The sequence below is a fragment of the Caballeronia sp. ATUFL_F2_KS9A genome, from assembly GCF_023630765.1.
Taxonomy (GTDB): domain Bacteria; phylum Pseudomonadota; class Gammaproteobacteria; order Burkholderiales; family Burkholderiaceae; genus Caballeronia; species Caballeronia zhejiangensis.
The window spans coordinates 280,498-395,457 of record NZ_JALQEK010000001.1; the positions used below are offsets into that span (position 1 = coordinate 280,498).

104 protein-coding genes and 1 riboswitch (1 of these 105 only partly in view) are annotated in these 114,960 nt (G+C 63.3%); of the genes, 41 read left to right on the forward strand and 63 right to left on the reverse strand.

The genetic code is table 11. From position 1 onward, the window contains the following. Positions 1–100, reverse strand: partial view of a Re/Si-specific NAD(P)(+) transhydrogenase subunit alpha gene (locus NCS67_RS01370; RefSeq protein WP_250433668.1) — the 5' end (the start) only. Its footprint begins 1,046 nt before the window's first position; 100 of the gene's 1,146 nt are visible here — the first part of the coding sequence; it begins with the start codon at positions 98–100; the stop codon falls past the left edge of the window. 223 nt (positions 101–323) lie between these two features. On the opposite strand from NCS67_RS01370, the gene NCS67_RS01375 reads away from it, so the two are divergent. From NCS67_RS01375 to NCS67_RS01385, 3 genes are all read left to right on the forward strand, one after another. Further along, a complete protein-coding gene (locus tag NCS67_RS01375) occupies positions 324–806 on the forward strand; it encodes an NUDIX hydrolase (protein WP_250433670.1) in 483 nt (160 codons plus the stop codon). Positions 807–813: 7 nt separating this feature from the next. After that, positions 814–1,944 (forward strand): tRNA 2-thiouridine(34) synthase MnmA, encoded by a 1,131-nt coding sequence (gene mnmA, locus NCS67_RS01380; protein WP_008351536.1) that lies wholly within the window; start codon positions 814–816, stop codon positions 1,942–1,944. Positions 1,945–2,102: 158 nt separating this feature from the next. Beyond that, complete coding sequence (locus tag NCS67_RS01385; RefSeq protein WP_034470623.1) at positions 2,103–2,660, forward strand: TetR/AcrR family transcriptional regulator; 558 nt, start codon at positions 2,103–2,105, stop codon at positions 2,658–2,660. A 292-nt stretch (positions 2,661–2,952) separates the two neighbouring features. Here the strand turns inward: NCS67_RS01385 and NCS67_RS01390 are convergent, their stop codons facing one another. The 5 genes from NCS67_RS01390 to NCS67_RS01410 form a co-directional block, all read right to left on the reverse strand. Then, entirely contained in the window at positions 2,953–3,564 is a 612-nt protein-coding gene (locus NCS67_RS01390) for a glutathione S-transferase C-terminal domain-containing protein (RefSeq protein ID WP_174447708.1), read from the reverse strand. 144 nt (positions 3,565–3,708) lie between these two features. Continuing rightward, on the reverse strand, positions 3,709–4,413 hold the full coding sequence (locus NCS67_RS01395) for a PqiC family protein (protein ID WP_008351532.1): 705 nt from the start codon (positions 4,411–4,413) through the stop codon (positions 3,709–3,711). Beyond that, the gene (locus NCS67_RS01400; protein WP_250433672.1) at positions 4,410–6,089 is read right to left on the reverse strand and encodes a PqiB family protein; all 1,680 of its coding nucleotides are present in this window, start codon (positions 6,087–6,089) and stop codon (positions 4,410–4,412) included. The genes NCS67_RS01395 and NCS67_RS01400 overlap by 4 nt, the downstream gene beginning before the upstream one ends. Beyond that, on the reverse strand, positions 6,082–6,762 hold the full coding sequence (locus tag NCS67_RS01405) for a paraquat-inducible protein A (RefSeq protein WP_008351528.1): 681 nt from the start codon (positions 6,760–6,762) through the stop codon (positions 6,082–6,084). Before NCS67_RS01405 ends, NCS67_RS01400 begins: the two co-directional genes overlap by 8 nt. Next, entirely contained in the window at positions 6,759–7,418 is a 660-nt protein-coding gene (locus tag NCS67_RS01410) for a paraquat-inducible protein A (RefSeq protein WP_008351526.1), read from the reverse strand. The genes NCS67_RS01405 and NCS67_RS01410 overlap by 4 nt, the downstream gene beginning before the upstream one ends. Before the next feature lie 455 nt (positions 7,419–7,873). Between NCS67_RS01410 and NCS67_RS01415 the strand changes: the two genes are divergently transcribed. The 4 genes from NCS67_RS01415 (at position 7,874) to NCS67_RS01430 (ending at position 10,219) form a co-directional block, all read left to right on the forward strand. Beyond that, positions 7,874–8,443, forward strand: a complete 570-nt coding sequence (locus NCS67_RS01415; protein ID WP_008351524.1) for a cytochrome b — start codon at positions 7,874–7,876, stop codon at positions 8,441–8,443. 116 nt (positions 8,444–8,559) lie between these two features. Then, the gene (locus NCS67_RS01420; RefSeq protein ID WP_008351522.1) at positions 8,560–9,114 is read left to right on the forward strand and encodes a YceI family protein; all 555 of its coding nucleotides are present in this window, start codon (positions 8,560–8,562) and stop codon (positions 9,112–9,114) included. Positions 9,115–9,173: 59 nt separating this feature from the next. Then, a complete protein-coding gene (locus tag NCS67_RS01425; RefSeq protein ID WP_008351520.1) occupies positions 9,174–9,764 on the forward strand; it encodes a YceI family protein in 591 nt (196 codons plus the stop codon). Between the two features lie 155 nt (positions 9,765–9,919). Next, complete coding sequence (locus tag NCS67_RS01430) at positions 9,920–10,219, forward strand: hypothetical protein (RefSeq protein ID WP_250433674.1); 300 nt, start codon at positions 9,920–9,922, stop codon at positions 10,217–10,219. Between the two features lie 41 nt (positions 10,220–10,260). On the opposite strand, the gene NCS67_RS01435 is transcribed toward NCS67_RS01430, so the two are convergent. From NCS67_RS01435 to queA, 6 genes are all read right to left on the reverse strand, one after another. Next, on the reverse strand, positions 10,261–10,848 hold the full coding sequence (locus NCS67_RS01435; protein ID WP_250433676.1) for a hypothetical protein: 588 nt from the start codon (positions 10,846–10,848) through the stop codon (positions 10,261–10,263). A 305-nt stretch (positions 10,849–11,153) separates the two neighbouring features. Then, complete coding sequence (gene secF, locus NCS67_RS01440; RefSeq protein WP_008351514.1) at positions 11,154–12,104, reverse strand: protein translocase subunit SecF; 951 nt, start codon at positions 12,102–12,104, stop codon at positions 11,154–11,156. Positions 12,105–12,130: 26 nt separating this feature from the next. Next, positions 12,131–14,197, reverse strand: coding sequence for a protein translocase subunit SecD (gene secD / locus NCS67_RS01445; RefSeq protein ID WP_250433685.1), 2,067 nt, complete (start codon positions 14,195–14,197; stop codon positions 12,131–12,133). A 126-nt stretch (positions 14,198–14,323) separates the two neighbouring features. Further along, on the reverse strand, positions 14,324–14,650 hold the full coding sequence (yajC, locus tag NCS67_RS01450; RefSeq protein ID WP_008351510.1) for a preprotein translocase subunit YajC: 327 nt from the start codon (positions 14,648–14,650) through the stop codon (positions 14,324–14,326). Positions 14,651–14,833: 183 nt separating this feature from the next. Next, on the reverse strand, positions 14,834–15,994 hold the full coding sequence (gene tgt, locus NCS67_RS01455; protein ID WP_034470631.1) for a tRNA guanosine(34) transglycosylase Tgt: 1,161 nt from the start codon (positions 15,992–15,994) through the stop codon (positions 14,834–14,836). Positions 15,995–16,041: 47 nt separating this feature from the next. Then, the gene (gene queA / locus NCS67_RS01460; RefSeq protein ID WP_034470633.1) at positions 16,042–17,076 is read right to left on the reverse strand and encodes a tRNA preQ1(34) S-adenosylmethionine ribosyltransferase-isomerase QueA; all 1,035 of its coding nucleotides are present in this window, start codon (positions 17,074–17,076) and stop codon (positions 16,042–16,044) included. Positions 17,077–17,157: 81 nt separating this feature from the next. Here queA and recG point away from each other — a divergent pair, with 81 nt between their 5' ends. From recG to NCS67_RS01495, 7 genes are all read left to right on the forward strand, one after another. Continuing rightward, positions 17,158–19,344 (forward strand): ATP-dependent DNA helicase RecG, encoded by a 2,187-nt coding sequence (recG, locus tag NCS67_RS01465; RefSeq protein ID WP_250433687.1) that lies wholly within the window; start codon positions 17,158–17,160, stop codon positions 19,342–19,344. A 130-nt stretch (positions 19,345–19,474) separates the two neighbouring features. Next, a complete protein-coding gene (locus NCS67_RS01470) occupies positions 19,475–20,434 on the forward strand; it encodes a hydrogen peroxide-inducible genes activator (RefSeq protein WP_008351503.1) in 960 nt (319 codons plus the stop codon). 325 nt (positions 20,435–20,759) lie between these two features. Then, on the forward strand, positions 20,760–22,232 hold the full coding sequence (locus NCS67_RS01475; RefSeq protein WP_008351501.1) for a catalase: 1,473 nt from the start codon (positions 20,760–20,762) through the stop codon (positions 22,230–22,232). Between the two features lie 34 nt (positions 22,233–22,266). Next, positions 22,267–22,419, forward strand: a complete 153-nt coding sequence (locus NCS67_RS01480; RefSeq protein ID WP_160172877.1) for a hypothetical protein — start codon at positions 22,267–22,269, stop codon at positions 22,417–22,419. Positions 22,420–22,545: 126 nt separating this feature from the next. Beyond that, positions 22,546–23,034 (forward strand): Dps family protein, encoded by a 489-nt coding sequence (locus NCS67_RS01485; RefSeq protein ID WP_008351500.1) that lies wholly within the window; start codon positions 22,546–22,548, stop codon positions 23,032–23,034. 103 nt (positions 23,035–23,137) lie between these two features. Then, on the forward strand, positions 23,138–23,998 hold the full coding sequence (gene ubiA / locus NCS67_RS01490; RefSeq protein ID WP_250433697.1) for a 4-hydroxybenzoate octaprenyltransferase: 861 nt from the start codon (positions 23,138–23,140) through the stop codon (positions 23,996–23,998). A gap of 320 nt (positions 23,999–24,318) precedes the next feature. Continuing rightward, positions 24,319–25,563 (forward strand): methyltransferase domain-containing protein, encoded by a 1,245-nt coding sequence (locus NCS67_RS01495; protein WP_008351496.1) that lies wholly within the window; start codon positions 24,319–24,321, stop codon positions 25,561–25,563. Between the two features lie 13 nt (positions 25,564–25,576). Here the strand turns inward: NCS67_RS01495 and proC are convergent, their stop codons facing one another. From proC to NCS67_RS01525, 6 genes are all read right to left on the reverse strand, one after another. Further along, complete coding sequence (gene proC / locus NCS67_RS01500; RefSeq protein ID WP_250433701.1) at positions 25,577–26,389, reverse strand: pyrroline-5-carboxylate reductase; 813 nt, start codon at positions 26,387–26,389, stop codon at positions 25,577–25,579. 14 nt (positions 26,390–26,403) lie between these two features. Continuing rightward, positions 26,404–27,099 (reverse strand): YggS family pyridoxal phosphate-dependent enzyme, encoded by a 696-nt coding sequence (locus tag NCS67_RS01505; protein WP_034470643.1) that lies wholly within the window; start codon positions 27,097–27,099, stop codon positions 26,404–26,406. Positions 27,100–27,144: 45 nt separating this feature from the next. Beyond that, positions 27,145–28,371 (reverse strand): glycolate oxidase subunit GlcF, encoded by a 1,227-nt coding sequence (gene glcF / locus NCS67_RS01510; protein ID WP_008351491.1) that lies wholly within the window; start codon positions 28,369–28,371, stop codon positions 27,145–27,147. A gap of 8 nt (positions 28,372–28,379) precedes the next feature. Then, positions 28,380–29,468: a glycolate oxidase subunit GlcE gene (gene glcE / locus NCS67_RS01515; protein WP_008351489.1), complete on the reverse strand. Its 1,089-nt coding sequence runs from the start codon at positions 29,466–29,468 to the stop codon at positions 28,380–28,382. Positions 29,469–29,578: 110 nt separating this feature from the next. Further along, positions 29,579–31,090, reverse strand: coding sequence for an FAD-linked oxidase C-terminal domain-containing protein (locus tag NCS67_RS01520; protein ID WP_033536577.1), 1,512 nt, complete (start codon positions 31,088–31,090; stop codon positions 29,579–29,581). Positions 31,091–31,191: 101 nt separating this feature from the next. Next, on the reverse strand, positions 31,192–32,610 hold the full coding sequence (locus tag NCS67_RS01525) for an FAD-binding oxidoreductase (protein WP_034470645.1): 1,419 nt from the start codon (positions 32,608–32,610) through the stop codon (positions 31,192–31,194). 157 nt (positions 32,611–32,767) lie between these two features. Here NCS67_RS01525 and NCS67_RS01530 point away from each other — a divergent pair, with 157 nt between their 5' ends. Both NCS67_RS01530 and NCS67_RS01535 read left to right on the forward strand, forming a co-directional pair. After that, positions 32,768–33,328 carry a cob(I)yrinic acid a,c-diamide adenosyltransferase gene (locus NCS67_RS01530; protein WP_244808095.1) on the forward strand — a complete coding sequence of 187 codons (561 nt, stop codon included), beginning with the start codon at positions 32,768–32,770 and terminating at the stop codon, positions 33,326–33,328. Between the two features lie 233 nt (positions 33,329–33,561). Next, positions 33,562–35,430: a DUF4209 domain-containing protein gene (locus tag NCS67_RS01535; RefSeq protein ID WP_250433710.1), complete on the forward strand. Its 1,869-nt coding sequence runs from the start codon at positions 33,562–33,564 to the stop codon at positions 35,428–35,430. 99 nt (positions 35,431–35,529) lie between these two features. Here the strand turns inward: NCS67_RS01535 and aroG are convergent, their stop codons facing one another. From aroG to NCS67_RS01555, 4 genes are all read right to left on the reverse strand, one after another. Continuing rightward, positions 35,530–36,603 (reverse strand): 3-deoxy-7-phosphoheptulonate synthase AroG, encoded by a 1,074-nt coding sequence (gene aroG / locus NCS67_RS01540; RefSeq protein WP_244807690.1) that lies wholly within the window; start codon positions 36,601–36,603, stop codon positions 35,530–35,532. A 352-nt stretch (positions 36,604–36,955) separates the two neighbouring features. Further along, positions 36,956–38,422, reverse strand: a complete 1,467-nt coding sequence (tldD, locus tag NCS67_RS01545) for a metalloprotease TldD (protein WP_008351481.1) — start codon at positions 38,420–38,422, stop codon at positions 36,956–36,958. 127 nt (positions 38,423–38,549) lie between these two features. Next, the gene (locus tag NCS67_RS01550) at positions 38,550–39,380 is read right to left on the reverse strand and encodes a carbon-nitrogen hydrolase family protein (RefSeq protein WP_175979809.1); all 831 of its coding nucleotides are present in this window, start codon (positions 39,378–39,380) and stop codon (positions 38,550–38,552) included. Positions 39,381–39,435: 55 nt separating this feature from the next. Then, on the reverse strand, positions 39,436–43,761 hold the full coding sequence (locus tag NCS67_RS01555; protein ID WP_250433712.1) for a YhdP family phospholipid transporter: 4,326 nt from the start codon (positions 43,759–43,761) through the stop codon (positions 39,436–39,438). A 182-nt stretch (positions 43,762–43,943) separates the two neighbouring features. On the opposite strand from NCS67_RS01555, the gene glnE reads away from it, so the two are divergent. Further along, positions 43,944–46,742 (forward strand): bifunctional [glutamate--ammonia ligase]-adenylyl-L-tyrosine phosphorylase/[glutamate--ammonia-ligase] adenylyltransferase, encoded by a 2,799-nt coding sequence (gene glnE / locus NCS67_RS01560; protein ID WP_175979811.1) that lies wholly within the window; start codon positions 43,944–43,946, stop codon positions 46,740–46,742. 9 nt (positions 46,743–46,751) lie between these two features. On the opposite strand, the gene recN is transcribed toward glnE, so the two are convergent. Next, the gene (gene recN / locus NCS67_RS01565; RefSeq protein WP_034470661.1) at positions 46,752–48,404 is read right to left on the reverse strand and encodes a DNA repair protein RecN; all 1,653 of its coding nucleotides are present in this window, start codon (positions 48,402–48,404) and stop codon (positions 46,752–46,754) included. 30 nt (positions 48,405–48,434) lie between these two features. After that, entirely contained in the window at positions 48,435–49,331 is an 897-nt protein-coding gene (locus tag NCS67_RS01570; protein WP_008351476.1) for an NAD kinase, read from the reverse strand. A gap of 186 nt (positions 49,332–49,517) precedes the next feature. Here NCS67_RS01570 and hrcA point away from each other — a divergent pair, with 186 nt between their 5' ends. The 3 genes from hrcA (at position 49,518) to NCS67_RS01585 (ending at position 52,158) form a co-directional block, all read left to right on the forward strand. Further along, complete coding sequence (gene hrcA, locus NCS67_RS01575) at positions 49,518–50,534, forward strand: heat-inducible transcriptional repressor HrcA (protein ID WP_008351475.1); 1,017 nt, start codon at positions 49,518–49,520, stop codon at positions 50,532–50,534. 123 nt (positions 50,535–50,657) lie between these two features. Beyond that, positions 50,658–51,725 carry a ferrochelatase gene (gene hemH / locus NCS67_RS01580; protein WP_250433715.1) on the forward strand — a complete coding sequence of 356 codons (1,068 nt, stop codon included), beginning with the start codon at positions 50,658–50,660 and terminating at the stop codon, positions 51,723–51,725. A gap of 25 nt (positions 51,726–51,750) precedes the next feature. After that, complete coding sequence (locus NCS67_RS01585) at positions 51,751–52,158, forward strand: RNA-binding S4 domain-containing protein (RefSeq protein WP_008351473.1); 408 nt, start codon at positions 51,751–51,753, stop codon at positions 52,156–52,158. On the opposite strand, the gene NCS67_RS01590 is transcribed toward NCS67_RS01585, so the two are convergent. Beyond that, the gene (locus NCS67_RS01590; RefSeq protein WP_008351472.1) at positions 52,130–52,291 is read right to left on the reverse strand and encodes a hypothetical protein; all 162 of its coding nucleotides are present in this window, start codon (positions 52,289–52,291) and stop codon (positions 52,130–52,132) included. The genes NCS67_RS01585 and NCS67_RS01590 overlap by 29 nt on opposite strands. A 360-nt stretch (positions 52,292–52,651) precedes the next feature. Between NCS67_RS01590 and grpE the strand changes: the two genes are divergently transcribed. The 4 genes from grpE to pabB all read left to right on the forward strand — a co-directional run bounded on the left by grpE (position 52,652) and on the right by pabB (position 58,617). Continuing rightward, positions 52,652–53,254 (forward strand): nucleotide exchange factor GrpE, encoded by a 603-nt coding sequence (gene grpE / locus NCS67_RS01595; RefSeq protein ID WP_008351471.1) that lies wholly within the window; start codon positions 52,652–52,654, stop codon positions 53,252–53,254. Positions 53,255–53,464: 210 nt separating this feature from the next. Further along, the gene (gene dnaK, locus NCS67_RS01600) at positions 53,465–55,420 is read left to right on the forward strand and encodes a molecular chaperone DnaK (RefSeq protein ID WP_250433717.1); all 1,956 of its coding nucleotides are present in this window, start codon (positions 53,465–53,467) and stop codon (positions 55,418–55,420) included. Positions 55,421–55,664: 244 nt separating this feature from the next. Next, positions 55,665–56,801 carry a molecular chaperone DnaJ gene (dnaJ, locus tag NCS67_RS01605; RefSeq protein ID WP_008351467.1) on the forward strand — a complete coding sequence of 379 codons (1,137 nt, stop codon included), beginning with the start codon at positions 55,665–55,667 and terminating at the stop codon, positions 56,799–56,801. Between the two features lie 37 nt (positions 56,802–56,838). After that, the gene (gene pabB, locus NCS67_RS01610) at positions 56,839–58,617 is read left to right on the forward strand and encodes an aminodeoxychorismate synthase component I (RefSeq protein ID WP_502801845.1); all 1,779 of its coding nucleotides are present in this window, start codon (positions 56,839–56,841) and stop codon (positions 58,615–58,617) included. Between the two features lie 6 nt (positions 58,618–58,623). Here pabB and dgoD read toward each other — a convergent pair whose 3' ends face one another. Further along, positions 58,624–59,772, reverse strand: coding sequence for a galactonate dehydratase (dgoD, locus tag NCS67_RS01615; RefSeq protein ID WP_008351463.1), 1,149 nt, complete (start codon positions 59,770–59,772; stop codon positions 58,624–58,626). Positions 59,773–59,912: 140 nt separating this feature from the next. Here dgoD and NCS67_RS01620 point away from each other — a divergent pair, with 140 nt between their 5' ends. After that, positions 59,913–60,593 (forward strand): FadR/GntR family transcriptional regulator, encoded by a 681-nt coding sequence (locus NCS67_RS01620; RefSeq protein ID WP_033536533.1) that lies wholly within the window; start codon positions 59,913–59,915, stop codon positions 60,591–60,593. Here NCS67_RS01620 and NCS67_RS01625 read toward each other — a convergent pair. Next, the gene (locus NCS67_RS01625; protein ID WP_250433721.1) at positions 60,590–61,450 is read right to left on the reverse strand and encodes an MBL fold metallo-hydrolase; all 861 of its coding nucleotides are present in this window, start codon (positions 61,448–61,450) and stop codon (positions 60,590–60,592) included. The genes NCS67_RS01620 and NCS67_RS01625 overlap by 4 nt on opposite strands. A gap of 151 nt (positions 61,451–61,601) precedes the next feature. Here NCS67_RS01625 and NCS67_RS01630 point away from each other — a divergent pair, with 151 nt between their 5' ends. Continuing rightward, entirely contained in the window at positions 61,602–62,615 is a 1,014-nt protein-coding gene (locus tag NCS67_RS01630) for a DedA family protein/thiosulfate sulfurtransferase GlpE (RefSeq protein WP_008351458.1), read from the forward strand. Between the two features lie 7 nt (positions 62,616–62,622). Here the strand turns inward: NCS67_RS01630 and NCS67_RS01635 are convergent, their stop codons facing one another. From NCS67_RS01635 to NCS67_RS01700, 14 genes are all read right to left on the reverse strand, one after another. Beyond that, entirely contained in the window at positions 62,623–63,552 is a 930-nt protein-coding gene (locus tag NCS67_RS01635; protein WP_008351457.1) for a DMT family transporter, read from the reverse strand. 147 nt (positions 63,553–63,699) lie between these two features. Continuing rightward, positions 63,700–64,086, reverse strand: coding sequence for a lactoylglutathione lyase (gene gloA, locus NCS67_RS01640; RefSeq protein WP_008351454.1), 387 nt, complete (start codon positions 64,084–64,086; stop codon positions 63,700–63,702). Between the two features lie 77 nt (positions 64,087–64,163). Then, on the reverse strand, positions 64,164–65,090 hold the full coding sequence (locus tag NCS67_RS01645) for a M48 family metallopeptidase (RefSeq protein ID WP_250433723.1): 927 nt from the start codon (positions 65,088–65,090) through the stop codon (positions 64,164–64,166). An 82-nt stretch (positions 65,091–65,172) separates the two neighbouring features. Further along, positions 65,173–65,946, reverse strand: coding sequence for a lysophospholipid acyltransferase family protein (locus tag NCS67_RS01650; RefSeq protein WP_008351449.1), 774 nt, complete (start codon positions 65,944–65,946; stop codon positions 65,173–65,175). A 10-nt stretch (positions 65,947–65,956) separates the two neighbouring features. Continuing rightward, positions 65,957–66,529: a D-glycero-beta-D-manno-heptose 1,7-bisphosphate 7-phosphatase gene (gene gmhB, locus NCS67_RS01655; RefSeq protein WP_008351447.1), complete on the reverse strand. Its 573-nt coding sequence runs from the start codon at positions 66,527–66,529 to the stop codon at positions 65,957–65,959. 12 nt (positions 66,530–66,541) lie between these two features. Next, the gene (gene glyS / locus NCS67_RS01660; protein ID WP_250433734.1) at positions 66,542–68,641 is read right to left on the reverse strand and encodes a glycine--tRNA ligase subunit beta; all 2,100 of its coding nucleotides are present in this window, start codon (positions 68,639–68,641) and stop codon (positions 66,542–66,544) included. A 17-nt stretch (positions 68,642–68,658) separates the two neighbouring features. Beyond that, positions 68,659–69,687, reverse strand: coding sequence for a glycine--tRNA ligase subunit alpha (gene glyQ / locus NCS67_RS01665; protein ID WP_244807696.1), 1,029 nt, complete (start codon positions 69,685–69,687; stop codon positions 68,659–68,661). 172 nt (positions 69,688–69,859) lie between these two features. Beyond that, the gene (gene lnt, locus NCS67_RS01670) at positions 69,860–71,527 is read right to left on the reverse strand and encodes an apolipoprotein N-acyltransferase (RefSeq protein ID WP_250433736.1); all 1,668 of its coding nucleotides are present in this window, start codon (positions 71,525–71,527) and stop codon (positions 69,860–69,862) included. 81 nt (positions 71,528–71,608) lie between these two features. Beyond that, positions 71,609–72,514 (reverse strand): CorC family transporter, encoded by a 906-nt coding sequence (locus NCS67_RS01675; protein ID WP_008351437.1) that lies wholly within the window; start codon positions 72,512–72,514, stop codon positions 71,609–71,611. Between the two features lie 201 nt (positions 72,515–72,715). Further along, positions 72,716–73,405 (reverse strand): gamma-glutamylcyclotransferase, encoded by a 690-nt coding sequence (locus tag NCS67_RS01680; protein WP_008351435.1) that lies wholly within the window; start codon positions 73,403–73,405, stop codon positions 72,716–72,718. A gap of 35 nt (positions 73,406–73,440) precedes the next feature. Further along, complete coding sequence (ybeY, locus tag NCS67_RS01685; protein WP_008351433.1) at positions 73,441–73,902, reverse strand: rRNA maturation RNase YbeY; 462 nt, start codon at positions 73,900–73,902, stop codon at positions 73,441–73,443. Further along, positions 73,902–75,020: a PhoH family protein gene (locus NCS67_RS01690; protein ID WP_008351431.1), complete on the reverse strand. Its 1,119-nt coding sequence runs from the start codon at positions 75,018–75,020 to the stop codon at positions 73,902–73,904. Before NCS67_RS01690 ends, ybeY begins: the two co-directional genes overlap by 1 nt. A gap of 21 nt (positions 75,021–75,041) precedes the next feature. Then, entirely contained in the window at positions 75,042–76,403 is a 1,362-nt protein-coding gene (gene miaB, locus NCS67_RS01695; protein WP_008351429.1) for a tRNA (N6-isopentenyl adenosine(37)-C2)-methylthiotransferase MiaB, read from the reverse strand. 114 nt (positions 76,404–76,517) lie between these two features. Next, positions 76,518–77,489: a LysR family transcriptional regulator gene (locus NCS67_RS01700; RefSeq protein ID WP_244808096.1), complete on the reverse strand. Its 972-nt coding sequence runs from the start codon at positions 77,487–77,489 to the stop codon at positions 76,518–76,520. Between the two features lie 104 nt (positions 77,490–77,593). On the opposite strand from NCS67_RS01700, the gene NCS67_RS01705 reads away from it, so the two are divergent. Beyond that, positions 77,594–78,772: an MFS transporter gene (locus NCS67_RS01705; RefSeq protein ID WP_034470678.1), complete on the forward strand. Its 1,179-nt coding sequence runs from the start codon at positions 77,594–77,596 to the stop codon at positions 78,770–78,772. 37 nt (positions 78,773–78,809) lie between these two features. After that, positions 78,810–79,496: an HAD family hydrolase gene (locus tag NCS67_RS01710; protein ID WP_008351424.1), complete on the forward strand. Its 687-nt coding sequence runs from the start codon at positions 78,810–78,812 to the stop codon at positions 79,494–79,496. A gap of 3 nt (positions 79,497–79,499) precedes the next feature. On the opposite strand, the gene ribB is transcribed toward NCS67_RS01710, so the two are convergent. Together ribB and glpK are read right to left on the reverse strand one after the other, a co-directional pair. Continuing rightward, complete coding sequence (gene ribB / locus NCS67_RS01715; protein ID WP_250433912.1) at positions 79,500–80,210, reverse strand: 3,4-dihydroxy-2-butanone-4-phosphate synthase; 711 nt, start codon at positions 80,208–80,210, stop codon at positions 79,500–79,502. A gap of 174 nt (positions 80,211–80,384) precedes the next feature. After that, a riboswitch (FMN riboswitch) is annotated at positions 80,385–80,548 on the reverse strand. 107 nt (positions 80,549–80,655) lie between these two features. After that, positions 80,656–82,152, reverse strand: a complete 1,497-nt coding sequence (gene glpK / locus NCS67_RS01720) for a glycerol kinase GlpK (RefSeq protein WP_250433739.1) — start codon at positions 82,150–82,152, stop codon at positions 80,656–80,658. Positions 82,153–82,376: 224 nt separating this feature from the next. On the opposite strand from glpK, the gene NCS67_RS01725 reads away from it, so the two are divergent. Beyond that, positions 82,377–82,757 carry a hypothetical protein gene (locus NCS67_RS01725; RefSeq protein WP_034470682.1) on the forward strand — a complete coding sequence of 127 codons (381 nt, stop codon included), beginning with the start codon at positions 82,377–82,379 and terminating at the stop codon, positions 82,755–82,757. A 73-nt stretch (positions 82,758–82,830) separates the two neighbouring features. Here the strand turns inward: NCS67_RS01725 and NCS67_RS01730 are convergent, their stop codons facing one another. After that, positions 82,831–83,028: a hypothetical protein gene (locus NCS67_RS01730; RefSeq protein ID WP_008351420.1), complete on the reverse strand. Its 198-nt coding sequence runs from the start codon at positions 83,026–83,028 to the stop codon at positions 82,831–82,833. A 460-nt stretch (positions 83,029–83,488) separates the two neighbouring features. Here NCS67_RS01730 and ggt point away from each other — a divergent pair, with 460 nt between their 5' ends. The 4 genes from ggt (at position 83,489) to NCS67_RS01750 (ending at position 88,337) form a co-directional block, all read left to right on the forward strand. After that, positions 83,489–85,126 carry a gamma-glutamyltransferase gene (ggt, locus tag NCS67_RS01735; protein ID WP_250433741.1) on the forward strand — a complete coding sequence of 546 codons (1,638 nt, stop codon included), beginning with the start codon at positions 83,489–83,491 and terminating at the stop codon, positions 85,124–85,126. Between the two features lie 150 nt (positions 85,127–85,276). Next, entirely contained in the window at positions 85,277–86,611 is a 1,335-nt protein-coding gene (locus NCS67_RS01740; RefSeq protein WP_250433743.1) for an MFS transporter, read from the forward strand. Positions 86,612–86,960: 349 nt separating this feature from the next. Next, positions 86,961–87,785, forward strand: a complete 825-nt coding sequence (locus NCS67_RS01745; RefSeq protein WP_008351417.1) for a ferritin-like domain-containing protein — start codon at positions 86,961–86,963, stop codon at positions 87,783–87,785. A 39-nt stretch (positions 87,786–87,824) separates the two neighbouring features. Next, positions 87,825–88,337 carry a PNPOx family protein gene (locus NCS67_RS01750; protein WP_244807699.1) on the forward strand — a complete coding sequence of 171 codons (513 nt, stop codon included), beginning with the start codon at positions 87,825–87,827 and terminating at the stop codon, positions 88,335–88,337. Between the two features lie 15 nt (positions 88,338–88,352). Here NCS67_RS01750 and NCS67_RS01755 read toward each other — a convergent pair whose 3' ends face one another. The 4 genes from NCS67_RS01755 to NCS67_RS01770 all read right to left on the reverse strand — a co-directional run bounded on the left by NCS67_RS01755 (position 88,353) and on the right by NCS67_RS01770 (position 92,877). Further along, complete coding sequence (locus NCS67_RS01755) at positions 88,353–89,861, reverse strand: DEAD/DEAH box helicase (protein ID WP_250433745.1); 1,509 nt, start codon at positions 89,859–89,861, stop codon at positions 88,353–88,355. 236 nt (positions 89,862–90,097) lie between these two features. Continuing rightward, on the reverse strand, positions 90,098–90,718 hold the full coding sequence (trhA, locus tag NCS67_RS01760) for a PAQR family membrane homeostasis protein TrhA (protein ID WP_008351409.1): 621 nt from the start codon (positions 90,716–90,718) through the stop codon (positions 90,098–90,100). 92 nt (positions 90,719–90,810) lie between these two features. Beyond that, positions 90,811–92,109, reverse strand: coding sequence for a c-type cytochrome (locus NCS67_RS01765; RefSeq protein ID WP_008351407.1), 1,299 nt, complete (start codon positions 92,107–92,109; stop codon positions 90,811–90,813). A 21-nt stretch (positions 92,110–92,130) separates the two neighbouring features. Then, entirely contained in the window at positions 92,131–92,877 is a 747-nt protein-coding gene (locus NCS67_RS01770) for a c-type cytochrome (RefSeq protein ID WP_008351405.1), read from the reverse strand. Positions 92,878–93,338: 461 nt separating this feature from the next. Between NCS67_RS01770 and NCS67_RS01775 the strand changes: the two genes are divergently transcribed. After that, positions 93,339–94,271: a CopD family protein gene (locus NCS67_RS01775; protein ID WP_250433747.1), complete on the forward strand. Its 933-nt coding sequence runs from the start codon at positions 93,339–93,341 to the stop codon at positions 94,269–94,271. 18 nt (positions 94,272–94,289) lie between these two features. Here NCS67_RS01775 and NCS67_RS01780 read toward each other — a convergent pair whose 3' ends face one another. The 7 genes from NCS67_RS01780 to hda form a co-directional block, all read right to left on the reverse strand. Then, on the reverse strand, positions 94,290–94,589 hold the full coding sequence (locus NCS67_RS01780; protein WP_008351402.1) for a hypothetical protein: 300 nt from the start codon (positions 94,587–94,589) through the stop codon (positions 94,290–94,292). A gap of 110 nt (positions 94,590–94,699) precedes the next feature. Then, positions 94,700–95,515, reverse strand: coding sequence for a 3-methyl-2-oxobutanoate hydroxymethyltransferase (gene panB / locus NCS67_RS01785; protein WP_034470688.1), 816 nt, complete (start codon positions 95,513–95,515; stop codon positions 94,700–94,702). 38 nt (positions 95,516–95,553) lie between these two features. Then, positions 95,554–96,234, reverse strand: coding sequence for a deoxynucleoside kinase (locus tag NCS67_RS01790; RefSeq protein WP_008351398.1), 681 nt, complete (start codon positions 96,232–96,234; stop codon positions 95,554–95,556). After that, positions 96,231–96,785, reverse strand: coding sequence for a 2-amino-4-hydroxy-6-hydroxymethyldihydropteridine diphosphokinase (gene folK, locus NCS67_RS01795; RefSeq protein ID WP_008351396.1), 555 nt, complete (start codon positions 96,783–96,785; stop codon positions 96,231–96,233). Before folK ends, NCS67_RS01790 begins: the two co-directional genes overlap by 4 nt. Before the next feature lie 78 nt (positions 96,786–96,863). Then, on the reverse strand, positions 96,864–98,441 hold the full coding sequence (gene pcnB, locus NCS67_RS01800; RefSeq protein ID WP_008351395.1) for a polynucleotide adenylyltransferase PcnB: 1,578 nt from the start codon (positions 98,439–98,441) through the stop codon (positions 96,864–96,866). Next, the gene (locus tag NCS67_RS01805) at positions 98,434–99,120 is read right to left on the reverse strand and encodes a histidinol-phosphatase (protein WP_034470695.1); all 687 of its coding nucleotides are present in this window, start codon (positions 99,118–99,120) and stop codon (positions 98,434–98,436) included. The genes pcnB and NCS67_RS01805 overlap by 8 nt, the downstream gene beginning before the upstream one ends. Before the next feature lie 11 nt (positions 99,121–99,131). Next, the gene (gene hda / locus NCS67_RS01810; RefSeq protein ID WP_008351391.1) at positions 99,132–99,926 is read right to left on the reverse strand and encodes a DnaA regulatory inactivator Hda; all 795 of its coding nucleotides are present in this window, start codon (positions 99,924–99,926) and stop codon (positions 99,132–99,134) included. 250 nt (positions 99,927–100,176) lie between these two features. Here hda and purM point away from each other — a divergent pair, with 250 nt between their 5' ends. After that, positions 100,177–101,232, forward strand: a complete 1,056-nt coding sequence (purM, locus tag NCS67_RS01815) for a phosphoribosylformylglycinamidine cyclo-ligase (RefSeq protein ID WP_008351388.1) — start codon at positions 100,177–100,179, stop codon at positions 101,230–101,232. Positions 101,233–101,295: 63 nt separating this feature from the next. Here the strand turns inward: purM and NCS67_RS01820 are convergent, their stop codons facing one another. The 3 genes from NCS67_RS01820 to mutL all read right to left on the reverse strand — a co-directional run bounded on the left by NCS67_RS01820 (position 101,296) and on the right by mutL (position 104,794). After that, the gene (locus tag NCS67_RS01820) at positions 101,296–101,733 is read right to left on the reverse strand and encodes a hypothetical protein (RefSeq protein WP_250433749.1); all 438 of its coding nucleotides are present in this window, start codon (positions 101,731–101,733) and stop codon (positions 101,296–101,298) included. A 155-nt stretch (positions 101,734–101,888) separates the two neighbouring features. Continuing rightward, on the reverse strand, positions 101,889–102,836 hold the full coding sequence (gene miaA / locus NCS67_RS01825) for a tRNA (adenosine(37)-N6)-dimethylallyltransferase MiaA (RefSeq protein WP_250433750.1): 948 nt from the start codon (positions 102,834–102,836) through the stop codon (positions 101,889–101,891). Further along, complete coding sequence (mutL, locus tag NCS67_RS01830) at positions 102,833–104,794, reverse strand: DNA mismatch repair endonuclease MutL (protein WP_250433752.1); 1,962 nt, start codon at positions 104,792–104,794, stop codon at positions 102,833–102,835. The genes miaA and mutL overlap by 4 nt, the downstream gene beginning before the upstream one ends. Positions 104,795–105,298: 504 nt before the next feature. On the opposite strand from mutL, the gene NCS67_RS01835 reads away from it, so the two are divergent. Both NCS67_RS01835 and NCS67_RS01840 read left to right on the forward strand, forming a co-directional pair. Further along, positions 105,299–106,600, forward strand: a complete 1,302-nt coding sequence (locus NCS67_RS01835) for an esterase/lipase family protein (RefSeq protein ID WP_250433761.1) — start codon at positions 105,299–105,301, stop codon at positions 106,598–106,600. A 183-nt stretch (positions 106,601–106,783) separates the two neighbouring features. Beyond that, entirely contained in the window at positions 106,784–107,443 is a 660-nt protein-coding gene (locus NCS67_RS01840) for a DedA family protein (protein WP_250433770.1), read from the forward strand. Positions 107,444–107,501: 58 nt separating this feature from the next. On the opposite strand, the gene NCS67_RS01845 is transcribed toward NCS67_RS01840, so the two are convergent. Continuing rightward, entirely contained in the window at positions 107,502–107,753 is a 252-nt protein-coding gene (locus NCS67_RS01845; RefSeq protein ID WP_008351379.1) for a GlsB/YeaQ/YmgE family stress response membrane protein, read from the reverse strand. 314 nt (positions 107,754–108,067) lie between these two features. On the opposite strand from NCS67_RS01845, the gene NCS67_RS01850 reads away from it, so the two are divergent. From NCS67_RS01850 to NCS67_RS01860, 3 genes are read left to right on the forward strand one after another with little or no spacing between them, the layout of a single operon-like run. Next, the gene (locus NCS67_RS01850) at positions 108,068–108,997 is read left to right on the forward strand and encodes a peptidoglycan DD-metalloendopeptidase family protein (RefSeq protein WP_033536531.1); all 930 of its coding nucleotides are present in this window, start codon (positions 108,068–108,070) and stop codon (positions 108,995–108,997) included. Positions 108,998–109,039: 42 nt separating this feature from the next. Beyond that, complete coding sequence (locus tag NCS67_RS01855; protein WP_033536569.1) at positions 109,040–109,588, forward strand: lipoprotein; 549 nt, start codon at positions 109,040–109,042, stop codon at positions 109,586–109,588. Positions 109,589–109,596: 8 nt separating this feature from the next. After that, positions 109,597–109,992, forward strand: a complete 396-nt coding sequence (locus tag NCS67_RS01860; RefSeq protein ID WP_008351376.1) for a hypothetical protein — start codon at positions 109,597–109,599, stop codon at positions 109,990–109,992. 321 nt (positions 109,993–110,313) lie between these two features. On the opposite strand, the gene NCS67_RS01865 is transcribed toward NCS67_RS01860, so the two are convergent. Next, a complete protein-coding gene (locus NCS67_RS01865) occupies positions 110,314–110,805 on the reverse strand; it encodes a hypothetical protein (protein WP_175979830.1) in 492 nt (163 codons plus the stop codon). A gap of 320 nt (positions 110,806–111,125) precedes the next feature. On the opposite strand from NCS67_RS01865, the gene NCS67_RS01870 reads away from it, so the two are divergent. Further along, a complete protein-coding gene (locus NCS67_RS01870; RefSeq protein WP_034470816.1) occupies positions 111,126–112,013 on the forward strand; it encodes a glutamate/aspartate ABC transporter substrate-binding protein in 888 nt (295 codons plus the stop codon). 16 nt (positions 112,014–112,029) lie between these two features. On the opposite strand, the gene NCS67_RS01875 is transcribed toward NCS67_RS01870, so the two are convergent. The 3 genes from NCS67_RS01875 to NCS67_RS01885 all read right to left on the reverse strand — a co-directional run bounded on the left by NCS67_RS01875 (position 112,030) and on the right by NCS67_RS01885 (position 114,892). Further along, entirely contained in the window at positions 112,030–112,584 is a 555-nt protein-coding gene (locus NCS67_RS01875) for a carboxymuconolactone decarboxylase family protein (RefSeq protein ID WP_250433772.1), read from the reverse strand. An 8-nt stretch (positions 112,585–112,592) separates the two neighbouring features. Next, positions 112,593–113,924: an aspartate aminotransferase family protein gene (locus NCS67_RS01880; protein WP_250433775.1), complete on the reverse strand. Its 1,332-nt coding sequence runs from the start codon at positions 113,922–113,924 to the stop codon at positions 112,593–112,595. A gap of 107 nt (positions 113,925–114,031) precedes the next feature. Next, positions 114,032–114,892 (reverse strand): MurR/RpiR family transcriptional regulator, encoded by an 861-nt coding sequence (locus tag NCS67_RS01885; protein WP_175979834.1) that lies wholly within the window; start codon positions 114,890–114,892, stop codon positions 114,032–114,034. Between the last annotated feature and the right edge of the window lie 68 nt (positions 114,893–114,960).

Here is a 114,960-nt window from a genome sequence, read left to right on the forward strand (position 1 = left end):
AAACACGATGTCCTTGCGTGACGAGCTTTTTGACCGTTTCGGGCGTGGCGGCGACGCGCGCCTCGTTCGCCCGCGTTTCAGCAGGCACTCCAATGTGCATCTTGTAATCCTCCTGTCTTTGTTGCCTTTTTCGCCCGGGCAAGGCTTAGGAAGGCTTAAGGCTGAGTTTTATTTCAAATGCTGGAACTGACGGCTATCTCAACTGTAACCGAAGATTGCACGCGCAAGAATCCGATCCGGCACCCGTTCCGTTTTGCCACAGTCAGCGCTTTCCCTTAGTCCGCGTGCGCGAGATCTGTGCGAGGACGGTAAAATATCTCACCATGAAATCAGACACTTGGGCCCCCCACGTTACGGTGGCTGCCATCATCGAAAAGGATGGTCGTTTCCTCGTCATCGAGGAGCACACGTCGGCAGGGCTGCGAATCAACCAACCGGCCGGTCATCTCGAAGCGGGCGAAACGCTCGTCGATGCCGTGGTCCGCGAGGCGCTCGAAGAAACGGCGCATCGCTTCGAGCCGGAGGCAATCGTCGGCGCGTATATGACGCACTTCGCGCGGCCGGGGCGCGACGTCACGTATTTGCGTTTCACGTTTTGCGGCAAGTCGCTCGGCGAAGAAACAGGCCGCGCGCTCGACGAAGGCATCGTGCGCGCGATGTGGCTCAGCGCCGACGAACTGCGCGCATCGGTCGACCGGCATCGGACGCCGCTCGTGATGAAGTGTGTCGACGATTATTTATCCGGGCGGCGCGTCCCGCTCGATTTCATCCATACGCATTCGGTCGCGCCGGTGGTGCGGGCGTGATATCCCTATGAGCAAGAAACGAGTAGTGGTGGGCATGTCGGGCGGCGTAGATTCGTCCGTAACGGCATGGCTTCTGAAGGAACAGGGCTACGACGTCGTCGGCCTCTTCATGAAGAACTGGGAAGACGACGACGACGGCGAATACTGTTCGACGCGTCAGGACTGGATCGACGTCGTTTCCGTCGCGGATTTGATCGGCATCGATGTCGAAGCGGTCAACTTCGCCGCCGAATACAAGGACCGCGTGTTCGCCGAGTTTCTGCGCGAATATTCGGCCGGCCGCACGCCCAATCCGGACGTGCTTTGCAACGCCGAAATCAAGTTCAAGGCGTTCCTCGATCACGCGATGTCGCTCGGCGCGGAAACCATCGCGACGGGACATTACGCGCGCGTGCGCGAGCGCGATGGACTTTTCCAGTTGCTCAAGGCAACGGATTCGACGAAGGATCAGTCGTACTTTCTGCATCGATTGAATCAGGCGCAACTGTCGAAGACGCTCTTTCCGCTCGGCGAAATCCCGAAGACGAAAGTGCGCGAGATCGCCGCGCAAATCGGCCTGCCGAACGCCAAAAAGAAGGATTCGACCGGCATCTGCTTCATCGGCGAGCGGCCGTTCCGCGAATTCCTGAACCGCTATCTGCCGACAAAGCCCGGCCCCATGAAGACGGCCGAAGGCAAGATCGTCGGCGAGCATATCGGGCTTGCGTTCTACACATTCGGGCAGAGAAAGGGCATCGGCATCGGCGGCGCGAAAGACGGCAGCGGCGAACCGTGGTTCGTCGCGGGCAAGGACATGGCGTCGAACACGCTCTACGTCGTGCAGGGGCACGATCATCCGTGGCTGCTGTCGCCGACGCTCGTGGCCGGAAACACGAGCTGGGTCGCGGGTTTCGCGCCGGAAGAGGGCGCGGCGTGCGGCGCGAAGACGCGCTATCGGCAGCAGGATGCGGCGTGCCGCTTCGCCAACGCGGACGATGGCCGTTTCGCGCTTCATTTCGACGACGCACAGTGGGCCGTGACGCCGGGACAATCCGCCGTGCTGTATCAGGAAGACGTGTGTCTGGGTGGCGGAATCATCGAACACGCGGCGGCTGGGCACGAGTCGCCGCAAGTTGCGGCGCTCGCTGCGGCGCGTTGAGCATCTCCGGCGGCAAACGAGCGATCAGCTCCGACTTCGGTCGGGGCTTTTTTCTATCGATCCGATAAAAACTTTTTTGAAACAGTCGCTTGATCGTCTATCTAGTGGTAGATAATTAACGCACACCGAATGCAGGGACAATTGCAGAGATACGCGAAATGGACAAGAACACGGTACGCGACGCTTTACTGGATCACGCTCAGACGCTGTTGATGACGCGCGGGTACAACGGCTTCAGTTTTCGCGATTTGTCCGAACTGGTCGGCGTGAAAACGTCGAGCATTCACTATTATTTCCCGACCAAGGAAGATCTCGCGCTCGAAGCGGTCAATGCGTATAGCGCCGACGTGATGTCGACGATCTACGCGATCGACAGCTCCGCCCCGGCCGACAAGAAACTCGACCGCTATACGAAGCTATTTGGAAGGATCATCGGCGACGGCAATCAGATTTGTCTGTGCGGCATGCTTGCGTCGGATATCGAGTCGCTGCCGGAGAAAGTACGGCACGCGGTGCAATCGTTCTACAAGGCGAATGAAACCTGGCTGGCGAAAGTTCTGGCCGAAGGCGAAGCGCAAGACACGCTCGACGCTGGCGGAAAGCCTGAAGCGGCGGCACGCACCTTGTATGCAGCGTTTCAGGGGAGTTTGCTTGCATGCCGCCTGTTTCAGACGCGGTCGCGGCTTGAAGAGGTCGCAGACGCATTTCGGCGGTAGATAAGCCTGTGGATAACCTTGTGAAAAACCCCTGAACTGGGCGTTGATTATCTACCGTTGAGTAGATAGATTTTGGCGGAATAGAGCATTTCTCTGACCCGATTCGTCGTTCGAACCATGTCGCCGCACGCGGACCGATGGTTTCAGGAAGAAAAGGGGTTTGGGAGAGAATCGGTCGATCGCGCCCTTCGCCGGTGATCTATCTAGCAGTAGATAATCTTCGATCTCACTTTGCGCTTCCGAGTGCGCCGGAAGCTCCCGCCGCGCGCGGGAGCTTGGTCCAAGAAAGGAATCAGACCGGCGCGGTATCCACGAACGACTGACGCTGCGAAATACGCGCGTAATACTTGTCGAGATTCGGATGTGCGTCGCGCCAGTTCAGATCGGGCATACGGAAATCGAGATAGCCCAGTGCGCAGCCGCAGGCGATATCCGCAAGCGTGAAGCGATTCGCCGAGCACCATTGCTTCGAGCCGATGCCGCGCGCCATCGCGCGCAAGCCGTCTTCGATCTTGTGACGTTGCCGCGCGATCCATTTGTCGCTGCGATGTTCCTCTTCGCGCAACACGCCTTCGAGACGGATCAGCACGGCGGCGTCGAGCATGCCGTCGGCGAGCGCTTCCCAGCAGCGCACTTCGGTGCGCTCGCGCCGCTCCTGCGGCAGCAGCTTGCCGACCGGCGTGAGCGTGTCCACGAACTCGCAGATGACGCGCGAATCGAATACCGCTTCGCCGTCGTCGAGAATGAGGCACGGCACTTTGCCGAGCGGGTTGTAGTCGTGGATCTTCGAATCGGATGCCCAGACGTCTTCGAGCACCAGTTCGCAGTCGATCTTCTTTTCCGCCATGACGATCCGCACCTTGCGGACGAATGGGCTGGGGTGCGAACCGATCAGTTTCATCATCTAATTTTCACGTTGATTCGAAATGCGGGCGTCGACGATCTTAACCGGCGCGCACGAACCATCGGCGAATTAGAGATAGCGGCGGCCGACAATGTCGCCTGCCGACAACATGAAGCGCGCCCGGCGCGCGCCGGGCGTCATGGATCACTGCGCGCTGGCAGTGGTTGCCGCGCCCATTGGCGGACACGGCAGCACCGGCGCCGCGGCGGGTTTGGAACTGGCGCCGCTCTTGCCCTTCGCGGATGCCGAAGGCGCGCTCGCCGTCGCGTGCGGCAAGGAACCGAGGCTGCGCACACCTGCGGAGATCGCGGCGGCGAGTTCGTCGACCGCCTTGCGATGGCCGTCGACGAGCGCGTCGTAACCGGAGCCGACGCGTTCCTGCGCGAGCGTCCGGCATGTCAGCACCGTATCGGATCCGGCGGCGCGCACGCTCCACACGGCGTCGATCACCGCTTGCGCGCCCGGCCACGATTCGAAGCGCTGCACGTTCACCTTCACGCGATATACCGGCACCGATTCCGGATGCGGCGTGCCGTAGACGTCGATCGCACCGAGCTGCTGCGTGAGATCGGCGGAGAGTGCGCGCCGCACTTCGTCGCCCGGCAGCGACGCCCAGCGTTCCTCTTCGAGCACGCGCACCTGCGCGGGACTCGTCTGCACCACCAACTGATTCTTCGCGACCTGCTGCGGCATGTCGACGGGCGCAAGCTCGAAATAGAACGAAGCCTGCGTCGACGGCACGGGCCGCGCGTCGCCGCCGCCGAGCGTGTAGAAACGGCTCGTCGGCGAGGCGCAGGCAGCGAGCATCGCCGCTGCGCTCAGAGTCAACATCAACGAGCCGAACTTCATGGTTTATCTCCCGATTTTCCGCGCAAGAGCGATTCCGGATGGCGCTCCAGATAATCCGCGAGCGAGTTGAGCGATTGCAGCGTGCGCGTGAGTTCCTGCAGCGCCTGATGCACGTCCGACTGAAGCGGCGAATCCGACTGCAACGTCGATTGCGCCTGACCGAACGTCTGCTTGGCCTGCGTGAGCGTGTCGCGCATTTCCGGCAGGACTTCCTTGTCCATCTTGTCGAAGAGCGCGTTGGCGTTCTTGAGCGAGCCGTTCAGATTCGTGCCGATCTCGTCGAACGGAATCTTGTCGATCTTGCGCGCGATGTCGGCGATCTGCAGCTGCAGCTCGTCGAGCGTGTTCGGCACGGTCGGCAGTTCGATCGGATCGTTGCCAACGCTGACCTTCGCGGGCGGCGCTTTCGGGAAGAAGTCGAGCGCGACATACAACTGGCTCGTCAGCAGGTTGCCGGTGCGCAACTGTCCGCGCAGCCCGCGCTTCACGAGCAGTTGCAGCATGTCCTGGCTCGCCACCGAACCTTGCTCCGGCAGCGCCTGACGCGCGCGCTTGCCGAGGCGATCCGGGTAGAGGTCGATCGTGACCGGCATCATGAACGAATGCGACTTCTGATCGTATTGCACGCCGATCCCCGTGACCTGCCCCAGCACGATGCCGCGGAAATCGACCGGCGCGCCGACCGACAGGCCGCGCAGCGACTGATTGAAGTTCATCACGACGTGCACGGCCTCGCCGTCCGGATCGCGCATCGCGTCGGACTGATCGCCGGCCAGACGGAAGGTCGCGTTGTTTTGCGCCTGCGGGCCGGATTGCTGGTTCGGCGGCGTCTGGAACGCGATGCCGCCGAGCACGACCGTCGCGAGCGATTGCGTGTTGAGCGTGAAGCCGCTCGAATCGAGCCGCAGATCGACGCCGCTCGCATGCCACCAGCGCGAGTTGGTGCCGACGTACTGATCGTAAGGCGCGGTGACGAATACCTGCAGCGTGACGCCGGTGCCGTCCTTGTCGAGCGAGAACGCGACGACCTGGCCGACCTGCACGCGCCGGTAATAGACGGGCGAGCCGATATCGAGCGAGCCGAGCGATTCGCCGTGCAGCGTGAAGGTATGGCCTTTCTGATCGCCGGTGACGGCGGGTGGCGTTTCGAGCCCGACGAAATAAGTCTCATCGTCGGTCGACTTGCCCGCATCGACGCCGATATACGCGCCGGACAAAAGCGTCGACAGGCCGGTCACGCCGCTTGCCGCAACGCGCGGACGCACGATCCAGAAGCGCGTGTCCTTGACGGCGAAATCGGTGGCTTCCTTGGTGAGCTGCACGTCGACGAGCACGCGCGCGTGATCCTTCGACAGCGTGATCGTCTTGACCGTGCCGATATCCACGTCCTTGAACTTCACTTTCGTCTTGCCGGGCTCGAGGCCTTCCGCGGAAACGAAGCTGATCGTCACGGTCGGTCCGCGGCTCGACACCGTCTTCACGACGAGAATCACGCCGATCAGCGCCGCGACGAGCGGAATCACCCACACGAGCGAGGGCAGCCAGCGGCTGCGCGGCTCGATCACGGGTTCGGGGAGGTTCGGCGGGAGGCCGCCCTTGTCCCCGTTACCGCTGCCGGCGTTGCTGGCGGGCCGCGCGGGCTGCTTCGGGTCGTTCGGACCTTGGGCACTAGTCATGTTTCTTTCCTGACGGTTCGATGTTGTCCCACATGAGGCGCGGGTCGAATTGCATGGACGCGATCATCGTCAGCACGACCACCGACGCGAACGCGAGCGCGCCCGGACCCGGCGTGATGACGGCGAGCGACTTGAAGCGCACGAGCGCGATGGTGAGCGTGATGACGAAGACGTCGAGCATCGACCAGCGCCCGATGCCCTCGACGATGCGAAAGAGCGTCGTGCGCTGACGCGGCTGCCATGTGGAGCGCCGCTGCACGCTGATGGTAAGAAAGGCGAGCGTGACGAGCTTGAGCATCGGCACGAGAATGCTGGCGATGAAAATCACCGCCGCGAGCGGATAGTCGCCGTCGTTCCAGAAGAGCGCGACACCGCTCATGATGGTGTCGTCCTCGGAACCGAGAATCGACGACGTATGCATGATCGGAAAGAGGTTCGCCGGAATGTAGAGAATCGCCGCGCTGATGAGCAGTGCCCACGTACGCGCGATGCTGTCCGGATGACGCCGGTGCACGACGGCGTCGCAGCGCGTGCAGCGCTGTTTCTCGACGGTGTGCGCGAGCGGCTGCACGAGTCCGCACGCATGACACGACACGACATTCGCGTGCGACGCCGTGATGAACTGCGTTTCGCGCGCCGCTTCGCCGGTTTTCGGATCGATGGAATCGCTCACGATTTTTGCCTCGCCGTGGTTGTGACGCGCTTCGATCCGCGCGGACCGAGCCTTGCCGCGATGTCCCACAACGCGCGCGGATCGAAGCTCACGACGACGGCGAACATGAGCGTCAGCGCGCCGAACGCGAAGAGCGCCGCTTCGGGAATCACGCGCGCGATGCTCACCATCTTCACGAGCGTGACGAGCACGCCGAGCATGAAGACTTCGATCATGCCCCACGGACGCACGAGCTGAATGCCCCGCAGGATTGCGTTGAAGCCAGGCGGCACGTAACCGGAACGCAGCGGAAGCAGCACGTAGAGCAGGGCAACGAGTTCGCACAACGGAAACAGGATGGTCGAGCAGAAGACGAGCACCGCCATGATTTCCATCTGCTCGTTCCACAACGCGACGATCGCGCCGATGAGCGTCGTCTCCGACGTGAGGCCGTTCGCCTCCAGCTCGACGATGGGAAAGCCTTGCGCGATCAGGAACGTGAAGAGCGCGGCGAGCGTCATCGCCGAGATCTTGTCGAGGTTCGACGAGATGCTTCGATAGAGCAGCGATCCGCAGCGAGGGCATTTCGCCGAGGTGCGTCGAGGCAATGCACGTTTATGGAAGAGCGCGTCGCATTCGTGACACGCGATCAGGTCATCGGATTCGTTCGCGTTCATTCGCGTTCATGGTCGAGGCCCGAGGCTTGTCGAGCGTATTGGTCGGGCGCCGCGAGACCGGCTCCGACCGGGCATAGCAAACGGCGGGCCAGCGAGATTGGTAGCAGCATGGTATCAAATGGCGCGGGGCGGGCGAATTTGGACAGAACGCTTCTTTACAAGCGGAATTAAACTGCCAGGCCGCCCGTTAATACATCGATGCCGGAATCGGTCGCGGTTCGCGCCTTCATCGACCGTTGCACGCATGGAATAGTTCGTTGCATGGGCGGCACACGAGGCTCGCCGAGCCGGCTCGAAAGCCCGCAAAGCCGCGTCGGGACTGGGTTTGCCGGTTCGGCGCGGGCCTTTTTGCGCGCGCTGGCAATTCGTTATCGTTGAGGTAGCATGGCGGCCTTGAACACTTGTCGTCAGGCGGCGGCAGGCCGTGCGACATCGAACACTTGGGTGAGAGCAATATGGAAAGCACCGCTGGCATCACGGCGAGCGCGCCGGCGCAACGATACAGCGCCACGGCGATCGGCCTGCACTGGCTGATCGCGTTGTTGATCGTGGGCGGCTTCTGGCTCGGCTGGATCATGACGGACATTCCGGGCTTCACGCCGACGAAGCTCAAATACTTCTCGTGGCACAAGTGGATCGGCGTAACGGTGTTCGCGCTCGCGCTGCTGCGCGTCGTCTGGCGCGCCACGCACCAGGCGCCGTCGATGCCCGATGGCATGCCGCGCTGGCAACAGGGCGCGGCGCATCTCACGCATATTCTGCTTTACGCGCTGATGCTCGTCATTCCCGTGTCGGGTTATCTGTACAGCTCGGCGGCCGGCATTCAGGTCGTGTATCTCGGCGTGCTGCCGCTGCCGACGATCATCGGACCGGACAAGGCGCTGAAGGCGACGCTGCGCATCGTGCACATCGCGTTGAACTACACGTTGCTGTTCTTCGTCGTGATGCACGTTCTGGCTGCGCTGAAGCATCATTTCGTCGATCGCGACGGCCTGCTCGGCCGCATGCTGCCGTTTCTCAGATGAACGCGTGTCATTGTTTCCCCGCCGTTGGCAAGGCGTTTCCCGGCGGCTGATTGTGATCGCGTACTTATGATTTCCAATACCGGTTTGTTCGTTCGAACCGTTTGAATAGGGCACACATGAAAGTGAAACTCAACCGTTGGATGGCAGCCGCTGCTTCGTTCGCGATGATCGCGGGCGCGCATGCGCAGGTAGACATGAGCAAGAGCACGGTGACAGCCACGTCGAAGCAGATGAACGTGCCCACCGACGGCAAGTTCAACAAGTTCAGCGCGCAGATTGCGTTCGATCCGGCGAAGCCGACGGCGGGCTCGGCGAACATCACGATCGACACCGGCAGCTACGACCTCGGCGACGACGATTACAACAAGCAGGTGCGCGGCGCGGAATGGTTCGACGCGGGCAAGTATCCGAGCGCGACGTTCGTCTCCAGCGCGATCGCCCCGGCGGGCGGCAACAAGTACAACGTGACCGGCAAGATCACGATCAAGGGCAAGTCGCAGACGGTCACGGTGCCGGTGACGGTCACGCAGCAGGGCGCGACGGAAACCTTCGACGGCGCGCTGCCGATCAAGCGCACCCAGTTCGATGTCGGAACGGGCGAATGGAAAGATACGTCGATCGTCGCGGACGACGTCGTCATCAAGTTTCACATCGTTGCCGCGAAGAAGTGAGCGGCGTTTTTGTCACACACGACGCATAGTCAGCGTATCTGGTTAGTCAGGAGAAGAACTTGAAAAAGCTTTCGATCATTGCCGCGAGCGCGCTCGCATTGGGACTGTCGTTCGGCGCCTCGGTGAGCGCATTCGCCGCCGACACGTACAAGCTCGACCCGAACCACACTTATCCGAGCTTCGAGGCGGACCACTTCGGTGGCGTGTCGACGTGGCGCGGCAAGTTCAACAAGAGCAGCGGTGAAGTCACGCTCGACCGCGCGGCGAAGACCGGCACGGTGAACGTGACGATCGACATCGCTTCGGTCAACACCGGCAATGCGAAGCTGGACGAGCATCTGCAAAAGGCCGAGTTCTTCGACGTCGCGAAGTATCCGACAGCCGAGTACAAGGGCACGTCGATCAAATTCGACGGCGACAAGCCTTCCGAAGTGATCGGCACGTTGACGATGCACGGCGTGACAAAGCCGATGAACCTGAAGATCGAGAGCTTCAAGTGCTTCATGAACCCGATGATGAAGAAGGAAGTGTGCGGCGTCGAAGCGACGGCGACCTTCGATCGCGGCGACTTCGGGATGGATTACGGCAAGTCGTACGGTTTCAGCCTGACGACGGTGCTGCATATTCAGGCTGAGGGCGTGAAGCAGTAACTCGTGCTCCATTGCTGCTTAGAGGAGGCTTCGCGTGTCATGCGCGAAGCCTTTTTTGTGGATCGAGTTTTGGGTTTGGCAACGTCGCCGATCGATTCTCATACGAAAACACCCAGCCGAGCGGACCGACATTCGGTTTTCACTCGCCACACAATATGCACCGCTATATCAGCGAGGCGGAATTGATCGAACTGCTTCAGATCGCGCATCCGAGCACGATTTCGGGGCGGGCCATGATCGCGCTATATGGCAACTATGTTGGCACCCAGAACGTCGCGACGGCGCAGATCCTGTATGCCCGCATGCGGGAGACGGTAAGCGCGGAACATATGAGGGATACGTTGACTGACTGCGGCTTTTCCGCCGCGGTGTCGCAACTGTGCATTTCATTTTGCGAAGATCGATTGCGCGAGGCGGCGCGATGGGCGGAGGCTCCTGAGCGCTTCATCGCCTGAAATGAAAACGGGCCTGTCCGCGAAGACAGGCCCGGTCGTTCTTATCGGCTCGACGTATTCCACGCATCGCTTCGATACTCGGGGAAAGACGTTTCCTCACGAACCCAATGTGCGGACGACAGCGACATCGCATGAGAAAAGTAAATGGTTGTTCTCTCTGTCGACTGCAGGCAGCGGAAACGCGGCATGGTATGGCGTGCTAGAACTTCGTCCGAAAAGACGTGGTTGAACTCGGGATTGCTCAGGTCGGCGGACAGCGCCGTCGCGAACGGCAAGGTGAACGCCATCGAAGCGCTCATTCCGCCCGTGGCGTGAATGTCCTTGAATAAAGCATGCGGTAGGTACTCGTATTTCTCCGAACGGGAAATAAGGATGCCGCAATGTTTTGAGATCCTGAAGTCGTAGCCGCTATCGAGTTCGGCGACGCAGGTTTCGATGTGGTTGGTGAGATAGATGTCGTCGTGATCCATCCAGAAAAAATGAGTGCAGTCCTCCTGGATGAGATGATTCAACGGAATCCGATACCAGTCGTTTTGGGGAATGCTCTGGGGCGTGTACATCCATACTACGGGCGCGCCGAGATCCATGACGCACCATGCGTAGTTGTCTCCGGCTCCGTTCTGATGCACGCAAATGATATCCGGGCGTCGCGTTTGGGCGAGCAATTGCAGGACACAACTCCGTAGCAATTCCGGGCGATTGTAAGTCGGGATGAAAATCCCGATTTTGCTTTTCTGTGAGGACGACATAACGTACGGTTGGAACGGACTGATTTGCTCGGCAGCGCATCGCGTGCGGATTCGAGCCTAGTCGAAGTCGAGGTTGTCTTTTGTTCTTGCGTCGAAATTTGATGAAATTCAGGAGCCGGAAAAGCAAACGGGCCAGTCACGATGACTGGCCCGTTTTGGTTTCAGCTTTCAGTGCGCCGCAACGCTCAAACCTGCGCACCCGCATTCGGATCGTTCGGATCGTACTTGTCTTTCTTGTCCTTCACGAGATCCTCGCGCTTCACGCCGAACCACATCGCGAGCGCCGCCGCGACGAACACCGACGAGTAAATGCCGAACAGAATACCGACGGTCAGCGCCAGCGCGAAGTAATGCAGCGTCGGGCCGCCGAAGAAGAACATCGACAGCACCATCATTTCCGTACAGCCGTGGGTGATGATGGTTCGCGACATCGTGCTCGTGATCGCGTGGTCGATCACTTCCTTCACGCTCATCTTGCGTTGCTTGCGGAACGTTTCGCGGATCCGGTCGAAGATAACCACCGACTCGTTCACCGAATAGCCGAGCACCGCGAGAATCGCCGCCAGAACGGACAGCGAGAACTCCCACTGGAAATAGGCGAAGAAGCCGAGAATGATGACCACGTCGTGCAGGTTCGCGATGATGCCCGCGACCGCGTACTTCCACTCGAAGCGGAACGACAGGTAAATCACGATGCCGATGACCACGCACGCGAGCGCGAGCAGGCCGTTCGTCACGAGTTCCTTGCCGACCTGCGGACCGACGAACTCGACGCGCTGCAGCTTCACGGCAGCGTTGTCGGCCTTGAGCGCGGTCATCACCTGATCGCTCTGCTGCGCGGACGTCAAACCCTGCTTGAGCGGCAGACGGATCAACACGTCCTGCGACGTGCCGAAGTTCTGCACCTGCGCGTCGGGATAGCCGAGCTTCGACATCGACGCGCGCACCGGTTCGAGTTGCGCGGCTTGCGGATACTGCACCTCGACGACCGTGCCGCCGGTGAATTCCACCGACAGATGCAGCCCGCGATGCACGAGGAAAAATACGGCCACGAGGAACGTCACGAGCGAAATCACGTTGAAAATCAACGCGCGCTCCATGAACGGCAAATCGCGGCGAATGCGGAAGAATTCCATTGTCTATTGCTCCGGACTCAGCGGATTCAGCGGGACTCGCCCGGTTTCTGTTGATCGATGCCGGGGCCCGAACGACGGCGCACCGTCGGCTTGCCCGTGCGCGCCGGCGCTTGTTCGGTCTGGCGCGGCGCGGCCACTGCGGTCTTCGTCTTGCCCTTGGCCGTTTTCACGATTTCGTCGACGGGCGATTCATCGCCGCGTTGCGCCGCGAGATAAGCCGCCGCGGCCGCTTCGGCATTCGTGCCTTCCGGACGCCACACCTGACCGATCGCGAGCGACTTCAGCTTCTTCTTGCCGCCGTACCACAGGTTCACGAGGCCGCGCGAGAAGAACACCGCCGAGAACATCGACGTCAGAATGCCGATACAGTGCACCACCGCGAAGCCGCGCACCGGACCCGAACCGAACGCGAGCAGCGCGAGGCCGGCGATCAGTGTCGTGACGTTCGAGTCGAGAATCGTCGCCCACGCGTGCTTGAAGCCTTCCTGAATCGCGGTCTGCGGCGGCGCGCCGTTACGCAGTTCCTCGCGGATACGTTCGTTGATCAGCACGTTCGCGTCGATCGCCATACCGAGCGCGAGCGCGATAGCCGCGATACCCGGCAAGGTCAGCGTCGCCTGAAGCAACGACAGCACGGCGACGAGCAGCAGCAGGTTCACCGACAGCGCCAGCATGGAGAACACGCCGAAGAGCAGGTAGTACGCGATCATGAAGACGGCGATCGCGGCGAAACCGTACGTGACCGAATCGAAGCCCTTCTTGATGTTGTCCGCGCCGAGGCTCGGGCCGACCGTGCGTTCCTCGATGATGTCCATCGGCGCGGCGAGCGAACCCGCGCGCAGGAGCAGCGCGAGATCGGTTGCGGCTTGCGGCGTCGGCTGGCCGGTGATCGAGAAGCGGTCGCCGAGTTCGGACTGAATGGTCGCGACCGTCAGCACTTCGCCCTTGCCCTTTTCGAACAGCACCATCGCCATCGGCTTGCCGATGTTGTCGCGCGACACGGACGACACCGCGCGTCCGCCCGCAGAATCCAGACGGATATTGACCGAAGGCCGTTGATGGTCGTCGAAGCCCGCGGACGCGTCGATGATGCGGTCGCCGGTGAAGATCACCTGCTTGCGCAGCAGCACGATGCGATCGCCCTGCTTGAACGCTTCGTCACCGGGCGGCACCGCGTCGTTCGGGCCGATATAGGTGTTGACCGGATCCGCGAGACGCGCTTCGAGCGTCGCCGTGCGGCCGATGATGTCCTTCGCCTTCGCCGTGTCCTGCACGCCCGGCAGCTCGACCACGATGCGGTCGGAGCCTTGCTGCTGGATCACCGGCTCCGCGACGCCGAGTTCGTTCACGCGGTTATGCAGCGTGGTGATGTTCTGCTTGAGCGCGCTGTCCTCGACGACTTTCTGCGCGGCGGGCGAGAACGTGCCGACGACCTGAAAGCCATCACCGCCCTGGCGCGTCGTCCATTGCAGTTCGGACACGCCCGTCTGGAGCAGCGTGCGCGCGTTGTCCGCGCCCGCCTGATCCGAGAAACTCACGACGACCGATTGCCCGACCCGGTTCACGCCGCCATCGCGGATATTGCGGTCGCGCAGATAGGTGCGCGCATCGGCGGCGTCGGAGTCGAGCTTCTTGTTGAGCGCGCCGGCCATGTCGACCTGCAGCAGGAAGTGCACGCCGCCGCGCAGATCGAGACCGAGGTACATCGGCAGTGCGTGCAGGGCCGTCAGCCAGCGCGGCGAGGCGCTCTGCAGATTCAGCGCGACGATGTACTGCGGATCGCTCGGATCGGTGTTCAGCGCCTTCGAAAGCAGATCCTTCACATGCAGCTGCGTGTCCGTGTCTTTCAGACGCACGCGGATGTTCGCGTTCAGCTGCGAATTGTCGAAGGTGACTTCGTCGGCCTTGATGCTGCTCGCGGCGAGCGCGGCTTCGACGTTCGAAAGCGTGGTCGAGTCGAGCTTGACCGTCGCCTTGCCGCTCGATACCTGAACTGCGGGCGCTTCGCCGAAGAAGTTGGGGAGCGTGTACACGAGGCCGATGACGAGCGCCACCAGCATCACGACATACTTCCAGAGGGGATAACGATTCATGGGAATGGCCGACCGGAAAGTTGGCTTCGGAGGAGAGGGCGTCCGGCGATATGCGCGACGAGCCGGTCTGAAGACCCGGATGGCTCGGTGAGCGAGGCCGCGCCGGACGCGGTGGAACGAGTGGCCTTACAGCGACTTGATCGTGCCCTTCGGGAGAATGGTCGTCACTGCCGCCTTCTGGATGGTGATTTCCGTGCCTTCGGCGATTTCCACGCCGACGTAGGCGTCCGTCACCTTCGTGATCTTGCCGACGATGCCGCCATTCGTCACCACTTCGTCGCCCTTGGCCATGGCGGCGAGCATGTTGCGATGCTCCTTCTGACGCTTCATCTGCGGACGGATCATGATGAAGTACAGCACCGCGAACATCAGGATCAGCGGCAGGAAGCTCATCAGGCTCGATTCCGCGCCACCGGTTGCGCCTTGTGCAAAGGCATTGGAAATGAACGACACGTTGGTCTCTCCGTTGTTACATCGAAATAATTGACTGGAAGTCAGCCCGGCATTCTACCACCCGCACCTGCCCGAAAATGCCCGAATGCGCTTTGCCATCAAGCCGTTACGGACGATTCGCGGGCCTTATCGCAAGCAGTAGAAAGCAGATTGTAAAGCTTGGCGCAACGAAGCCGCGCGTTTTCAATCCACGCCGCGCGCGCGATTCTCCGCGAACGTCTTGCGAAACGCCTCGAACGTATGATTTTCGATCGATTCGCGCACTTCGCCAATGAGTTGCAGGTAATAGTGCAGGTTGTGAATCGTGTTCAATTGCGCGCCGAGAATCTCGCCGACGCGATGCAGATGATGCAGATAGCCGCGCGTGAAGTTCCGGCACGTGTAGCAGCCGCAGGATTCGTCGAGCGGCTTCATCGAGTTCTTGTGCGTCGCGTTCTTGATCTTCAGATCGCCGAAACGCGTGAAGAGCCAGCCGTTGCGCGCGTTGCGCGTGGGCATCACGCAGTCGAACATGTCGACGCCCGCCGCGACGCCCGCGACGAGATCCTCCGGCGTGCCGACGCCCATCAGGTAATGCGGCTTGTCGGCGGGCAGCTTCGGGCCGATGTGATTCAGCACGCGCATCATGTCTTCCTTCGGCTCGCCGACCGACAGCCCGCCGATCGCGAGGCCGTGGAAACCGATGTCCGAGAGGCCTGCGAGCGATTCGTCGCGCAGGTCTTCGAACATGCCGCCCTGCACGATGCCGAAGAGCGCGTTCGGATTGCCTAGCCGGTTGAACTCGTCGATGGAGCGCTTCGCCCAGCGCATCGACATGCGCATGGAATCGGCGGCGTCCTTGTGCGAGGTGGGAATGCCGTTGGTCGAGTAGGGCGTGCATTCGTCGAACTGCATGACGATGTCGGAGTTCAGCACCTTCTGAATCTGCATCGATACTTCCGGCGACAGGAAGAGTTTGTCGCCATTGATCGGCGACGCGAACGTGACGCCATCTTCGGTGATCTTGCGCAGATCGCCGAGCGAAAACACCTGGAAGCCGCCGGAGTCAGTCAAGATCGGCCGGTTCCATCCCATGAACTTGTGCAGGCCGCCGTGCGCGCCGATCACTTCGAGACCGGGACGCAGCCACAAATGGAATGTGTTGCCGAGGATGATCTGCGCGCGGATCTCTTCGAGTTCGCGCGGCTGGATTGCCTTGACGGTGCCGTAAGTGCCGACCGGCATGAAGATCGGCGTTTCGACGACGCCGTGATTGAGCGTCAGACGGCCACGGCGCGCCTGGCCATCGGTCGTCAGCAGTTCGAACTTGAGCCCGTTGTCGGGCGGAGTGTGGGTTGCGGTCATTTGAGTTCCTGCCACTGGAAAACAGTCCAGCGCATCGGTTGAGAAAACTAGTCGCGGCGAGTCAGAAGCATTGCGTCGCCGTAGCTGAAGAAACGGTACTTTTGCTCGATTGCGTGACGATATGCATCGCGAATCGTATCCATGCCGGCGAACGCGGAGACGAGCATCAGCAGCGTCGACTTCGGCAGATGGAAATTCGTCACGAGCCGGTCGACGACGCGAAACGCGTAGCCCGGCGTGATGAAGATATCGGTTTCGGCCTGCGTCGCCGAGAGCGGGCGGTTCGCTTGCGCGGCGTCGCGCGCGGCGGCTTCGAGCGCGCGCATCGACGTCGTGCCGACCGCGATCACCTTGTTGCCGCGCGCCTTCACCGCCGCGATGCGATCGACGAGCGATTGCGGCAGGTCGTACCACTCGCTATGCATCTTGTGTTCCGCGATGTTCTCGACGCGCACCGGCTGGAACGTGCCCGCGCCGACGTGCAGCGTCAGCGTCGCGCGCTCGACGCCGCGTTTTTCGAGTTCGGCGAACAGCGCGTCGTCGAAGTGCAGGCCGGCGGTCGGCGCGGCGACCGCGCCCGGATTTGCCGCATAAACGGTCTGATAGCGCGTTTCGTCGTAGGCGTCGGCGTCGTGCTCGATGTACGGCGGCAGCGGCAAGCGCCCGTATTGCTCGATGAGCGTCAGGCATTCGGCAGGGAAGTGCAGCGTGTAGAACGGCTCGACGCGTTCGCCGACGGTCACGTCGAACGCATCCGCGAGGCGGATCGTCGTGCCTTCGGCCGGGCTCTTGCTCGCGCGGATCTGCGCGAGCGCCGTGGTCGCGCCGGTCAGCCGCTCGACCAGCACCTCGACGCGCCCGCCGCTGGCCTTCTGGCCTGGAAAGCGCGCCTTCAGGACTTTGGTATCGTTGAACACCAGCAGATCGCCGGGTGCGAGCAGGTTCGGCAGCTCGGAGAATCGGCGGTCGACGAGCGCGCCATCGGACACCTCGAGCAGACGGCTCGCGCTGCGCTCGGCGAGCGCGTTCTGCGCGATCAGCTCGGGCGGCAGATTAAAATCGAAATCGGAAAGCGTGAACATGGCTTGAACGTAGCGCGAACGGGCGCGAACGAAGTGCAATCGCGCCGAACAAACCTCATATTGTACTTGCGAAGAGAGTCAATGCCCTTGTCCGACCGCCGCGCCGCCGCCACGACCGATCCGCTGACCCTGGAGGAAAGGGACGCGCCGCGTGCCGCCGCGCCGGCGAAAAAGAAGGCGAAAGCGGACGAAAAGCCGAAAACCGTCGTCAAGACGGCGGACAAGCTCGCCAAGCTCAGCCTGAAATCCGACATCGATCTCGTCCTTCATCTGCCGATGCGCTATGAGGACGAAACGCAGATCACGCCCATCGGCGAGCTGATTCCGGGCGACATCGCGCAGACCGAAGGCGTCGTTTTCGACAACGAGATCGCGTATCGGCCGCGCCGTCAGTTGCTCGTGAAAATCCACGACGATTCCGGCGACGAACTCACGCTGCGCTTTCTCAACTTCTACGGCTCGCAGGTCAAGCAAATGGCGATCGGCGTGCGTCTGCGCGTACGCGGCGATGTGCGCGGCGGCTTTTTCGGGCTGGAGATGGTGCATCCGGCGGTACGTCCCGTCGATGACGACACGCCGCTGCCGCAAGCGCTCACGCCGGTTTATCCGTCGACGGCGGGAATTTCGCAGGCGTATTTGCGCAAGGCGATCGACAACGCGATCACGCGGGTCGATCTGCCCGAACTGCTGCCGGCGCCGATCGCGAAGGCGCATTTGCAGCCGCTCAACGTGCCCGGTCTGCTCGACGCCGTGAAGACGCTCCATCATCCGCGCGCCGATTCCGACGAAACCGCGCTGATCGACGGCACGCATCCGGCGTGGACGCGCATCAAGTTCGAGGAACTGCTCGCGCAGCAGTTGTCGCTCAAGCGCGCGCACGAAGAGCGCCGCACGCGCGCCGCGCCCGCGATGCCGCGCCGTGCGCCGGACGACGACGCGTCGCTCGTCGTGCGTCTGTTGCGCGCGCTGCCGTTCGCGCTGACTGGCGCGCAGCAGCGCGTGGTCGCGGAAATCGCGGGCGAACTGACGCTCGCGCATCCGATGCAGCGTCTGCTTCAGGGCGATGTCGGCAGCGGCAAGACGATCGTCGCGGCACTCGCGGCGGCGCAGGCCATCGACGCCGGTTATCAGGCCGCGCTCATGGCGCCGACCGAAATTCTCGCGGAGCAGCACGCGCGCAAGCTGCGCGGCTGGCTAGAGCCGCTCGGGGTCACGGTCGCGTGGCTCGCGGGCAGTCTCAAGGCGAAGGACAAGCGTTCCGCGCTCGAAGCAGCGGCGCTCGGCACGGCGAAACTCGTCATCGGCACGCACGCGATCATTCAGGACGCGGTCGAATTCGCGCGCCTCGGGCTCGTGATCGTCGACGAGCAGCATCGCTTCGGCGTCGCGCAGCGGCTCGCGTTGCGCGCGAAGGCGCTGAACGCGGCTGACGGAAAAGCCGATTTCCAGCCGCATCAACTGATGATGTCCGCGACGCCGATCCCGCGCACGCTCGCCATGACGTACTACGCCGATCTCGATGTCTCGACCATCGACGAACTGCCGCCCGGCCGCACGCCGATTCTCACCAAAGTGGTGTCCGACGGACGTCGCGACGAGATCATCGGCCGCGTGCGCGAGGCGGCGCTGACCGGAAGGCAAGTGTATTGGGTCTGTCCGCTGATCGAAGAAAGCGAGACACTTCAGCTTCAGACGGCCGTTGAAACTTACGAGACGCTCGTCGCCGCGCTGCCGGAACTGCGCGTCGGGCTGGTTCATGGCCGGCTCGCACCCGCCGAAAAAGCCGCCGTGATGGACGCGTTCTCGCGCAACGAAGTGCAATTGCTCGTCGCGACGACGGTGATCGAAGTCGGCGTGGACGTGCCGAACGCATCGCTGATGGTGATCGAGCATGCCGAGCGCTTCGGCCTCGCGCAGTTGCATCAGTTGCGCGGACGCGTGGGGCGGGGCAGCGCGGCGTCCATCTGCGTGCTGATGTACTCGAATCCGTTGTCGCAGACGGCGCGTGCGCGGCTGCAAACGATGCGCGAAACGACCGATGGCTTCGAGATCGCCCGGCGCGACCTGGAAATTCGCGGTCCCGGCGAGTTTCTCGGCGCGCGGCAATCGGGCGAAGCGATGCTGCGATTCGCGAGTCTTGAAAACGACGGCTGGCTGATCGAACCGGCGCGCGCCGCCGCCGATCAGATGCTTGCGCAGTTTCCCGACGCCGTCACGCGCCATCTGGCGCGCTGGCTCGGCGCGCGGGAGCACTATTTGAAGGCTTGACTGAACTCGCGCGGGCCATGTCGGTCCCTATTTAACCTGCGCGGACCGGCGAATCGGCAAAAGTTGTCGAACGGCAGCCGGCGGGTGTATAACTCAAACCTATCGAATCAATGTATTTCATTGGCCTCCAATGACCCTCACCGAATTGAAGTACATCGTCGCGGTCGCGCGTGAACGGCATTTCGGCCGCGCGGCCGAGGCGTGCTTCGTCAGCCAGCCGACCTTGTCGGTGGCAATCAAGAAGCTCGAAGACGAACTGAACGTGCAGATCTTCGAGCGCGGCACGAGCGAAGTCAGCGTAACGCCGATCGGCGAGCAGATCGTGACGCAGGCGCAGCGCGTGCTCGAACAGACGCTCGCCATCAAGGAAATCGCCAAGCAGGGCAAGGATCCGCTCGTCGGACCGCTGCGTCTGGGCGTGATCTATACGATCGGACCGTACCTTCTGCCGACGCTCGTCAAGCAGATGATCAAGTCCGTTCCGCAGATGCCGCTCATGCTCCAGGAGAACTACACGCTCAAACTGATCGAGCTCCTGAAGCAAGGCGAAATCGATGTCGCGATCATGGCGCTGCCGTTCCCTGAAACCGGCCTGATGGTGCGCGCGCTCTACGACGAGCCGTTCGTCGTCGCGATGCCGTCGGGGCACGCGTGGGAGAACCGTGCGAAGATCGATCCGGACGATCTCAAGCAGGAAACCATGCTGCTGCTCGGCAGCGGCCATTGCTTCCGCGATCACGTCCTCGGCGTGTGCCCGGAACTGATGCGCTTCTCGCAGAACGCGGACGGCATCCAGAAGACGTTCGAAGGCTCGTCGCTGGAAACGATCCGCCATATGGTCGCGAGCGGCGTCGGCATTACCGTGTTGCCGCGCATGTCGGTGAGCGAGGTGAAGCCGCACGCGGCGGGCATCGATTCGGGTCTGCTCAGCTACGTACCGTTCGACGAACCCGTGCCGGACCGGCGCGTCGTGCTCGCGTGGCGCAAGAGCTTCACGCGCATGCCCGCGATCGACGCCATCTGCGACGCAATCGCCAATTGCGATCTGCCGGGCGTGAAAAAGCTCGATATGCCGGTCGCCGTGAACTGACTCGGCTGTCCCCACGAAACGCCGCGCTCTGGCAACGGAGCGCGGCGTTTTCTTTTTTGCGGTAGCGCGCGCAAGCGAAACCGGCACTTCGCTTGATCTATCGCATATATAAATTTAATCGAATTATAAAAACCGATAGCTTGCGTTACGATCCTTCTCAGATGACGACACAGAGAGGATTTCATGACCGCCGCGACCTTCTTCGACCGCTGGAGTGACCTTCGCCAGATGGCGGTCTCGATCCTCGCCGATTTCGCAAGCGCCGCATGACGCGCGGCCGATCCGCATTCATCTCACGCCGAACCTCAAAAACAGGAGCATCACGATGACGACTCAACGACTCACGACCGCAGCAGGCGCACCCGTCGGCGACAACCAGAACTCGCAGACCGCAGGTCCACGCGGCCCGGTCACGCTGCAAGACTTCTGGCTCGTCGAAAAGCTCGCGCACTTCGACCGCGAAGTGATTCCCGAGCGCCGCGTGCACGCGAAGGGCTCGGGTGCTTTCGGCACGTTCCGCGTCACCCACGATATCTCGCGCTACACGAAGGCGAAGCTGTTCGCCGACATCGGCAAGGAAACGCCGATCTTCATGCGCTTTTCCACAGTCGCGGGCGAGCGCGGCGCCGCGGACGCCGAACGCGACGTGCGCGGCTTCTCGATCAAGTTCTACACGGAAGAGGGCAACTGGGACGTCGTCGGCAACAACACGCCGGTGTTTTTCATCCGCGATCCGCTGAAGTTTCCCGACTTCATCCACACGCAAAAGCGCGATCCGTACACGAATATGCGCAGCAATGTCGCGGCGTGGGACTTCTGGTCGCGTCATCCGGAATCGCTGCATCAGGTGACGATTCTCATGAGCGACCGCGGCATCCCGAAGAACTACCGTCAAATGCACGGCTTCGGATCGCACACGTTCTCGTTCATCAATGCCGACGGTGAGCGCTTCTATGTGAAGTTCCATTTCAAGTCGCAGCAGCCGCTCGAGAACTATACCGACGCCGAAGCCGCCGCCGTGATCGCCGCCGATCGCGAGAGCGCGCAGCGCGATCTCGTCGACAACATCGACAAAGGCAATTTCCCGCGCTGGAATTTCCGCATTCAGGTGATGACGGAAGACGAGGCTGCGAAGTCGAAGGTGAATCCGTTCGACATCACGAAAGTGTGGTCGCACAAGGACTATCCGCTGATCGACGTCGGCGTGATCGAGCTGAATCGCAATGCGCAGAACTACTTCGCGGACGTCGAGCAGGCCGCCTTCACGCCGGCGAACGTGGTGCCGGGCATTGGCTTCTCGCCGGACCGGCTGTTGCAGGGGCGTCTTTTCTCCTATGGCGACACGCAGCGCTATCGGCTCGGCGTCAACCATCATCAGATTCCGGTGAATGCGCCGCGTACGTCGGTCGCGAACACGTTTCATCGCGATGGCGCGATGCGGACCGACGGCAACCTCGGCGGCCGCGTGAACTACGAGCCGAACCGTTACGGCGAATTCGCGCAGGACGTGAACGCAAACGAGCCGCCGCAAGCGGGCGGGATGGTGCATCGCTACGACCATCGCGAGGACGACGATTACTACAGCCAGCCGGCAGCGCTTTTCAGACTCTTCGACGAAGCCCAGCGCGAACGCTTCTTCGGCAACATCGCGCGGCACATTCATGGCGTGCCGAACGAGATCGTCGCGCGGCAGATCGGGCATTTCCGCCGTATCGATCCGGCGTATGCGCAAGGCGTGATCGATGCGCTCGCGAAGCTCGGGCAGACGATCGAAGAGCAGGACACCGCAGCCGTCTGACGGCGGCGCTTTCGGAAACACGGGAGAACACATCATGTCTCAGGCGTTGCATCACATCGCACAGGCCGTCGAGCAGATCGACGCAACGAGCGTTCGGGCATCGCGCGGCGTGCGCGTCGCGATCGCGTTCGGGATCGTCGCGGCGGGATACGGGCTGATCGTCGCGGGCGGTGTCGCGGGCGCGTGATAGCGTCGCCGTGCAATGAATCGTTCCCCGTTTATACGATAAACTGTCGAACGCTCGAAACGCCGCGCGGCAAGCTCTTGCGCGCGGCGTTCGCACCTTTCGAATCAACTCTCTCTCGGAGTCATCATGGCGAAGAAAGGCATTGCACCCGCCGTCAATATCGGCATCAGCGACAAAGACCGCAAGAAGATCGCCGACGGGCTGTCCCGCCTGCTGGCCGACACGTACACGCTGTATCTGAAGACCCACAACTTTCACTGGAACGTCACGGGTCCGATGTTCAACACGCTGCATCTGATGTTCGAGACCCAGTACAACGAACTGGCGCTCGCCGTCGATTCGATCGCCGAACGCATTCGCGCACTGGGCGTGCACGCGCCGGGCAGCTACAAGGACTTCGCGAAGCTGTCGTCGATTCCGGAAGCGGACGGCGTGCCGGCCGCCGAAGACATGATCCGCCAACTCGTGGAAGGCCAGGAAGCCGTCGTCCGCACCGCGCGCGAGATCTTCCCGGCGACGGAAGCCGCGAACGACGAGCCGACCGCCGACCTGCTCACGCAACGCATGCAGACGCACGAGAAGACCGCGTGGATGCTGCGCGCGATGCTGGCCTGAAGCGCTCGGCCTCGACATGACGAAACCCCGCTTTCACGCGGGGTTTTTGCTTTTCGGGCTGATCTAAAATAGCTCGTCGTGAATTTCGCTCCCAGGGTCCGCCATGTTCGCCCGTTTTCCGCTCTACATGCGCCTCGTGCGCCTCGACAAGCCTATCGGCAGCCTGCTGCTCTTGTGGCCGACGCTCAATGCGTTGTGGATCGCGTCGAGCGGCCATCCGTCGCCGATGCTGCTCGTCATTTTCATCGTCGGCACGATATTGATGCGCTCGGCGGGCTGCGCGATCAACGACTACGCGGATCGCGATTTCGACCGCTACGTGAAGCGCACGGCGGAGCGGCCGATCACATCGGGCAAGATCAAGGCGTGGGAAGCCGTGGCGCTCGCGGCGGCGCTCTCGCTCGTCGCGTTCCTGCTGATCCTGCCGCTCAACACGCTCACGAAGGAACTGTCGGTGTTCGCGCTGTTCGTGGCGGGTTCGTATCCGTTCACCAAGCGTTTCTTCGCGATCCCGCAGGCGTATCTGGGCATCGCGTTCGGCTTCGGCATTCCGATGGCCTTCGCCGCCGTGCAGAACCAGGTGCCGATGCTCGCGTGGATCATGCTCGCGGCGAACGTGTTTTGGTCGGTCGCGTACGACACCGAATACGCGATGGTCGATCGCGACGACGACATCAAGATCGGCATTCGCACGTCCGCGCTCACCTTCGGGCGATACGACGTGCTTGCCGTCATGCTCTGCTACGCGATAACGCTCGCGATTTACGCGGGCATCGGCGTCGCGCTGGGCTTCCGCTGGCCCTACTGGCTCGGCTGGCTCGCAGCGGCGGGCTGCGCGGTTTATCACTACGGGCTGATCCGCAATCGTGAGCGCATGGCGTGCTTCGCCGCGTTCAGGCATAACAACTGGCTCGGCGGGATGTTGTTTGCGGGGATTGCGTTGCAGTATGCACTGTCGAACTGATCCCGTTCGCGTGGATCGGGTGCCGCAACGTGTGCAACGCACGTTGTGAGATCGCGCCGCCCGCTGTTTTATTCCGGCCTGCGAAATGGTCTGAGAACGACAAATTTGTTCACATTGAAGTCTCGCGGTCTTATCTTTTGATAAGTTCGCCAAGTTAGGCAACTAGCTAATCCTTTGGGCGCGTCTGAAAGACGCGTTATACACCGCCCGGCAATTCGATTGCGAATGCGCCGGCCTTCCTTCGACAAGCCAACCGAACGCCGCGGGGTATTTCCGCGCGGCTGCATTCGTTCGTTTGCTTTACTTCCAATGTGTCAGTCATGGGTTTTCTCGCTCGCTTCGATCTAGCCGGACTCGCATCCCGAAACGGAGTCACGCATCTCATCGAGACCGGCTATGGACGAGGCGACTCGTGCCGTGCCGCCTTGGGCGCGGGTTTCGCGAAAGCGCTGTCCTGCGAAATCTTCGAACCGCTCTTCGCCGAAGCGGAACAAAGCGAGCGGCTCAATGTGGTGAACGCGGACAGTCTCACCTTTCTGCGCTCCGATTCGGTGACCGGCGTGCTCGCCGAACAGCGCTGCCTCGTGTTTCTCGACGCACACTATCCGGGCGCGGACCATGGCGGCAAGAGTTACATGAGTCAGGAACACTCTCCGACCGAGCGCCTGCCGTTGCTCGCGGAACTTGAACTCATGCGCGGGCGGGCCAGTGACGCGCTTATCGTGCTGGACGATGTACGCATCTACCGGCGCGAGTTTCAGACAAGCTGCGGGACGCTTCCGGATTGGGCCGAAAACGGCTTCGATCAGGAAGCGGCGTTCCTCGAATTGCTTGCGTCGTTCGACTCCTCGCACACGCTGCACTGGCATTCCGAGGATACGGGCTACGCGGTCCTGTGGCCGCGCGCATGGGGCGAATACGCGCTGAAAAAATGGGTGATGCCCGGCGACCAGACGCAGCCGTTCGCGCTCACCCTAGGCGTTCCCGGCACGACCTGCATCTCGCTCAACCGCCGCTTGCTCGACGCTCGTTTCAGCAATCGCTGGCTCGTGGGCAATGGGCTCGATATCGGCGGCGGCAATGACAGCATCGCGCTGTATCGATCGTTGTTTCCGCGTATCGACAGGGTGACGGTCTACGAGTGGGAGCAGGGCGACGCGCAATATCTCGAGAACGTTCAGGACGACAGCTTCGATTTCGTCTATTCCGGGCACTGCCTCGAACACATGATCGACCCGCGTGTCGCGATGCGCCACTGGTTGCGCGTGCTCAAGCCGGGCGGCCATCTCGTCATCACCGTGCCGGACGAGGATCTCTACGAGCAGGGCATGTGGCCGTCGACGTTCAACGGCGACCACAAGCACACGTTCACCCTATACAAGCGGGAAAGCTGGTCGCCCGTTTCGATCAACGTTGTGGATTTGCTGCGCAGTTTCGAGCGCGAAGTCAGCATCAAGAAGGTCGAGCTTCTGGATCACAGTTTCCTGCACGGCATGGAGCGCTACGATCAGACGCGCACCGCATTCTCGGAATGCGGCATAGAATTCGTCGTGCAGAAACTTTGAGAGCGCGGCGCCCTCAAGCCCCGCCCAACTCATCCCCCATCTCTCTCGCCCGCGCTTCTGCCGCGAGCGCGCCGCGCACGATCGCATCCTTCAAGCCTTGCGCCTCGAACGATGCGAGCGCCGCCGCCGTCGTGCCGCCCTTCGACGTCACGCGCTCGCGCAGCACGCTCGCCGGCTCGCCCGATTGCGCGGCCAGTTGCGCCGCGCCGGTGAAGGTCGCGACCGCGAGCGCGCGCCCTTGCTCCTCATCCATACCGAGCTGGCGCGCGGCTTCCTGCATCGCTTCGATGAAATAGAACACGTAGGCCGGGCCGCTGCCGGAGATCGCGGTGACGGCGTCGAGCTTCGCTTCGTCGTCGAACCAGACGGCCGTGCCGACGGCTTCCAGCACTCGCGACGCGAGCGCCTTCGCCGCATCGGCGACGCCAGGCAGCGCGGCGAGCCCCGTCACGCCCATGCCAATCAGCGCGGGCGTGTTCGGCATCGTGCGCACGATCTGCGCGTAGCCGTTCAGCCAGCGCGAAAGATCCGTCGCGCGAATGCCGGCCGCGATGCTGATGATCGTCTGCTTCGACAGATGCGGCGCGAGCGCTTCGGCCACGCTCTTGAGCACTTGCGGCTTCACCGCGAGCACGATCGCGTCGTAGCCGGCGAGCGCTTCGTCGACAGCCGCGCCCGTCGCGATGCCGAACTGCTTCGCCGTGCGCGCGCGCGCTTCGTCGTTGATGTCGATGGCATAGATGTCAGCGGGCGCCGTGCCGCGCTTGATGAGACCGCCGATGAGCGCCGCGGCCATGTTGCCGCCGCCGATGAATGCAATTTTCATGGTTGATGATGAAGTCAGTTGGTGTAATTGCGCGCGCCGAAAATCGCGGTGCCGATGCGGACCATCGTCGCGCCTTCGAGCACGGCCGCTTCGAGATCGGCGGACATGCCCATCGAGAGCGTGTCGAGATCGAGGCCGTCGGCGCGCAGCGCGTTCATCAGTTCGCGCAGGCGCGCGTGCGGTTCGCGTTGCGCGTCGAGTGTTTCGGCGGGTTCGGGAATCGCCATCAGGCCGCGCAGACGCAAGCCCGGCAGGGCGGCGACCGCATGCGCGAGCGCGGCGGCCTCATCCGGTTCGACGCCGCTCTTCGATGCCTCGCCGCTCACGTTCACCTGCACGCATACGTTGAGCGCGGGCGCGCTTGGCGGACGTTGTGCGGAAAGACGTTCGGCGATCTTCAGGCGATCGATGGAATGCACCCAGTCGAACTGCTCGGCGACGACCTTCGTCTTGTTCGATTGCAGCGGCCCGATGAAATGCCATTCGATTTCGCCGCGCAGATCCGCGAGCTCGGCGATCTTCGCGATGCCTTCCTGCACGTAGTTCTCGCCGAACGCGCGCTGGCCGGCTTCGAAGGCGGCGCGCACGTCGTCGGCGGGAAAGGTCTTGGACACGGCGAGCAGCTTGACGGAATCCGCATCGCGCGACGCTTCGTGCGCCGCCTTCGCGATGCGTTGCCGGACTTCTTCGAGATGTTGGGCGATGGACATGCTTGAGGCTCGGGACGGTCGAGCCGCTCATTATACGAAGCGGCCTCAACCGTACAGCAGATGTTCCAGCAGTTGAATCCAGTGCGTGACGGGCGTCGACGTGCCGCTTTGCAGATGCGCGATGCAGCCGACATTCGCCGACACGATCATCTGCGGTTCCAGCTTTTCCAGCCGGTCGAGCTTCTGATTGCGCAGCGTGTACGAGAGCTTCGGCTGCAAGACCGAATACGTGCCAGCCGATCCGCAGCACAGATGGCTGTCCGCAGGCAGGCGCACTTCTAGGCCGAGCGCGGTCAGCAGATGCTCGACGCGTCCGCGAATCTGCTGCCCGTGCTGCAGCGTGCACGGCGGATGAAATGCGACCGTATGCACGCCGCGCCGCCGCGCGAGCGCGACGAGCTCTTCTTCGTACATCGGCAGGATTTCGGCGAGATCGCGCGTGAGATCGACGATCTTTTGCGCCTTCGCCGAGTACGCCGGATCGTTGCGCAGCAGATGCGCGTATTCCTTGACGGTCGCGCCGCAGCCCGACGCGTTCATCACGATCGCCTCGACGCCGTTTTCGACATACGGCCACCATGCGTCGATGTTGTTGCGCACGTCGTCGAGCGCGTCGTCGTTGTAGCCGAGATGCAGGCGGATCGCGCCGCAGCAGCCCGCGCCCGGCGCCGTGACGATCTCGATGCCGAGCGCGTCGAACACGCGCGCCGTCGCCGTGTTGACGTTGGGCATCATCGCCGGCTGGACGCATCCGGCGAGCATCAGCATCTTGCGTTCGTGCTTGTTGGTCGGCGCGGCGAGCGGGCGCTCGGGCAGCGGAATCTTCGCGCGCAGCTTGCGCGGAAGAATGCCGCGGAACTGCTGACCGAGCTTCATCGCGGGCGTGAAGAGCGTGCTGTTCGGCAGGAAGCTTGCGAGCAGACGCCGTTGCAGACGCTGACGCATCGGCCGCTCGACCTTTTCTTCGACGACCTTGCGCCCGATCTCGACGAGCTTGCCGTATTGCACGCCGGACGGACACGTGCTTTCGCAATTGCGGCAGGTGAGGCAGCGGTCCAGATGCAGTTGCGTGCTGCGCGTGACGGGCGCGCCTTCGAACATCTGCTTCATCAGATAGATGCGCCCGCGCGGCCCGTCGAGCTCGTCGCCGAGCAACTGATACGTCGGGCAGGTCGCCGTGCAGAAGCCGCAGTGCACGCACTTGCGCAGAATGGCGTCGGCTTCGTCGCCATCGGCCGTGCCGCGGATGAAATCGGCGAGATTGGTTTGCATCGATGCGCCTAGAAGTCTGGATACAAACGCGCGCGATTGAAGATGCGCGCCGGATCGAACGCAACTTTCAATCCACGGTGAATTTTCATGAGCGGCGCGGGCAGCGGCGTGAAAACGCCTGCATTGCGATCGTAGGCGGAGCCGGCGCGGAAGATCGTCGCGTGGCCGCCCGCCTGTTTCGCGCTGATGCGCACGGTTTGCGGATCGGTGTCGGTGATCCACCAGCGTTGCGCGCCGCCCCATTCCATCAGTTGCGCGCCCGGCAGATGCAGCGGCTCGGCGATCGACGGCAAAGCGAGCCGCCACAGCGCCGAACGCGGTTCGATGACAGCGAAGAACGGATCGGTCTGTTCGCGCATGCCGATCCAGAATCGGTCGGCTTCGACCGCATCGACGACCTCGCCGCCGAGCGTGTTGCGCGCGGTTTTCACGGCTGCTTCGGCGCCCGCGAGACGCAGCGCGAGCGTGCCGTCGCGCCACGCGCTGCCGCAGATCGGCAGCGGATGCCCGCCCCATTCGTTGAGCTTGCGCACGCCGTCTGTCGCGTGCATGTCGAATTTCAGCGTGGCTTCGGCGACGGGGCGCGGCAGCACCTTGATCGACAGTTCGAGAATCAGGCCAAGCGTGCCGAGCGATCCGGCGAGCAGGCGCGACACGTCATAGCCCGCGACATTCTTCACGACTTGCCCGCCGAAGTGCAGCACTTGTCCGTGGCCGTTCATGACGACCGCGCCGAGCACGAAGTCGCGCGGCGCGCCGGTCCATGCGCGTCGCGGGCCCGCAAGCCCCGCGGCGATGCAGCCGCCGAGCGTCGCGTTGCGCCCGAAATGCGGCGGCTCGAACGGCAGCATCTGATTGTGCTCACGCAGCGCGGCTTCGATTTCGGCGAGCGGCGTGCCGCTTCGAGCGGTGATGACGAGCTCCGCCGGATCGTACGCGATGATGCCGCGATACGCCCGCGTGTCGAGGATCTCTCCCTGGAGCGTCTGACCGTACCAGTCCTTCGTGCCGCCGCCGCGAATACGCAGCAGCGTGCCGGTTTCTGTGGCCCGGGCGATCCTCTCCGACCAGCCGGCGACGACGTCGTCCTGTTCCATGGGTGTTCCGCTCTCGAATTCTGGTTTTCTATGGCAGTCCGGTCGATTGTACCGGCCGCTTAACGGCGCCACACGCGGGGAAACGTGGATAGCGGAACGCGTTCTCCCGGCTAGAAGCGCGGCAACTCGGGGTGCGGCAACAGGCCGCCGCGCACGTGCATCTTGCCGTATTCGGCGCAGCGCGCGCGCGTCGGAATGCCCTTGTCGGGGTTGAGCAGACCCGGCGGATCGAACGCGCGCTTCACGGCGAAGAACGCGTCGCGCTCTTCGGGCGAGAATTGCACGCACATCGAATTGATCTTCTCGATGCCGACGCCATGCTCGCCCGTCACCGTGCCGCCGAGTTCGACGCACGCCTCCAGGATGTCGCAGCCGAACGCTTCCGCGCGATGCCACTCGTCGAGATCGTTGCCGTTGAAGAGAATCAGCGGATGCATGTTGCCGTCGCCCGCATGGAACACATTGATGCAACGCAGCGCGTACTTCTTCTCCATCTCTTCGATGCGCGCGAGCAGCGGCCCGATCGCGCGGCGCGGCACGGTGCCGTCCATGCAGTAATAGTCCGGCGAGATGCGGCCCGCCGCCGGAAAGGCGTTCTTGCGGCCCGACCAGAACTTGAGGCGCTCGGCTTCTGAACGCGAGATCTGGATGCGCGATGCGCCGTGTTCGCGCAGCACCGCCGTCATGCGGACGATTTCCTCGGCGACTTCATCGTGCGTGCCGTCGGATTCGCATAGCAGGATCGCGGCGGCGTCGAGATCGTAGCCCGCGTTGACGAATTCCTCGACGGCGCGCGTCGCGGGCTTGTCCATCATTTCGAGTCCGGCCGGGATGATGCCCGCCGCGATGATCGCGGCGACCGCGTTGCCGCCTTTCACGACATCGTCGAAGCTCGCCATGATGACTTGCGCGGTCTGCGGCTTCGGAATCAGCTTGACGGTGATCTCCGTGACGATCGCGAACATGCCTTCACTGCCGATCATCACCGCGAGCAGATCGAGGCCGGGCGCATCGGGGCCGAGCGAGCCGAATTCGATGACATCGCCGTCCATCGTCACCGCGCGCACGCGCAGGACGTTGTGAACCGTGAGCCCGTATTTCAGGCAGTGCACGCCGCCCGAGTTTTCGGAGACGTTGCCGCCGATCGTGCACGCAATCTGCGACGACGGATCGGGCGCGTAGTAGAGGCCGAACGGCGCGGCGGCTTCCGAAATGGCGAGATTGCGGACGCCCGGTTGCACGGTCGCCGTGCGCGCGTACGGATCGACCTCGATGATCTTCCGGAAGCGCGCGAGCGACAGCACGATGCCGTGGCGGATCGGCATCGCGCCGCCGGAGAGGCCGGTGCCCGCGCCGCGCGGAACGATCGGCACGGCGAGACGCGCGCAGATCTGCACGACGCGCTGCACCTGCGCTTCAGTTTCAGGCAGCGCGACGGCGAGCGGCAAACGCCGATACGCGGCGAGGCCGTCGCATTCGTACGCGGCCGTGTCTTCCTCGCGAAAGAGCAGACAGTGCGTCGGCAGCACGGCCATCAGCGCCTGCACGACTTCACGCTGACGCGCGGCGAGCTGATCTTCGGTCAGCGCGGGCGCGTCTTCGTGCGGCAGATTCGGCGACATCTGCTCGGCTTTGAGCTCGTCGGGTGCGTTCACGTCTCCTCCTTGTTCGATGACCGCGCGGTCGGCGCCGCGTCTTCATGCGTGCATCTTGCGCGACTTCGTCAGCCTTCGAAAGCGAAGATTTTCCCCGGATTCATCAGATTCTTCGGATCGAGCGCCTGCTTGATGGCACGCATCGTGTCGACGGCGTCCTCGCCGTGTTCGTCGATCAGAAAGCCCATCTTGTGCAGCCCGACGCCGTGTTCGCCGGTGCAGGTGCCGCCCATCCTCAGCGCGCGTCCGACGATGAGCCGATTGATGCGCTCGGCTTCTTCGAGCTCTTCGGGCTTGGCCGGATCGAGCAGCATCGCGACGTGGAAATTGCCGTCGCCCACATGCCCGACGATCGGACTCGGCAAGTACGAGCCTTGCAGGTCCTTCTCCGTTTCCTCGACGCATTCGGCGAGGCGCGAGATCGGCACGCAGACGTCGGTCGTGACGGCGCGGCAGCCGGGCTTCAGTTGCAGCATCGCGAAGTAGGCGGAATGGCGCGCGTTCCAGAGACGGCTGCGATCTTCGGGGCGCGTCGCCCACTCGAAGTCCTCGCCTTTGTTTTCCGCGACGATGTCCTGCACCGTCTGCGCCTGTTCCGCGACGCCGGATTCGGTGCCGTGGAATTCGAAGAACAGCATCGGCGATTCGCGTAGCGTCAGATTCGAATGCTTGTTGATGGCGCGCACGGCGAGCTTGTCGACGAATTCGACGCGCGCGATCGGCACGCCCATCTGAATGGTTTCGATGACGGCGCGCACGGCGTCGCCCATCGACGGAAACGCGCACACGGCCGCCGAAATCGCTTCGGGTTGCGGATAGAGGCGCACGGTGATTTCGGTGATGACGCCGAGCGTGCCTTCCGAGCCGACGAAAAGACGCGTGAGGTCATAGCCCGCCGACGATTTGCGCGCGCGCGTGCCGGTTTTGATGACGCGGCCATCGGCGAGGACGACGGTGAGCGCGAGGACGTTTTCGCGCATCGAGCCGTAGCGCACGGCGTTGGTGCCGGAGGCGCGCGTCGCGGACATGCCGCCGATGCTCGCGTCCGCGCCCGGATCGATCGGAAAGAAGAGGCCGGTGTCTTTGAGCGCTTCGTTCAGTTGCTTGCGCGAGATGCCGGGCTGCACGGTGACGGTTAGGTCTTCGGCGTTGATCGAGACGACCTGGTTCATCTCCGACAAATCGATGGAGACGCCGCCTTGCACCGCGAGGAGATGGCCTTCGAGCGACGAGCCGTTGCCGTAGGGGATGATCGGGACGTCGTGTTCGGCGCAGAGCTTGACGATGGCTTGCACTTCGTCGGTGCTGCGCGCGAAGACGACGGCGTCGGGAAGTTGCGGATCGAACGGCGATTCGTCGCGGCCGTGGTGTTCGCGTACTGCTTGCGCAGTGGAGACGCGGTCGGCGAATTGCTGCTTCAGGGCATCGAGAAGCGCGGCGGGGAAGGGGCGTTTCTGAAGCGCCTGATGTTCGGTCGGGTGATTCACGTGCGTGTCTCCGGGCGGTGCGGCTTTGGTTTCTGTTCTGGGCGTGGCTTTCTATCTCATTTTACGCCGTCGAGGAGCCGGTCGGCGCCGCGGGCTTCGCGCGGAGGCGCGTGCCTATAATGGGTCGGGGTTTTTGTCCGCTTTTCAGGAGTCGATGATGGGTCACCGCTTGAGCAAGATCGCCACGCGTACCGGCGATGATGGAACGACGGGTCTTGGCGATGGAAGCCGCGTTTCCAAGGACGATGCGAGGATTGCTGCAATCGGGGATGTGGATGAGTTGAATTCGTGTATCGGCGTCCTTCTGTGTGAGCCGATGCCTTCAGATGTGCGCGATGCTTTAACTCGGATCCAGAACGATTTGTTTGATTTGGGCGGGGAGTTGTCGATTCCGGGGCATTCGATGATTCAGGAATCGCATCTCGCTCAATTAGACGCGTGGCTGGAGGAATACAACGCGACATTGCCGCCGCTCAAGGAATTTATTTTGCCGGGTGGGTCAAGGGCGGCGGCGCTGGCGCATGTTGCGCGCACTGTCTGCCGTCGGGCAGAGAGGGCTATTGTCGCGTTGGGGCGCATTGAAACTGCTGGGGTTAATGAGGCGCCGCGGAGGTATGTGAATCGACTATCCGATCTTTTATTTGTTCTTGCGCGAGTACTTAATCGCGCGGATGGCGGCGAGGACATCCTCTGGATTCACATCAAATCACCTATGTGAAGGCGGCCATATTGGCATATACGTCACGCCGTGTTGCTTATTGAAGCCTTTTGTAGTTTTCCAAAGAGAATAACCATGATTCTCCACGCTGAGCCCTTTTGCGTTCAGTTTAGACGTCGATTCAGTATTCTCTGAAATTATTTCCTGTGCGATTTTGTCGCCACTCCGACTAGAAAATCGGAGTACTCTGTGGTCATTGATAACCAATACAACACTGAGGGCGCGACTACATCATGCACAGCGAAAATGCTCCGGCAATGACGCTCGCGGAGATGAGAGGCTGCGGATGGGAGTTAATCGTAAAAAATAACCTTTGCAAAGGTTATACCGGTCTTTTCCAAGATTTTTCGAACGCCGCCACGTCCGCAGTTGGAGAGAAAGACTTAAGAAAGGGTGAGTGCTTGAGGCTTCTAGCCCATGCGACTTCGATGATGCTTGCACCGATGAGCATCAATGAGCCATTCAGGCCGATGTTGTCGCTAACCGATGGAAGGCGTTCCGCGCTTCCGTCGGACTTTTCGATCGAAGACCTGAGCCTACTCGCTAGCTTCGTTGACTTCGTAGACAACCCTTGGCTAAGAGCAAGGTTATCGGACCTCGCTTGGCTCACGTTGCGGCCGCCGAATCCGAAGTTTGCGTTGATGGCCATCAACGCCTACGTAACGATTCCGTTGAGGCTTGAAACTTGGATTGCTGGTGGAGATGACTGCTGGCGTCGCGCCGTAAGCTTGGCGAGGATGCTTAGGCGAACCGCGGAGAAGGATCTGCAAGCTATTGAGTCGGCTGCCCTGGCGCGTTTTCTCCAACTCGATGCGAGCGATGGATTCATGGCCTTCTGGCTGGCAGAGTTTATGAGGCAAAATCGATTTGGGACAGCTGCTGCTTATGCTATTTCCGAGAGTCTGGGGGCAATTGCGTTCGTCCTTGGAGAGAAAAACGAGTTTCATGCAAGCCGGACATATTTCGAAGAAGCGGAGCATTGGTTCTCGGCGATGGGGGATAAAAATAGCTCGGCGCAAATGCTCGCGAATCTCGCCAAAGCATGGGAGGCTGAAGCGGATGCAGCACTATCGTCATATGTACCCAGCAACATGGTCGCGGCAGATTTTTATGAGAAGGCTATACAATCGTATCGCCGAATCCCCGGCGCGCTTAGGGGTCAACACGCTGTCGAGAAGCGGATCGCCGAAGTGCACGAAAAGTTGACTAGAGCGGGCGCTGGGGCATTAGGTGAGATGCACGTGCTTCGCTCGGACCCGATTGATGTTACGGAGATAATCGACCGTGCAACAGATCTCGTGAAAGGAAAGGCGCCGCTGGATGCGTTAAATGCGTTTGTGAACGTTACACGAGGGATAGGTGCTGAACAGCTGCGTAAACGATCCGAGCAAAGCCTCAAAGAATTCCCGTTGTTGTCGCTTTTTGCCGCGGTTTATTACTCGCGCGACGGTAGAGTAATCGCAAAGCGGCCCGGTGCTGGGCCACGAGACCACGGCTCAGATGATCATGATGCGGCGGTCCATGCTGAGATGATGCGCGAGTACAGCATGCAATTAGGTCTGGTAACGCAAGCGCTCATTTTACCGGCACTCGACATGATAAGGCTTGAGCATCGACTGCGTCGCGCCGACTTCGCAGCGCTGGCATATAAGTCACCGATCGTTCCGGCGGATCGAGCCGAAATGTTTGGACGAGGTTTGTATGCCGGATTCGATAATGACTTTGCTGCCGCTTTACATCTGTTGGTACCTCAAGTCGAGCACGTAGTTCGATACCAACTCAAAGCGGCAGGCGCTAAGACGACGAATGTTGCTAGAAACGGCGTTGAGAATGAGAATGGGCTGAGTACACTCCTGGAATTGCCAGAGTTAGAGCAGGTTTTTGGTAACGACCTCGCGTTCGAAATGCGCGCGCTCTTCTGCGATCCGTTGGGGTGGAATATCCGCAACGAACTCGCTCATGGCTTACTGAACGAGGATGACTGCTTTTCTGCAGGTTCCATCTACGCCTGGTGGTTCTGCCTGAAGCTTGTCTTCCTCCCCTTTTGGAATGCAACGCAGAACGGGGAGACAGCGGACGACGAAGGGCCAATATCGACCTGACCTACGCAATCATAGTCGTAGTATGTGGTTTGGAAATGCTGGAGTCGGAACAAATCGGCATTGTGCGTCGGCAAGCCCGCACAATGCCGAGCAAATCAGTTAATTGCCTCCACCCCTCACAACCCGCCGCTGCTTCACCGCTTCCGCCAGTCCTTCAAGCACGCCGACACTCTCATCCCACCCGATACAGGCATCGGTAATACTCTGCCCATACGTCAACTCGCACCCTTCCTTCAAATCCTGCCGCCCGGCAACGAGATGCGATTCCACCATCACGCCGACAATCCGCTCATCTCCAGCCGCAAGCTGCTTACCAATATCCTCACAGACCGGAATCTGATTTTCATGCTTCTTCGAGCTATTAGCATGACTCGCATCGATCATCAGACGCGCCGCCAACCCCGCCTTCCCGATATCCGAGCAAGCCGCATCCACACTCGCAGCATCATAATTAGGCGCTTTCCCTCCGCGCAAAATAATATGGCAATCCTCATTCCCCGCGGTAGAAACGATCGCCGAATGCCCGCCTTTGGTCACTGAAAGAAAATGATGTGGCTGCGAAGCCGCTTTGATCGCATCGACGGCGATCTTTACATTTCCGTCAGTGCCATTCTTGAACCCAACAGGACACGACAGCCCCGAAGCCAATTCCCGATGAACCTGCGATTCCGTCGTTCGAGCCCCGATCGCTCCCCAAGAAATCAGATCGGCGATGTACTGCGGGCTAATCATGTCGAGGTATTCAGTCCCAGCCGGCAGCCCAAGCTCATTGACATGCATGAGCAATTCCCGCGCAGCCCTCAACCCATCATTAATCTTGAAGCTGTTATCCATATACGGATCGTTGATGAGCCCCTTCCATCCAACGGTGGTACGCGGCTTTTCGAAGTACACGCGCATCACGATTTCCAGCTCACCCGCAAAACGCTTACGCTGCTCGATCAACTTCCCCGCATATTCCATAGCGGCCTTCGGATCATGAATCGAGCAAGGTCCGATGATGACGATCAGCCGGTCATCCATCCCATGAAGAATGCGGTGCATCGACTGCCGCGCGTTATAGATCAGCTCCGAAACCGGCTCGGCGCAGGGGAATTCGCGGATCAGATGCGCGGGCGGGGTCAGCTCTTTCAGTTCACGGATACGAACGTCATCGGTATTGTGCGGGGGCATGTCGGTTCTCCAGCGGCAGCGTGCGAATCAAATATGAGACGAAAAAAAACCGCCAGACTCGCTGGCGGTTTTTTCGGGAATTCGGTTTGTTCAACCTGTGTACGACTCACCCTCTCGATCCGCCAGCGGTCTGAGATGCCAAAAGAAATAAAAATAAAACTTGGCGGACATGATGGATCGAAAAAGAAACCGGACGTCGGTCGAAAAAAGTTGTGACTGCTTTTATAACCTCAAACGTGCAGCGCTGACAACCCTGCACACGCAAAAACGCGGACAATCCGCACCGAACGAAACGAAGACGCTACATCCACGCCCGATCGATGCGGAAATCCCGCATGCACGCGGTGGGCGATCAGACCGTGCCGCCGACCGTCATCTTCTCGATACGCAACGTCGGCTGACCGACGCCCACCGGCACGCTCTGTCCTTCCTTGCCGCAGACGCCGACGCCGCTATCCAGCGACATGTCGTTGCCGATCATCGTCACGTACTTGAGCGACTCAGGCCCGCTGCCGATCAGCGTTGCGCCCTTCACCGGATACGTGATCTTGCCGTTCTCGATCATGTAGGCCTCGGACGCCGAGAACACGAACTTGCCGTTGGTGATATCGACCTGACCGCCGCCGAAGTTCACCGCATACAGGCCGTTCTTCACCGACGCCAGAATCTCCTGCGGATCCTTGTCGCCGTTGAGCATGTACGTGTTGGTCATGCGCGGCATCGGCAGCGCGGCGTACGATTCGCGGCGCGCGTTGCCCGTCACCGGCATCTTCATCAGGCGCGCGTTCAGCGAATCCTGAATGTAGCCCTTGAGAATGCCGTCTTCGATCAGCGTCGTGCACTGCGTCGGATTGCCTTCGTCGTCGATATTGAGCGAGCCGCGCCGATTCGGCAGCGTGCCGTCATCGACGACGGTGACGCCCTTCGCCGCGACCTGCTCGCCGATGCGTCCCGCGAACGCCGACGAGCCCTTGCGGTTGAAATCGCCCTCCAGGCCGTGTCCGACCGCCTCGTGCAGCAACACGCCGGGCCAGCCCGGCCCGAGCACGACGGTCATCGCGCCGGCCGGAGCAGGGCGCGCTTCGAGATTGACGAGCGCGGCATGCACGGCATCGTCGACGTACTTCTGGAGGATCGCGTCGGTGAAATAGCCGTAGTCGAAACGTCCGCCGCCGCCGCCGGTGCCGATTTCGCGCCGGCCGTTCTGCTCGGCGATCACCGTCACGGAGACGCGCACGAGCGGGCGGACATCCGCCGCGAGCGCGCCGTCGCTGCGCGCGACCAGCACGACATCGTATTCGCCGGCCATGCCGGCCATCACTTGCGTAATGCGCGGATCTTTCGCCCGCGCCATTTGCTCGACGCGTTCCAGCAATTTCACCTTGGCGGTGGCGTCGAGCGAATGCAGCGGATCGGCGGCGAGATAAAGATCGCGGCCCGACACGCCCGTAAGCGTGCTCGCCGGCTTGATCTTGTGCTTGCCGCCGCCCGCCTTGGCGATCGCGCGCGTGGCGATCGCGGCCTGACGGATGGATTCGGGCGAGAGGTCATCGGAATACGCGAACGCGGTGCGCTCGCCCGACACGGCGCGCACGCCGACGCCCTGATCGATGCTGAAACTGCCCGATTTGACGATGCCTTCTTCGAGACTCCACGCTTCGCTGCGCGTGGACTGGAAATAGAGATCCGCGTAATCGACGCGATGCGTGAAGATTTCCGCCAGCGTGCGGGTGATCAGGCCTTCGTCGAGGCCGTAGGGCGTGAGCAAAACGTCCTTCGCCGTGACCAGGTTACGAATGCCGGGTTCGATGATATTCATGCGGTGCCTATTGCGTGTTCTGTGACGAGTTCGATGATATTTGCAGACGATTTGCAGCCTATTCTACGTTCCGATTCGCTCACATCATGTGCGGGGAGAAACCCGCGTCTTCAAGTTCGCGCGCGCTTCAACGGAGCACGCGATGCCGGTAAGCCGGCAAACTCTGTCGCACGGCGGCGATGCGCTGCAGATCGATGCCGCCGATCACGACGCCCGGTCCTTCATCCTTCACATCGACGATTTCGCCCCACGGATCGATCAGCATGCTGTGACCCCACGTGCGCCGTCCGTTCTCGTGATTGCCGCCTTGCGCCGCCGCGAGCACATAACACTGATTCTCGACGGCGCGCGCCGTGAGCAGCGTCTGCCAGTGCGCGCGGCCGGTCGTGTAAGTGAACGCGGATGGCACGACCATCAGCGCGCAATCGCCGAGCTTTCGATACAACTCCGGAAAGCGCAGGTCGTAGCACACCGACAATCCCACGCGTCCGAACGGCGCGTCGAATGAGCGCACTTCGTTCCCCGGACAGATCGTGCGCGCTTCGTCGAACGATTCCTCGCCCTTTTCGAAATTGAACAGATGAATCTTGTCGTAGCGCGCGACCTGCTGGCCGCGCGGATCGAAGACGAGCGTCGTGTTCATCACGCGATCCGGTTCCGGCGACTGCAACGGCAACGTCCCGCCGATGATCCATACGCCGTGTTCGCGCGCCGCGTCGGAAAGGAACCGCTGGATCGGCCCGTCGCCCGGCGTTTCGCGGATCGCGAGCTTATCGGTGTCCTTGAAACCCATGTAGCAGAAATATTCGGGCAGGAGCACCAGTTGCGCGCCGCTTCGCGCAGCCTGGGCGATAAGCCGTCCGGCGTCCGCGAGATTCCGGTCGCGATCCGGCGCGCTGACCATCTGCAGCGCGGCGACCTGAAACGGGGCCGCGCTTTCGCTCGATCTTTCGCTCATGTCTTGGGTGCGCTGTCTAAAAAGGGGACGAAAACCGCGCCGCCGAACGCCCGTTTCAGCGGGCAGCGGCCGGAGCCACGGCGGTGGGGGGTGTTTCGATCTTACCCTGATCGCCAGTGAGCCGCTTAACGACGGGTTTGCTCCACGAGCCGGTGATCGAATAGTCGAGCGCGAACGCTTTCTGAATCGACGCCGACAGCGCGAGATCGGCGGCGAGCGCGCCGAGGCCGAGCAGCGGATTGATGACCGCCGCGCCCAGTGCGACCGCGCCGGCGCCGACGGTCGGAATCACCTTGACGTGGAGGTCTTGCGTCTGCTTCGGCATATCGACGATGCCCTGCATCTGCACGCGCGCCGGCGACGTGACCATCAGGAAGTCGTCCGTGCGGCTGATGCCATCGACGATCGTCGCGTTGCCGGTGATCTTCTCGAACGGCAGGCCCTTACCGACGACATCCTCGAAATGCAGCGTCAACAGGCTCGCGAGACTGCGCAGGCTGAAGACGCCGAGCCACTTCGCCGAGCCCGGCGCACGCAGAATCTGCCCGTGACGCAGATCGACGGCGACGTTGCCATCGAGCGTGTTCACGTCGACGGCCGTCGGCCCGCCGTTCCACGCCGCGTGACCCGACACGGTTCCGCTGCCCGAACCGACCACGTGCGGCGCGCCGAAACGGTCGATCAACTGGCCGCCGTTCTTCACGTCGAGCTTGAAGTTGAGCGACGTGCGGCGCGGAGTGACGTCATCGGCCTGACTGCGCATCGCGTCCGGTTGCGCGGCGGCCTGCACGACGCCGCCCGGCAGCGTGCGCCACGTCGCGTTCGCGGTGAGCGTCGCGTCGGGGTTCGCGAGTTCGAGTTTGTCGAGCGTCCAGATCGGCTCATCGGCGATGACTTCGTTATGTGCGTCGACTTCGAGCCGGCCGAGGTCGTGGTCGCGGAACACGATCTCGTTCACGATGAGATCGATCGTCGGCATGTTGCGCGGCGGCTTCATCACGAGCTTGCCGGCGGCATCGTGCTCCTTCTTCTCCGGAATCACGATCTTCGCGAAGCGCGCCTGCAACGCGCCGGGGCTTTCCTTCTTCGCGCCGGGCGTCCACGAGACATCGCCCGACATCTGATTCGACGCGATGTTCGCTTGCCATGTGCGATCGGTCTCGCTTTCACTCGCGGCAATCGCGACGTTCTCCCAGCGCCGGTCGAGCAGATTGAGCGTCGTGAAATGGATGGCGGCGCGCGTTGGGATGAATTGCTTCACGTTCTCGCTCATCGGTGCGCGCGGCGCGTTCGCGTCGGCGGGCGAGTCGGCGGGCGAGTCAGGCATCGCGGCGCTGAGTTCGGCGAAAGTCTTGCGCCAGGCATCGGCATCGAATTCGTTCAGATCGGCGGTCGCGCTCACGCCTTCGGCCGGCAAATCCGCCGGCTTGTTCAGGCCGATCGCGCCGCGCACGACCTTCACGCGCGCGCGCATGTTCATCGGCTCGGCGACGTTCTGCGGATCGATCTTGACCTGAGCCTTGCCGATCTGTCGGAACACGTAATGCGCGGCCACCGGGCCGACGTTCAACTGCGCGTCATGCAGATCCGGCGCGCCGCCCGATGATGGCTGGAAGCTGAAGGTGAGCGGCATCGGCGCGCCTTTCGCCTTGCCGAACGGCGCGGGCAGATCGATGCCGAGTCCGGTCAGATCCGAACTCGCCTGCACGACCGGCAGCGCGTTCTTGACGCCGTGAACGTGCATCTCGTAAGGCGCGGCGCCGTCGATGCGCTTCATGAAAGCCGCGACTTGCGGCGTCATCGGCTTGTTGAGGCGGCCCGCGGCATCCGCGCCGATGCGTCCGTTCACGTCGAACGCATAGCTGCCGTCCGCCTGCACGCCGCCCTTGGCGCGCACATCGCCGCCGAGCAATTGCGCCGAGAGGCCATTGAGCGTGACGGTTTTCGCGGCGAAATCGGCACGGCCGCGCAGATGCGAGAGCGGCGGCAGATTGGCGTACCTGACTTCGTTGTCGGCGAAGGTGAGCGAGCCTTTGTACTCCGGCTTGATCGGCGGCTGCGGCGCGGGCGGCCGATAGCGCGGAATGCCGAGCGTGAGCGCGAGATCCGCGTTGCCTTTTGCGTCGATCTTGCGGGTCGCGTGCTTCGCCATCAGGCCGAGCGAGCTGTCGTCGACGTACTTCAGCATGTCGGCGAGCGGGCCGCGCGCCTTGCCGTCGATCCACAGCTTGGTTTCGCGATTGCCCGTATCGTCGATGCGCCCGACGACCTTCGAGACCTTCACGCCACGATAATGCCCGCGGCCGATATCGAAGCCGAGCTTGTTCTGCGCGAGCGTGAACGTCCCGTCGATACCCTCGAACGCCGGCCAGAAGTTCGGCAGGCCGTTGGCCATCTTGCGCGGCGGGAAGGGCGTGGGATCGAACTTGCCGCCGGTGAACGGCGCCTCGATGCGGAAGATGCCCGCATCGGGAAATTTCGCGTACGGAAAGCGCGTGAGATCGCCGTGCACTTCGATCGTCCCGTTCTTCGCGACGCCCGCCTGCAGCGCATGGCCGAGATAGACGCGCACGCGCTCGTTGAGGCTCGTCGGCAGATAGCGCACGAGACTCGTCACTTTCAGATGCGAGACCTTCGCCTTCAGATCGAGATTGCCGCGCCCGTGGCCCTGATTCCAGTAGTCCGCGGTGGCCTCGCCTTCGGCATCCGCGTTCTTCACGCGCAGCGTCTCCAGATGCAGCGTGAACGCGCGGCGCAGTTCGCCGGGCGCGATCGCATCGGCGACGGTCCAGCGCGCGCGGCCTTGCAGCGAATCGAAGACGAGGCGCGGATCGTCGAACGCGCCGGGAACGGTGACGGCGACGTTCTTCGTGTCGATCGTGATGTGGCCGCCTTTCTCGTTCGCGTCGACGCTGCCCCACAGATTCTCGACGCCCGGAATGCCCGCGCGCGGATGGTTGTTGATCGTGAGCCCGGGCGGCGGCTCCTGCGCCTGCACGCTCAGGCCGTTGAGATCGCCCTTGAACGCGTAGTGCAGAAGCGGCGCGTCGCCTTTCTTGCGCTGCTGCTGCGCTTCTTCCTCGGTCTTCGGCGCGGCGCGCTCGGTGTAGATCGTGTAATCGGACACCTGGCCGCGCGGATTGAAGCGCACGAGCTCGTTGAGGATCTTCGCCGGCAGCGGCAGTGCGCGCGCGAATTCCGCGAGGATGCCGATATCGACGCTATCGCCCGTCAGCCGCAGCAATTGCCCCTTGCCGACCGAAGGCAGCCGGTACGTGGCCGTCAGCGCGCGCGACACGAGCAGACGCGCGACCGGCGTGCCGTCGTCGAGCGGCAACTGGCCGAACTCCGCGTGCAGGTCGCGCAGATCGAGCGTGTACGCGTTGTCCTTCTTGTCGATGTTCCAGTTGAAGCTGGCGATCGGAAGATCGAGGCGCGGCTGCGTCGGGCGCGTGCGCAGCGCGACGTTCGCGCCGGTCAGGTCGCCGGTCGCGTTCTGCAATTGGCCGCCCGCGAAGTTCAGCCAGATCTGGTTGTTGATGCGGCCGCTGTACATCTGGAATGGCAGCTTCACGTAGCGCGCGAGCGTCGGCAGATCGACGGGACCGGTCGAAACGTAGAGACGGCCGGTCCAGTTCGCGGGCGCGCCCATCGCCGAGAAAGGTTGATGACGGAAGTCCGCGCGGAAATCGAGCGGGCCGTGCAGCACGTCGCCATCGGCGGGCGCCTTGAGCGCAAGCCGATGACGCGCGCCGTCGTTGACGATCGCGAGGTGCAGGCGCTTGAACGCGATCTCGGGCGCGGCGCGCTGCGCGTCGCGCCAGCGCAGCGTGCCATCGCGCAGAAGAATGCGGTCCTGGCCGAGCAGCCAGGTCGTGAATGCGTTCGAACCGGTGCGATGCGTGGGAATCGGCACGCCCGCGACAGTAACCGCGCCATCGGCGTTGCGCGCGATGATGACATCGGGTCCGTCGACGGTCAGATCGGCGAGCTTGGGCCGCAGATGCAGCAGCGATCCCCACGCGATGCTCGCGCTCGCGTGCGGCACGGCGAGGCCCGGCGAGCCATCGGCGGCGTCGATGCGCAGGTTGTCGATATCGATCGTCGGCGAGAGCCCGGACCATCGCGCGGAAATCCTGCCGATGCGCAACTGGGCGTGAATCTGCGATGAGACGAGTTGCTCGATCCGCGGCCGGAACGAATCGACCTGCGGCATGACGATATAGCGCAGGCCGACATACACGCCCGCCACCGCGAAATACGCGATGGCCGCAATGACGAGAAGGAATTTGAAGACGCGCGCAAGCACGCGCTCGGCGTTGCCGCTGGGCCTGGCTTGTCCAACTTCGGTCGGGTCGACGGATCGTCTGCTGTCGGACATGCTGCTGCTGTTCGGCGATATGGTAGTTTTGCGTGTTTGACGCTGAAATGTAACACGGGCATTGCGGCGACGGCCGCTGCCTGCGCACTCGTGGAGGCTCGCTGAGCCGCGCCCGGCAAGACTTGCGGCGCGGTGTTATACCGCGATGCCTTTCCGGAAGCAATGAGCGAACCTAACCTTTCATGACCGACGCAACTCTTCTCAGTTCCGATTATTCCAACTATGCGGCGCGCGCGTACTCGGCGCGTCCCGAACTGGCGTCGAATGTCGCGCAATGGGCGCAGACGCGCATCACGCGTGGGTGGATCGAAGCGCGGCTGGACGCGCACTGCACGCCTTGCACCGAAAGCGGCGTGCTCGATGAAGCCGCGCTCAAGACCGCGTTGCGCCGCTTGCGGACCGAAGTCTTCTGCACGGTGATGGAGCGCGATCTCGCGGGCACCGCCGATGTCGCCGAAGTCACCGGCGCGATGACCGATCTCGCCGAAGTCACGGTGCAGCGCGCGCTGGCGGTGCTGTCGGCCGATCTCGAAGCGCTCTTCGGCGAGCCGCGCGGACCGGACGGCGAGCGGCTCACGCTCGGCGTCGTCGGCATGGGCAAGCTGGGCGGGCGCGAGCTGAACGCATCGTCGGATATCGATCTGATCTTCGTCTACGAAGAGGACGGCGAAACCTCGGGCGGCACGCGCTCGGCGCTCCCGACGCAGGAATTCTTCACACGGCTCGGCCGGCGGCTGATCGGCGCGCTCGCGGAAATGACGCAAGACGGCTACGTCTTTCGCGTCGACATGCGGCTGCGTCCCAACGGCGACTCCGGCCCGCTCGTGTGCAGTCTCGGCATGCTCGAAGAGTATTTCTACGTGCAGGGCCGCGAATGGGAGCGCTACGCGTGGATCAAGGGCCGGCTCATCTCGGAGACGAAGAGCGATTCGGCGAAGCGTCTCGCGAAGCAGCTCGAAGCCATCGCGACGCCCTTCATCTACCGGCGCTATCTCGATTACGGCGTGATCGCCGCGATCCGCTCGCTGCATCAGCAGATTCGGCAGGAAGCGCGGCGGCGCGCGTCGATGCGCCCCGACAAGGCCGACGACATCAAGCTCGGGCGCGGCGGCATTCGTGAGATCGAATTCAGCGCGCAAGTATTTCAGTTGATTCGAGGCGGACAGGCAGCGGATTTCCGCATTCGTCCGACGCTCGCGGTGCTCGAACGCGCCGCTGCGCATGGCCTGCTCGCGCCGCAGGTGTGCAAGGCGCTGTCCGACGCTTATCTCTTTTTGCGCACGGTCGAGCACCGGCTGCAATACCGCAACGATGCACAGACGCACGCGATGCCCGTCGCCGACGACGAGCGCGCGTTGCTCGCGAAATCGCTCGGCTTCGCGGACTACGCCGCGCTGATGGAAACACTCGACGCGCATCGCGAGCTCGTCGAGCAGCAGTTCGACGCGATCTTCGCCGACAAGGTGAGCGGGCAGGGCGGCTGCGGCGTCGCGGAGGATTCGGTGGCGTCGTGGATCTGGAGCGGCGCGCTCGCCGACGATTCCGCGCAGGAAGAGCTCGCCGCGCGCCTCATGGAACTCGGCTTCGCGGACCCGGCGCCGGTGCTCGCACGTCTGACGGGCGTGTGGAATTCGGCGCGTTACGCCGGCTTGCCGTCGCAGAGCCGCGAACGCTTCGATATCGTCGCTCAACGCTCGATAGAAGCCGTGCAGTCGATCGATGCGCCGCGCCGCGCCGACACCATCATGCGGCTTTTCGATCTGCTCGAAGCGACGGCCAAGCGCGGCGCGTATCTCGCGCTGCTGACCGAATATCCGGCGGCGCTCGCGCGCGTGCTCTCGGTGCTGTCGGGGTCGCGCTGGGCGGCGGGCTATCTGATCCGCCATCCGCAATTGCTCGATGAATTGCTCGACGACGAAGCCATCGCCAGCCCGTTCGACTGGGCCGCGTTCAAACGCTCGCTGATCGCACGGCTCGATGCCGCCGAGGACGCAGAACATCAAATGGATCTGCTGCGTCACGCGCATCAGGCCGAAGTATTTCGCATTCTGCTGATCGATCTCGCCGGGCATCTGAGCGTCGAGCACGTGAGCGACCGTCTCTCCGAACTCGCCGACGCCGTGCTCGACGTCACCGTGCAGACCGTGTGGAAGCAGTTCCCGAAGCGGCATCGCGAGACGCCGCGCTTTGCGGTCATCGCGTACGGAAAGCTCGGCGGCAAGGAACTGGGCTACGCGTCGGACCTCGACCTCATCTTTCTGTACGACGATCCCGACGACGCGGCCTCCGACATCTACGCGATGTTCACGCGCCGCCTCATTACGTGGCTCACGTCGGCGACGGGCGCGGGCACGCTCTTCGACGTCGACTTGCGTCTGCGGCCGAATGGCGAATCGGGCCTGCTCGTGACCGACCTCGCATCGTTTCGCCGCTATCAGATTCGCGAGGGCGACGCGGCGAACACGGCGTGGGTCTGGGAGCATCAGGCGCTTTCACGCGCACGCTACAGCGCGGGCGATGCCGAAATCGGCGCGGAGTTCGAGCAGATTCGCGCCGACGTGCTCGTCATGGAACGCGACGCGGCCGCGCTCGCGCGCGAGATCGTGTCGATGCGCCAGCGCGTCGCCGATGGCCATCCGAATCGCAGCGACCTGTTCGATCTGAAGCACGATCGCGGCGGCATGGTCGATATCGAGTTCATCGTTCAGTACTGGGTGTTGCTGCACGCGCGCGAGCATCGCGAGTTTCTGCGCAACGCGGGGAATATCACGCTGTTGAAGATCGCCGCGAAAAGCGGATTGATCGCCGAAGCAGAAGCCGATGCGATCGGCGCGGCGTATCGCCAGTACCGCAAGCTGCAGCACACGCTGCGGCTCGACGGTATGGAAAAGGCGCGCGTCGATCCGGCCACGGTTCAGACCGAACGCGACGCGGTGACGGCGCTGTGGGACCGCGTGTTCGCAGTGGCGTCGGCGGGCTGACGCGGATGCTTAAGCCGCCAGCATTTCCTTCGCGTGCTTGCGGGTGGTCGCGGTGATTTCGAGACCGCCGAGCATGCGCGCGACTTCTTCCACGCGTTTTGCGCGATCGAGTTGCTTTACCGTGCTCACCGTGCCGCCCGCATCGTCCGACGATTTCGCGACCTGGAAATGCTGATCGCCACGCGCGGCCACTTGCGGCAAGTGCGTGACGCACAGCACCTGACGGTCGCGGCCGAGCTGATGCAACAGACGCCCGACCACTTCCGCGACGCCGCCGCCGATGCCCGTGTCCACTTCGTCGAAGATGAGCGTGGGCGTCGGACTCGCCGTGCTCGCGATGACGGCGAGCGCAAGACTGATGCGCGCCAGTTCGCCGCCCGACGCGACTTTCGCGAGCGGCCGCAGCGCGACGCCCGCGTGTCCCGCGACGCGGAATTCAATCTGCTCCAGCCCGTTCGCGCCGCCTTCGGCGAGCGGCACGAGCGCGACCTCGAAGCTGCCGCCTGCCATCGACAGCTCCTGCATGCCTTCCGTGACCGCTTTCGACAGATTTTTCGCGGCCTTCGCGCGCGCCTTGGACAGCACCTTGGCTTGCGCGAGATATTCGCTCTTCGCTTTCTCGGCGGCGGCGTTGAGCGCATCGAGATCGGCGGCGGCATCGAGTTCGGCGAGCTGGCGGCGGCGCGCGTCGTGTTCTTCCGGCAGCGTTTCGGGTTGAAGGCGGAACTTGCGCGCGGTCGAGTGCAGTTGCTCCATGCGTCTTTCGACTTGCGCGAGCCGGTCAGGATCGAGCTCCAGCCGCTGCGCGTAGTGCGATAGCGAATACGACGCTTCCTGCAACTGGATTTCCGCCGGTTCGAGCGACGCGAGCACGTCGTTCAACGCGGGATCGATATCGGACAGGCCGCGCAGCTTCGAGATGATGGCGCCGAGCTGCGAGATCATCGCTTCGTCGGATTCGGAGAGCGCGCCGAGCGCACCCTGCACGCCGTCGATGAGACTCGCCGAATGCGACAGCCGATGATGCTCCGCGCTCACTTCTTCCCATTCGCCGGGCTGCGGCGCGAGCTTGTCGAACTCGCTCAGTTGCCACGCGAGACGCTCGCGTTCCAGTTGCAGCTCGCGGTCGCGATTCTGGGCGGTCTCGACGGCTTGCTGCGCGTCGCGCATCGCTCGCCACGCACGATTCACCGCGCCGGCCGTGTCGAGCAACTGCGCGTGCGTGTCGAAGAGTTCGCGTTGCGCGTCCGGTCGCATCAACAATTGATGCGCGTGCTGGCCGTGGATATCGACGAGCATTTCGCCGACTTCGCGCAACTGCGCGAGCGTCGCGGGCGTGCCATTGATGAACGCTCGCGAGCGGCCGCCCGAATCGATCACCCGCCGCAGCATGACCGAATCGGCGTCCTGCGTGAGCGCGTGTTCGTCCAGCCAGCGCACGACGAGCGGATGCGTCGAAAATTCGGCGGTGATGTCGGCGCGCGCCTGACCGGCGCGCACGACGCTCGCGTCGCCGCGCGCGCCGAGCGTGAGCGCGAGGGCGTCGATGAGGATCGACTTGCCCGCGCCGGTTTCACCCGAAAAGACCGTGAAGCCTGGATCGAAATCGATATCCAGCGTGGCGACGATGACGAAATCTCGAATGGAAAGATGACGGAGCATGGACGCTTCGGGGAAGGAAGTTCTGGCAGATCAGAGAGCGGACGAATCCTGCGACGGATGCTCGTTCCAGTGCAGCTTCTTGCGCAGCGTGGCGTACGTGCTGTAGCCGACCGGATGCAGCACCGGCACCGTATGCTTCGAGCGCCGCACTTCAATCGCGTCGTTCAGTTCGACGGCGGTGAACGACTGCATGTCGAAGTTCACGTTGACGTCGCGACCGCCGATGATCTGAATGGTCACTTTCGAATCGTCGGGCAGCACGATCGGCCGGTTCGACAGCGAATGCGGCGCGATCGGCACGAGCACGAAGCCCTGCAATTGCGGATGCAGGATCGGCCCCGCCGACGACAGCGCGTAGGCGGTCGAGCCGGTCGGCGTCGCGACGATCAGTCCGTCGGAACGCTGGTTGTACATGAAGTGGCCGTCCACCGACACGCGCAGCTCCGCCATGCCGGAGAAGCCGCTGCGATTCACCACGACGTCGTTGAACGCGAGCGCGTGGTAGATCGGCTTGTCGTTGCGCACGATGCGCGCTTCGAGCAGGCTGCGCTCCTCGCGCTCGAACTGGCCGGCGAGCATTTGCGGGACGATTTCCTGCATCGCCTTGAGCGGAATGTCGGTGATGAAGCCGAGCCGGCCATGATTCACGCCGATGAGCGGTGTTTTATACGGCGCGAGCTGCCGTCCGATGCCGAGCATCGTGCCGTCGCCGCCGAGCACGATTGCAACGTCCGCGCGCGCGCCCATCTCCGCGATGGAGAGCGCCGGGAACTCCGTCACGCCGACGTCCTTCGCGGTGCCCGCCTCGAAGACGACCTCGAAGCCCTGGCTCCTGAGGAGATCGGCGAGCGATCTCAGCGGCGCCTCGATGCCCGGCGTGTTGGTGCGCCCCACGAGGGCGACGGTCTTGAATTGGCCAATTTCCATGCCGGCATTACACCATAGTCAGAGAGCGAAAAGAACCGTGGGCGATGGCCGCCGGGCGCGCCGCGACGAGACCGTGCGGCATGACGCGGGCAGGCTCGCCGTTTGTCGCTAGAATGGAGCGGACGTTGAATGCCGACCACCCGGCGCGGCTCGCCGCTATCCGACACGTTGAGCTAAAATTTCCCCATGCTAGACCCACGTGCACAAACCCTCCTCAAAACGTTGATCGAGCGCTACATCGCCGAAGGTCAGCCGGTCGGTTCGCGCACGTTATCACGTCATTCCGGCCTCGAACTGAGCCCCGCGACGATCCGCAACGTCATGTCGGATCTCGAAGACCTCGGGCTGGTCGCGAGCCCGCATACGTCGGCGGGACGCATTCCCACGCCGCGCGGCTACCGGCTCTTCGTCGACACGATGCTGACTGTAGAAGCACCGCAAGACGAGGCCATGACCACCGCGGTGAAGACTCGCCTGCAAGGCGAGGAGCCGCAGAAGATCGTCGCGGCGGCGGCGAGCGTGCTGTCCAATCTGTCTTCGTTCGCGGGCGTCGTGCTCACGCCGCGCCGGAGCCACATGTTCAAGCAGATCGAGTTCATGCGGCTGTCGGACAAGCGCATTCTGCTCATCATCGTGACGCCCGAAGGCGACGTGCAGAACCGCATGATGGCCACGCAACGCGACTATTCGCCTTCGCAACTCGTAGAAGCCTCCAATTACATCAACGCGCATTTCGCGGGCCTGTCCTTCGACGAAGTACGCCGCCGTTTGCGCGAGGAAATCGACCAGTTGCGCGGCGACATGACCGCGCTCATGCAGGCGGCCGTGGTCGCGAGCACCGCCGAGACGGACCCCACTGACACCGTGCTGATTTCCGGCGAGCGCAACCTGCTCGAAGTGGCGGACCTTTCGTCCGACATGGCGCGGCTGCGCAAGCTTTTCGATTTGTTCGACCAAAAGACGAGCCTCCTGCAATTGCTGGATGTATCGAGTCACGCGCAAGGCGTGCAGATTTTCATCGGCGGAGAAAGCAATCTCGTGCCGATCGAGGAAATGAGCGTCGTGACGGCGCCATACGAGGTCAACGGGAAGATCGTCGGCACGCTCGGCGTGATCGGCCCGACGCGCATGGCGTACAATCGCGTGATTCCGATCGTCGATATCACCGCGCGTTTGCTGTCGATGTCGCTCAGTCATCAGTGACGCCATCTTGGCGCGCCGCGAAAGGGCGCGCCACTAGGCCGTTCGGCCAATGATGCGTCCGGAAACGCGCCGCTATAATGGTCCTCAACTTTTCCGACGACCATCTTCAGGCTCGCTTCCCTTATGCGTTTCGACCTCGAGTTGCCCTCGCAGCCCAGCGCTTCGCATCGCGTCGCGGTGCTGCTGATCAATCTCGGCACGCCGGACGCGCCCACGCCGCGGGCGGTGCGCAAGTATCTGGCGCAATTCCTGTCCGATCCGCGCGTCGTCGAAATTCCGTCATTCGTGTGGCAATTCATTCTGCGCGGCCTGATCCTGCCGTTTCGCGGGCGCGCATCGGCGAAGAAGTACGCGCAAGTGTGGATGCCCGAAGGCTCGCCGCTGCGCGTGCATACGGAAAAGCAGGTCGACGGCTTGCGGCGGCTCTTCGCGGCGAACGACTATCACGTCATCGTCGACTATGCGATGCGCTACGGCACGCCGGGCATCGGCGCGATGCTCAATCAGCTGAAGCTCGAAGGCGCCGACCGCATTCTCCTGTTGCCGATGTATCCGCAATACTCGTCGTCCACGACGGCCACCGCATTCGACGACGCGTTCGCCGCGCTCAAGCGCGTGCGCAATCAGCCGGAAATCCGCACGATCCGCCATTACGCCGATCATCCGGCGTATATCGCGGCGCTCGCGGAGCAGGTGCGCGACTATTGGCGGCATCACGGCCAGCCGGATTTCGCCGCGGGCGACAAGCTTGTGCTGAGCTTCCACGGCGTGCCGAAGCGCACGATGGATCTCGGCGATCCGTATCACGACCAGTGCCAGCTGACCGGTTCGTTGCTCATGGCCGCGCTCGGGCTTACGCCGGTTGAATGCCGCGTGACGTTCCAGTCGCGCTTTGGGCGGGCGGAGTGGCTTCAGCCGTACACCGCGCCGACGGTCGCGGAGCTCGGCGCGGGCGGCGTTTCTCGTGTGGACGTGTTCTGTCCCGGCTTCACGGCGGATTGTCTCGAGACGATCGAGGAAATCGGCATCGAGGTGCGCGACGAATTTCTGAAGGCGGGCGGCAAGCATTTTCACCGGATTGCCTGCCTGAACTCAGCGCCCGCGTGGATCAAGGCACTGGGCGAGATCGCCGCGCAACATCTTCAGGGATGGCCCGTGCAGACTGTGCAGCCGCTCACCGCAGTGGCCTGAGCGCGGCTTTTTCAGGCATTCACCCATGAACTACAAGATTTCGACGGAACCTGGCGCACGTTTGCGCATCGATAAGTGGCTTTGGGCAGCGCGTTTCTTCAAGACGCGTTCGCTCGCGAGCGATGCGGTCGAGAAAGGCCGCGTGAAGATCGGCGGGGCGAATGTGAAGCCGTCTAAGGACGTGCGCGTCGGCGATATCGTCGAGATCGATATCGAACGGCTGGTGTGGCAGGTCGAAGTGCTCGGGATATGCGATGTGCGCGGCCCGGCGCCGGTCGCCCAGACGCTCTATGCCGAAACCGGGGAAGGCCGTGCGAAACGCATGGCCGAGGCCGAGCGCCGCAAGAATTTCCGCGAGCCCGCAGCGGAACTGCAGGGAAGGCCGACGAAGCGCGACCGGCGCACTATCGACAAATTTTCTCGTTCGGATTGAAGTAGCTTTCGATGGTCGCGTGAACGCCGCCGTACTCGGTGGTACGTTCGGTCACGACGCCGGACATGCAGATGGTGGTCGTTCCCGCGACGAGTACCAGGGCGACCACCGCGATAGCAAAGGTCAGTTTCATGGTATCCCCGGGAAGCGGGTTGCCCGGTCAGAAGGCGGCCGGATCAGGAAACGGGCAAGGGCTGAAAGCGGTTTGAAGCAATTCGTAGGATTAGGGTTAACGTGCGTCCTGCGCTGCTTTTTTGAAGTGTAGGCGACTCAGGGCTTTCCCTCAATCCGAAAATCGCGCGCCGCGGCGAAGTCTGTATTACGAGCCATTGCGGCGCCATCTTGCTGTCGAGATTTGTCCGAAAAACCGTTTCGAAGGCTTGAAAAAGCTTTCGGCGCCCTCATTTCGGCCGTTAGTGCGAAAAATGCGTCCGACTTTCGGTCTGGCCGCTTTCGCAGCCGATTCAACTCACTGCAATACATATTCAGCGACATGGAAAACACGCAAGAGAATCCAGCGAGCCAGAACGCAACGCCCGCCGACGATAACGCGCGCCAGTCCGCCGACCCGACCAGCGCGGCGGCTCCCGCGTCCCAAGGCGCACCGGCTGATGCCGCCGCCGCGCCGCAAGCCGCGCCGAATGAGGCCGAAGCTGCGCTCGCCGAAGCGCAGGCCACCATCGCCGCGCTCAAGGAAGACTTCCTGCGCGCGAAGGCCGAAACCGAGAACGTGCGCCGCCGCAGTCAGGAAGATGTCGCGAAGGCGCATAAATTCGCCATCGAAAATTTTGCGGAGAACCTGCTTCCGGTGCTCGACAGCCTGGAAGCCGCGCTCGCCGACCAGTCGACGGATGTCGCCAAGGTTCGCGAAGGCGTCGAACTGACGCTGCGTCAACTGACGGGCGCGTTGGAGAAAGGCCGCGTGATCGCGGTGAACCCGGTCGGCGAAAAATTCGATCCGCATCGCCATCAGGCCATCTCGATGGTTCCGGCGGAACAAGACCCGAATACTGTCGTCACGGTGCTGCAGAAGGGCTACGTCATCGCCGACCGCGTGCTGCGCCCGGCGCTCGTGACCGTCGCCGCGCCGAAGTAATCGGTCTCGCGGCGTACGTGCCGGCCGTGTCGGTCGCCGCACAAAAAAACTTATAGACCGCATCGTTTGCAGGGTCTTGAAATCGAAACTGACGCTCTTATCTTGCGTACAGGTATGAATTTTGGGCGTTCGGCCCGGTAAATCGGCAAAAGCCGGCATCGAAAGGCCGGCCGCAACGCCACTGCGATCAAAGCTAGGAGAGGATAAAAAATGGGCAGAATCATCGGTATCGACCTCGGCACCACGAACTCGTGCGTGGCGCTGATGGAAGGCAATCAGGTCAAGGTCATCGAGAACTCGGAAGGCGCGCGCACCACGCCGTCGATCATCGCGTACATGGATGACAACGAGATCCTCGTCGGCGCGCCTGCGAAGCGCCAGTCGGTCACCAATCCGAAGAACACGCTGTACGCGGTCAAGCGCCTGATCGGCCGCCGCTTCGACGAGAAGGAAGTGCAGAAGGACATCAACCTGATGCCCTACAAGATCGTCAAGCACGACAACGGCGATGCATGGGTCGAAGCGCACGGCAAGAACCTCGCGCCGTCGCAGGTTTCGGCTGAAGTCCTGCGCAAGATGAAGAAGACCGCTGAAGACTACCTCGGCGAGCCGGTGACGGAAGCCGTCATCACGGTTCCGGCGTACTTCAACGACAGCCAGCGTCAGGCAACGAAGGACGCGGGCCGCATCGCCGGTCTGGAAGTGAAGCGCATCATCAACGAGCCGACCGCGGCCGCGCTCGCGTTCGGTCTCGACAAGGCCGAAAAGGGCGACCGCAAGATCGCCGTGTTCGACTTGGGCGGCGGCACGTTCGACATCTCGATCATCGAGATCGCGGACGTGGACGGCGAAATGCAGTTCGAAGTGCTGTCGACGAACGGCGATACGTTCCTCGGCGGTGAAGACTTCGACCAGCGCATCATCGATTACATCATCGGCGAGTTCAAGAAAGAGCAGGGCGTCGACCTGTCGAAGGACGTGCTCGCGCTGCAACGCCTGAAGGAAGCCGCTGAAAAGGCGAAGATCGAACTGTCGTCGACGGCTCAGACCGACATCAACCTGCCGTACATCACGGCGGACGCGTCCGGTCCGAAGCACCTGAACCTCAAGTTCACGCGTGCCAAGCTCGAAGCGCTCGTCGAAGAGCTGATCGAGCGCACGATCGAACCGTGCCGCATCGCGATCAAGGATGCGGGCGTGAAGGTCGGCGACATCGACGACGTGATTCTCGTCGGCGGCATGACGCGTATGCCGAAGGTGCAGGAGAAGGTGAAGGAATTCTTCGGCAAGGATCCGCGCCGTGACGTGAACCCGGACGAAGCCGTCGCCGTGGGCGCCGCGATTCAAGGCCAGGTTCTGTCGGGCGACCGCAAGGACGTGCTGCTGCTCGACGTGACGCCGCTGTCGCTCGGCATCGAGACGCTCGGCGGTGTGATGACGAAGATGATCAACAAGAACACGACCATCCCGACGAAGCACTCGCAAGTGTATTCGACGGCGGACGACAACCAGGGCGCCGTGACGATCAAGGTGTTCCAGGGCGAGCGCGAAATGGCCGTCGGCAACAAGCTGCTCGGCGAGTTCAACCTCGAAGGCATTCCGCCCGCACCGCGCGGCGTGCCGCAGATCGAAGTGACCTTCGACATCGACGCGAACGGCATTCTGCACGTTGGCGCGAAGGACAAGGCGACGGGCAAGGAAAACAAGATCACCATCAAGGCGAACTCGGGTCTGACGGACGCGGAAATCGACAAGATGGTGAAGGACGCCGAAGCCAACGCCGAGGAAGATCACAAGCTGCGTGAGCTGGCCGACGCGCGCAACCAGGGCGATGCGCTGGTTCACAGCACGAAGAAGGCGGTCGCGGAGTACGGTGACAAGGTCGACGCTTCGGAGAAGGAAAAGATCGAAGCGGCGCTGAAGGACCTCGAAGAGGCGCTGAAGAGCAGCTCGAGCGACAAGGCCACGGTCGAAGCAAAGGTCGAGGCGCTGGCTCAGGCTTCGCAGAAGCTCGGCGAAAAGATGTACGCCGACATGCAGGCGCAGCAAGGCGCGGCGAGCGCGGCCGCGGGTGCGGCAGGCGCGGGCGCGTCGGCGGATGCGGGCGCGAGCCAGCATCACGATGACGTCGTCGACGCCGACTTCAAGGAAGTGAAGAAGGACTAACGCCGAATCGGGCGCGTGAGTGGCGACATTCACGCGCTTTTCGGTGGTATCACCGGGACGCGTTGGCGTCTGACGTGGAGCGCGCCTGGCGAGCCTTTCGGCTCTCCGGGCACGTTGTTTTTAGAGGCGCGTTGCTTCTGGCGAGGCGCAAAAAGTTTTACGCGCGGGTTGCGAGCGACATCCGCAGCATCTCGCAGCATCTGACAGGAACCGCGGCGCTCAAGCGCGGCGGCATCGAACCGACATGGCGAAACGGGATTACTACGACGTTCTGGGCGTCGCGAAAAATGCGAGCGACGACGAGATCAAGAAGGCGTATCGCAAGCTCGCGATGAAGTATCACCCTGACCGCAACCCGGACAACAAGAAGGCGGAAGAGAATTTCAAGGAGGCGAAGGAAGCCTACGAAATGCTCTCCGACCAGCAGAAGCGGGCCGCCTACGATCAGTACGGCCACGCGGGCGTGGATCCGAACATGGCGGGCGCGGGCGCGCAAGGTTTCGGCGGTTTCGCCGATGCCTTCGGCGATATCTTCGGCGACATCTTCGGACAGACGGCGGGTGGCGCCGGCGCGCGCGGCCGCAGCGGTCCGCAGGTGTATCGCGGCGCGGACTTGCGCTACAGCATGGAAATCACGCTGGAGCAGGCGGCGCACGGCTACGACACGCAGATTCGCGTGCCGAGCTGGGTGAACTGCAACGTCTGCCACGGCTCCGGTGCGAAGCCGGGCACGAAGCCCGAAACCTGCCCGACCTGTCATGGTCAGGGCCAGGTACGCATGTCGCAAGGGTTTTTCAGCATCCAGCAGACGTGCCCGAAGTGTCACGGCAGCGGCAGCTACATCCCCGATCCGTGCGCGAACTGCCACGGCGCGGGCAAGGTGAAGGAAACGAAGACGCTGGAAGTGAAGATTCCGGCGGGCATCGACGACGGCATGCGAATCCGCTCGGCGGGCAATGGCGAGCCGGGCATCAACGGTGGTCCGGCCGGCGACTTGTATGTGGAAATCCACATCAAGCAGCATTCGGTGTTCGAGCGTGACGGCGACGACCTGCATTGCCAGATGCCGATTCCGTTCACGACGGCGGCGCTCGGCGGCGAGATCGAAGTGCCGACGCTCGCGGGCCGCGCGAGCTTCACGGTGCCGGAAGGCACGCAGTCGGGCAAGACGTTCCGTTTGCGCGGCAAGGGCATCAAGGGCTTGCGTTCGAGCATCGCCGGCGATCTGTATGTGCATGTCCAGGTGGAAACGCCGGTCAAGCTCACCGACGCGCAGCGCGATTTGCTCAAGCAGTTCGAGAAGTCGCTCGTCGAGGGTGGCGCGCGGCATAGTCCGCAAAGCAAGAGCTGGTTCGACCGCGTGAAGAGCTTCTTCGATTGATGCGGTCGAGTGCGTAGTACGTCGGGCAGGTATGACGATGAAAACCGAAGAGCGCAGCGCGGTGTTCGCGCTGCTCGACGATTGCGATGCGACCGCCGAAAGGCGGTCGAGTCGTTTGTACACAGACTTCGTGCGCGAACGCGTCTGCGTGAACGCGCGCGATCTCGATGCCGTTTGCGCCGAAATCGAGCGCGATCTGCAGAGCGGCCTGCATGCGCTTGTCGTCGCGGATTACGAGTTCGGACGCAATCTCCAGTTCGGTGAAATCGGGCGTGGTGAAGATCAGGCGCTTCGCGTGCTGATGTTTCGCTCGTGCGTGTTTCTGTCGCGTAAGGAAGTGAGCGCCTGGCTCGCCGATGACGACGTTGCAGGCGTCGCGGGCATTGCGCCGAGCGTCACCCGCGACGAGTTCGACAAGGCCATCGCCACGGTTCAGGAGGCGTTGAAGGAAGGCGAGTCGTATCAGATCAACTACACGTATCGGCTGAATTTCGATGTATTCGGCACGCCGCTCGCGCTGTATCGGCGATTGCGCGAGCGGCAAGCCGTGCATTTCGGCGCGTTCATCGCGTTGCCGGACGGCAGGTCGGTCGTGTCGTGCTCGCCGGAATTGTTCGTCGAGAAACATGGCGATCTGTTGCGCGCGCGGCCGATGAAAGGCACCGCGCCACGGGATGCCGATCCCGAATCGCTGCGCCTCGACCCGAAGAATCGCGCCGAGAACGTGATGATCGTCGACTTGTTGCGCAACGACATGTCGCGCGTGGCGGTCACGGGTTCGGTCAACGTACCCGCGCTGTTCTCGGTCGAGCCGTACGCATCGGTGTGGCAGATGACGTCGACGATCGAAGCGCGCGTCATACCCGGCACGTCGTTCGCGGACATCGTGCGCGCGCTCTTTCCGTGCGGCTCGATCACCGGCGCGCCGAAGTATCGGACGATGCAACTGATCGACGAAATCGAGAGCACGCCGCGCGGGCTTTACACCGGCGCGATCGGCTGGCTCGATGCGAGCGGCGACTTCTGCATGTCGGTGGCGATTCGTACGCTCGTCATCGATGCGGCCGCGCGGCACGGCGTGCTCGGCATCGGCGCGGGCATCGTGCTCGATAGTGTCGCCGCCGACGAATACGAGGAGTGTCTGTTGAAAGCGCGTTTTCTGACGGGCGCGGATCCCGGCTTCGAACTGTTCGAGACGACATACGCGACACGCGATGAAGGCGTGCGCCATTACGCGCGCCACGTCGCGCGGTTGAAGGCGAGCGCGGCGTATCTCGGTTTCACGTTCGACGAAGCTTCGTTGCACGAGCAGACCGCGCAACATATCGCGGACTTCGAAGGCCAGAAACCGTATCGAATGCGTATCGCGCTGGCCAAGAGCGGGCGCATCACGATGACGAGCGCGCCGCTTGCGCCGTTGCCATCGGATACGGTGAACGTGCTGCTCGCTTCGGAGCGCGGATTCGCGCCGCAAAGCTCGGCCGATCCGCTTCTCAGACACAAGACGACGCGTCGCGCGGATTACGATCGTGCGTGGAAAGCCGCCGAAGCCGAAGGCGCGTTCGACATGTTGTTCGTCAACGAGCGCGGCGAGTTGACCGAGGGCGGCCGCTCGAGCGTGTTCGTGAAGCTCGACGGCGAGTGGTTCACGCCGCCCATCGATGCCGGCGTGCTGCCGGGCGTGATGCGCGCGGTGTTGATGGAAGAACTCGGCGCGCGCGAACGCGCGCTTACGCCGAACGAACTCGACAACGCGCAGAGCCTGCTGATCAGCAACGCCCTGCGCGGCGCGGTCGAAGCGCGCCTCAAGCGTTAGCCAGAATCACCACTCGGCGACGCTGCCATCCGCGTGACGCCACACCGGATTGCGCCAGCGATGGCCGACCTTCGCCATTTCGCGCACTTTCTCCTCGTTCACCTCGATTCCCAAGCCCGGCCCTTGCGGAATCGACACCATCCCGTCTTCGTACTTGAAGACTTCCGGATTCCTGATGTAATCGAGCAGGTCATTGCCCTTGTTGTAGTGAATGCCGAGGCTCTGTTCCTGGATGAACGCGTTATAGCTGACCGCATCGATCTGCAGACAGGTTGCGAGCGCGATCGGACCGAGCGGGCAGTGCAGCGCGAGCGCGACATCGTAGGCTTCGGCCATCGTCGCGATCTTGCGGCATTCGGTGAGACCGCCCGCATGCGACGCGTCCGGCTGAATGATGTCGACGTAACCGCCCGCCAGAATGTGCTTGAAATCCCAGCGCGAGTAGAGCCGCTCGCCGAGCGCGATCGGCGTGCTCGTCTGGTTGACGATATCGCGCAGCGCCTCGACGTTTTCCGAAAGCACCGGCTCTTCGATGAACATCAGCTTGAACGGATCGAGCTCCTTCGCGAGCACTTTCGCCATCGGCTTGTGCACGCGTCCGTGAAAGTCGACGCCGATGCCCACGTTCGGCCCGACCGCTTCGCGCACCGCTTGCACGTTGTCGATCACGCCCTGAACCTTGTCGAAGGTATCGATGATCTGCAGCTCTTCCGAGCCGTTCATCTTCACGGCCTTGAAGCCGCGCTCGACCACCGCCCGCGCGTTGTTCGCGACGTCGCTCGGACGGTCGCCGCCGATCCACGAATACACCTTGATCTTGTCGCGCACCTGGCCGCCGAGCAGCGCGTGCACCGGCACGCCGTGATGCTTGCCGAGAATGTCCCACAATGCCTGATCGACGCCCGCGATCGCGCTCATGCCGATCGGGCCGCCGCGATAGAAGCCCGCGCGGTACATGACCTGCCACAAGTCTTCGATATGGCGCGGGTCCTTGCCGACGAGATAGTCGGCGAGTTCATCGACGGCTGCGGCGACCGTATGCGCGCGGCCTTCCACAACCGGCTCGCCCCAGCCCGTGATGCCCTCGTCGGTTTCGATCTTGAGGAAGCACCAGCGCGGCGGAACGATGAAGGTCTCGAGTTTCGTGATTTTCATTGAGCGTCTCCTGAAGGGTTTTACATGGTAGCAAAAAGGCGATGTCTGGGCATATTAATAGTATTATTCGCGTAAAGATTGGGACTTACGAAACATCAGTCGAATGCCCGATAATCGTGCTCAAAATATGAAGGGAGACCATCATTTACCGCGATCTGCATGGCCGTGTGACGCATGAACTGGGCATGGCGATCCTGCGCGGCGACTTTGCGCCGGGTTCGCCATTGCCGCGCGAAGCGGAACTGATGGAGCGCTTCGGCGTGAGCCGCACGGTGTTGCGCGAGTCGTTGCGCACGCTGACATCGAAAGGATTGATCGAGTCGCGGCCGAAAGTCGGTACGCGCGTGCGCGCGCAAGACGCGTGGAATCTGCTCGATGCCGACATGCTCGACTGGTACTCGCGCGTCGCGCCGCCGCTGCAATTCGCACTCAAGCTTCAGGAAATGCGCGAGATGATCGAGCCGTACGCCGCCGCGCTCGCCGCCGACAACCACGAAGAACGCACGCGCGAACGACTCACGCGCGCGCATCAGGCGATGGCGGACGCGCAGAACGTCGATGAATGGGTGCGCGCCGATCTCGACTTCCATCTGGGCGTGCTCGCCGCGTGCAGCAACGAATTGCTGATTCCGCTCGGCGCGCTGATCGAGCGCACGCTCGAAGGCCAGTTGCGCCTGAACGCGAAGCGCGCCGACGTCTACAACGCGTCGCTCGCGGAACATACGGCGGTTTTCGAAGCGATCATCGCGCGCGATTCGAACGGCGCGCGCCGCGCGATGGCCGGTCTGCTTGGCGTGACACGCGGCCGGATCGAAGGCTAGAACGCGTTCAGCGGAATCTTCAGATAGGTCGTGCCGTTGCTCGCCGCGTCGGGAAAGTGGCCCGCGCGGATATTGACCTGAATGGCGGGCAAGATGAGCGTCGGCATGCCGAGCGTCGCGTCGCGCGCCTCGCGCATCGCGACGAACTCGTCCTCGGTCTTGCCGCCGCCGACGTGGATGTTCTTCTCACGCTGCTCGCGCACCGTGGCTTGCCATTGCGGAGCGCGCGTCTCCGGCGGATAGTCGTGACACACGAAAAGCCGCGTGTCGGGATCGAGCGCGAGCAGGCGCTGAATCGATCGATACATCGCGCGGGCGTCGCCGCCCGGGAAATCGCAGCGCGCGGTGCCCAGATCCGGCATGAAGAGCGTGTCGCCGACGAACACCGCATCGCCGACGCGATACGCCATGTCGGCGGGCGTATGTCCCGGCACGAAGAGCGCGGTTGCTTCGAGCGCGCCGATCATGAACCGCTCGCCGTCGGCGAACAGATGATCGAACTGCGAGCCGTCGAGCTGGAACTCGGGTTCGAGATCGAAGATCTTCTTGAACACGCCCTGCACCGTGCGTATCGACTCGCCAATTCCGATCTTCCCGCCGAGCGTGCGTTTCAGATACGGCGCCGCCGAGAGATGATCGGCGTGCGCGTGCGTCTCCAGAATCCATTCGACGGAAAGCCGCTGGTCCCGCACGAACGCGACGACCGCATCGGCGGAATTCGTCGATGTGCGCGCGGCTTTGGGATCGTAGTCGAGCACCGGATCGACGATAGCCGCGGCGGAGCCGGGCGCTTCGTAGACGACGTACGTCATCGTGCCGGTGTTGATGTCGAAGAAGGGCTGAATGATCGCTTGCACGTTGATTCCCCCGGTGCGTCACGCGATCCTGTGCTTTTGCGGCCCGGATGGATTGGGCGTGTTTGTCAGGATCGCGATACAGTGTAACCCTTTGCGCCGGGCATCGATGCGCCGGCCGTCGTCTTCGCGAAAGCTCCATCGAGAGGTTTGAATGCCGCACGTCCCGACCGCGCTCGCGTCGTCCTGGGGCGCGTGGGCCGTGTTCGTCAGCGTCCTCGCGACGCAGCTCGGCGTGCCGGTCCCCGCCGCGCCGATGCTCATTCTCGCCGGCACGCTCGTCGCCGCCGGCAACGTGCCGTTCTGGCAAATGCTCGTGGCCGCAGTGCTCGCGGTGCTCATCGCCGATTCCTTGTGGTTCACCGCGGGCCGTCTCTACGGCCGAACCTTTCTCAATTCGCTCGTGCGCTTCTCGCTGTCGATCGATACCACGCTGCGCACCGCGCGCCGATGGTTCGAGCGCTTCGGCGTGCCGCTGCTCGCGCTGTCGAAGTTCGTGCCGGGGCTCGGGCTCGTGTCGGCGCCGCTGCTCGGCACCACGCAGATCGAAGTGCGCGTCTTCGTGTTGTGGGATCTGATCGGCGCGACGGCGTGGGCGAGCTTCTGGATGCTCGGCGGCGCGGCGCTCGAGGCGCAGATCGGCCGGCTCATCGAACTGGTGCGCGCGAACGGCACGACGCTGATCGACGTGCTCGTGATCATCGCGCTCGGCTTCGTGCTGTATCGATGGATCCGGCGCGAGCAGTTTCGTCAGTGGCTCGCGAAGTATCACATCACGCCCGATCAGCTCGACGCGATGATGCACTCCGACACGCCACCCGTGATCTACGACGCGCGTCCGGCGGACATTCGCCGTCGCGAGCCGTATCGCATCGCGGGCGCGATCGCGCTCGATCTCGATTCGCCGGATCGCGTCGATCAGTTGTATGCGGAGCACGAGGTCGTCGTGTATTGCGTGTGTCCGAACGAGGCGACGGCGAAGACCATCGCGCGTCAATTGCGGGCGAAGGGCTTCAGACACGTGCGGCCGCTGAAGGGCGGGCTCGATGCGTGGGAAAAGCACGGCTATCCGACCGAGCCGATTCCGCCCGAGCACTTGCGCGCGCCCGCCGATCACGACGACATCGATCACGATATGGTGACGATCCGCGCGACCGCGCCGGAATGAGCCGACCCTAGCTGCGGCGCGCCGGCCGGTTCACGAGCGCGATGCCCGCGAGGACCATCGCGGCGGCGACCATGAAGCGCGCGGTGAAATGCTCGCCGAGCAAGAGCACGCCGAAGGTGACGCCGAAGATCGGCGTGAGAAACGAGAACACGGAAAGCCGCGACGCCATGTAGCGCGTGAGCAGCCAGAACCACGTCAGATAGCTGATGAACGCGACGACGATCGCCTGATACGCGAGACTCGCGATCGCTATCGGCGACACGGCTTCGACGTGCGTCTGCCCGATGCCCGCCGCGAGCACGAGCAGCAGAACCGCCGATACCGCCAGCTGATAGAACAGCGTCTTGCTCGCGCTCGCATGGGAGAGCGCGGACGCGCGCACGACGACCGTCGTCGCGGCCCAGAAGATGCCGGCCATGATGCCGAGCGCATCGCCAGCGATGCCTTGCAACGTCGATGCGCTATTCGGATTGCCGTGCAGAAAGCCGTCCGCGAACGCGAGCGCGATGCCGCAGAACGCGAGCACGATGCCGCTCCACTGCGTGCGCGAAAGCCGCTCGCCCGCGACGAACCAGTGCAGCCCGAGCGCGGTGAAACAGGGCGCGGTGTAGAGAAACACGGCCATGCGTGTGGCCGTCGTGAGACTCAGGCCGAAGAAGATGCAGACGAATTCGCCGCCGAACAGCACGCCCGCGAGCAGTCCGGCGGGCAGCGTGTCGTCGCGCTGAAAGAGCGGCACGCCGCGCGTGCGCGTCCAGACCCATACGAGCAATGTCGCGATCAGCGAGCGGATGCCGGCCTGCAGCATCGGCGGAATCGAGGCGTTGGCTTCCTTGATCGCGACTTGCTGGAATCCCCACGCGCCGCAGAGGGCGATCATCACGATGACGGCGGTGGCGTCGGGGGCGCGGCGCAGGGAGAGGGATGGCGAGCTCATCGGCTGTCGGTTAAGCGTGCACTGATCTAGAGCGTCGATTGTGCCAGCGAACCGCTGCGATGAACGAAAGGTCGGGACGAGCCCGTGGAGATTGCGCGCCGCGACGAGCGTGCGGCGCGCGCTTTGAAAGCGTGGATTGAGCGCGGTTCAGGAATGCTTTTCGATCAGTTCGACCTTGTAGCCGTCCGGATCTTCGACGAACGCGATCACCGTCGTGCCGCCCTTCACCGGACCGGCTTCGCGCGTCACCTTGCCGCCCGCCTGACGGATGCGCTCGCACGCATCGGCGGCGTTATCGACTTCGAGCGCGATATGACCGTAAGCCGTGCCGAGATCGTACTTGTCGGTGCCCCAGTTGTAGGTCAGTTCGAGCACGCTGTTCTCGCTTTCCGGGCCGTAGCCGACGAACGCGAGCGTGTACTTGTACTCGGTGTTTTCGCTTTGACGCAGCACATGCATGCCGAGAATGCGCGTGTAGAAATCGATGGAACGCTGCAGGTCGCCGACGCGCAGCATCGTGTGGAGGAGTCGCATGGTGGGATTCCTGTTTGTAGGTTTGCGGGGACAGGAATGAAATTGTACCGTCGGCGCTTTTTACGCGCTGACCGCGCTCACAGTGCCGGCAGCAAGTCCGGCGGATGATGCTTGAGCGTATGCCGCGCCTCGCGGAACTCGGGGAAGATCGATTCCACCGTCTGCCAGAAACGCGGGCTGTGATTCATCTCGCGCAGATGCGCGAGCTCGTGCGCGACGACGTAATCGATGATCGACATCGGAAAATGGATGAGCCGCCAGTTGAGGCGAATCTTGCCGTCGCTGGAGCAACTGCCCCAGCGCGTCGCCGCCGACGACAGCGCATACGCGCGGTACTCGACGCCGAGCTTCGCCGCATAGACCGCGAGCCGCGCACCGAAGATGCGCTTCGCTTCGCTTTGCAGCCAGCCTTGCACGCGATCCTTGATCTGCTGCGCGTCGGCGGATGCTGGCAGCGGAAGCGTGAGCACGCCGGTTTCGTCATCGAACGAAAGCGCGCTCGCAGAGTTGAGCGACACGCTGATCGTCTTGCCGAGAAACGGAAACTGCGCGCCGTCCTTCCATTCGATGCGCGGCAGCGCGCGCTGCTCCACGCGCGTCTGCCATTCGGTGAGCTTCCTGACGATCCAGTTCTGCTTGTCGAGAATCGCGCTTTCGATATCGGCGATCGTCACCCAGCGCGGCGCGGTGATCGCGAGCCCGGTTCCGTCGATGCAAAAGCCGATCGTGCGCCGCGACGAACGACGCAACCGGTATTCGAGCGCGCCCGCTTTGAGCACGATGCGACGCAGGCGCACGCCATCGGGCAGCGGTGCGGTGGGCGCGTTCGGTGCAGCGGGCGTGAGGACGGGAACGGGATCGGCGGGGGGAACATCGCCGCGCAGCGGAGCCGGTCCGTTCGCGGGCGGCGCGCCGGAGTAAGCCGGCGCATGCTCGAACGGCAGATCGAGTTGCAGGGTATCGAGCGCGACGGCGGGGCGCTGTCGCGAAGGGGCTTTCTGCATCGGCTCCGCTTTGCGCTCACGGCGCAGGAATGACGAGAAGAAAGAGTAGGGCACGCCTCGGCTCGAATCGAACGCCGCCGCGTCAGCGGCCCGCGCCCGCAGCGCCGGCTTTGGCCGGCTGCGCGTTCGGCACGGCGTAAGCGTGCGGATCGATGCGGCGCATTTCCGTCTCGATCCAGCTTTCGACGCGCGCGTTCACTTCCTCGGGCGTGAGACCGGCCGTATCGATCGGCTTGCCGACCGACACCGTGACTATACCCGGATATTTGATGAACGAATTGCGTGGCCACACGTGACCGGCGTTGTGCGCGATCGGCACGACCGGCGCGCCGGTTGCAACCGCGAAGCGTGCGCCGCCGGTCTTGTACTTGCCCTGGCTGCCGACGCGTGTGCGCGTGCCTTCGGGGAACATGATGATCCACGCGCCTTCGTCCATGCGCGCGCGGCCTTGCCTGGTGACGGAGACGAAGGCGTCGCGGCCCTGCTTGCGATCGATGTGCACCATCTTCAGGAGTCCGAGCGCCCAGCCGAAGAACGGCACATAGAGCAGCTCGCGCTTGAACACGTAGCAGAGCGGCCGCGGCATCAGCGCGGGAAACGCGAGCGTCTCCCATGCGGACTGATGCTTCGACAGCAGCACGGCCGGACCATTCGGCAGGTTCTCCATGCCTTCGATCGTGTAGCGAATGCCGATCAGATGCCGCAGCACGACGATCGTCGACTTGCACCAGCCGGCGGCCATCCAGTAACGCTTGTCTGCGCGCATGAACGGAAACGCGATGAAGCAGGCGATCGCGTACGGCACCGTGTACACGACGAAGTAAAGCATCAACAGCAACGAACGGATGAAGCGCATGGAATATCTGTTACTGAGCCGCGGCGCGATCCTGATGCCGCGCGAGGAAATCGAGCGCGAATGCGCGCAAGTCCTTGTGAACGAGGGTGCCTTCGGGCAACTGGCCTTCCTTGAGCGTCTTTTCGCCTTTGCCGGTCAGCACGAGATGCGTGGGAAAGCCGAGCGCCGCGCCCGCCTGGAGATCGCGCAAAGAATCGCCGACGACCGGCGTATCTTCCGGATCGATCTCGAAGCGGTCGATGATCTGTTGCAGCATGCCGGGCCGGGGCTTTCTGCAATCGCACTGATCTTCGGCCGTGTGCGGGCAGAAAAACACCGCGTCGATGCGCCCGCCGACGGCCGCGACCGCGCGATTCATCTTCTGATGCATTGCGTTGAGTGCGGCCATGTCGAATAGACCGCGCCCGATGCCCGACTGATTCGACGCGATCGCCACGCGATAGCCCGACTGGTTCAGCCGCGCGATCGCTTCGAGACTGCCGGGAATGGCGACCCATTCGTCCGGCGACTTGATGAAGGCATCCGAATCGACGTTGATGACGCCGTCGCGATCGAGGATGACCAGTTTGCGGTTCATGACCATGGGCGGCGTTTCTTAAGCAGCGAGCTTCGAGATGTCGGCGACGCAGTTCATCTGCTGATGCAGCGCGTTGAGCAGCGCGAGACGATTGTTGCGCAGCGCCGGGTCTTCCGCGTTCACCATCACGTCGTTGAAGAACGTATCGACGGATTCGCGCAACGCGGCGAGCGCGGTGAGCGCCTCCGTATAGTTGCGCGCGGCGAGCTGGCTTTGCACGCGCGGCGTCACCTGCTCGATCTGCGTGTACAGATCCTTCTCGGCCGCTTCGACGAGCAGTTCCTTGTTGACCACCGAAGGCGCGCCTTGCTCCGACTTCTTCAGAATGTTCGAGATGCGCTTGTTGGCCGCCGCGAGCGCCGCGGCTTCCGGCAGCGCCGCGAATTCGCGCACGGCGTCGAGGCGCGCGACGATGTCGTCGAGGCGCGTCGGGTTCAGGCTCAGGACCGCTTCGATATCGTTCGCTTCGAAGCCGCGCTCGCGCAACAGTCCGCGCAGACGATCGAGGAAGAAGGCGTAGACCGCTTCGGTCGAATCGGCGACTTGCGGCATGCCCGCGAACTGACGTTGCGCCGCGCCGACGAGATCACGCAGATCGACCGGCAGCTTCTTTTCGAGCAGGATGCGCAACACGCCCAGCGCGTGACGGCGCAGCGCGAACGGATCTTTCTCGCCCGTCGGCGCGAGCCCGATGCCCCAGATGCCGACGATCGTTTCGAGCTTGTCCGCGAGCGCGACCGCGGCACCGACGCCCGTCGACGGCGTTTCGTCGCCCGAGAAGCGCGGCTGATAGTGCTCCGAGCACGCGAGCGCGACTTCTTCCGGCTCGCCGTCGTGACGCGCGTAGTACGTGCCCATCGTGCCTTGCAGCTCGGGGAATTCACCGACCATGTCGGTCAGCAGATCCGCCTTCGCGAGACGCGCGGCGCGGCGCGTCAGCGCGGGATCGACCCCGACCATCGGCGCGATTTCGCCCGCGAGCGCTTCGAGACGCTCGACGCGCTGCAGCGTCGAGCCGAGCTTGTTGTGATAGACGACGTTCGCGAGCAGCGGCACGCGATCTTCGAGGCGCTTCTTCTTGTCCTGCGTAAAGAAGAACTTTGCGTCGGCGAGGCGCGGGCGCACGACGCGCTCGTTGCCTTCGACGATCTCGCCGGGCGTCTTCGTATCGATATTCGACACGATCAGAAAACGCGAGCGCAGCTTGCCGTTCTGATCCGTGAGCGCGAAGTATTTCTGGTTCGTCTGCATCGTGAGGATCAGGCATTCCTGCGGCACCTGCAGGAATTCCTCGTCGAAGCGGCATTCGTAGACGACCGGCCATTCGACGAGCGCGTTCACTTCGTCGAGCAGCGCTTCGGGCATCACGACGCGATCTTCGCCCGCAAACGCCTGCAGTTGCGTGCGGATCGATTCGCGGCGATCGTCGAAGTTCGCGACGACGCGGCCTTTGTCGAGCAGGGTGTCGGCGTAGTCGTCGGCATGAGCGATCGCGACGAAGCCTTCCGACATGAAGCGATGCCCGATGGTCGTATCGCCCGCATCGACGCCAAGCGCGCTGACCGGCACGACGTCGCGGCCGTGCATCGCGATCAGGCGCTGCACCGGACGCACGAACTGCACGCTGGTGCCGTCCGGACGCTGATACGTCATGACCTTCGGAATGGGCAGCTTGCCGAGGGTTTCGTCGAGCGCGGCTTGCAGGCCGTCGGCGAGCGTCGCGCCGGGCGCGGCGTAGCGCAGGAAGAAGGCTTCGGCCTTGCCGTCCTGCGCGCGTTCGAGTTCGGCGATGGGAAAGTCGGGGAAGCCGAGCGCCGCGAGTTTCTTCGCGAGCGGCGGCGTGGGATTGCCTTCCTTATCGAGCGCGACCGTTACCGGCAAGACTTTCTCGCGCACCTGCTTTTCCGGCGCGACATCGCGCACATTGCGGATGAGCACGGCGAGGCGGCGCGGCGTCGCGTACTTTTCGAACGAAGGCGCGCCGTCGATGAGATCGCGCGCGGCGAGACGCTCGACGATGCCATCGGCGAAAGCGGTGCCGAGACGCGCAAGCGCTTTCGGCGGCAGTTCTTCGGTGAGCAGCTCGACGAGGAGCGAAGCGTGGTTGGATTGCGTCATTGTTCTAGCGAGCCTCGTCAAACCTGTTCGTTGTTGCTGGGTTCGCCCGGCGGCGTGCTTTCCACCTTGAGCGGCGGCGCCCATGCCGGACGCTGCGCTTCCTGCTCGTCGCTGACGAGATCGCGATCGCCCTTGACCGGATTGCCGAGCATCGGGAAGCCGAGCGCTTCGCGCGAATCGTAATAAGCCTGCGCCACGAGGCGCGACAACGCACGGATGCGGCCGATATACGCCGCGCGCTCAGTCACGGAAATGGCGCCGCGCGCATCGAGCAGATTGAACGTATGGCCGGCCTTCAGCACGAGCTCATACGCGGGCAGCGCGAGCTTCGCATCGATCATCTTCTTCGCTTCTTCTTCGTAGCTCTTGAAGAACGTGAACAGCAGATCGACGTTCGCGTGCTCGAAGTTGTACGTGGACTGCTCGACCTCGTTCTGGTGATACACGTCGCCGTAGGTGAGGCGGCGCAGTTCGCGGCCGTTCGGGCCGTCTTCTTCCCATTCGGTCCAGATGAGGTCGTACACGTTCTCGACCTTCTGCAGGTACATGGCGAGGCGTTCGAGACCGTAGGTGATTTCGCCGAGCACGGGCTTGCAGTCGATGCCGCCCGCTTGCTGGAAGTACGTGAACTGCGTCACTTCCATGCCGTTGAGCCACACTTCCCAGCCGAGTCCCCAGGCGCCGAGCGTCGGGTTCTCCCAGTCGTCCTCGACGAAGCGCACGTCGTTCTGCTTCAGATCGAAGCCGAGCGCTTCGAGCGAGCCGAGGTACAAATCGAGGATGTTTTCCGGCGCGGGCTTCAGCACGACCTGATACTGATAGTAGTGCTGCAGGCGGTTGGGATTCTCGCCATAGCGGCCGTCCTTCGGGCGGCGCGACGGTTGAACGTAGGCCGCGCGCCACGGCTCCGGGCCGATCGCGCGCAGGAACGTGTGGACGTGCGAGGTGCCTGCGCCGACTTCCATGTCGATCGGCTGGAGGAGCGCGCAGCCCTTTTCGTTCCAGTAGGACTGCAGCGTCAGAATGATTTGCTGGAAAGTGAGCATGATTGCCTTTTGCGGGCGAACGCGGCGCGGCCATCGTCGTGACGACGCGACTCGGAGGCTCGGCCGAAGTACTTAAACGGAGAATTTTAGCCGAACGGACGGGCGGGTGCGGCTTTTTGGGAGAAGGCGGGCCGCGTCGCATCGCGCGACGCGGCTTTGTTTCAGCCGATGTTCAACGCTCGCCCGAACGTTTCCGATTCGGCGCGAATGCAAACGCGAACGCCAGCAGAATCAGCGATACCGCGATCACCGTCATGTTCCCGCTCGTCACATACGGCGTGCTGCCCGACGTGCCTTGCACGCGCGCTTCGAGCACGCCCGTGGCGAACGTCGGCAGCTTCGAGATGACATCGCCGTTGGCCGCGATCGCCGCCGTCATGCCCGTGTTGGTCGCGCGCAGCATCGGCCGGCCGGTTTCCATCGACCGCATCCGTGCGATCTGCAAGTGCTGATCGAGCGCGATGGTATTGCCGAACCACGCGAGATTCGTCGAGTTGATGAGAATGCCCGCGGGCGTTTCCTGCTCGCGGATCGTGCGCGCGATCTCTTCGCCGAAGATGTCCTCGTAGCAGATATCGACGGCGACCGGCTGGTTGTGCACGACGAATGCCTTCTGCGCGATCGGCCCGCGCGCGAGATCGCCGAGCGGAATGCCCATCATGCGCACGAACCAGTGAAAGCCGGGCGGCACGAATTCGCCGAAGGGCACGAGATGATGCTTGTCGTAGCGATACACGCCGTTCACATGCGGCGTGACGCCGAAGAGACTGTTGGTGAAATCGGTTGCGCGGCCATCGGGCAGAATCGTGACGCCGATCGCGCCGAAGAGAATCGACGAGTTCGTGTCGTCGGCGAAATTGCGGATCGCGACGGCGAAATCCTGCGGAATCTGCACCGACAGCACCGGCAGCGCGGTTTCCGGCGTGACGATCAGATCAGCGGGCTTCTCGGTGATGAGGCCCTTGTAGAGCGCGAGCGAGTCATCGACGCCCGACTGCTCGAACTTCATTTCCTGCTTCACGTTGCCTTGCAAGAGACGCACGTCGAGCGGTGCGTTGGCGGGCGTCGTCCATTGGACGAGCGACAGCAGCATGCCCGCGACGATCAGCGCAACCGCGACGACGCCCGGCGCGAACGCGAGCCGCCGCGTCTTGCGCAAGTGATAGACGGCCTGCACGATCAGCGCGGCGACGAGCGCGAGCACCCAGCCGACGCCGTACACGCCGACGATCGCGCTGAAGCCCTTGAGCGGACCGTCGACTTGCGCATAACCGCTCGCGAGCCAGGGAAAGCCGGTGAACACGAGGCCGCGCAGCCATTCGCCGAGCGCCCAGGCGCTCGCGAACGCGAACGCGCCGTGCCATGTCGGCGCATAGCGCGGCGATGCTTCGATGTCGCGTGCGGTGGCGGCGTCTTCATCGCCGAAGCGCGCGCGCCCCGCGACGAACGACCAGACCACGCTCGACAACGCCGGATAGATCGCGAGATACAGCGAGAACAGTGCGACGGCGGCGGCGGCGAGCGGCGCGGCCATGCCGCCGTAGACATGCATGCTGATGTAGAGCCACCACACGCCCGTCACGAAGTTGCCGAAGCCGAATGCCCAGCCGGTCGCGGCGGCGCTTTTCCAGCCGTTCGTGCGCGAGAGCCACGAGAAGAACAACGCGAACACGGCGAGCTCGATCCATCCGCCGTGCGGCGTCGGCGCGAAGGAGAGCGTATTGATCGCGCCGAGCACGGCGGCGACGAGGTAATGCCAGAACGGCAATGCGCGACGCGTATCGGGTGTCACGGAGACGTCGCGTTGACGGGAGAGAAAGCGAAACGATGAATCGGCCATTGATGACGGTCGAGATGAAACGGCAAAAGCGAGTGTAGGACTGACAGCGGGCGCCGTTCGGCTGCGGCGCCCGCGAAGCGCTTAGTCGCGCAGTTCGTCTTCGTCGTCGCCCGCGTGGTGATGTTGCTGCGCGAGATTCGGCACGCGCCGCACGAGAAGAACGTGAATCTGGCGGGCGTCGCCGCGCAGGATCTCGAACACGAAATCGTCGATGCGTACTTTTTCGCCGCGATGCGGCACGCGCCCGAAGCGATGCGTGACGAGTCCGCCGATGGTATCGACTTCTTCGTCGGAGAAATCGGTGCCGAATTCCTCGTTGAATTGCTCGATGCCGGTGAGCGCGCGCACGCGATACTTGCCGTCGGGCGTCGCGATGATATTGCCGGCTTCCTCGTCGAAGTCGTATTCGTCCTCGATGTCGCCGACGATCTGTTCGAGCACGTCCTCGATCGTGATGAGGCCGGCGACGCCGCCGTATTCATCGACGACGATCGCGATGTGATTGCGGTTCACGCGAAAGTCGTGCAGCAGTACGTTCAGACGCTTCGATTCGGGGATGAAGACGGCGGGGCGCAGCATGCCGCGCACGTCGAATTCTTCTTCGGCGTAGTAGCGCAGCAGGTCTTTCGCGAGCAGCACGCCGATGACGTTGTCGCGATTGCCTTCGTACACCGGATAGCGCGAGTGTGCTTTTTCGAGCACGAAGGGGATGAATTCCGCGGGCGTTTCCGCGATGTTGATGGCGTCCATCTGGGCGCGCGGCACCATGATGTCGCGCGCGCAGAGGTCGGACACCTGAAAGACGCCTTCGATCATCGAGAGCGAGTCGGCGTCGAGCAGGTTGCGCTCGTGCGCGTCCTGAAGCACTTCGAGAAGTTCGTCGCGCGATTCCGGCTCGTGCGAGATGAAATCGGTCAGGCGTTCGAGGAGCGAGCGCTTTTCTTGCGGTTTGTCGGTGTGGCGTCGACTGGGATAGGGATCGTTCATAGCGGAGCGCCCGGGAGTTCCCGGGCGCAGGTTAGCGGAAAGTTAAGCATACACCAAGGCAAAAAGCGGGCTGCGTGGCGCGGCGCGCATGACTTCAGCCATGCTAGCCGATAAATGTGCGAGAAGTATGTCCAGCGGAAAGCGTTGGCCGAATGGACGATATCAGGCGCGAAAATCATATGGAGGCAAAAAGCGCCAACGTCAGCGTCCGCCCTGCGCCTGGCAACGCTTCAACAACGCCTCCAGCGCCCGATCCGGCATGCCGCTCTCGCGCAGCGCCTCCACCGTCCGGCTGACGTAATCCAGCGTCGTCCCATATCGGCCGCTCGCGCAGCCGAGCACCGTTCGCACGACCGGATCGGCGAGCTTGCCGGTATAAGACGCCGCATCGCGCCGCATGACGAACGCGAGCGCATCGACGCGCCGTCCGTCCGCGAGCGTACAGGGCAGCCACGCGGGGCGGTACGAACCCATCGCCATTTCGCGGCGCCACAGCACGTCGAGATGCTCGATCGCTCCGACGCCCGCGAGCCGGAACGCCATGCCGGTGCACGAGCCGCCGCGATCGAGTGCAAGCACGAGACCCGGCTGCTCCGGCGTGCCGCGATTCACGCGCGACCACAGATAAAGCCCGCGATGATAGCCATGCACTTTGCCGCGCACCGCTTCGACTGTCGGCAGCCCGGGGTTCCAGATCAGCGAACCGTAGCCGAAGAGCCACACGTCCGACTCGCCGTCCCAATGCGCGAACGCCGCCTCGCGCGATGCCGCAAGTTCGGCATCCGTCCACAATGCGGATTCGCCGAGCGCGGGCGGATAGCCGGCGCACGGCTCGGGCGCGATGTCAGGAAGTGACTCGGGATGCGTGGGTTCGGGCAGCTTGTCGTTCACGGCGCGTTGGGAACATCGGGGACATCGGACCGGCTTCAGGTCGAAGGCACGTAAGGATCGGAAAATCCCAGAGACTGCATGATATCCGTCTCGATGGATTCCATCTCTTGCGCTTCGCTCTCGACTTCATGGTCGTAGCCCTGCGCATGGAGCGTGCCGTGGACGATCAGATGCGCGTAATGCGCGGCGAGCGGCTTGCCCTGTTCGGCCGCCTCGCGCTCGACGACCGGGCAGCACAGAATCAGATCGCCCGCGACCGGATCGTCCTCCGATTCTGCATACGCGAAAGTCAGCACGTTCGTCGCGTAATCCTTCTGCCGATACGTGCGGTTGAGCATCCGGCCTTCTTCTTCGTCGACGAAGCGCACGGTCAGTTCGGCGTCCGCGAACAGCGACGCCTTGATCCAGCGGGCGACCGTCGCGCGCGGCAGGATCGCCTTGTGCGACGGATACGCCTTCGCCGCTGGAAACTGCAGGGTCAACGTGAGGCGCGGCATTATTCGGGCTTCTGCGCTTGCTGTTGCGCAGCGCGCGCGGCCTCGGCGAGCGCGGCGTCTTTCTGCGATTGCGCGTCGTAAGCCTCGACGATGCGCGCGACGAGCGGATGCCGCACCACGTCCGCCGACGTGAAATGCGTGATCGCGATGCCGCGCACTTCCGACAGCACATGCTGCGCCTCGATCAGGCCGCTCTTGTGGCCGCGCGGCAAGTCGACCTGCGTCGTATCGCCGGTGACGACCGCCTTCGAGCCGAAGCCGATCCGCGTCAGGAACATCTTCATCTGCTCGGGCGTGGTGTTCTGCGCCTCGTCGAGGATGATGAACGCGTGATTCAGCGTGCGCCCGCGCATGTACGCGAGCGGCGCGATTTCGATCATCTGGCGCTCGAACATCTTCGCGGTCTTGTCGAAGCCGAGCAGATCGTAAAGCGCGTCGTAAAGCGGACGCAGATACGGATCGACCTTCTGCGCGAGATCGCCCGGCAGAAAACCGAGCCGCTCGCCCGCTTCGACGGCGGGGCGCGTCAGCACGATGCGCTTGACCTGATCGCGCTCGAGCGCATCGACCGCGCACGCGACCGCGAGATACGTCTTGCCCGTGCCCGCCGGCCCGATGCCGAAGGTCACGTCGTGCGCGATGATCTGCTTCAGATACTCGCGCTGCGCGGGCGTGCGTCCGCGCAGATCGGCGCGTCGCGTGTAGAGCTTCGGACCGTGGTCTTCGTCTTCGCCGAGATCGATCGTCGCGCTCGGTTCATCGAACGGATGATCGGGATCGCCACGAAAACGCGGATCGATTTCGCCTTCTTCGCCGTTAGCTTCGCGCGCATCCTTCGCGCGACGCGTCGCATGACGCGCTTCGACGAGCGCGAGCTGAATGTCGTCGACGGAAATCGGATCCCGCGCGCGGTTGTAGAAGTTTTCGAGCGCCGCGAGCGCGACTTTGGCGCCGCGTCCGCGAATCGCGATCTTGTGGCCGCGTCGCGAAAGCGTCACATCGAGCGCCTGCTCGATCTGCCGCAGGTTTTCGTCGAGCGGGCCGCAGAGGTTGGCGAGCCGCGCGTTGTCGTCGCGCGGAGCGGTGAATTCCAGATGCTGCGTGGGAGCGTTCTTCAAAGTGAACTTGAGTTCCTGTCTTTAGTGCGCAAGCTCGGGCGCCATGACCAGTTCGCCGCGCAGCGAGTGCGGATAGGCATGCACGATCTTCACGTCGATCATCTGGCCGATGAGCCGCGCGTGCGATTCTGCCGGCGCCGGGAAATTGACGACGCGATTGTTCTGCGTGCGTCCCGCGAGTTCGTTCGGATCCTTGCGCGCCGGGCGTTCGACCAGAATGCGCTCGACCTTGCCGACCATCGATTCGCTGATGCGCTGCACGTTTTCCTCGATCGTCGCCTGCAAATGCTGCAGACGCTTCAGCTTGACTTCGCGCGGCGTGTCGTCGTGCAGATTCGCTGCCGGCGTGCCGGGGCGCGGGCTGTAGATGAACGAGAAGCTCGTGTCGTAGCTCATCTCGTCGACGAGCGCCATCATCTTGTTGAAATCGTCTTCGGTCTCGCCGGGAAAGCCGACGATGAAATCCGTCGACAGCGACAGATCCGGGCGGATCGCGCGCAACTTGCGGATGACCGACTTGTATTCGAGCACGCTGTAGCCGCGCTTCATCGCCATCAGAATGCGATCCGAGCCGTGCTGCACCGGCAAATGCAGATGCGAGACGAGCTTCGGCACTTTCGCGTAAGTGTCGATCAGGCGCTGCGTGAATTCCTTCGGATGCGACGTCGTATAGCGGATGCGTTCGATGCCCGGAATGTCCGCGACGTATTCGATGAGCGTCGCGAAATCCGCGATCTCGCTCGAACCGAGCGTCAGCGCGCCGCGATAAGCGTTCACGTTCTGGCCGAGCAGCGTGACTTCGCGCACGCCCTGGTCCGCGAGACCGGCGACTTCGGTGAGCACGTCGTCGAGCGGGCGAGACACTTCCTCGCCGCGCGTGTACGGCACGACGCAGTAGCTGCAGTATTTCGAGCAGCCTTCCATGATCGACACGAACGCGCTCGGGCCATCGACGCGCGCCGGCGGCAGATGATCGAACTTCTCGATTTCCGGAAACGTGATGTCGACCTGCGCGCGGCCGGTCGCGCGGCGCTGATCGATCATCGCGGGCAGACGATGCAGCGTCTGCGGACCGAACACGAGATCGACATACGGCGCACGCGCGACGATCGACGCGCCTTCCTGACTCGCGACGCAACCGCCGACGCCGATCAGCAGATTCGGGTTCGCTTCCTTCAGCTCGCGCACACGGCCGAGATCGGAGAACACCTTCTCCTGGGCTTTTTCGCGCACCGAGCACGTATTGAACAGAATGACGTCCGCGTCTTCGGGCGTATCCGTCTTGATGAGTCCTTCCGCCGCGCCGAGCACGTCGACCATCTTGTCGGAGTCGTACTCGTTCATCTGGCAGCCGAAGGTCTTTACATAAACTTTCTTGGTCATGAATCGTCGCCGGTCGCAGTGGTTAACCTGGGGGCGCTGTAAAAGAGATTAAAGAGAGAATTTGCGGCGCATTTACACTGATCTGCACCGCTTTTTACTGTATTTGACCCAATATTATAGCTCTGGCCGCCATTCCCGACGCTTCCCGCGCGCGTCGGGCGGATACGCCAGGTCGCCGAGCAGGTCGTTCGTCGTTTTTTCGAAACGCTCGACGAGAAAGTCCAGCAGCACCCGCACGCGCGGCGCCATGTAGCGATTGGCGTGAAAAAGCGCGTGCACGGCGGCTTCGTGCGTACACCAGTCGGGCAACACCATCTGCAGCGTGCCGGCGCGCACGTCGGCGGCGATATCCCAGATCGATTTATGCGCGATGCCGTGGCCCGCGAGCGCCCATTCGCGCAGCAGCGCGCCGTCGTTGGTTTCCCAGGCGTCGGCGAGCGGAATCGTGTACGCGTAACGCTCGTCGCCGCGCACGAAGACGAGCTCGTTGAGCGGCCCGTTCGCCGTAACGACGACGAGGAAGTCATGCCCGGTCAGATCGGCGGGCGTTTCGGGCACGCCCATGCGCGCGAGATACGCGGGCGACGCGCACAGCACGCGGCGATTCGGCGCGAGCGCGCGGGCGGCGAGGCCGCTGTCGGGCGGGGCGCCGAAGCGGATCGCGAGATCGATCTCTTCCAGCAAAAGATTCGACACCGAATCCGATAGTGTGAGCGCGAATTTCACGTCCGGATGCAGCGCGCTGAATTCGTCGAGCCAGCCGTTCAGCATGGAGCGACCGAAATTCGATGTCGCCGAAATGCGAACCTTGCCGCGCACGACGTTCTGGCCGGCCTGCAGCGCGGCTTCGGCATCGTCGATCGCCTGCAGCGCGATCCGGCAATGCTGCAAATACACGCGGCCTTCGTCGGTTACGCGCAATTGGCGGGTCGTGCGCTCGAAGAGCCGCGTGTGCAGCGCTTTTTCCAGCTTGATGAGCCGCGCGCTCGCCGCCGCCGGCGACAGGCCCAGCTTGCGGCCCGCCGCCGACAGGCTTCCCGCCGACGCAGCTTCCACGAACAGGCGCATGTCGCCGAGCCGATCCATCGTCATTTTCAAATCCGGTTTGAGAATAATTCAAAGGGTAGGCCAATTCTCAAATCGCTGCGCGGCTTGCACAATGCGCTACGTGTAAACCCTTCCACCTCATCATGCCTCTTCCACTTCTCGCGCTTGCGATCAGCGCATTCGCCATCGGCACGACGGAGTTCGTCATCATGGGCCTCTTGCCCAACGTGGCGCACGATCTCTCCGTGACGATTCCATCGGCGGGGCTGCTCGTCACGGGCTACGCGCTCGGTGTCGCGGTCGGCGCGCCGCTGCTCGCCGTGCTGACGAGCAAGCTGCCGCGCAAGCTCGCGCTGCAGTTGCTGATGCTCGTGTTCATCGTCGGCAACGTGCTGTGTGCGCTCGCGCCGGGCTATGGCCTGCTGATGGTCGCGCGCGTCGTGACGTCGTTCGCGCACGGCTCGTTCTTCGGCATCGGCGCGGTCGTGGCCGCGTCGCTCGTTCCGGCGGAAAAGCGCGCGAGCGCCATCGCGCTGATGTTCACCGGGCTCACGCTCGCGAACGTGCTGGGCGTGCCGTTCGGGACGTTCATCGGGCAGGAGCTCGGCTGGCGCGCGACGTTCTGGATCGTCGCGGGCTTGGGCGTATTGTCCGCGCTCGGCGTGACCGCGCTCGTGCCGAACCGCCACGACGCCGCGCCGAGCACGCTCGGCCGGGAAGTGCGCGTGCTGCGCGACGGCCAGGTCTGGCTCGCGCTCACGATGACGGTGCTCGGTTTCGGCGGCGTGTTCGTCGTGTTCACGTACATCGCGCCGATTCTCGAACAGGTGGGCGGCTTCTCGCCGCGCGCCGTCACGCTGATCCTGGTGCTGTTCGGCGTCGGGCTGACGATCGGCAACACGATCGGCGGCAAGCTCGCGGACCGCGCGCTGATGCCGTCGCTGATGGGCATTCTGTTCGCGCTCGCCGTCGTGATGGCGGTGTTCGCGAAGACGAGCCACAGCCAGACCGGCGCGATCCTGACGATTTTCGTCTGGGGCATCGCGGCGTTCGCGACGGTGCCGCCGTTGCAGACGCGCGTCGTCGAGAAAGCGAAGGACGCGCCGAATCTCGCTTCGACGCTCAATATCGGCGCGTTCAACGTCGGCAATGCGGGCGGCGCGTGGCTCGGCGGCGCGGTGCTGACGCACGGTCACGGTCTCGACGCGCTTCCGTGGGCCGCGGCGGCGGTCGCGCTGGCCGCGCTCGCGGTGACGTGGTTCGCCGCGCGCCTGGATGTCCCGCGCGTTACCTCGGACATAAAAGCAGCCGACGCTTGCTGAGCGCTTATCATGTTGGCTCAACGTAATTCGAGCCAACATGATCGATCATCTCATCTGCGATTGCGACGGCGTGCTCGTCGATAGCGAAGTCATCGCGGATCGCGTGATGCTGGACGTGCTCACCGAGACGTTTCCCGGCATCGACTTCAGACCGGTCGTCAAGACGGCTTTCGGACAGCAGACCTCGCGCTTCCTGACTCATCTGGAGACGAAGTTCGGCATCGTGATGCCGCCCGATTTCGTCGATACGATCGAGGCACGCGTTTCCGTGGAACTCGCGCGCTCGGTCGGACCGATCGCCGGCGTGCGCGCCGCGCTGGAAGGCTGCGGCCTGCCGGTGGCGGTCGTGTCGAACAGCCGGATGGAGCGCGTGCGCGCGTCGGTGCGGCGGGCGGGGCTCTCCGAGATCGTCGGCGCGCGCGTGTTCAGCGCGCAGCAAGTCGAGCGGCCGAAGCCTTATCCCGACGTGTATCTGCTCGCGGCGCGCACGCTCGATGTCGCGCCCGAGCGCTGCCTCGTCGTCGAGGACAGCGTCGCCGGACTGACGGCGGCGCGCGCGGCGGGCATGAAGACCATCGCGTTCGTCGGCGCGAGCCATATTCCGTCCGGCTACGCGCAAGTGCTGCGCGAAACCGGCATCACGCGAATCATGGAGCACATGGACGAGCTGCCCGCGCTCGTCGCGGCGGGCGTGCGCGGGGATTTCGGCGACGTGCTCTCCTGATCCTTACGCCGCTTCCTCGACGGATTCACGCGCGGCCGCCAGCGCCGCGCGGAATTCGACCAGTTCCGCGATGGTCAGCATCGGCAGGCCGCGCTCCTGCGCGAAACGCTCGACTTGCGCGCCGCGCGTCATGGTGCCGTCGGCGTTCATCAGTTCGCAGAGTACGCCGGCAGGCTTGAGGCCGGCGAGGATCGCCAGGTCGACCGTGCCTTCGGTGTGACCACGCCGCGCGAGCACGCCGCCGGGCATCGCGCGCAGCGGAAAGACGTGGCCGGGCCGCACGATGTCCGCCGGCTTCGCGTTTTCGGCGATCGCCGCGCGGATCGTCGTCACGCGATCCGCCGCCGATACGCCCGTCGTCACGCCTTCCCGCGCTTCGATCGACACGGTGAACGCCGTGCCGTAGCGGCTGCCGTTCGCGGCGGCCATCGGCGGGAGTTCGAGCGCGCGTACTTTGTCGTCGGGCAGACACAGGCACACGATGCCGCTGCATTCGCGGATCAGAAGGGCCATGGTGGCGTCGGTGAGTTTTTCGGCGGCGACGATCAGATCGGCTTCGTTCTCGCGATCGTCGTCGTCCTGAAGCACGACCGGACGGCCTTCGCGCATGGCGTCGAGCGCGGCGGCGATGCGCGGCGGAACGTCGAACGAAGCGAGCTGGGGAAGGTCGGCAGAAGCGTCATCGGCGATGACGGCCGGTGTGGCGAACGACAGGTTGGCAGCTTGGGACTGGGACATGTGAAACGCTCTCGCAGGAAATGTAAGCGAAAAACGTTTCAGGGCATTGCAAACAGACAGAACGGCACCCCACGGCGACGCGCCAAGAGGCGCGGCGGCGTCCGGTTCGGCACGATGCGGAAATCGCCAAGGGGACGGACATGACCATCTGCACATCTTCTCTCATCCGGACTATGACCGTCGGCTCTGGCATCTCACCAGATCTGCTGACCCCGCGCGTGAATCCTGCGCGGGCGCTCGCGGGCTCGTGGTCCGGCCGCGAAGCCTCGCCACATACCGCCGGTGGGGAATTGCACCCCGCCCTGAAGACGTACTCGATGCCGCAAGCCGCAAGGCTCGCGAGCTTTTTTAGGATACCGCACGCCGGCGGTTTTTGCACCGCCGCATGACGCGAAAGGGTGCGATACGCCATGCATAGCCGTTAGCTGTCCCCCCATGCCTTCGCCGCGTTGACCGCGCGACGCCACCCGGCGAGGCAGGAATCGATCTCCGGTTTCGGCATCGACGGCGTGAAGCGGCGCTCCAGTTGCCATTGCGCCTTGAGTTCGTCGACGTCCTTCCAGTAGCCGACCGCGAGCCCCGCCAGATAAGCCGCGCCGAGCGCCGTCGTCTCGGCGATGCGCGGACGCGCGACATCGACGCCGAGAATGTCGGCCTGGAATTGCATCAGCAGATCGTTCGCGCAGGCGCCGCCATCGACACGCAATTCGCCGATGCGGATGCCCGAGTCCGCTTCCATGGCTTTCAAGACGTCGAGGGACTGATAGGCGATCGAATCGAGCGCCGCCCGCGCGACATGACTCGATGTCGTTCCGCGCGTGACGCCGAAGAGTGTGCCGCGTGCGCGCGCGTTCCAGTGCGGCGCGCCGAGCCCGGCGAACGCAGGCACGAGATACACGCCGTCGCTGTGCGGCACGCCGCGCGCGAGCGTCTCGATTTCGCTCGCGCGCCGGACGAGGCCGAGGCCGTCGCGCAGCCATTGAACGACCGCGCCCGCGATGAAGATGCTGCCTTCGAGCGCATAGCTGACGTGATCGCCGATCTGCCAGGCAATCGTGGTGACGAGGTTGTTGCGCGACTCGATGGGCTTGTCGCCCGTGTTCATGACGAGAAAGCAGCCGGTGCCGTAGGTGTTCTTCACCATGCCGGAATCCGTGCACATCTGGCCGAAGAGCGCGGCGTGCTGATCGCCGGCAAGCGCTGCAAGCGGGACATCGGCGTTGAACACGGTGCCTCGCGCCGTGCCATAACGTTCCGACGACGTCCGCACTTCGGGAAGCATGCTGCGGGGAATGCCGAGCGCGTCGAGCAGTTCGTCGTCCCAGCGGCGTTCGTGAATGTTGAAGAGCATCGTGCGCGAGGCGTTCGTGACGTCGGTGACATGCAAGCCGTGACGCGTGAAATTCCACACGAGCCAGCTATCGACGGTGCCGAACGCGAGCCGCCCTTGCTTCGCCTTGTCGCGCGCACCTTCTACGTTATCGAGAATCCAGCGGATTTTCGTCGCCGAAAAGTATGCGTCGATAGGCAAACCGGTTTTCGCGCGAACCATCGCTTCGAGGCCGCGCGACTTGAGCTCGTCACAGAAGCCGGCCGTGCGGCGGTCCTGCCAGACGATCGCGTTATAGATCGGCGCGCCCGTCTCGCGATCCCAGACGATCGTAGTCTCGCGCTGGTTCGCTATTCCGACTGCCGCGATCGAAGCAGCGCTCGCGCCGGCGCGCGTGACGGCTTCCGCGGCGACGCCTGCCTGCGTCGACCAGATTTCGCGCGGATCATGTTCGACCCAGCCCGCCTCGGGATAAATCTGCTGGAATTCCTTCTGCGCCAAGGACACGATGTTGCCGTTCCGGTCGAACAGCATGGCCCGTGAGCTGGTGGTGCCCTGATCGAGCGCGAGAACGTACTGATCCTGCATGGTCTCCTCCGGTTCGAACGGACATCGACGTTTCGGGCAGCAAAGCCGCTGTCCGTTTGCGCAATCTATCGGAGCGAGGCGACGCGGACAAGCTGGCCGAACGGCATAAGCCGCGCGACATCGACCGCTCGAATGCGGATTTGGCCTATGCCATTCGGCCGAGTGGCGCGGCGTTCGTGTTCGTCCGATACTGGCGGCACGAAACCGATTGAAGGGTGAGTGCGATGCGTATGCTGTTGATTTCCGGCGTGCTGGGCGCGGCGCTTCTGACGGGCTGCGTGGGCACGCCCAGCCTGGACGGCTCATTGGGCGCGCCGTCGTTCAGCGCGCTGCAGGACATGTGCGGGACCTCGCCCGTCGACTACGGCGCGGACGCGCAATCGGTCTATTCAGCCTTCTACGATGCCTATGTGGCCGAACGGCGCGGCGGGTTGCAGAAGGAGCGCTTCTGCGCGTTCCAGGCGGCGATTGCAGAACGTTATCGTGCTTATCGCGCGAATCCCGGCCCCGAAGCGCAAAGCGCGTGGGCGAAGTTCTTCCTGGAGCAGCGCGCGCAGGCGCTGAGCTGGCGCGCGGCAGTGGACCCGACACTGCGGGCCGGCTGACGCGACTTGACGCTAGGTGAAGGGAAAGTGAAGCGGACGCGGCCTTGCACCGCGTCCCGAGTCCTGCCGCGTGCTACGAGTAACGCTTGAAAGCCTTGACTGTGGAGTCGCCGGTGGCGGTGAGGCGCCATTGCTGACGTCCCGATGCGAGATTTTCGAGTTGGACGAGCTGACGTTCGAGCAGGGCGTCGAGCTCTTCGCGTTCCATGTCGACCTGATTAGGCGCTTCCTGAACCAATAGCAGCGTGGCGAATTCGTGCGGACTCAGCATTGTGTTCTCCATGACGACCGAACGGCATAAGCAACCGGCCTTGTAAGCCGGGTCTTTTTGCTTCGAAACGTTGTACGGGAAAACTGAAAAATTGCCGGGCAAACGCGTCGATTTTGTGCTGCGGATGCCGGGAATTGGGATTGTAGGCAAGCGTCTGACAAGTGCCAAATTTGCCGAGAAAATTTTGGCTTTGACTTTTTATCAATGCAGAAGCGGTTCATCGCTCACGCGAATTCGAAGAATCCACTTGAGGTTCGTGCGGCGGCGCACACAAGGATCGGCATGCGAGCACACGCAATCAGCGACGCCTGATCGCCCGGTTAATGCGCAATGCGCATTAATTTATACGATAAATGAATTTGTTTTGGATTAAGCGGACAATGCAATATTCCCCCTTTGCCCGGATTGGCCACAAGGTCGGCCGGCACGTTCTGCCCGCTGGAATTTCGGACTTCATTCAATGACTCGCTTCAACTGGCAAAACCCGTATCCCACCCCGCGCCTTCCGGTGTTCGCCCGCAATATCGTTTCGACGTCTCATCCGCTCGCCGCGCAGGCCGGTCTGCGCATGCTATGGAAGGGGGGCAATGCGGTCGATGCAGCCATCGCGGCCGCGGCGGCCATTACCGTGGTGGAACCCGTGTCATGCGGGCTGGGCGGCGACGCTTTCGCGCTCGTCTGGGACGGTCGGAAGCTGCACGGGCTGAATGCTTCGGGCGTATCGCCGGCGGCGTGGAACGTCGATTATTTCCGGCGCAAGTACGGCGAGGAAAACGGTCTCGCGCGCCAGCCCAAGCGCGGCTGGGACGCCGTGACGGTGCCGGGTGTCATCGCCGGGTGGGAAGCGTTGCACGCGAAGTTCGGCACGCTGCCCTTCGCGGATCTGATGGAGCCAGCCATCGAAATCGCCGAGCGCGGTCATGCGGTGGCGAGCATCGTCGCCTACAAGTGGGCGGCGGCGGTGCCGGAGCTCAAGGACATGCCGGGTTTCGCCGATGTATTCATGCCGCACGGCCGCGCGCCTGACGTGAGCGAACTCGTGCGCTTCCCCGGCCACGCGAAAACGCTGCGCCTGCTCGCGCAGCAAGGTCCGCGCGCGTTCTACGAAGGCGAGATCGCCGAGCGCATCGCCGCGTTCGCGCGCGCGGGCGGCGCGGCGTTGACGATGGACGACCTGCGCAACTATCGCGCGGACTGGGTCGAGCCGATCAGCAAGGATTATCGCGGCTACACGGTGCACGAGATTCCGCCGAACGGACAGGGCATCGCGGCGCTCATCGCGCTCGGCATTCTCGACAAGTTCGACGTGAGCGCTTTGAACGTCGATCGCATCGAGTCGCAGCATCTGCAAATCGAGGCGATGAAGCTCGCCTTCGCGGATGTCTATCGCTACGTCGCCGATCCGCGCTCGATGGAAGTCACGCCGGAACAGATGCTCGACGACGCCTATCTGACCGAACGCGCGAAGCTCATCGATCCGAAAAAGGCGACGCGCTTCGACTTCGGCATGCCCAAGGCGGGCGGCACCATCTATATGTCCGTCGCCGATGAGCGCGGCATGATGGTGAGCTTCATCCAGTCGAATTACATGGGCTTCGGTTCGGGCGTGGTCGTTCCCGACACAGGCATCGCGCTGCAGAACCGCGGTTGCGGCTTTTCGATGGATCCGAAGTCCGCGAACGTCGTGGAAGGCGGCAAGCGTCCGTTCCATACCATCATTCCGGCTTTCCTCACTCAGCAGGTCGATGGCAGGCAGGAAGCCGTCATGAGCTTCGGCGTGATGGGCGGCGACATGCAGCCACAAGGCCATCTGCAATCCATCGTACGCATGCTCGACTACGGCCAGCAGCCGCAGGCCGCGTGCGACGCGCCGCGCTGGAAGGTGAACCGCGACTTCACGATCGACATCGAAGCCACGCTCGATCTCGAAACCGCGCGCGCGCTCGAGGGTCTCGGCCACACGATCAAGTCCATCGACGATCCCTACATGGACTTCGGCTCCGGCCAGTACATCTGGAAGCTGGATCGCAATGATCCGGAGCGCGGCTATGTCGCGGCGAGCGACAGCCGGCGCGACGGACTCGCCGCAGGCTTCTGAGGCTGCCATCGGAGGCCGCGCCGTCGGCCGGTCTCCGTCGATAAAAAACCACGCATCCGATCGCCGCAATTGTGCAGGCGAGGGGGCCGCGCGCCCGCGCCTCGTGGCCTCGGTCGGACATCACGACATGGAAGCGGGATAGGAGAAATCATGAACGAACGCGTGTATCAAGGCGCTGCTCCGACGCAGGCGCAAACGACCGCGCCGCACCCGGCGCCATCCAAGGCGATGATCCGCCGCATCGTGTTCTCGTCGTCGATCGGCAACGCGCTCGAGTGGTTCGACTTTCTCGTCTATGGCTATTTCGCGACGGTCATCGCGAAGGCGTTCTTCCCGTCGAATGACGAATGGCTCTCGACGATGCTTGCCATCGGCACGTTCGGCATCTCGTTCCTGATGCGCCCGCTCGGCGCGATCGTGCTCGGCATCTACGGCGACCGCAAAGGACGCAAGGCCGCGCTCACGCTCGCCATTCTGCTGATGATGGTCGGCACGCTCACCATGGCCGTGATGCCTTCGTATCAGCACATCGGAATCGCCGCGCCGCTTTTGATCTTGCTCGCGCGTCTCGTGCAGGGCTTCGCGGTCGGCGGCGAGTTCGGCAGCGCGACCGCGTTCATGGTCGAGCACAGCGAGGCGCGGCGCGGCTACTACGCGAGCTGGCAGTTCGCGAGCCAAGGGCTTGCCGCGATCATGGCCGCGGCGTTCGGCTCGGTACTCAGCGCCTGGCTGCCGCAGCCGCAACTCGAAAGCTGGGGCTGGCGCATTCCGTTTGTCTTCGGTCTGCTCGTCGGGCCGGTTGGCTATTACATCCGCTCGCATCTGGACGAAACGCCGGAGTTTCTCGCGACGCGCTCCGCGCAGAAGGCGAGCGCGCCAGGCGTGTCGTTCGCGAATCAATGGCTGAATCTTTTGCTGGCCGTGGGCATCGTCGCGCAATCGACGGTCGGCGTGTACGTCCTGCAACTCTATATGCCGCTGTACGCAGTCAAGCAGTTGCACCTGCCGGCGACCGCATCGTTCGCCGTCGTGGTGCTCAATGGCGGACTTCAGTTCATCTTCTCTCCGTTGATGGGCGCGCTCTCCGACCGGCTCGGGCGCATCCGCATCATGCTCGGTACATCGATTTTCATGGGCGTCACGATTTATCCGATGTTTGCGTGGCTGCAAGCGCATCCGACAGTCGCGTCGCTGGTCGTTCTCCAATCGGTCGCGGGCATTCTCAAGGCCGCGTATTCCGGACCAATGCCCGCGCTTATGTCCGAAATCTTCCCGACTCGCGTGCGTTCGACGGGTCTTTCCATCGGCTATGCGCTCGGCGTCACGCTGTTTGGCGGTTTTGCGCCGACCATCGTGGAAGCCTTCATCCATGTCACGGGGGACAAGCTCGCGCCGAGTTACTACGTGTTGCTGGCTGCCGTCTTGTCGGGAATCTCGCTGGCGATCGTCGCCTGGCGCATGCGCGCGGCACGACGCGCAACGTAACGGCGCGCTGCGCGACGGCATCGCGCGAAACAATCGAGGCGGCTTCGGCCGCCTTTTGCATTTCGAACACGACGCAACCATATACAGAGCCGACCGGCATGAATAATGCTGCAGCGCACCGACGACTCGACCGAGCCAGATCGTAAGAATTTGGAACGCATGGAACTGGCGGGCCGCGGGTGAGTCTGTCCCCATGTCTGCAAACTCATTGCAGGGCGGCTAAGATGAAAACAAGCCGCTGACACTTGAAGTCAACAGCGCCGGGGTCGATCCAATCACGGCGTCGCCTGAACCTCGGCCGTTTCTCATCGGCCGATGGCGCGTTCAGTCCAGCCAGGGAGCGCGATATATGCATACGGACAGTACACATGTGATGCCTTGGCGCATCGAAGACATCGATCTCACGCGAATCGATCGTCAGAAGGCGGCATCCAACGAGCACCTTCTCTTGTTGTTGTGCGCCTGCTCGTTCATCGAGAGCGGGACGGACCTCTATACGAGCAATCTCAGCAAGTATTTTCACGACGATCCCGAAATCTCGGCGTGGCTCAACAACGAATGGGAGCCCGAAGAGATGCAGCACGGCAGGGCGCTCAAGACCTACATCAACCATGTGTGGCCCGAGTTCGACTGGGACACTGCGTTCAGGAATTTCTTCGACGAATACTCGCTCACTTGTTCATACGAGGAGTTCGAGAAGAAGCGCGCGCTCGAGATGGTTGCGCGCTGCGTCGTCGAGACGGGAACGGCCACGCTTTATCGCGCGATCAACGATTGTTCGGATGAACCGGTGCTGAAGGAAATCACCGACAACATCCGCACGGACGAAGTGCGGCACTACAAGCACTTTTTCCATTTCTTCAAGAAGTGGAACAAGATCGAGGGCAATGGCCGCATGGCCGTGCTCGGCGCGCTCGTGCGGCGCGTCGTGGAACTGAAAAGCGAGGATTCGGAGATCGCGCTGCGGCACGTCTTCGCGATTCGTTACCCGGAGCGCGCGCAGGATGTCGAGTACAACCGCGAGCTCTCCGCGCGAGTGAATGCGCTCGTGCGGCGCAATCTGTCGGCGGATCAGGCCATCAAGATGCTGCTCAAGCCGCTCGATCTGCCCGCGCGCATTCAACCCGGCGTGCACTATCCGCTGTCGAAGATGACGCAGTTATTCTTCCGCTAACCTTGTTCGACGATGCCGGCGCAAAGCCGGCATCTTTTCATGACCGATCACAACACGCCCCGACCGTCGCTTTCGTCGCAATCCGTTTTCGATGAATGGCCGCCCGAGCTGCGCGCGCGCTTCGACGGCGCGCTCGCTCGCGCCGACGACGGCTTCACCGTTTCGCTATGCGCGGCGGATGAGGCTCATCGCGTGCGAACCGCTTTGTTGAGCGCTGGTGAGCTGTACGCGCCGGATGCGCGCAGACTCGCGTTCGCGTTGTGGCCGTCGTCGCGGACGGCGCAGGCTGTCGCCGCGAGCGGACGCGCGACACTCGCCTTCGTATCCGATGAGGCGTTTTATCAAGTGCATCTGGACGTGCGTCGCGTGCCGCTCGACGATGTGCCGCTCGCGTGCTTCGTCGGCACGATCGAGAGCGGTGAGGTTCAACGGGTGGGATATGCGCGACTCACGAACGGAATCGCCTTCGAACTGACCGAAGCGCAATCGGCGCTCGCGCGCTGGCGCGAGCAACTCGACTGGCTGAAGCGGGCGGCGAGCGTCGCCGCCTGACTCACGACAGATGCATTAACGGCTGCGATCGCCCGATCGCAATGCGTCGCGCCGTCCGCCGAGCAATGCGCCGGGATTGCCGCCAGGCTTGCGCGAGTTCGCGACCTGACCGGCCTGAACCGGCTCCTGACGACGCGGCGCGGAACCCGCGTTCACGTTCGGCTTGCTGTGAGTGCGCGCATCGCGCGAAGGCTGCGCGCCGCCGTTGTTCGGCTTCGCCGGACGCGCGCCGCGTGCATCGCCGTTCGGACGGCCGCCTTCGCGGCGTGCTTCGCCACTCGCACGTCCCTCGCCGTTACGCGGATTCTGGCGTCCCTGACCTTGACCTTGTCCCTGGCCGCGTCCTTGACTGCGGCGCTGGATCGGCTCCGGCGTCGCGTTCGGATCCGGCTCGAAGCCGGGAATCACTTCGCGCGGAATCGGCCGCTTGATGAGGCGCTCGATGTCCTTCAGCAGTTGATGCTCGTCCACGCACACCAGCGACACCGCTTCGCCTTCCGCGCCCGCGCGACCCGTGCGGCCGATGCGATGCACATAGTCTTCCGGCACGTTCGGCAAATCGAAGTTGACGACGTGAGGCAACTGATCGATGTCGATGCCGCGCGCCGCGATATCGGTGGCGACGAGCACCTGCAGCGTCTCGGCCTTGAATTCGCCGAGCGCGCGCGTGCGGGCCGACTGGCTCTTGTTGCCGTGAATCGCGAGCGCGCTGATGCCGTCTTTCGTGAGCTGCTCGGCGAGCCGGTTCGCGCCGTGCTTCGTGCGCGTGAACACGAGCACCTGGAACCAGTTGTTGCCGCGGATCAGATGCGTGAGCAACTCGCGCTTGCGATCGCGATCGACCGGATGGATCTTCTGATCGACGGTCTCAGCCGTCGTATTGCGGCGCGCGACTTCGATCAGCGCGGGCGAATCGAGCAGGCTGTCGGCGAGCGCCTTGATCTCGTCGGAGAAAGTCGCCGAGAACAGCAGGTTCTGGCGCTTCGCCGGCAGGCGCGCGAGCACGCGCTTGATGTCGTGGATGAAGCCCATGTCGAGCATGCGGTCGGCTTCATCGAGCACGAGAATTTCGAGCTGCGAAACGTCGATCGTCTTTTGCTGCATGTGATCGAGCAGACGTCCCGGCGTCGCCACGACGATATCGACGCCGCGCTTCAACGCGTCGATCTGCGGATTGATGCCGACGCCGCCGAACATCACCGTCGACTTGAGCTTCAGATATTTGCCGTACGCGCGCACGCTTTCTTCGACCTGCGCGGCGAGTTCGCGCGTGGGCGTGAGGATGAGCGCGCGCACCGGACGCTTGGCGCCACCCGTGACGGGCGCGAGTTGCGACAGGCGCTGCAGGATAGGCAGCGTGAAGCCGGCGGTCTTGCCGGTGCCCGTCTGCGCGCCCGCGAGCAGATCGCCGCCTTTCAGTACGGCAGGAATCGCCTGAAGCTGGATCGGAGTGGGATTGGAATAGCCGAGTTCGTTGACGGCGCGAAGCAGAGGTTCGGACAGGCCGAGTGAATCAAAGGACATAAATTGGATGCTTATTCGTTGTGTCGAACGGCGCGCATGCGAATGGGCCACGGCGAAAAGTTTCGGCCGGCAGAGCGCATGTGCATCGCTCGAAGGAAAATCGGGCGGCGGGCCAGTTGGCGATCAGCGATCGCCGGGCGTTGCCGCGAGGTTCGACGTGCTATCAAGACACGTCATCTGGCGCTTAGTTGCATCGATGGACACTTCGACGCTGCGGCACCCGTTCCAGCCGGCGCTCACGCGACATAGCGCGCGACGCTCACGAACTGGCACAGGCTGCCTGCGAGCACGAACAGATGCCAGATGCCATGTCCGTGCCGGATGCGCTCGTCGTTGATGAAAAACCAGATGCCCGCGGTGTACACGACGCCGCCCGCCACCAGCCACGCGGTTCCCGCGGGCGGCAGCGCCGTCACGAGCGGATGAATGGCTACGAGCGCGAGCCATCCCATCAACACGTACAGCACCATCGAAACGCTGCGGGTTCGCCGCCCGAGCGTGAGTTCCTGCACGATCCCGAGCGCGGCGAGCCCCCAGCTCACGCCGAAGAGCGACCAGCCCCAGGGACCGCGCAAGGTCACTAGTGTATACGGCGTGTAGCTGCCGGCTATCAACAAGTAGATGGCCGAGTGATCGCACTTCTGCAGTATCGCTTTCATGCGCGGCGAGCGCGCGCAGTGATACAGCGTGGAGATCACGTAGAGCGCGCAGAGCATCGCGCCGTACACCGCGAAGCTCACGACCTTGTACGCGTCACCGTCGAGCGCGCCCATCGTGACGAGCGCAGCCAGACCCGCAACCGACAGCAGCGCGCCGATCAAATGGCTGATGCTGTTGAAACGCTCGCCGACATGCATATCGAATTCACCAAAAGACAAGGGGCGCGGCCACGAAGGCTGCGCCCCATATGCGTATTGTACGCTGTCCCGGCGAAGGACCTATGAAGCCATCAGTCGAGCGGCGCCGAACGCAGGTTGCTCACCTGCTGCGGCGACACCGGCGTGCCGTGGTTGCCCCACGACATACGGATGTACGTCACGACTGCGGCGACTTCCGTATCCGACAGCGACTGTGCGAACGGCGGCATACCGTGCGGCATCGGGTTGCCTTCCGTACTCGGCGGATAACCGCCGTTCAGCGTCATACGGATCGGATTGACGGCCGATTGCATCTGGATCGACTGGTTGTTCGCGAGCGGCGGGTATGCAGGCGGCTTGCCGAGACCGTTCTCCGCGTGGCACTTCGCGCAGTTTTCGGTGTAGACCTTCTTGCCGAGCGTGAGCAGTTCGCCGCCGAACTTCTCGGACGTCTCCAGCTGCATGACTTCCGGCGCTTCCTTCTTTTGCGGAATCGACTTGAGATACGTCGAGATCGCGTTGATGTCCGCGTCGGTCATGTACTGCAGGCTGTTGTGAACCACTTCCGCCATCGGGCCGAACACCGCGCCGCGCTGCGACACGCCGGTCTTCAGCAGATCGTTGATGTCCTTCAGGTCCCAGTCGCCCAGACCGGCTTCCTTGTTCGACGTCAGCGACGGCGCGTACCAGTTCTGCAGCGGGATGAGGCCGCCGGCGAAGGCCGCCGAGCTGACCGGGCCGCCCATCGCGTTGATCGACGTGTGGCACATGCCGCAGTGACCGAGGCCTTCGACGAGATACGCGCCGCGGTTCCATTCGACCGACTTGGTCGGATCCGGCTTGTACTCGCCTTCCGAGAAGAACAGCGTGCGCCAGCCGATCAGCAGGTTGCGGTTGTTGAACGGGAAGCGCAGTTCATGCGGACGGCTCGGTTCGGAAACCGGCGGCACCGAGCGCAGATACGCGTAGATCGCGTCCGAGTCCGCGCGCGTGACCTTCGTGTAGCTCGTGAACGGGAAGCCCGGATAGAGCAGCGAACCGTCTTTCGAGCGGCCCGTGTGCATCGCGCGATAGAAGTCGTCGGAGGTCCACTTGCCGATGCCGTATTGATCGTCCGGCGTGATGTTCGGCGTGAACATCGTGCCGAACGGCGTGGCCATCGGCAGGCCGCCGCCGAATTCCTTGCCGCCGCGAACCGTGTGGCACGCGATACAGTCGCCGGCGCGGGCGAGGTACTCACCTTGTTTGATGAGCGCGGCTTTGTCGGCAGGCGTCGCCGCGATGGCGCCGCCCGAATGCAGGTTGTCGCCGCCCGACCAGAGGACGGCGCCGGCTGCGACGGCTGCCACCACGACAGCCGAGGAAAGTGCGAACAGGGACTTGCGTTTCATTGTGTTGTCGCTCCAGACGCCTTATTGCGGTTCGCTGCCGCACTTGAGCGGCATCTTCAACGAGCCAGCGGGCGCGGGCACCGGGTTGGCGGGTGCGGTTTGCGTAGAGAGCCATGCGGCGACGGCGGTCACGTCGTCGTCCGTCAGGCGCGAGGCGATCTGCTGCATGCAATCGGGCGCCTTCGCGTGACGCGTGCCCGACTTCCATGCGCCGACTTGCGCGCTGATGTAGTCCGAATGCAGGCCGACGAGACCCGGGATGGCCGGCTGCATGCCGGTCAGACCCTTGCCGTGGCAGGCCGCGCACGCGGGAATGTTCTTCGATGCATCGCCGTTCAGCACGAGCTGCTGGCCGCGCGCGAGCGTCGTGGCCGACACGTTCGACTTCACGGGCGTCGGATACGGCGGGCGCTGGTTCGAGAAGTACGTCGCGATCTGATGAAGGTAATCGTCCGAGAGATACGTGACGAGGTAGTTCATCGGCGGGTACTTGCGCCGCCCTTCGCGGAAATTCTGGAGCTGGTTGTACAGATAGTCGGCAGGCTTGCCGGCAAGACGCGGGAAGTAATCGTTGTCCGTGCCTTCACCGTGAACGCCGTGGCACGCGGTACAGCCTTGCACGCGCGCGGCCATCGTGTCCGGTGCGATCGGCTGGTTCTGCGCCTGCGCGGCGGAGCTGAAAACGCCAGCGCTGCCTACCAGAGCCGAGGCAAAAGCCATAGCGAGCAGCGGACGAAAAATGCGTCTTGAAAACACGCGACACTCCATGAAATTCGGGGACCTGCCGAGCTTCGTGCGGCTCGGTGCGAAGGTGGCGAACCACGGCCACGCAGGGGGCGGTGGGTGGCGGACCACGGCCACAGCGGCTCGACGAGCCTCTGATGCGACGCGGCATTCTATCATCGATGCATGATGATGACTATTTGACACAATCTCGCTCTAAGTCCCGCTGCAGCGCATTCGCGACAATATGCCGCGCGGCTATTGACCACCCGCGACGAACTTCCTAGGCGCGTGTGGTTCATTGCCTCTCGACAAATATTCGACTCGATGCGAGACGCCCGATCGACGTGCTTCATGCAGTTTCGGAAGCGTCCGGCAAAAATTCAAGGCGTTTCGCTCGTGTTCGATGCTGTGCTGCACCGCGGACCTTCATTCAGACTCCGCAAAATTCCTTCGATGACCTTCCCTTTAGCAATGCGCGTTCACGCCGCGCCCGGTTCCGCATGATGAACGACGATCCTCTCTCGCTCGCGCAGACGGCCTTCGCCGCGCTCGCCGATCTGACCTTCGCCTGCGTGCTCGGCGCGCTGCTGCTGAACGTGTGGCTGTCGCGCGAACAGGCGTTCGCGACCGTATCGCCCGCGCGGCGCGGCTGGTTGCGGGCGGCGCGCGGCGGTCCGATCGCAGCCATCGCGCTCGTTCTGTGCAACTTCGCTTCGCTGTGGCTGCAGGCCGCGGCGATGAGCGGCGCGCCGATCGTGCAGGCGGGCGGCGCGTTGTGGCTCGTCGCGACGGGCACGCACGCGGGCATCGGCTGGTCGGTGGCACTGGCGGGCAGCGTGCTGTTGCTGCTCGCGTCGGCGGGCGGCGGCGCGCTTTCCGGTACGCGGATCGGCATGGCGCTCGTTGCCGCGCTGATCGTCGCGGCGGGCAAATCGGCGATCGGCCATGCCGCCGATGCCGGCGCGTTCTCGCTCGCCGAAGCGGTTCAGACGCTGCATCTGCTCGCGACGGCGGCGTGGGGCGGCATTGTGATCGCGGGTGCGTTCGTGTTGCCGGCGCTCGATACGTCGCTTGCGCGCGCATATCTGATCCGCACGGTCGCGCGCATGTCGCGAGCGGCGTCGATCGCGGTCGCGTTCGTCGTGCTGACGGGCGTGTTCAACGCGTGGCGCGGCATCGGCGGATCGGCCGCGGTGCTGACCGCGAGCGCGTGGGGTCATGCGTTGATCGTGAAGATGCTGCTGGTTGCGGCGGCGCTCGCGTTCGGCGCGCTCAACCGCTGGTCGGCGTTGCCGCGCCTGTCGCGCTCGGCATCGACGATGGACGCGCATACGGTCATCAACGTGATGCGCGTCGAAGCGCTGATGATGGCGGGTGTGTTCGTGGCGGCGGCGGTGCTGTCGCACAGCGTGCCGGGTTCGTCGCTCGCGGGATGAAAACGGCGACGCGCGGCGTTACTCGTAGCCGAGCCTGTGACTGACGATCGGCGCGCAAAACAGCGCGACCGCGCAGCCGATGATCTTGCCCTGCAACTCGACGAACGCCGTATGCGAACCGCCGACGAAGATCACTTCGACCAGTTGCGGCAGGCAGAACACGACCGCCGCACCGATGAACCAGCGCGTCACGGCCGCGATGCGCCAGCCGCGCTGCGCCCCGATTCCCGCGGCCACCACGCGCGCCACGCCCAGCGCGACGAGCGAGCCGACCGCGAGCTGGGCACGGACGTATTCATCGGGAAGGACCTGCCACATGATTGTTCTCGCTTTTTTGGTGACTATCGGCAGCGTATGCGCAAGAAGCTCGCCAGTATGTACGAGAAAACGCAGATCGTGAAGCGCGGCCCGCGCGGGGCCGCATTCGCTCAGAACGTGTGCTCCGGCCCGGGAAAACTGCCGTCCTTCACCGCGCGCACATAGGCTTCGACGGCGGCGAAAATGTTCGGCTGACCCTGCATGAAATCCTTGACGAAGCGCGGCCGCTTGCCGTGAAAGATGCCGAGCATGTCGTGCAGCACGAGCACTTGTCCGGAACAGTCGACGCCCGCGCCGATGCCGATCGTCGGAATCGCGAGCGCTGCGGTCACTTCGCGCGCGAGCAACGTCGGCACGGCTTCGATCACGAGCAGTTGCGCGCCGGCTTCCTGCAGCGCGATGGCGTCGCGCTTCATCTGCTCGGCCGCCGCTTCGGACTTGCCCTGCACCTTGAAGCCGCCGAATGCGTGCACCGATTGCGGCGTGAGACCGACGTGCCCACACACCGGAATCGAGCGCTCGACGAGAAAGCGCACGGTATCCGCGAGCCATTCGCCGCCTTCGATCTTCACCATCTGCGCGCCCGCGCGCATCAGTTGCACGGCGTTCGCATAGGCGTCTTCCTTCGAGCCGATGGTGCCGAACGGCATGTCCGCGACGATCAGCGCGCTGCGATTGCCGCGCGCGACCGACGCCGTGTGATACGCGATGTCCGCGAGCGTCACTGGCAGTGTCGTGTTGTGGCCTTGCAGCACATTGCCGAGCGAGTCGCCGATCAGCATGACATCGACGCCCGCGCGTTCGAGCAGCGCGCTGAAGCTCGCGTCGTAACACGTGAGCATCGCGATGCGCTCGCCGTTTTCGCGCATGGTCTGGAGCTTGGGGACGGTGATCGTCGCGCGATTCGTTTCCTGCAGATACGTCATGGTCGTTTCACTGAAGAGAGCGTGGCCGGGCTGCGAATTCAGACCGATACGCCTTTGACAAAGAATTCCTTGCGCCCGCGCATGGCGCCGATGCGCTCGATCAGAAGCGCGAGGTCGTCATCCGAGGCGAGCGGGTTCAGGTGCTCCGCGTTCACCGTGAGCAACGGCGTCGCGTCGTAGTGATAGAAGAAGTCGTTATAAGCATCGCAGAGCGCGCGCAGATACGAATCGGAAATTTGCAGCTCCATCGGCAGCGCGCGCTTCTGGATGCGCGAAAAAAGCACTTCCGGACTCGCCTGCAGATAGACGACGAGATCGGGTGCGGGCGCGCTCGCATGAATGCGCGAGGCGATGTCCTTGTAGAGCTGGAACTCGTCGTCGGGCAGGGTGAGGCGCGCGAAGAGCTCGCTCTTCTGCGTGAGAAAGTCGGTCATCAGCGCGGCGCCGCTCGTGACGATATCGGCGGCTTCCTGCGTCTGCGATGCGCGCTGCAACGCGAAGCTCAACTGCGTGGCGAGCGCGTGCCGCGTGGTGTCGCGATAGAAGCGCTCGAGAAACGGATTGTCCTGCGGGCGCTCGAACAGCGTGCGCATCGACCACCGTTCGGCGAGCAGCGTCGCGAGCGTGGTCTTGCCGACGCCGATCGGCCCTTCGATCGCGATGTAACGATGCGGCGGCCGCAGTTGAGGCGCGGTGACGGTGAGTGGCGGAACGCTCATCGGCAGTCTGTCTTCGTGGAAGGGGAGTCGGTTGCGTTGGAGCCGCGCGGTTGCGTCGCGACCATGCACTGACACGTCGCGACTTTCTCGATGCGCTGATCGGCGACGCCGTCGATGAACGCATCGGCGCGACCGCGTTGAGGAAGGATGAGATCCGGCTCGAGCTCGACGAGCGGCACGAGCACGAAGGCGCGCTCGGTCATGCGCGGATGCGGCACGACGAGATCGGCTTCGTCGATGCTCGATGCGCCGTACAGCAGGATGTCGAGATCGAGCGTGCGCGGCGCATTGCGATACGGCCGCTCGCGCCCGAACTGCAACTCGATGTGATGACACAGGCGCAGCAGCGATCGCGCGGGCAGGCTCGTTTCGAGCTTGACGACGCAATTGAAGTAATCGTCGCCCGATGAATCGATCGGCGCGGTGCGATAGACGCTCGATTTCGCGAGCACGGTGATCGTGTGCTGCTGGGCGAGACACACGACTGCGTCTTTCAGGGTCTGGCGCGCATCGCCGAGATTCGCCCCCAGGCCCAGATAAGCAATCGTCATGGCAGAAGTCCTACGCGTGGGTCACAGCGGAAAGCGGGAGAACAGGATCGCTCTTCGCTACTGTAACCAAATCCGGCGTTACTCGTCGTCGGCGGCTTCGCGCCTGTTCGCCGCACTCGATACCGCGTCGTCATTGCCTGCCTGCGCGGCTTGCTCGTCCTGCGCGCCGGGTTCGCCCGAGCGACGCTTCGCGTTGCTGCGGCGCCGGCGCTTCTTCGGTGCGTTGCGATCCTTGCCGCCTTGCGACAGGAGTGCTTCGCGCTCGGCGTGATCGCCGTCGATGAAGTCGCTCCACCATTGGCCGATGGCCGCATCGAGCTCGCCCGATTCGCAACGCAACAGCAGGAAATCATACCCCGCTCTGAATCTTTGGTGTTCCAGCAGCTTCAGCGCGCTGCGGCCGCGTTTTTCCAGCCGATGCTGAAGACCCCAGATCTCGCGCATGTCGGACGAGTAGCGCTTGTGGATCGCGAGTTTCTCCGTCTGCATATCGAGGACATCGTCCATCGCGCGATGCAATGCGGGCACCGGATAGTCGCCGTTCGCGGTGTATTGCTGCCAGCGCGTCTGCACGTCGTGCCACAGGAGCGTCGCGAAGAGAAAGCCCGGCGACACGCCCTTGCCGGCGCGCACGCGCTCGTCGGTGCTGGTGAGCGCGAGCGTGACGAACTTCTCGCCGTGCGGCTGTTCGAGCACGACATCGAGCAGAGGCAACACGCCGTGATGCAGCCCTTCCTGACGCAGCCGCGTGAGACACGCGAGCGCATGGCCGGACAAGAGCAGCTTCAGCATCTCGTCGAAGAGACGCGCGGCCGGCACGTTGTTCATCAGGTCGGCGAGATCCTTGATCGGCGCGCGCGTGGCTTCATCGATCTCGAAGCCGAGCTTCGCCGCGAAACGCACGACGCGCAGCATGCGTACCGGATCTTCGCGATAACGCGTGGCCGGATCACCGATCATGCGCAACAGGCGCGCGCGGATGTCGGCCATGCCGTCGTGATAATCCAGCACCGTTTGCGTGGCCGGATCGTAGTACATCGCGTTGATGGTGAAGTCGCGGCGCGTGGCGTCTTCGTGCTGCTCGCCCCAGACGTTGTCGCGCAGCACGCGGCCGCTCGCATCGACGGCGTGCGTGCGCGCATCGAGCTCGCCGCGCTTGAGGCGTCGCGGCGGTTCGGCGGAAGGCTCCGGCGGCGCGTCCATGAGCGCGCGGAACGTCGATGTCTCGATGATCTCCTGCCCGAACTGCACATGCACGATCTGGAAGCGCCGGCCGATGATGCGCGCGCGGCGAAAGAGCTTCTGCACCTGATCGGGCGTGGCGTCGGTGGCGACGTCGAAGTCTTTCGGCGCGACGCCGAGCAGCAGGTCGCGCACCGCGCCGCCGACGATGAACGCGCGATGCCCGGCCTGCTGCAGGCCGTCGGTCACGCGTATCGCGTTCTTCGAGATCAGCGAAGGATCGATGCCGTGAATCTCCGACGACAGGATGACCGGCACGTTCGGATCGCGCTTCACGGGCGCGGCGGCTTTCTTGCGCGTGCTCTTGCGAGCGGGTTTCGGCGCGGCTTCGGAAGCAGCGGCGGGGACGTCGTGGCCTTCGTCGGCAGAGGCGGTTTCTTGCCCGAACAGCTTGCGGATGAGTTTTTTAATCACGAGTGTCGAACAGGTTCAGGATGCGCCAGCCTTTGGCTTGCGCGTGCGCGCGCAGGGTGTCGTCGGGATTGGTCGCGACCGGATCCGTGACGCGCTCGAGCAGCGGGATGTCGTTGTGCGAGTCGCTGTAGAAATAGCTGTGCTTGAAGTCGTCGAGCGTCTTGCCGAGCGTCGCGAGCCATTGCTCGACGCGCACGATCTTGCCTTCGCGATAACTCGGCGTGCCCATCGGCCGGCCGGTGAGCGCGCCGAGCGGATGATCGTCGACCGTTTCGACTTCGCAGGCGATCAGCGTTTCGATGCCGAAGGCTTCGGCGATCGGCGCGGTGATGAACGCGTTCGTCGCGGTGACGAGGCAGCAGAGATCGCCTTCGTCCTGATGCTCGCGCACGAGCGTGACGGCGGCCGGCACGATGCGCGGGTTGATCACTTCGCGCATGAATTGCGCGTGCCAGTCGGTGAGCTGCTCGCGCGAGTATTTCGCGAGCGGGGCCAGCATCGCGTGCAGATACGCGTTGATGTCGAGCACGCCCGCCTTGTAATCGGCGTAGAAGGCGTCGTTCTGACGCGCGAAGGATTCCGCCTCGACGATGCCGAGCTTCACCATGAAGCGGCCCCATTCGTGGTCGCTGTCGGTGGGAATGAGCGTGTGATCGAGATCAAAGAGGGCAAGGTTCATGGGAGCGCATTCTACTTGAAGCGGGTCGGATCGTTGTCCGGCGCGGCGGGGCCGGATTCGGGGCCGTTCGGATCGGCGGGCGTTTCTTCCGGCGCCGATACGGGAACGAGGGGCGCGGCCCGGCCGGTTTGCTGGAGCATCGTGCGCAGCAGCGCTCGCGTCACCGCGCGCTTTTGTTCCAGGGAGAAGCGGTCGAGTTCGTCGAGCAGGGCCATGAGGCTCGGCATGTCGCGGCGAAAGTGCGTGAGCAGATAGGCGGGCACGTCGTCGGCGAGCACGATGCCGCGTTCGCGCGCCGCGTGCTTCAGCACCGATGCCTTCGCTTCGTCGGAAAGCGGCTGAAGATGGAACACGAGGCCCCAGCCGAGCCGCGTGCGCAGGTCTTCGCGGACCGTGAGCGCGAGCGGCGCGTCGTTGCCGGTGGCCACGAGCGCGCTCGCCGGATATGCGCGCACTTCGTTGAAGAGATTGAAAAGGGCGATCTGCTGCGCGGGGGAAAGGCGGTCGCAATCGTCGACGGCGTAAAGCGTCACGCGCGGATCGAACCCGAATGCGTTGAGCGCGCTCTGCGGGCCGAGATAGCGCGCATGGCCGTTCGCCTCGTGCGTGAGCGCCTGCAGCAGGTGGCTGCGGCCGCTGCCCGGCTCGCCCCACACGTAGAACGTGCGGTCGGCGACCGGCCCGGCCGCGAGCGCGCCTTCGAGTTCGCGCAGCCGCGCGATCAGTTCGTGATTGCCGGCGGCGAAAAAGTTATCGAAGGTGGCGGGCGGCGGCGTGCCCAGATCGAGCGTCAGTTGGCGTTGCACGGGAGATCGGTATCGTCGGGCCTTGAGTCGGGCGAATCTTGAAAACTGCCGGATGAGCTGCGGGTATACGCGCAAAGCCGCGGCGGACGGCCTTTCGCGCCAATGGCTCGGGCGCTTCTGAGATTGTCTGCGATCTCGAAAAAAGCGCCTTCGCGGATTCTGGCGTGCGCGGGAAAATCCGGCTGGCCGACCGTCGACGGGTCATCATCGGGTAAAATCGCATTTTACCGACCTTCTTGCTCCTCCCTCCATGAATCAACCGAAATCCGCACCGGACGCCCAAGGTTTGTCGTATCGCGACGCGGGCGTGGACATCGACGCGGGCGACGCGCTCGTCGACCGGATCAAGCCGTTTGCCAAGAAAACGTTGCGCGACGGCGTGCTGGGCGGCATCGGCGGATTCGGCGCGCTCTTCGAGGTGCCGAAGAAGTACAAGGAGCCGGTGCTCGTATCGGGCACGGACGGCGTCGGCACGAAGCTGCGCCTCGCGTTCACGCTGAACCGGCATGACACGGTCGGCCAGGATCTCGTCGCGATGAGCGTCAACGACATTCTCGTGCAGGGCGCCGAGCCGCTCTTCTTCCTCGATTACTTCGCGTGCGGCAAGCTGGATGTCGACACCGCGGCGGACGTCGTGAAGGGCATCGCCACGGGCTGCGAGCTGGCGGGCTGCGCGCTGATCGGCGGCGAGACGGCGGAAATGCCCGGCATGTATCCGGACGGCGAATACGACCTCGCGGGCTTCGCGGTCGGCGCGGTGGAAAAGAGCAAGATCATCGACGGCAGCACGATCAAGCCGGGCGATGTCGTGCTGGGCCTGGCATCGAGCGGCATCCACTCGAACGGTTATTCGCTGGTGCGCAAGATCATCGAGCGCGCGAATCCGGATCTCAACGCCGATTTCGACGGCCGAACGCTTGCCGACGCGCTGATGGCGCCCACGCGCATCTACGTGAAGCCGCTCTTGTCGGCGATGCAAAGCGTCACGGTGAAGGGCATGGCGCATATCACGGGCGGCGGTCTCGTCGAGAATATTCCGCGCGTGCTGCGCGATGGGCTGACGGCGGAGCTGGATCATCGCGCGTGGCCGCTGCCGCCGCTGTTCGCGTGGCTGCAGAAGCACGGCGGCGTCGCGGATGCGGAGATGCATCGCGTGTTCAACTGCGGTATTGGCATGGCGGTGATCGTTGCGGCGGAAGATGCCGATGCGGCAACCGGCCTGTTGTCGGGCGCGGGCGAGCAGGTGTGGAAGATCGGCGTCGTGCGCGAGAGCAAGGAAGGTGAGGCGCAGACGGTGGTGGTTTGATAGTGCCGTTGTCGCGCTGATACGAAAGACCCTCGCGGAGTGCGAGGGTCTTTTGTTTGGGGATTACATCGGCCGCATGTAAGGCGACCGAATTTGCTGCGGATTCGGCCCCAGTTGCTTGAGGAGGAAGTCCATAGCTGTCTTGTTATAGGCCGGTCTTGGATCGACGTGCGAAACGCCGTTGGGCAGGTAAGGCGGGCGCAATCCGGGTGTAAGCAACTCGCCCTTGTACAACGCGCCGTTGTATTCGACGATCCAGTTCACGCTCTCCGTGAGCAGCCCGATAGAGGTCCCCTGCACCCACATGTAGCGATGGCCGCCAAACGATTGGATTTCTCGCTTGTACCACGCGCTCAATTGATCGAGCGTGCGTGGGTCGCTGTATTTTTCGGATAGATCGACCCGAAGGAACGTCGTAAGCGCCTCGTAGCGCGGCACGTACATCTTCGAGCCACGTGGCATCAACGCTGTATCGCCGGACGGAAACGACAGCCGCGGCATCAGGAGCGTTAAAGTGTCCTTCCTGCCTTGGAAGCTTTCGGTCGCGGCCGTGACTGTCTGACATTGGCAAGCCCGTGGCGCAGTGGCGCCGCTCAGCGAAGCCTTTTGATACTGAGCTTATAGAACGATCGTGTGCAAAATTTCAGTATGACTTTTCAGACTTTCGAAGTTTTCCTAATCGCTGCTACCGCCCGCTCCGTCGCGTCCCCCGCGCAGCAATCCACCACGACTCGCTCCGGCATCGCGCGCAGCCACGTCAACTGCCGCTTGCACAACTGCCGCGTCGCGAAAATGCCCTTGTCGCGCATCTCGTCGTAACCCGTCGCGCCGTCGAGATAGTCCCACGCTTGCCGATAGCCGACACAGCGCATCGACGGCATCGAAAGATCCAGATCGCCGCGCGCACGCAACGCGCGCACTTCGTCGATGAAGCCGTGCGCGAGCATCGCATCGAAACGTGCGGCGATGCGCGCATGCAGCACCGCGCGATCCGACGGCTCCAGCGCGACCGGCACGAAGCGATACGGCGCATCCGCATCCTGAACGCGCGGCGCGGCGAGCAGCGCGGACATCGGCTGGCCGGACAGCATGAAGATTTCGAGCGCGCGCTGGATGCGCTGCGAGTCGTTCGGCGCAAGCCGCGCGGCGGTTTGCGGATCGACCGCCGCGAGCCGCGCATGCAGCGCGGGCCAGCCATCGCGGGCGGCGTCGGCGTCGAGGGCGGCGCGCACGTCGGCATCGGCGGTCGGCAGATCGTTCAGACCTTGTGTCAGCGCCTTGTAGTACAGCATCGTCCCGCCGACCAGCAACGGCACGTTGCCGCGCGCGACGATCTCGCCGACGAGCCGCAGCGCATCCGCACGAAACTGCGCGGCGGAATACGTTTCGGCGGGATCGATGATATCGATCAGATGATGCGGCGCCGCCGCGCGCTCCTCGGCGTTCGGCTTGGCCGTGCCGATATCCATCTCGCGATAGACGAGCGCCGAATCCACGCTGACGATTTCCACCGGATGCAGCGCCGCGAACGCCAGCGCGGCCGCGGTCTTTCCCGACGCCGTCGGCCCGAGAAGACACGCAACAGGCAAGGCGGAAGCGCTCATTGTCCGCGCATGAAGAGTCGGTCGAGATCGGCGAGCGTGAGCTGATACCACGTCGGACGGCCGTGATTGCACTGATCGGCGCGCTCGGTCGCTTCCATCTGGCGCAGGAGCGCGTTCATCTCGTCGAGCGTGAGCCGGCGATTCGCGCGCACCGCGTTATGACACGCGAGCGTGCCGAGCAATTCGTGCTGACGTTCGGTGAGCACGCGCGAGCCGCCATAGGCGTGCAGATCGGCGAGCACGGCGCGCGCGAGCGATTGCAGGTCGGCGTCCTTCAGCAACGCGGGCACGGCGCGGATCGCGATCGACGTCGGCGACAACACCGCGAGATCGAAGCCGAGCGCATCGAGCGTCGCGCGCTCTTCCTCGACGATGCCGATCTCGACCGGCTCCGCTGTCATCGACACGGGAATCAGCAGGGGCTGCACCGCGATCGCGCGATCGGCGAGCGCGTGCTTGAATTGCTCGTAAAGAATGCGCTCGTGCGCGGCATGCATGTCGACGATCACGAGGCCGCGCGCGTTCTGCGCCAAAACATAGATGCCGTGAATCTGGCCGACGGCGAAACCGAGCGGCTGTTCATCGGCGTGATCGAGCGCACTGTCCGCACTGTCACTGGCGATCAGCGGCGCGGGAGGGCGCTCGTTCATCGACGGATACGGCGTGTCGATGGTCGTCGTCGCGCCTGACGTACCCGCGCCGTTGTCCTTGCGACCGAACAGCGCGTCGTAAAGCGCGAGCGGCTGCGCGACGGGCAGCGTGCCCTGCGTCATGCGCGACTGGCGCATCCAGTTCGTGCCGTTCTCGCTTTTCAGCGTGAGCGAATCCGGCGTGCCGGCGAAAGGCTTTGCGCTGAACGAAGCCGGGCCGGTCGGCTGCAATTGCGCCGCGTGTCCGCCCGCCGTCGTTTCCGGCGACGCGCCCGCATGCCGCGCCAGCGCGCGCTGCACGGCGTGAAAGACGTATTGATGAATCGAGCGCGAATCGCGAAAGCGCACTTCGATCTTCGACGGATGCACGTTCACATCGACGGATTCGGGCGGCAAATCGAGAAACAGCACGTACGCCGGATAGCGATTGCCGTGCAGCACATCTTCATACGCGGCGCGCACGGCGTGCGTGAGCAGCTTGTCGCGCACGAAGCGGCCGTTCACGAAGAAATATTGCTGATCGGCGCGCCCGCGGCTCGCGGTCGGCAAACCCGCGCAGCCGTAGACCGCAAGCGGCCCGGCGCGTTCGTCGAGCGGCAGATGCGCGGTTTCGAACACCTCGCCGAGAATCTTCGCGACGCGCGTCTGCGGATCGCTCGCGTTCCAGTGCTCGACGGCTTTGCCGTTGTGCATCACTGAAATCGCGACGTCGGGCCGTGCGAGCGCCGTGCGGCGAATCACGTCGAGGCAATGCCCGAGCTCGGTCTGCTCGCTCTTCAGGAATTTGCGGCGCGCGGGCGTGTTGAAATACAGCTCGCGCACTTCCATTGTCGTGCCGACGGTGCCCGCGGCGGGCGAGATGGCGCCGGTTTGCGCGTCGATGCGCGTCGCGTGCGGGCAGCTTTCGGTGCGGCTCGTGATGAACAGTTCCGCAACCGACGCGATCGACGCAATCGCCTCGCCGCGAAACCCGAGCGTCGCAACGGCTTCGAGTTCCGCGAGCGAGCGGATTTTGCTGGTCGCGTGGCGCATCAGCGCGAGCGGAAGCTCGTTCGGCGGAATGCCGCAGCCGTCGTCGGCGATCACGATGCGTTTCACGCCGCCTTCGTCGAGCGTGATGCGCAGTGTCGTCGCGCCGGCGTCGAGTGCGTTTTCCAGCAGTTCCTTGACGACCGACGCAGGCCGCTCCACCACTTCGCCAGCGGCAATCTGGCTGATGAGCTGATCGGGCAGCGGGGCGATGGCGCGCGGACGGCGCCCGGCATCGGCTGTCGAAGCGCCAGCGGAGGTTTCGTTTAGGTCGGACATGGCGAAATTATAACGATTCGCAACGTTCGGGCTTCGGGTGGCCGGCTGCATCGGTCCGGGCGCGCACGTATCCAAGAGCGCGGGCCAGAGCGGGACTTTCTTGCGCCGCAATTTATTTGCATTACTGAGTTTTTTTCGGGTCCACGCGTACAATGCATTACGCCGCCGCAAGAGAGTTCTGCCAGGCCGCGCGCAATCAATCCGTCGATCTCACTCACGCAATATTTCGCTCGCACCGCCAATTTGTTTGCCATCGAGGCGGCGATTCCTGCGGAGATATGAATTCGTTCGTGTTTCGAATGCGCGCGTTCGCGAGCGTTGAATCGGGTAATCGTCACGGCCTAATAATCATTTCGGGCGTTAATTGTTTAAGAGTTTTCGTATGGTCGCGACGATTTTGATCATGCCGGTTATCCGCAAATGCAGAGCGATTCAGCCACGGGATTCCGCCGGAGGCCAAATGTATTGGGTTATGTTTTCGAAACTTCAGAAAAAGGATAATTCATGTCCCGTATCGCTTCAGAAAAAAAGAAACCGACTGGAAATCATGCCGTGACCGAAGCGCCGCCGACGAAAGGCCAGCAGGCAGGCGCGCATTCCAGTCATAAGAACGCGGAAGCAAAAACTCAGAAGAGTCGTGTGGCGGCAAACGGTAAAAGCGGAAACAACTTTCCGAATGTGCTCGTGCATGGGTTTTGCGGTTGGGGTCGCGAAAGGCTGACGAGCAAGATTTATCACTATTTCGGCGGCACAGGCGATATTCAGGAATATCTCAATAATAGGGGTTACCAGACTTTCACCGCTGCGGTCGGACCGTTATCCAGTAACTGGGACCGGGCCTGCGAGCTTTATTATTTCTTGAAGGGCGGCGTAGTGGATTACGGCGCGGTGCATTCGGCGCGTTACGGCCACGAACGTTATGGACGTTCGTATCCCGGCGTATTTCCCGAATGGAGCGAAGAACACAAGGTTCATCTGATCGGGCACAGCATGGGCGGTCCGACCATCCGCACTCTCGTGCAATTGCTGGAACATGGCGATCCGGATGAAATTGCCTTCGCGCCGAGTTCGCGGGAAGCCGGCACCTCCGAACTCTTCAAGGGCGGCAAGCAATGGGTACATAGCATCACGTCCATCGCTGGCGTCAACAACGGCACCCCGGTCGCAGACGATCTCGGCGAGCCGATGTCCGACCTGCTATTGAGCCTGGCGAGCCTGTGCGGCGCCGATAACCGCGATCTGCTTTTCGACTTCGACTTGAAGCAGTGGGGCATCCACCGCGAGAAGGGCGAGGATCTGGTCGAATACGCCAAAAAGATCATGCTCAGCAAGGCCTGGAAGACGACTGACAGCGCAATCTACGATCTTTCCTTCGCCGCGGCCCGACTGCAGAACATCTGGGTAAAGACGTCGCCGCACACTTATTACGCGTCGTATTGCGCCGACGGAACGGTGCCCGGCCTCGCCGACACGCGTGTTCCGATGTCGAACATGAATCCGTTGCTCCTCGGCGGCGGCGCGGCGCTCGGCCTCAATGAAAGGGATCTTGCGGGCGGATTCCTGAACTGGCGTCCCAATGACGGTTGCGTCCCGGTTCCGTCGGCGCAGTACCCGATCGGGCACGCGCACGAGTTCGTCGGGGACAACCCCGCTCATCCGCCGAAGAAGGGCGTCTGGTACGTTCATCCTCCGATCGCCGGCGTGGATCATATCGGCATCGTGCAGCCGGTCGGCAGCACGACGCTCGAGTGGCTGGAGGAATTTTTTGGGAAAATCGCGGCCTATAACAAGGCGCTGCCAATTTAGCGACCCGGCCGGAGCCTGATCTTTCCTGTGGGGCTTTCGGGCGCCCGGGTTGCGCGCGCTTCCGGGTGAACATTCGTGTGAGCGAGCCCGGCGCCGCGCCACTTCGGTATCATGGCGCGACTCCCGCATTTGTTGCCGATGCGCCGCTTTTCCGGCGCCGGCTTACTTTTTGAGGAAAGATTTTTGGACACGTTGCTGCAATTCCTGGGACTCATCCTTCACATCGACAAGTCGCTCGGTGTCTTCATCCAGAATTACGGCGCCTGGGTGTACGCGGTGTTGTTCCTGATCGTGTTCTGCGAAACCGGGCTCGTCGTGTTTCCGTTCCTGCCGGGCGATTCGCTGCTGTTCATCGGCGGCGCGTTCGCCGCGTCGCACGAAATGGATCTCTTCGCGCTGATCGCGCTCCTGCTCATCGCGGCCGTGACCGGCAACACGGTGAATTACTGGATCGGCCGCGCCATCGGGCCGAAAATCTTCGATACGAACATTCCCGTGCTCGAGCGCTTTCTGGACCGCGCCGCGCTGCAGAAAACCCACAACTTCTACGAGAAGCACGGCGGCAAGACGATCGTGATCGCGCGTTTCGTGCCGGTGGTGCGGACGTTCGCGCCGTTCGTCGCGGGCGTGTCGTCGATGAGTCACGGGCGCTTCCAGCTCTTCAATATTCTGGGCGCGCTCATCTGGGTGCTGTTGCTCGTGTTGCTCGGCTATTTCTTCGGCAACATTCCGTTCATCAAGCAGTATCTGAACGTGATCGTGCTGGTGGGAATCGGCGCGGCCATCGTGCCGGTGGCGATCGGCGCGCTATGGAAGATGAGCCGTCGCAATTCGAAGGCTTGAGGAAAAGCGGGATGCGCGAGGCCGTCGGATGCCGGCCTCGCTCACGCCGCGAAACCGCTCAACGGCGCCGGAACAGGCGGATCACGAAAAGCAGCACGACCGCGCCGATCACCGCGGTGATCAGCGTGCCGAGGATGCCGCCGCCGAACGAGATGCCGAGCGTGCTGAAGAGCCATCCGCCGATCACGCCGCCGACGATGCCGACGAGAATGTCGACGATCACGCCGAAGCCGCTGCCGTTCATGATGAGGCCGGCGAGCCAGCCCGCCACGCCGCCGATGATGAGGCTGAGGATGATTCCGTGTTGCATGATTTGCATGCGTTGAGACTCCAGTCGAATTGAGAGATGCGGGACGCAGGCGGGACCTGCAATCGGGCGCGGGCAATGTAGCGGAAATGACCGTGGCGGGGGATTGTCAACTGTCAAGGATTGTCGATGCAGCGTCGGCAAACAGCGCGGACGACAGATGACACATGGCCGGGGCAAAATACGTCAAAAATTTGGATTGCCAAAAGGTTCGGTCGGCGCTTGGGCGAAGTGTGTCGTTTAGGTCACTGAGGCGAATTTGTATCTGTAATGTTTTATGCTGGCGGAATTGGTTGAAAAAGTTCAAGACGACAAGCATGAGAAAGCTGGTGGTGATGCACAAGGAAGGTTTCGGATCGGGCCCGCGCGGGGCGATCGCGGGCGTGGCGCTCGCAGCGGGGTTGGCTGCCGGATTGACGGGATGTTCATCGACGCCGCGGGAGCCCGCGCCGATCGTCGAAAGTTCCGCGCTGAGCGCGCCGCCGGTGGTGCAGAGCGGGTCGCCGATCGTGACGCCCGCGCCAGTCGTGCCGCTCGGGCCGACGACACCCGCGCCCGTCGAACCGGGCTTTTATCGCGTTAAGCCGGGCGACACGCTTTACGGCATTTCGCGCACCTTCAAGCAGAAGCCCGCTGATCTGGCCAAGTGGAACACGTTGCCGGAAAGCAGGCAGGTGAACGTCGGGCAGGTGTTGCGCGTGATGCCGCCGGGTGCGTCGTCAACGACGGTGAGTTCGGCGAGCGTCGGATCGAAGATGGCGCAGCCGCCGCTTCTGCCGACGCCGGAGAAATCGGTGGCGCAGAAGCCAGCGGCGGAAAAGCCCGCCGCTGCGGCCAGCGAAGAACATCAATCCGCAGTCACCGCGACTGCATCCAAGGGCACCTTCGTCTGGCCCGCGCACGGCGACGTCGTGCGCAAGTTCGGCGCGAGCGGCAACAAGGGCATCGACATCGAAGGCAAGGTCGGGCAGCCAGTCAAGGCAGCGGCGTCGGGCAAGGTCGTGTATGCGGGAAGCGGCTTGCGTTCCTACGGGCGCATGATCATCGTCAAGCACGGCAACGATTATCTGACCGCCTACGCGTACAACGAGAAGCTGCTCGTGAAGGAAGGCGATTCCGTCAAGCAGGGCGCGACCATCGCCGACATGGGCACCGGCCCGGGCGGCACGCCCGCGCTGCATTTCGAAGTGAGAAAGTCGGGCACCGCGGTCGATCCGATGCCGTTGCTCGGCGCGGCCGGCGGCTGATTCCTGGCCGGGCGGGAAGGGAGCCGAAAGGTGAAGAAGATCATGATCGCCGCGCTGACCGCGGCGTCGCTGACGTCGCTGCTTTCCGGCTGCGAGCAGCAGCAGAGCGAGGAAGCGTTGAACAAGCTCAAGGCATTTTTCAATGCAGTGAAGCCGGACAACTTGCTGCTCAAGAACCTGCAGCCCGGCGTGACGACCGAGGCGCAGATCCGCGACCAAATGGGCGAACCCGAGACGGAGCGCACGTTCACCGACGGAAGCAAGCGCCTCGAATATCCGCGCGGCCCGGCGGGCACGAACACCTACATGGTCGATCTCGACCCCCGCGGGCATTTCGTTTCCGTGACGCAGGTGCTGACCGCCGAGAACTTCGCGAAAGTGCGCCTCGGCATGACGATGGACGAAGTGCGCAGACTGCTCGGCAAGCCGACCGAAATCGCGGAGTATCGGCTGAAGAAGGAGCGCGTCTGGAGCTGGCACTGGCTCGAAGACGGCGTGAATCAGGACGCCATGTTCAACGTGCACTTCGGACCGGATGGCACCGTGGTGACGACGTCGCGTTCCGAAGCGATCCGCGGCGGTCAACGCTGATTCCGGGCATGACGACGATGAGTGATTCGGTGACATACGACACGCGCCTTCGCCTGATGGACGAAGCGTCGCGCTATCGCGATCAGGCGTCGCGCCAGGCCGGCGCAAAGCAGCTTGTGCTCTGGGATTGCGGGCGCGGGCATCGCTGGGACAAGACGCTCGACATCGCGCAGAACGTGCGCTGCATGAATTGCGCGACCGAGCGGCGCGAATTGGAGACGAAGCGTCTGCAGGACATCGCGCAAGCGCGCGGCGGCGCGCTGCTTTCGCACCGCTATGTCGATGCCGCGACGCCCTTGAGCTGGCGATGCGCGTACGGTCACGTTTGGGATGCGACTCCCGATGCGGTGTCGCGCCATTGGTGCAGCGAGTGCGCGCGCACCGTGTTCGCGGCCGTCCGCTGACCGATCCAACGGCATCAAAGAAAAAGCCGGCGAATGCCGGCTTTTGAGCTTCTTTGTCGGGGCGCTGGCCTCTTTCGCCTGCGACTCGTCGCGCCGTTGGCAAAAACTCGCGCTTTGCTTTTTTATTCTCGCGCTTTGCTTTTACCCACGACCTGATCGAGTGCCGCCCATCCTGTTTGTCGGTCTCTCAGCGCGTTTTGCTGCTGCCCCCCGTGCGCTGGAAAAAGTATTGCAAATGGCCATTCCTAAGAATGTACGCTCGCAAACACATTCGCAAATTGATAAGCATCTGCGGGGAAGTCCCGATCCGCGAAGCGATCTTCAGTCGGCCGACGACACCGTTTCCACACGCCCGATACCCGAACGCATGTTCGCCGCGACGAGCGATTGCGTGACCATGCGCGCTTCCGCCTGCGCGATGTGCTCGAGCGTCGCTTCTTCCAGTTGCGCCGCGAAAACGGCGAGCGCCGTGCACAGACGTGCGTGCTGACCGGCATCGAGCGTCCAGACGCCTTCGTCCGAATGACGCGCGTCCAGTTCGACGAGCGCTTCGTGCGCAAGCGTAATGTCGTGGTCGCATTCCGCCGCGTGGCCCAACTGGCACAACTCTTCCGCGACCAGCATGTGACGGCATAGCGTCATGAAGAGCGGCTGCGATCCGTGTCCGCGATGAAACGCGTCGAGCGCCACATAGCAGCGCAGCATCATCGCGTCGATCATCGGTTCGCGGGCGGCGCGGCTGTAGGTCAGCGCGCGCAGAAGCGGCGACATCGCGGGACGGGCGGATTTCATGTTCGTCGATTTCTTCTTCACGGCAGTGCTCCCGAAAAGGTGTTCGCTTAACGCCGGTGCTGTCTGTCGCGCCGGGACGCGAATGCGTTGGATGCGTTTGGATGCGTTTGACGTTGAAAGCATCATCGCACCGGAAAATTAGCTGTGTCTTAAGGCGCGTAACCGCCGGATGCCTGCCAGCTATAACGCCGCGCGACGACGGCGGTGGACGCATGTGCTGTGACATTTGTAAGTAAAAGTCGCAAGAGGCCGCCGTGCGATGTGGCCTAGGGTGAATACATATGTTGCGTTAATTTTGTCGATGGCAACATATGTATCATTCCACTCTCAAAGAGGACGTCATGAAATTTGCGTCGTTGCTCACATCGACTGTCGCGTTATCTCTGGTTGCGGGCGCAAGCTACGGCCAATCCACGATTGCCAAGGTCCAGAGCGCCAATCTCATCGCGATCGGGCATCGCGAGACGTCGGTGCCGTTTTCGTACGTCGATGCGAACAACGACGTCATCGGCTTTTCGCAGGACTTGTGCAACAAGGTGATCGATGCGGTCAAGGCGAAAACGAAGCATCCGGATCTACGCGTGCGCTTCATTCCGGTGACATCGCAGAATCGGATTTCGCTCGTGCAGAACGGCACGGTCGATCTCGAATGCGGCGTGACGACGAATCTCACGTCGCGGCAGAATCAGGTTGCGTTTTCGGACACGTTCTTCGTCGCGACGACGCGTCTGCTGACGAAAAAGGATTCCGGCATCAAGGACTTTCCCGATCTCGCGGGCAAGACCGTCGTGACGAATCAGGGCACGACGTCCGAGCGCATTCTTCGCAAGATGAACGAAGAGAAGAAGATGAACATGAGCATCATCAGCGCGAAGGATTACGGCGAAGGGCGCGCGACGCTCGAAACCGGCCGCGCGGTGGCCTACATGATGGACGACGTGCTGCTCGCCGGCACGCGCTCGCTGACGGCGAAGCCGTCGGACTGGGTGCTCGTCGGCACGCCGCAGTCGTCGGAGGCGTACGGCTTCATGATGCGTCGCGACGATCCCGAGTTCAAAAAGCTCGTCGACGACGCCATGAGTCAGGTGATGAAAAGCCCCGAGATCAAGACGATGTACGACAAGTGGTTCATGAAGCCGGTGCCGCCGAAGAACATCAACTTCGATTTTCCGATGAGCGAAGCGATGCAGAAGCTCTACGCCGAACCGAACGACAAGGCGTTCGAATAGCGCGACGGCGCGCGCGTCATTCCGCGAAGGGCAGATCCGTCTGCCCTTCGGCGCGCATCGCGAACGTGTTGAGGGTCATCGCGACGAGCGCGTAATAGCCCAGCAAGCCGACGAGATTCACGACGACCGTGTGCCCGAAGCGCGCGACGGCGGCGTCATAGGTCGCATCGCTCACGCGCTTCGTGTCGTAGAGTTCGCTGGCGAAATCGAAGATGAGCTTGTCGTCGGCATCGGCGAATGTCGGCGTCTTTCCCGTGCGCAGCGCTTCGGCGAGATCGGCGGGCAGGCCGGCATCGAGCGCGATCGGATGATGAATGTGCCATTCCGCCTGCGAGCGCCAGCGCGCCGCGGTCACGAGAATCGCAAGCTCGGAAAGGCGCAGCGGCAGGCCGGTCTCGTAGCGGCAGAACGCGCCGAGTTTTTGCGCGTGCTGCGCGAGTTCCGGGCTGAAGATCCAACCGAGAAACGGCCCGTTGAGATTGCCGCGCGGTCCGCTCACGATGTCCTGCAACACGGCTCTTTGCGCATCGGAAGCGTGCGCGATGTCGAAATCGGGAAGTCGCTTCTTCATGTTTGTTCTCACTGGATGACAGAAAGCGCGCCATCGATTGCATCGGAGAGCCGCTCGACGATCGTCTCGATTTGCGCGCTCGTCGTGATGAACGGCGGCGCGATGAGTACGTGATCGCCGATGCGGCCGTCGACGGTGCCGCCCATCGGATACACCATGAGGCCGCGCTTCATCGCCTCGCTCTTGATGACCGCGTGCAGCCTGTGCTTCGGATCGAACGGCATCTTGCCCGCGCGATCCTGAACCAGTTCGACGCCGGTGAACAGGCCGCGGCCGCGCACATCGCCGATGAACGGATGATCCGCATGCCGCTCGCGCAGCAACGCGCGCAGTTGTTCGCCGCGCGCCCTCACGTTGTCGAGCAGTTTGTCTTCGGCGATGACTTTCTGCACTTCGAGCGCCGCGGCGCACGCCGTCGCGTGACCGATATACGTGTGGCCGTGCTGAAAGAAGCCCGAGCCGCCGACGATCGTATCGAAGATCGCGTTGCTGACGAGCGTCGCGCCGATCGGCTGATAGCCCGCGCCGAGACCCTTCGCGATCGCGAGAATATCGGGCGACACGCCGTCTTCCTCGCACGCGAACAGATGACCGGTGCGGCCCATGCCCGACATCACTTCGTCGAGGATCAGCAGCACGCCGTATTTGTCGCAGACCGCGCGGATCTTGCGGAAGTATTCGCGCACAGGCGGCACCGCGCCCGCCGTCGCGCCGACGACCGTTTCCGCGACGAACGCCGCCACCGATTCGGCTCCGAGTTCGAGAATCTTCGCTTCAAGTTCATCGGCGAGACGTTGCGCGAAGGCTTCGTCGGTTTCGCCCGCCCGCTGTTCGCGATACGCGAAGCAGGGCGTGACGTGATGCGCTTCGATCAGCATCGGCAGGAAGGGCTCGCGCCGCCACGCGTTGCCGCCGATCGCGAGCGCGCCGAGCGTGTTGCCGTGATAGCTCTGCCGGCGCGCGATGAAATGCCGGCGCGCGGGTTCGCCTTTCTCGACGAAATACTGGCGCGCGAGCTTGAGCGCGGCTTCCATCGCTTCGGAGCCGCCGGACACGAAATAGACGTGGCCGAGATTTTTCGGCGCGGCATCGATGAGCCGGTCGGCGAGTTCTTCGGCGGGCTCGGTCGTGAAGAACGACGTGTGCGCGTACGGCAACTGCTGCACTTGCCGCTGGATGGCTTCGATCACGCGCGGATGGCTGTGTCCGAGACACGAGACGGCTGCGCCGCCGCATGCATCGATGTAGCGTTTGCCGGTCGAATCGACGATCTCGATGCCGTCGCCGCGGACGGCGACCGGAAGCGTGGCGCGCGGCGCGCGATGAAATACCGTGGTCATGGTGCCTGCCTTTCGAATGCGGAATGCGCGTGCAACACGCGATGTGGCATTCTAGCGTGATAACAACATATGTTGTCAATTCCGCGTGTGACGCAACGGTCTGTCGATTAGCTCGCCGCGTAGGCGCCGTGCGCGTGCAGCGCGGCTTCGGCCTGTTCGAGATGGGCGACGGCGTCCTTGCCTTCGAGCGCGAGCAGATGCGCGACGAGCATCTCCGCCAGCGCCGACGCCGCGACGAGCGACGGAAAGAACGACGGCGATTCGTGCGCGAAGATCAGCGTGTGATCGGCGTTCAGCGCGATGGGCGACACGGCGCTGTCAGTGAGCGTGATGAGTTTCGCGCCGCGCTCGATCGCCGCCTGCGCGACGCGCACGGCTTCGACGGAATACGGCGCAAAGCTGACGACGACCACCGCGTGCTTTTTCTCGATGCCGCGCAGTTGCATTTCGAGCGTGCCCGCTTCGCCGCTGATCAAACTCACCGACGGCCGAAACAGGCGATATCCATAAAGCAGGCCGAACGCGACGGGATAGCACGACCGAAAGCCCGCGACGTGCACATGCGGCGCTTTCTTGAGCGTCTTCGCCGTATCGACGACGCTCTGCGCGTTTTGCGCGAGCGTGAGTTCGAGATTGTGCGATTGCGCGTGTGCGAGATCGCGGCTCAGGTGATTGTCGGCGCCGCCTTTGACGAGCGAACGGGCGCGCGTCGTCAGCGGTTCGGGGCGCGTGCGTACGCGGCTCACGAAAATTTCGCGCAACTCGTTCCAGCCGGGGAAGCCGAGTTGCTGGGAGAGACGGACCATCGCGGCGGGCTGGACCTTGGCGCGCTCGGCGACCTTGCGCATCGAGAGGACGGCGACTTCGTCGGGATAGTCGAGAAGGAAGGCGGCGCCGGCCTGGAATTGCGGGCTCAGATCGGGGAAGCGGTCGCGGATCGTCGCCGCGAGTTGGTCGAAGGTGGGCACGTTCTGGATGCTTGAGGAAGCGGACGCGCTATTTAAGCATGAGCGCGACGTGGAGAGCGGTCGCGCGC

Bases quoted from the DNA above. Each gene is read 5' to 3' on its own strand.
- NCS67_RS01400 (WP_250433672.1), bottom strand. From the start codon at position 6,089: ATGACTAGTGCCCAAGGTCCGAACGACCCGAAGCAGCCCGCGCGGCCC.
- NCS67_RS01590 (WP_008351472.1), bottom strand. From the start codon at position 52,291: ATGAAACTGACCTTTGCTATCGCGGTGGTCGCCCTGGTACTCGTCGCG.
- NCS67_RS01385 (WP_034470623.1), top strand. From the start codon at position 2,103: ATGGACAAGAACACGGTACGCGACGCTTTACTGGATCACGCTCAGACG.
- NCS67_RS01700 (WP_244808096.1), bottom strand. From the start codon at position 77,489: ATGGATCGGCTCGGCGACATGCGCCTGTTCGTGGAAGCTGCGTCGGCG.
- NCS67_RS01555 (WP_250433712.1), bottom strand. From the start codon at position 43,761: ATGTCCGACAGCAGACGATCCGTCGACCCGACCGAAGTTGGACAAGCC.
- NCS67_RS01740 (WP_250433743.1), top strand. From the start codon at position 85,277: ATGAACGAACGCGTGTATCAAGGCGCTGCTCCGACGCAGGCGCAAACG.
- pabB (WP_502801845.1), top strand. From the start codon at position 56,839: ATGAAAACCGAAGAGCGCAGCGCGGTGTTCGCGCTGCTCGACGATTGC.
- NCS67_RS01650 (WP_008351449.1), bottom strand. From the start codon at position 65,946: ATGCGCTTCATCCGTTCGTTGCTGTTGATGCTTTACTTCGTCGTGTAC.
- NCS67_RS01745 (WP_008351417.1), top strand. From the start codon at position 86,961: ATGCATACGGACAGTACACATGTGATGCCTTGGCGCATCGAAGACATC.
- NCS67_RS01375 (WP_250433670.1), top strand. From the start codon at position 324: ATGAAATCAGACACTTGGGCCCCCCACGTTACGGTGGCTGCCATCATC.
- mnmA (WP_008351536.1), top strand. From the start codon at position 814: ATGAGCAAGAAACGAGTAGTGGTGGGCATGTCGGGCGGCGTAGATTCG.
- NCS67_RS01790 (WP_008351398.1), bottom strand. From the start codon at position 96,234: ATGAGCGTTCCGCCACTCACCGTCACCGCGCCTCAACTGCGGCCGCCG.
- NCS67_RS01485 (WP_008351500.1), top strand. From the start codon at position 22,546: ATGGCGAAGAAAGGCATTGCACCCGCCGTCAATATCGGCATCAGCGAC.
- NCS67_RS01850 (WP_033536531.1), top strand. From the start codon at position 108,068: ATGAGAAAGCTGGTGGTGATGCACAAGGAAGGTTTCGGATCGGGCCCG.
- lnt (WP_250433736.1), bottom strand. From the start codon at position 71,527: ATGGCCGATTCATCGTTTCGCTTTCTCTCCCGTCAACGCGACGTCTCC.
- recN (WP_034470661.1), bottom strand. From the start codon at position 48,404: ATGCTCCGTCATCTTTCCATTCGAGATTTCGTCATCGTCGCCACGCTG.
- NCS67_RS01480 (WP_160172877.1), top strand. From the start codon at position 22,267: ATGTCTCAGGCGTTGCATCACATCGCACAGGCCGTCGAGCAGATCGAC.
- NCS67_RS01780 (WP_008351402.1), bottom strand. From the start codon at position 94,589: ATGTGGCAGGTCCTTCCCGATGAATACGTCCGTGCCCAGCTCGCGGTC.
- miaB (WP_008351429.1), bottom strand. From the start codon at position 76,403: ATGACCAAGAAAGTTTATGTAAAGACCTTCGGCTGCCAGATGAACGAG.
- NCS67_RS01635 (WP_008351457.1), bottom strand. From the start codon at position 63,552: ATGAGCTCGCCATCCCTCTCCCTGCGCCGCGCCCCCGACGCCACCGCC.
- mutL (WP_250433752.1), bottom strand. From the start codon at position 104,794: ATGTCCGACCTAAACGAAACCTCCGCTGGCGCTTCGACAGCCGATGCC.
- NCS67_RS01535 (WP_250433710.1), top strand. From the start codon at position 33,562: ATGCACAGCGAAAATGCTCCGGCAATGACGCTCGCGGAGATGAGAGGC.
- NCS67_RS01395 (WP_008351532.1), bottom strand. From the start codon at position 4,413: ATGAAGTTCGGCTCGTTGATGTTGACTCTGAGCGCAGCGGCGATGCTC.
- NCS67_RS01495 (WP_008351496.1), top strand. From the start codon at position 24,319: ATGGGTTTTCTCGCTCGCTTCGATCTAGCCGGACTCGCATCCCGAAAC.
- NCS67_RS01845 (WP_008351379.1), bottom strand. From the start codon at position 107,753: ATGCAACACGGAATCATCCTCAGCCTCATCATCGGCGGCGTGGCGGGC.
- NCS67_RS01550 (WP_175979809.1), bottom strand. From the start codon at position 39,380: ATGAGCGAAAGATCGAGCGAAAGCGCGGCCCCGTTTCAGGTCGCCGCG.
- NCS67_RS01390 (WP_174447708.1), bottom strand. From the start codon at position 3,564: ATGATGAAACTGATCGGTTCGCACCCCAGCCCATTCGTCCGCAAGGTG.
- glnE (WP_175979811.1), top strand. From the start codon at position 43,944: ATGACCGACGCAACTCTTCTCAGTTCCGATTATTCCAACTATGCGGCG.
- dnaK (WP_250433717.1), top strand. From the start codon at position 53,465: ATGGGCAGAATCATCGGTATCGACCTCGGCACCACGAACTCGTGCGTG.
- NCS67_RS01875 (WP_250433772.1), bottom strand. From the start codon at position 112,584: ATGAAGAAGCGACTTCCCGATTTCGACATCGCGCACGCTTCCGATGCG.
- NCS67_RS01645 (WP_250433723.1), bottom strand. From the start codon at position 65,090: ATGCAGAAAGCCCCTTCGCGACAGCGCCCCGCCGTCGCGCTCGATACC.
- hrcA (WP_008351475.1), top strand. From the start codon at position 49,518: ATGCTAGACCCACGTGCACAAACCCTCCTCAAAACGTTGATCGAGCGC.
- hemH (WP_250433715.1), top strand. From the start codon at position 50,658: ATGCGTTTCGACCTCGAGTTGCCCTCGCAGCCCAGCGCTTCGCATCGC.
- NCS67_RS01835 (WP_250433761.1), top strand. From the start codon at position 105,299: ATGTCCCGTATCGCTTCAGAAAAAAAGAAACCGACTGGAAATCATGCC.
- NCS67_RS01730 (WP_008351420.1), bottom strand. From the start codon at position 83,028: ATGCTGAGTCCGCACGAATTCGCCACGCTGCTATTGGTTCAGGAAGCG.
- glcE (WP_008351489.1), bottom strand. From the start codon at position 29,468: ATGGAACAGGACGACGTCGTCGCCGGCTGGTCGGAGAGGATCGCCCGG.
- NCS67_RS01475 (WP_008351501.1), top strand. From the start codon at position 20,760: ATGACGACTCAACGACTCACGACCGCAGCAGGCGCACCCGTCGGCGAC.
- NCS67_RS01415 (WP_008351524.1), top strand. From the start codon at position 7,874: ATGGAAAGCACCGCTGGCATCACGGCGAGCGCGCCGGCGCAACGATAC.
- NCS67_RS01530 (WP_244808095.1), top strand. From the start codon at position 32,768: ATGGGTCACCGCTTGAGCAAGATCGCCACGCGTACCGGCGATGATGGA.
- NCS67_RS01765 (WP_008351407.1), bottom strand. From the start codon at position 92,109: ATGAAACGCAAGTCCCTGTTCGCACTTTCCTCGGCTGTCGTGGTGGCA.
- NCS67_RS01805 (WP_034470695.1), bottom strand. From the start codon at position 99,120: ATGAACCTTGCCCTCTTTGATCTCGATCACACGCTCATTCCCACCGAC.
- NCS67_RS01470 (WP_008351503.1), top strand. From the start codon at position 19,475: ATGACCCTCACCGAATTGAAGTACATCGTCGCGGTCGCGCGTGAACGG.
- dgoD (WP_008351463.1), bottom strand. From the start codon at position 59,772: ATGAAAATCACGAAACTCGAGACCTTCATCGTTCCGCCGCGCTGGTGC.
- grpE (WP_008351471.1), top strand. From the start codon at position 52,652: ATGGAAAACACGCAAGAGAATCCAGCGAGCCAGAACGCAACGCCCGCC.
- NCS67_RS01505 (WP_034470643.1), bottom strand. From the start codon at position 27,099: ATGTCCATCGCCCAACATCTCGAAGAAGTCCGGCAACGCATCGCGAAG.
- NCS67_RS01420 (WP_008351522.1), top strand. From the start codon at position 8,560: ATGAAAGTGAAACTCAACCGTTGGATGGCAGCCGCTGCTTCGTTCGCG.
- NCS67_RS01755 (WP_250433745.1), bottom strand. From the start codon at position 89,861: ATGTCCTTTGATTCACTCGGCCTGTCCGAACCTCTGCTTCGCGCCGTC.
- glyQ (WP_244807696.1), bottom strand. From the start codon at position 69,687: ATGCTCACTTTCCAGCAAATCATTCTGACGCTGCAGTCCTACTGGAAC.
- dnaJ (WP_008351467.1), top strand. From the start codon at position 55,665: ATGGCGAAACGGGATTACTACGACGTTCTGGGCGTCGCGAAAAATGCG.
- NCS67_RS01430 (WP_250433674.1), top strand. From the start codon at position 9,920: ATGCACCGCTATATCAGCGAGGCGGAATTGATCGAACTGCTTCAGATC.
- purM (WP_008351388.1), top strand. From the start codon at position 100,177: ATGAATCAACCGAAATCCGCACCGGACGCCCAAGGTTTGTCGTATCGC.
- queA (WP_034470633.1), bottom strand. From the start codon at position 17,076: ATGTTCACGCTTTCCGATTTCGATTTTAATCTGCCGCCCGAGCTGATC.
- ubiA (WP_250433697.1), top strand. From the start codon at position 23,138: ATGTTCGCCCGTTTTCCGCTCTACATGCGCCTCGTGCGCCTCGACAAG.
- NCS67_RS01770 (WP_008351405.1), bottom strand. From the start codon at position 92,877: ATGGAGTGTCGCGTGTTTTCAAGACGCATTTTTCGTCCGCTGCTCGCT.
- miaA (WP_250433750.1), bottom strand. From the start codon at position 102,836: ATGAGCGCTTCCGCCTTGCCTGTTGCGTGTCTTCTCGGGCCGACGGCG.
- glcF (WP_008351491.1), bottom strand. From the start codon at position 28,371: ATGCAAACCAATCTCGCCGATTTCATCCGCGGCACGGCCGATGGCGAC.
- aroG (WP_244807690.1), bottom strand. From the start codon at position 36,603: ATGCCCCCGCACAATACCGATGACGTTCGTATCCGTGAACTGAAAGAG.
- gmhB (WP_008351447.1), bottom strand. From the start codon at position 66,529: ATGGTCATGAACCGCAAACTGGTCATCCTCGATCGCGACGGCGTCATC.
- NCS67_RS01410 (WP_008351526.1), bottom strand. From the start codon at position 7,418: ATGAACGCGAACGAATCCGATGACCTGATCGCGTGTCACGAATGCGAC.
- NCS67_RS01520 (WP_033536577.1), bottom strand. From the start codon at position 31,090: ATGTCGCCGAATCTGCCGCACGAAGACGCGCCCGCGCTGACCGAAGAT.
- NCS67_RS01750 (WP_244807699.1), top strand. From the start codon at position 87,825: ATGACCGATCACAACACGCCCCGACCGTCGCTTTCGTCGCAATCCGTT.
- NCS67_RS01585 (WP_008351473.1), top strand. From the start codon at position 51,751: ATGAACTACAAGATTTCGACGGAACCTGGCGCACGTTTGCGCATCGAT.
- NCS67_RS01705 (WP_034470678.1), top strand. From the start codon at position 77,594: ATGCCTCTTCCACTTCTCGCGCTTGCGATCAGCGCATTCGCCATCGGC.
- tgt (WP_034470631.1), bottom strand. From the start codon at position 15,994: ATGACCGCAACCCACACTCCGCCCGACAACGGGCTCAAGTTCGAACTG.
- NCS67_RS01725 (WP_034470682.1), top strand. From the start codon at position 82,377: ATGCGTATGCTGTTGATTTCCGGCGTGCTGGGCGCGGCGCTTCTGACG.
- NCS67_RS01860 (WP_008351376.1), top strand. From the start codon at position 109,597: ATGACGACGATGAGTGATTCGGTGACATACGACACGCGCCTTCGCCTG.
- NCS67_RS01675 (WP_008351437.1), bottom strand. From the start codon at position 72,514: ATGAACGATCCCTATCCCAGTCGACGCCACACCGACAAACCGCAAGAA.
- NCS67_RS01820 (WP_250433749.1), bottom strand. From the start codon at position 101,733: ATGCCGCGGCTGTCGTTTCCGTCCGGCGATACAGCGTTGATGCCACGT.
- panB (WP_034470688.1), bottom strand. From the start codon at position 95,515: ATGACGTATCTGCAGGAAACGAATCGCGCGACGATCACCGTCCCCAAG.
- gloA (WP_008351454.1), bottom strand. From the start codon at position 64,086: ATGCGACTCCTCCACACGATGCTGCGCGTCGGCGACCTGCAGCGTTCC.
- NCS67_RS01855 (WP_033536569.1), top strand. From the start codon at position 109,040: ATGATCGCCGCGCTGACCGCGGCGTCGCTGACGTCGCTGCTTTCCGGC.
- glyS (WP_250433734.1), bottom strand. From the start codon at position 68,641: ATGACGCAATCCAACCACGCTTCGCTCCTCGTCGAGCTGCTCACCGAA.
- folK (WP_008351396.1), bottom strand. From the start codon at position 96,785: ATGACGATTGCTTATCTGGGCCTGGGGGCGAATCTCGGCGATGCGCGC.
- NCS67_RS01710 (WP_008351424.1), top strand. From the start codon at position 78,810: ATGATCGATCATCTCATCTGCGATTGCGACGGCGTGCTCGTCGATAGC.
- secD (WP_250433685.1), bottom strand. From the start codon at position 14,197: ATGAATCGTTATCCCCTCTGGAAGTATGTCGTGATGCTGGTGGCGCTC.
- NCS67_RS01870 (WP_034470816.1), top strand. From the start codon at position 111,126: ATGAAATTTGCGTCGTTGCTCACATCGACTGTCGCGTTATCTCTGGTT.
- ybeY (WP_008351433.1), bottom strand. From the start codon at position 73,902: ATGCCGCGCCTCACGTTGACCCTGCAGTTTCCAGCGGCGAAGGCGTAT.
- NCS67_RS01570 (WP_008351476.1), bottom strand. From the start codon at position 49,331: ATGGAAATTGGCCAATTCAAGACCGTCGCCCTCGTGGGGCGCACCAAC.
- recG (WP_250433687.1), top strand. From the start codon at position 17,158: ATGCCCTTGTCCGACCGCCGCGCCGCCGCCACGACCGATCCGCTGACC.
- trhA (WP_008351409.1), bottom strand. From the start codon at position 90,718: ATGCATGTCGGCGAGCGTTTCAACAGCATCAGCCATTTGATCGGCGCG.
- ggt (WP_250433741.1), top strand. From the start codon at position 83,489: ATGACTCGCTTCAACTGGCAAAACCCGTATCCCACCCCGCGCCTTCCG.
- secF (WP_008351514.1), bottom strand. From the start codon at position 12,104: ATGGAATTCTTCCGCATTCGCCGCGATTTGCCGTTCATGGAGCGCGCG.
- NCS67_RS01630 (WP_008351458.1), top strand. From the start codon at position 61,602: ATGCCGCACGTCCCGACCGCGCTCGCGTCGTCCTGGGGCGCGTGGGCC.
- proC (WP_250433701.1), bottom strand. From the start codon at position 26,389: ATGAAAATTGCATTCATCGGCGGCGGCAACATGGCCGCGGCGCTCATC.
- NCS67_RS01775 (WP_250433747.1), top strand. From the start codon at position 93,339: ATGAACGACGATCCTCTCTCGCTCGCGCAGACGGCCTTCGCCGCGCTC.
- tldD (WP_008351481.1), bottom strand. From the start codon at position 38,422: ATGAATATCATCGAACCCGGCATTCGTAACCTGGTCACGGCGAAGGAC.
- NCS67_RS01880 (WP_250433775.1), bottom strand. From the start codon at position 113,924: ATGACCACGGTATTTCATCGCGCGCCGCGCGCCACGCTTCCGGTCGCC.
- glpK (WP_250433739.1), bottom strand. From the start codon at position 82,152: ATGCAGGATCAGTACGTTCTCGCGCTCGATCAGGGCACCACCAGCTCA.